Here is a 112587-nt window from a genome sequence, read left to right on the forward strand (position 1 = left end):
TCGTCGCGGCGACGGAAGTCGTACTGGCCGAAGGCGAAGATCTGTGGTTTCAGCTTGGCCTGCTGCACGCGCACGCCCTGTTCGGCCTGCGCCACCATCGCCCGCAGGCGCGCGATCTGCGGCTGCCGCGCCTGCGCGGTGCGTTCGAAGCTGGCCACCGGTTCCAGTGGCACGCGCTGCACGAACAGCGGCGACACCGGCTGCACCTCGCCGCCACTGCGCAGCAGCGTGGCCAGTGCGGCCTTCAGCGTGGCCAGGTCGTTCACCGTCTTCTGGTATTCGCGCTCGGCCTTGTCGCGGGCCACGGTGGCCTGCAGGCGCTGCGCGCGGGTGGCGAAGCCCTCGCGTTCCAGCTTCTCTGCGTCGGACAGGTGGCGGTTGAGGCCATCGCGCACATCGCGGCGCACGTCCACCGCCTGCTCGGCCAGGCGCTGGCCGAAATAGGCCTGGGCCAGCTGCACGGTCAGCGATTGGCGTTGTGCTTCGCGCTCGGCGCTGGCCTGTTCGTGGGCGGCACTGGCCGCACGTTGCGCGGCCGGAATCACGCCGCCGGTGTACAGCGGCAGTACTGCAGTCACCACCGGGCGGGTACGCCAGTCGCGTTCGGTGAACGACAGCGGCGAGTCGATGCCAAAGGCCTCGGCCACCGGAGCCAGCGAACCCAGGGGCAGGGTGAGCGTCTTCTGGAACTGCAGCCGGCGCACTTCGCCGGTGATCTCCGGCAGGCGCAGCAGGCGGGTCGCGTCCTGCAGGTCCTGCTTGTTGCGCACGGCGGCGTCGGCAGCGGCCAACGCATCGGAGACCTGCTCCAGGCGTTGCCGTGCCTGTTCCCAGTCCAATGCCGGTGCGTTGCTGGTGGGCTGCGCGGCGGCAGCGAATGGCAGGCAGGCTGCCAGCGCCAGCGCGGCCTTCGCGCGGTGCATCCTTGTACGTCGGCCGATCACGCCCATGCCGTCCCAGTAGTGAAGAAGTGCGCAAACGGTAGTGCGTGCAGCGTGAAGCCCGGGTCTGCGATCATCGGTTTGTCCTCAACGAAGGGTGCCTCTGGCCGCAGTGCGCAGCGCCTGGGTGATGTGCTGCAGCGTGCTTGAGCGCACGGCGGCATGCTGCCAGTACAGCGGCACATCGAGCCAGCGGCGGGGTTCCAGTACCACCACGCGGCCGGCGCGCACGGCGGGCGCGACCAGGGTTTCCGGAGCCATGCCCCAGCCGAGTCCGCACGCGGCGGCTTCGACGAAACCGGTGGAGGAGGGCAGGTAGTGTAGCGGCGGCTGCAGCCGCGCGCGGGTCAGGCGCCGCACGAAGCGCCACTGCAGTTCATCTTTGCGGTTGAACACCAGCATCGGTGCGTGCGCCAGGGTTGCGGCCTGCATGCCATCGCGGAAGTACTGGCGGGCGAAGCCGGGCGAGGCGATGGCGTGGTAGCGCATCGCGCCGAGCGGGTGCACGTTGCATCCCTTCACCGGTTGGCTTTCGGCGGTGACCGCGCCGAGCACGCTGCCATCGCGCAGCAGCTGCAGGGTGTGGTCCTGGTCGTCCATGCGCAGGTCGAACAGATAGCCGTGGCGCTGGTGCAGGTCGGCGATGGCCGGTACGAACCAGGTATCAAGCGAGTCATCGTTGACCGCCAGGGGGATCGGCGTGCGCGCAGCGTCGCTGCCACGCTCGGGTAGCAGCTCGGCCAATGCCTCGGCCTCCAGCGCCTGCATCGGTCGCACCCGGCGCAGCAGCGCTTCACCCGCGGCGGTCGGCCGGCAGGGTGCCTGGCGCACCACCAGTACCTGCCCGAGCCTGTCCTCCAGGGCCTTGATCCGCTGCGACAGTGCTGACGGGCTGATCGACAGGCGGCGTGCCGCAGCCTCGAAGCTGCCTTCCTCCAGCACCGCGGCAAACGCGGCCAGTTGCGGGTGTACCAGGTCCATGCCGGTGCCTCTTCAGTTTTCCTGCACAGGATAAAGAAAAATCAGTTTGTCTAATCAAGGCTGTTGGCCGCACCCTGCGCGTCCCCTCGCTGCCTGGCCTGTCCCGATGTGGATTGCCGCTACCGCCGCCGGCCTGTTCGCAGGTGCCGGCCTGATCATCGCCATCGGCGCGCAGAATGCCTTCGTGCTGCGCCAGGGCCTGCAGCAGCGCAATGTGGGGACGGTAGTGCTGGCCTGCGCCGGCGCGGATATCGCGCTGATCCTTGCTGGCGTTGGCGGCATGGGCGCGCTGGTGCTGCAGTGGCCGCTGCTGCTGCAGGTGCTGCGCTTCGGTGGTGCGGCCTTCCTGTTCTGGTATGGCCTGCGGGCGGGGCTACGCGCGTGGCGCGGTGGCAGTGCCCTGGCCGCCGCCGAGGCGCAGGGCGGCAGCGGACGGCAGGTACTGCTGACCTGCCTGGCGTTCACGCTGCTCAACCCGCACGTCTATCTGGATACGGTGGTGCTGCTGGGCAGTCTGTCCACGCGCTACCCCGGTGACCTGCGCTGGGCGTTCGCCGCCGGTGCCTGCGCCGCCAGCGTGGCCTGGTTCTGCACGCTGGGCTATGGCGCGCGCCTGTTGCAGCCGGTGTTCCGCAGGCCGGGCGCCTGGCGGGTGCTGGATGCCGCCGTGGCGGTCTTCATGTCCTGCCTCGCCACGCTGCTGCTGTTGCGCCCGCTCTAGGCCGCGTCCACCGCGCACTGCGGGGTTTCGCCGGGGCGCAGGGTCAGCACGCGCACGCCGCTGCGGGTGACCGCCACGGTGTGCTCGAACTGCGCCGACAGCTTGCCGTCGCGGGTGTAGACCGGCCATTGGTCCGGCTGCTGACGGATGGCCGGCTTGCCCTGGTTGAGCATCGGCTCGATGGTGAACACCATGCCTTCTTCCAGCACCATGCCGGTGTTGGGATGGTCGTAATGCAGGATCTGCGGTTCCTCGTGCATCTGCTGGCCGATGCCATGGCCGCAGTATTCCTTCACCACGCTGTAGCCGTGGCTGCGCGCGTGGCGGGCGATGGCGTGGCCGATATCGCCCAGGCGCGCTCCCGGGCGCACCGCAGCGATGCCTTTCCACATCGCCTGGTAGGTGGCCTGCACCAGCCTGCGCGCGGCGTAGTCGACCTCACCGACCAGGTAGGTGGTGCTGGAGTCGGCGATGTAGCCGTTCTTCTCCAGGGTGATGTCGAGGTTGACGATCTGGCCGTTGCGCAGCACGTCGGTGGTGCTGGGAACGCCGTGGCAGACCACGTTGTCGATCGAGGTGTTGAGCACATACGGGAAGCCGTACTGGCCCTTGCTGGCCGGCCGCGCCTGCAGCTCATCGACGATCATGCGCTCGACGAAGTCGTTGATCTCCATCGTGCTGCGTCCCTGCAGCGGCAGCTGGTCGAGCGCGGCGAATACCTGCGCCAGCAGGCGCCCGGATTCGGCCAGCAACGCGATTTCGTGCGGCTGCTTGATCATCGTCATGTCAGGCCCGCCCGGGCGCCAGCGCCTGCGGCTGCACCCCGGCTGCCCGCAGTTCGCTGGCGACGATGTCCTGGAAGCTCAGCGTGGGGTTCATCTCGCACAGCATGCCGACCCGGATCCAGAAGGTGGCCTGGGCGTTGATCGAACGGCTGGAGACGGTGCAGGCACGGCGCAGCTGGTCGTGCAGGGTGTCATCGATGTTGACGATGCCCATGGGCGGTCCTGGCGGAATGGATATATGAAGCATATATGTTCCGTATATCCGCCTCAAGCCCGCATCGTTCAGTCCACGTGGGTGGCAAAGCGCAGTCGGTTGCCGTCCGGGTCACGCAGGAGCATCTCGCGGCTGCCCCATCCGGTGTCGTGCGGTGGCTGCTCGATCGGTACGTTGGCGGCACTGAAGGCGCGGTGCAGGGCGTCGACGTCTTCAACGATGAAGTACACCGCGCCGCCGACCTCGCAGTCGCCGCTGTGTTCGGTGAGGAAGATCGTCTGGCCGTCGCGGGTGAGCTGGGCGAACAGCGGGAAGCCGGGTTCGAAGCGGTGTTCCCAGTCGACCACGAAACCCAGCCCCTGCACGTAGAACGGCAGGGTGGTGTCGGCATGGCGCATGCGCAGTTGCGGGATGACGGTCTGGGGCATCGCGAGGCTCCGGGGCGGGAGTCCAGTGTAGTGCCGGCCGCTGGCCGGCATCCCGGCGAGCCTGGGAACGATGAGGTTGCCGGCCAGCGGCCGGCACGACCGAAGCCACGCCGGCCAGCGGCCGGCACGACCGAAGCCACGCCGGCCAGCGGCCGGCACGACCGAAGCCACGCCGGCCAGCGGCCGGCACGACCGGCGCGGTCAGCAGGCGGTCGGCACGGCGGCCATCGCCGCCAGCAGTTCGCGATTCACCTGCTGGTGCCGTGCCTGCCACACCGGCAGATCCTCGGCGCTGACGTCAGGTTGGCCATCCAGCGACGACAGCCAGCGCTTGAAGCGGCTCTGGTAGTTGGCCAGCGACACTTCGCCGGTGATGTCGCTGCCGACCAGGCCGCCGGCGCGCAGCGCTTCGATCACCACCAGTGCGTGTTCCAGCTGGAAGCGGCCCTGGTCCCAGTTGCTGCGGGCGACGTCCTCGGCGAACACATCCTTGTCGATCGACAGGTAGGTCGGTTGCGGCGACTTGGCCTGCTCGGCGGCGAACGCGGCAACCAGTGCCTCCGGGTGCTCGAACCGTCGGAATGCACGGCCGCTGCCGAGGCGGTGGCCCCAGCCCACGTCCACATCCATGCACCAGTAAGTCAGGCGCCCGCCCATCAGGGGGCGCCAATGGTTCTCCCAGGCGTGGCCCAGGCCGATGTCACTGGAGGTGATGCCGAGCACATGGATGTGCGAGATCTGCGGCAGCTTGCTGGCCGCGTTCACCCACGACCCGCAGTGCATGCCGAACGGGAAACGCATGTTGTCCGGATGGTTGTCCAGCACCACCAGCTGGAACGGCTGGTGCGCACGCATGCGACGCAGCAGCGGCAGGCTGAGGTGGTGGAAGTCGCCACTGCCGAGCATCACCGTGCCGAGCTGGGCCGGCAGCGGTGCCAGCACTTCAGCGGCGAAACGGTCCAGGGTTGAAGTGCTGCAGGCGAAGCGCAGCGGATCGTGCCACTGCGGCAGCGCCAGGGTCTGCGCCTGTGGCAGCGGCAGTACGCCACCGTCCAGGTCCAGGATCAGCGGAAAACGCGACGACATCGTTCAACCGCCTCCATCAGGTTCGCCCTGCAGGTACGGGGCCAGCTTGCGCAGGGCAGCGCGCAGCAGCGGGGAGCGGGCGTGGATCGCGTGCCGGGTGGAGGTGAAGCGGGCGCCCAGCTCGGCCTTGATCCGCGAGTCGGTCCAGCCGGCCACGTAGTGGCTCAGGCCGTGCTGCAGCGCGTACTCGAGGTTGTGCATCCAGCTGACCGCGTACAGGTTGTGCTCGCGTGATTGCGGGTAGGCCAGGCCGATGTACTTGTCCACCAGCTTTCCGGCGTGGATGTAGCACAGGTTCCAGCCGATCAGCAGACCCTGGTGGCGGTACAGGAACATCCGTCCCTGGCCCTGGCTGTCGGCCAGCAGGTGTTGGAAGTAGGGCAGGTCGAGCTGGTCGAAATGCACCGCGCTCTGCGCGAACACGCCCAGGTACAGCGCGTACAGTTCGGCCTGCAGTCGCGGGTCTGCGAGGGCCGGATCGCCGGTGGCGATGCAGTCGATCTGCAGGCCATCGCGCGAGCGCAGCTTGCGCCGGATGTTCTTGCGGCGCGAGGACGACAGGCGTCCGAGATAGCCATCGATCGAATCGAAATCGATCGCCACCCAGGCCAGCGGCATGCCTTCCAGTTCGACGAAGCCGCGTGCCAGCAGCGCCTGCAGGAAGGCGCTGCTGTGTGCATTGGCCGCGTCGTCCAGCAGCGGCGAATCGATTGCCAGGTCCTTGACCACCAGCAGCCGGGAATCGCCGATCGCGTGACGCGTCACGTCCTCGGCCAATGCCTCTGGTGCGACGTGCGCGGGCAACGGGGTGTACTCGGTGCTGGTGGCACCGACGAAGCGGGTCTTCCAGGTGATCCAGGGCCGCCACAGGCGCGACAGCGGCAAGCCAAGCAGCTTGCCGCGCAGGTCGTCGTCCATCGTGGTGGTCAGGTCGAGCGGCGCACGGAAGGTCGGCAGGCCGCTGGGAAGCAGGCCTGCCTCGAATCCAAGCGGCGGGTGGGCCAGGAAGCCCTCCAGCAGCGCGGCCGGTTCCAGCGCGGTGCTGGATGCGCGTGACGTCATCTCCATCGGCACGGGAACCGGCAGCGCATCGACCTCAGCCCTTGGCCTTGGTCAGCGCCTGGTCGAGCAGGGTGATCGCCAGGTCGATCTCTTCGTAGCTGATGTCCAGCGACGGCGCGAAGGTGATCACGTTCTTGTACCAGCCACCCACGTCGAGCACGAGGCCCATGCGCTTGCCGTCGTGCAGGAGGTCACCGGCCAGGCCGATGTCGACCATGCGGTCCAGCAGTTCCTTGTTGGGGGTGTAGCCGTCGGTCTGGCAGATCTCGGCGCGCAGGGCCAGGCCCAGGCCGTCGACGTCGCCGATCTCCGGGTGACGCTTCTGTAGGCCACGCAGGCCGTCCAGGAAGTACGCGCCCTTCTCCGGCACGGTGCGCTCGTAATCCATTTCCTTGCCCAGCTTCAGCACTTCCAGGCCGAGGCGGGTGCCCAGCGGATTGGAGTTGAAGGTGGAGTGGGTGGAGCCCGGCGGGAACACGGTCGGGTTGATCAGTTCTTCGCGCGCCCACAGGCCCGACAGCGGGTTCAGGCCGTTGGTCAGCGCCTTGCCGAACACCAGCACGTCCGGGGTAACGCCGAAGTGCTCGATCGACCACAGCTTGCCGGTGCGCCAGAAACCCATCTGGATTTCATCGACGACCATCAGGATGCCGTACTTGTCCAGCACGCGCTTGAGGCCAGTGAAGAAGTTGCGCGGCGGGATGACGTAGCCGCCGGTGCCCTGGATCGGCTCGACGTAGAACGCGGCGTACTCGGCCTGGCCGACCTTGGGATCCCACACGCCGTTGTACTCGCTTTCGAACAGGCGCTCGAACTGCCACACGCAGTGGTCGGAATACTCGTCCGGGGTCATGCCCTTCGGGCGACGGAACGGGTACGGGAACGGGATGAACATCGCGCGCTCGCCGAAGTGGCCGTAGCGGCGGCGGTAGCGGTAGCTGGAGGTGATCGACGAGGCACCCAGGGTGCGGCCGTGGTAGCCGCCCTCGAAGGCGAACATCAGACTCTTGCCGCCGCGCGCGTTGCGCACGATCTTCAGCGAATCTTCAATGGCCTGCGCGCCGCCGACGTTGAAGTGCACGCGGCCGTCGAGGCCGAACTTCTGGTGCATGTCCACGGCAATGGTCTTGGCCAGCTGCACGCGGGTCGGGTGCAGGTACTGGCTGGCGACCTGCGGCAGGGTGTCGATCTGGTCCTTCAGCGCGTCGTTCAGGCGCTTGTTGCTGTAGCCGAAGTTGCAGGCCGAGTACCACATCTGCAGGTCGAGGTAGGGCACGCCCGCACCGTCGAACATGTAGCTTCCTTCGCCGCGCTGGAAGATCTTCGGCGGGTCGACGTAGTGGACGGTGTCGCCGAAGGAGCTGTAGCGGGCTTCGTCGGCCAGCAGCTGCGCGTCGGAGGCAGCCGCGTCGGCGTTCTTGTCAAAAATGTTCATGCAGTTCGGTTCCGTGAAGGACGTTCGAAAGGGGTGACGGGGGAGCGCGCCTGGAAGGGAGTGCTCAGGCGGTGGCCAGCAGCAGGGGCAGTGCGGCGGGCTGCGGGCTGGCGTCGAGGCGACGTGGCTGCAGCAGGCTGCCATCGAGCAAGCGCGGCAACAGTGCGATTGCATCGTGGAAGGTATCGATGGCGGCATGCTCGATGCCGGCCTTCGTGCAATGGGTGATCAGGCGGCGCTTGGCGAACACGAAGTCGGCATCTTCGGAGACGCAGAAATCCGAGCTGCCATCGCCGATCATCAGCACGCGTGGTGCTTCGTCGACACGCGCCTGCGCGGCGCAGGTGCACTTGCAGGTACCACCGCGGCATCCTTCGGCCTGGTAGGGCGACTCCAGTTCCCAATGGTCTTCGCACCAGCGCAGGTGGTTGGCCACCACCGGCAGTCGCGACAGGCCGTGGTTGGCGAGGATGCGGTGGATCGCATAGTCCAGCCCGTCGCTGACGATGCGCAGCGGCACGCCCAGCTGTTCGGCGCGGCTGACAAAGGCGGCGAAGCCCGGATCGATCTGCACCTGGTCCAGGTGCGCGTCGAGCGTGGCCGGGTCCAGCTTCAGCAGCCGCACCTGGCCCTGCATGCATTCACGCGAGCCGATCTTTCCCGCCTTCCACTGGTCTTCCAGTTGCTGCCAGCCCGGCTGGCCGTACTTCTCCAGCAGCGAGTCGATGACATCTTCGAGGCTGATGGTGCCATCGAAGTCACACAGGATGCTCCAGTGCATGGGCAGGTCCGTCGATGAAAGAAACGTCCGGCACGATGCCGGGGCAGGCTCAATGTAGGCAGGCAGCCTTTCTCGTTCCTTTCCTGTTGAAAGCCTGCACCGCCGGGTGGGGAAAGTGTTCAGGAATCGAGCGTGCTGAATGGGCGTGATGCCGTGAAAACCGCGCTTTCAGGGCTGCGCAGCGGCCAGCGCCCGCAGGATCTGCGCGGTCTCTTCCCGGGTCTGCCAGGCGCTGTTGCCGAGGGTCAGCATGCGTGCGGCGAAGTCGCGCGCGTTCGGCATGTCGTCCTGCGGCACGATGCCACGCAGGTAGGCGTAGTCGGGCAGGGCATGGATGAACATGCGGCTGGCACCGAGGCCGCGCGGCCACAGTTCGTCCAGTGCGGCATCGCGCGCGCGCTGGCTGGGCAGCAGCAGCATCAGCATCGGCCAGGTGCCGCCGGTGACGGCCAGGCCATCGACCACCTCCACCGCCGGCAGCTGTGCCAGCTGCACACGCAGCTGCAGTGCGCGCAGGCGCCCGGCCTGCAGGAACGCAGGCAGCCGCCGTGCAGCGTGGGCGCCCACGTTCTGCCGCCACTGGCTGACCCGGTGCTGGGGGATGTCCAGCGGGAAAATGTCTCCGACCGCGTCTTCCAGATCGCCGCGTTGCAGGGCGCTGCGCAGCGGATTGCCGTACACCAGCGACAGCAGCGAGGGGCGGTAACAGGCGGCAAGACCCAGCAGCTGCACGCTGCGAAGCAGCTCCCAGCGCAGGCTGAAACGTACCTGTTCGGCGGCATGTTCGGCCAGCGCGGCGCGCAGCTCGTCATCGCGGCTGACCAGCAGGCCGCCTTCATGCAGGCTCAGCCCCTTGCCGGCGGCCAGGCTGAAGAATCCGATGTCGCCACGCAGGCCCACGCTGCTGTTGCCGACCCGTGCACCCAGCGCCTGTGCGGCATCTTCGATCACCCAGGCGCCGGCGCCGCGTGCGACCTCGCAGGCCCGTTCGACATCGGCGATGCGCCCGCCGAGGTGGGTGGGCAGGATCGCCAGCGTCCGCGCGTCGGCCAGGCGCGAGAGCTGTGCCGGATCAAAGTCGAAATGGCCACGCCGGGTATCGCACAGCTGCACGCGCAGGCCGAGGCTGTGTACCGCGATCGGCACCAGCGGACAGGTATAGGCCGGCAGGATCACGGTATCGCGCTTGGGCGCGCGCTTGCGCAGGGTGCGCAGCGCGATCAGCAGCGCGTGGGTGCCGGAACAGGTCAGCTGCAGCGGCGGTGTGCCGAGCTGGGTGGCCAGGATGTCGCGCAGGTCGCCGCCGCCGGGAAGGAAGTCGCTGGCCTGCATCGGCAGGCCAGCGGTCGGCGGCAGTTCGCGCGCGAACAGGCTCATCGCACCCCGCTCACGAAGTGCTGTCGGCGGGGCTGTGCGGATCATCCGCTTCGGCGCGGCCGAGGCAGACGATGCCAGCCACGATCAGTACCGCACCGACAAGGTGGTGCAGGGTGAGCGGCTCTTTCAGCAGCCAGGCCGACAGCAGCAGCACACTGATCACCTCCAGGTGCGAGGCCGCGAACGCCGGGCCGATCGGCGCATGGCGCAGCAGGCTCATCCAGGTGAAGAACGCGCCGATGTAGCCGAGGACCGCGCCGTACACCCACGGCTGCGACAGCACGCGCAACAGCCACGCGGTGTTGGCCTCGACCGGCAGCGCGGCGTCACCGGCGTACTTGAAGCACAGCTGGGCCAGCGTGTCGAAGGCCATCAGCAGGGGAAAGCCGATCACATACAGGCGCCTCATGAGCCGGCCCCCACCACCGCCACGCCCGCCGTGACCAGCAGCATGCCGGTCACCCGCAATGGCGTGAGCTTTTCGCGGAACAGGATGCGGCCGGCGATCATCAGCGCAACGATGTTGATCGAGCCCAGCAGCACGCCCTTGGACAACGGCACCAGCGACAGGAACGCGATCCAGGCAACGAACTCAAGCACGTAGCAGGCGATGCCGATCCACAGCCAGGGGCGGCTGAGCATGTGTTTCCAGCGTTGCAGTCCTTCGCCATCCTGCGGGTCGCTGGCGGCGGCCTTGAAGGCGAGCTGGCCACCGGTATCGAGCACCACATTGGCCAGCCACAGCAGCGTGGCGAGTGCCCCCATCTCAGGCCACCGCCTTGAGCACGCCGCTGCGTTCACCGATTTCGGTGAAGAAACGCGCGCTGCGGCGGATCACCTCGCGGCGTTCGCGGTCGATCGTGATCATGTGGTAGCTGTCTTCCAGCACCACCAGTTCCTTCGGGCCGCTGACCCTCGACATCACCAGTTCGGCGTTGCCCATGCTGGCCACGTCGTCTTCGCGGGCGTGCATCACCAGGCACGGTGCGGTGACCTGGTGCAGGTGGCGGCGGGTCCAGTTGCTCAGGGCGCGCATCTCGGCCAGCGCGTGCCAGGGGTTGCCCGGCAGGCCGGCCGCGGCGCTGTCGCCGGACAGCATGGCGGCACTGACCTGCGCACGCAGGCGCTCGTCACGCAGGCCATAGGGCGGTTCTTCCATGAACATGCGGTCGCGGCCGATGTTGAAGCGCTTGAACCACGGCAGCAGGAACGACAGGCGGGCCACGGCGGGAATGTTCCAGCCGTCGTAGCGGAAGGTGGCGCCATACACGCCGACGCCGGACACCCATTCGGGGCGGCGTGCAGCCAGCGCCAGCGCCAGTACCGCGCCCATCGACAGGCCGCCGACGAACAACTGGTCGACCTTGCCACGCAGGCTCGCCGCTGCATCTTCCACGCCCTGGTACCACTGTTCCCAGGTGGTCGCCAGCAGGTCATCCACGGTGCCGCAATGGCCGGGCAACTGCACGCCGTGTACGGTGAAGCCGGCGTTGTTCAGGCCCTTGCCCAGCATGCGCATTTCCGCCGGGGTGCCGGTCAGGCCGTGGACCAGCAGCACGCCCTGCGGGCCACCGGGGAGGAAGAAGTCGTGCGATTCGGTCACCTGGCGGCTCCGGGACGGCAGTGGGGATGGTCAGGATCGCAAGCGCGATTTTCGCCAGCCTTTCAGCGCCCCGGTACGGGTCAGGGGGCCTTCAGCAGCGGCAGTGTGATGGCGACCTTCAGGCCCCCACCGGCGCGGTTGAGGAAGGTCAGGCGGCCGCCGGAATGCTCCACCGCTTCGTGCGCGATGGCCAGGCCCAGGCCGGTGCCGCTGGCTGCGGTGCCAGGCGCTCGGAAGAAGCGCTCGCCCAGCCGTGGCATCACGTCCTCGGGCACGCCGGGGCCGTTGTCCTCCACGTACAGTTCGACGTCATTGTCATCCAGCGCATGCACGCCGACCGTGACGGTCGCATCGCGGCCGGCATAGCGCAGCGCGTTGTCGATCAGGTTGTCCAGTGCTTCCTGCAGCTGGGCACCGTTGCCGAGCACGCGCAGCGGGTGGGGGCTGCCGCGGTAGCCCAGATCGATGCCATCGCGGATCGCTTCGGGCACGCGCATGCCGACCCACTGCGGCACCAGCTCGCACAGGTCCAGTGCCTCCACGGTATCGGGCACGGTCTGCGCCCGGCTCAGTGCGAGCAGCTGGGTGCTGACCCGGGCGGTGCGCTGGTTGAGCCGGCGGATGTGCTGCAATGCCTCGCGCACCGTGTCCGGGTCGCCATGTGCCAGTGCCTGGTCCACATGCAGGGCCATGCCGGCCAGCGGCGAACGCAGCTGGTGCGCGGCATCGGCGATGAAGCGGTTCTGCAGCGTGATCATTTCCGCCTGGCGCGCGAACAGATCGTCGATGGTGCTGATCAGCGGCTGGATCTCTTCGGGCACGTCGGCATCGGAGATCGGTGCCAGTTCGCCGCGGCGCTGCGCCAGGCGGGTCCTCAGCGGGGTCAGGATGCGCAGGCCATGGGTCACCCCGAACCAGACCAGCGCGGCGGTGCCCAGCGCCAGCATGGTCATCAGCGGGATGATGATCATCAGAATCTCTCGCGCGCGCTGGCGTCGTTCGGCCATGCTTTCGGCCACCGTCACCGCCAGCTGGTCCTGCGGATCGTTCATCGCACGCGTGCAGACGGTGGCCATGCGCACCGGCTGGCCGTTGAGAATGCCATCGTACAGGGTGGGGTCCACGCCGGTGCATTCCTGCGAAGGCGCGTAGGCACTGAAATCCGCATTGCCGCTGAGTGTCCCCTGGCGGCTGCTGTCCACGTTGAAATAGCGATGGCCGTCGGGCTCGTATTCGATCAGGAAGCGCGCCTGCGGAGACAGGTCGCTGGTCACCGGCATGGTGCTCAGCATCTGCGCGAACGAGTGCGTGTCGTCGATCAGGTTACGGTCGTGGATGCGGTTGGAATAATCCAACGCAACGTAATAGGCCAGGATCGTATTGAAGGTAAGCAGGCCCAGCATCGGCAACGCCAGGAAGGCGAGCAGGCGCCGGCGCAGGCTGGGGGGGCCACTGATCACGGGGCGCTGTCGTCCTGCGCGTCTTCCAGCATGTAGCCCAGTCCGCGCACGGTGCGGATGCCCATGCCGCCGGGCTGCAGCTTGCGGCGCAGGCGGTGCAGGGCGATGTCCAGGCCGTTGTCGGTCAGGTCCTGGCCCCAGTCGCACAGCGCCTCCACCAGCTGTGCGCGCGAGACGATGCGCTCGGCGCGTACCGCCAGTGCCGACAGCAGGCCGAACTCGCGTGCGGTCAGTTCCAGCGACTGGTCGTCGATCCACACCCGATGCCCGGCCAGATCGATGCGCAGGCGGCCGATGCGCAGGTCCGGGTTGCCATTGCTGGTCACGCGGCGCAGCTGTGCGCGCACGCGGGCTTCGAATTCGTCCAGTGCGAATGGCTTGACCAGGTAGTCGTCGGCACCGAGGTCGAGCACGCGCACGCGTTCGGCCAGGCCGTCGCGGGCGGTCACCACCAGTACCGCCAGGCCATCGCCGCGCTGGCGCAGGCGCTGCAGCACGTCGCGGCCATCCAGCTGCGGCAGGCCCAGGTCCAGCACCAGCAGCGCGTATTGGGTCGAACCCAGCGCGGCGTCGGCGTGCGCGCCGTTGTCGACGTGGTCGACCACATGCCCCTGCCGGCGCAGCGAGGCGCACAGGCCGGAGGCGATGTCCGGGTCGTCTTCAGCAATCAGAACGCGCATGCGCGGGGAGCTCCTGTAACGGTCGGGCCCAGCGGGTGGACGGGGCGGGCCTCTCGGCTGCCGAGGGTAGCCGCAAACCGGGTGAAGGTGGAGCGCGCCGGCACCTCCCGGCACCGTCGCGCTGTCCCGCCATTCAGTCCTGCAGGCCCGGCTCACCCAGTGCCAGCGGCACCCGTGAGCCGTCCAGCAGGCCGCGGCTGAGCCTGCCATCCTCGATGAACAGCAGTTCGCCGTTCTCGCCGTTCTTGATGCTGCTGTCGATGGCGATCACGCGGTCGCCATGGAAGCTGCTGACGTGCGGCATCGAGGTGTGGCCGACCACGATGCGCGTGAGCTGCAGGCGGTCGAGCACGGCCTGTACCGCCGCGGTGTCGAGGCGGCCATCGAAATAGCCGCGGTACCAGATCGGGCTGGTCTTGCCGTCATACAGCGGTGCGGTGGCCGGGTCGGCCTTCACTTCGGCCTTGGGCAGGCCCAGAGAGGCCTGGTAGGCCGCATTGGTGCGTACCGGGTCCAGCGCCAGCTGCAACGCCTCGGGCGAGATGCCGCCATGCAGGAACAGGGTATCGCCGATCTTCAGCAGCACCGGGCGGGTGCGCAGCCACTGCCCGATCACCGAGTCGGCGCCATACAGTTGCGGGTAGCTGCGGCCCAGCAGCTGGGCGCTGCGCAGGTACTTCGGGTTGACGTAGCGCAGGTCGTCGTACAGCACCATGGTTTCGTGGTTGCCTAGCACGAAGTGCACTGCGCCACCGGCGGCGGCGGCCTGCTGCTGCAGGCCGTACAGCAGCCAGAACGCCTCGGTCACCTGCGGGCCGCGGTCGAATACATCGCCAGCGATGACCAGCGTGTCCTTGCCCAGGGCCCAGCGATCCTGGGCGTCGATGACCTGGTGGGCGCGCAGCAGGCGCACCAGCAGCCCGTACTGGCCATGGATGTCCGACAGCGCGACGATGCGCGGCGCGGCCGGCAGCACGGAGACCGAGGCCGCATTCGGCGCGGCCACGTGCACGGTGTGTTCGTAGCCACAGCGCGGCGCGATATCGGTGCCCGTCGTGTTGATGGCCAGCGAGCGCGACTCGACCTTGTCGTCGCAGATCCACTTGGCCTGCAGCTGGTCGCCCTGGCGGAATACATAGGGGCCATCGGCCTGCACGTGGTCGGCGGGCGCGGCAACCTCGCGGGCCTGCGTGGTTGCTGTGGCGCAGGCCAGCAGCGGCAACAGCAGGGCGGTCAGCAGGAAAGGGCGATAGCGCGGCATCGGCGGCGTCCGGCGGCGGAAACCTCCGATGCTAACCGGCGCGGCCCGATCGTGGTGTGCGCGAATGGGCGGATCAGGCGCCGCGCCGGTCGTCCTTGAGCTTGCGCACGCGGGTGGCGGCGGCCTGCAGCGGCTGACCGTCGCGCCCGTGTGGCTGCATGTAGGGCAGTGGTCGCCGCGTGCTGGATTCGATCAACTGCGAATGGGCTTCACCGGCGCTGAAGCGATGGCGTTCTCCCCACTGGCGCAGCGCGACCAGCAGCGGGAACAGTTCCTGGCCGGCGCGGGTGAGCACGTATTCCTGGTAGGCCGAGCCATCGGAGGCCGGTTGCAGTTGCAGGATGCCGGCCTCGACCAGCCTGCGCAGGCGATCGCTGAGGATGTTGCGCGCCGCGCCGAGGCTGCGCTGGAAGTCGCCAAAGCGCGTGACGCCGTCGAAGGCATCGCGGATCACCAGCAGTGCCCAGCGATCACCGAGCAGGTCGGCGCTGCGGGCAACGGGGCAGGGACTGTTGGCGTGCATGCTGTGGCCTCCGAATGTGGTTGCAGTTTAAAACCAATGACGATAGCCTGCATCAAGTTTCAAATTGCAACTACATCATGAGCGCATCGATGTCCCGCCCATTGCTGACCCTGCTCGCGGTCGCGGCCGGCGCCAGCGTTGCCAACGTCTATTACGCGCAACCGCTGCTGGATCGGCTGGCACAGGCCTTCGCATTGGACCGTGCCGTGGCGGGCGCAGTGTTGGCGGCAACCCAGGCCGGCAGTGTGCTGGCATTGCTGGGCCTGCTGCCGCTCGCCGATCGCGGTGACCGGCGACGCCTGCTGCGGATGCGGTTGATGGCGCTGGTGCTGGCCCTGCTGTGGCTGGCAGCGGCACGCACGGCCGGTTGGCTGTTGTCGGGCATGCTGCTGGCCGGGCTGTTGGGCACCGCGCTGACCCAGGGCTTGATCGCCTATACCGCCACGCTTGCGCCGCCCGAGCAGCGCGGGCGCCTGGTGGGCGTGGTGCAGGGCGGCGTGTTCATCGGCCTGTTGCTGGCGCGCGTTGTATCGGGCGCGGTCGCGGCCACCGTCGGCTGGCGGGCGGTCTATCTGCTGTCGGCAGCGCTGATGGCGGCCCTGGCCGGGCTGCTGTGGCGGCGCCTGCCGGCGGTGCCGGTGCCGGCGGTACCACCGCGCTGGCGCGAACTGCTGGGTTCGATGCTGGGCATGCTGCGCCGGGACCGCGCGCTGCGCGAGCGTGGGCCGCTGGCATTGCTGCTGTTTGCTGGCCTCAACGTGTTCTGGGCGGCGGTGCCGCTGCCGCTGTCGGCGCCGCCGTTGCAGTGGTCCACCGCGGCCATCGGCGCACTGGGCCTGGCCGGCGTAGTGGGCGCCTTGATGGCGGCGCGGGTCGGGCACTGGATGGACCGTGGTTTCGCCGGTCGGGTCAGTCTCGGCGGGCTGCTGCTGATGCTGGCCGCGTGGTGGCCGCTGCTGGGCCTGCCGCAGTCGCTGTCGTTGCTGCTGCTGGGCGTGATCGTGCTCGACCTCGGTGGGCAGGCACTGCACGTATCGAACCAGGCGCTGCTGCTGCGTGCACCGGCAGAACAGCATGGACGCCTGGTGGCGTTGTACATGCTGTTCTATGCAGTGGGCAGTGGTGCCGGTGCGGCTGCCGGGCCCTGGATGCAGGCCCGGCATAGGTGTGCCTGCTGGGTGCAGGCATCGCGGCACTGGCGCTGCTGTGGTGGGCAGCATGGCGGGTGGTGGCGTCCAATGCATCGGCTGGCGGGCGAACCGGTAGAGTCGACTGTCGGTAGAGTCGACTGTCAGTCGACTGCTCTTCGCCCCGCGTGCGAAAAATCCCGCGCTGCGTGCGATAGTCGACCAGCGGTCGACTCTACCTGTCCTGTCGTCATCGCTGCAGTGCACGCCGTCCCGGTGCTTCCTCAAGGTCCGCGCTGGCCACTACCACGCGGTTGCGGCCGCTGCGCTTGGCCTCGTACATCGCCGCATCGGCCCGTGCCATCAGCCGCTCGTAGTCCGGGTGGCCGTCATGGCCGGCTACGCCGATGCTGGCGGTCAGTGCCAGTACCTGGCCGTTGGCCAATGCCACCGGTGACTGCGCGATCTGCCGCCGCAGGCTTTCGGCGATCACCGCGGCCTGTGATTCACTGGCCGCGACCAGCACCACCACGAACTCCTCGCCGCCATAGCGGAACAGGTAGTCACTGCCGCGGGTCAGCTGGCCGAGCAGGCCGGCGACGTGCTGCAGCGCGCGGTCCCCGGCGTCGTGGCCGTGGCCGTCGTTGATCGCCTTGAAGTGATCCAGGTCGAGCAGCAGCAGCGAGAACGGCGTGCGGTTGCGCGTGGCCAGCTCGATCTCCCGGCGCAGCACGGTAGGCAGGAAGCGGCGGTTGAGCAGGTTGGTCAGCGCATCGCTGCCGGCATCCAGCTCGCCGATGCGCTCGAACAGCAGCGTCATCAGGGTGCGGATGGCGGCCAGGTCCTCGCGGATGGCCGGCAGCACCGCCAGTCGTTGTGCCGGGGCATCGTTGCTCGCCCGCTGCAGGTTGCTGTCGATGCGGGCCATCAGCTGGCCGACCTGCCGGGTCTCGCTGCTCTCGCCGAAGCTGGGGATGCCCTTGTGGGTGAACCACAGGCCGAACTCGGAAGTGGCCAGGCTGGCGCTGTCGCTGGCCTGTACGTGGCCAGCGAGCGCGTAGAGCAGGGCGTTCTCCCAGTCCAGCAGCAGTGCGCGCTGGCGTTCGCGTTCGGTGCCGACGTTCTGCACCAGCGAGAACAGCCGGTACGCAGCATCGGCGCGGGTCGAGCGCTCGCGTGCATGGGTATAGGCCAGGGTCATGCCTTCCATGGCGATGTCCATGATCGCGCTGAGGCAGTCGATGGCGGCGAACGCAGTGGCACTGTCGGGCGCGTCGTCGTGCAGGCGCACGAACAGTTCGTGCTTGAGCACGCGCGCGCCGCGGGTGACCAGGTCGACCGGAATACCGACCCGGGCATGCACATCGCCGATCACCCGCTGCGAGGCAACGGCGCCGGCAATACCGTCGGCATTGGTGGTCAGCAACTGCACCAGCCAGCGCTGCATGGCCGGCTGCAGGCGCTGCTTGACCTGATCGTGGGACAGGAAGCGGCGTGCACGCCCGTCCTGCAGCAGTACCTCGTAGAAGCGTTGGGCCAGCGCCGGCGGGGCATCGGCGGCGGCGGCGTGCAGCAGCGCGGTGGCGGCAGGGCCGGCCTGTTGCAGGCAGTGCTGCCAGGCCTCGGCCAGCGGTTGGCTGGCATCGTCCAGTTGGGGTGGTTCCACGTCGATCTCTGACTGCGTACGGCAAACCACGGGTATCGGCCGCGGTGGCGCACGGTTGATGGCGGGTTGGCCGGTCAGTTTATGCGCGATGCAGGGTTGCACGGCGCGCAAAGCACGTCGGCGCCGCGGCGGCAATGAGTGAACGCATTTGAGAATCACTCGCATTGATGGGAGAATGCGCGCACGGATCGGCCCGCAGGCGACTGCAGCGACGCTCCGCCTCCCCCTCGTCGTTGCCTCAAGCCCTTTGCCAGAGGCCCCGTTGCCCTGCCAGAAGGTCCAGATCATGTCTCCTGCCGTTGTCCTTTCGCCGCGCCCGCTGGCGCTCGCCGTTGCCGCCCTGCTGGCGGGAAGCGCCCTGACCGCCCGGGCTGAAACCGACGCCACCGATATCGACACGGTGCATGTCACCGCCTCGCAGATTGCCCGCCAGGCACTGGGTACCTCGACCATCACCGCCGAGGACATCGCCAAGCGCCCGCCGGCCAACGACATCGCCGAGCTGCTGCGCACCATGCCAGGCGTCAACCTCACCGGCAACAGCGCCTCGGGCCAGTACGGCAACAACCGCCAGATCGACCTGCGTGGCATGGGCCCGGAAAACACCCTGATCCTGGTCGACGGCAAGCGCATCGGTGCGCGTGATGCCGTGCGCATGGGCCGTAGCGGTGAGCGCAATACCCGCGGTGATACCAACTGGGTGCCGGCGGAAATGATCGAGCGCATCGAAGTGCTGCGCGGCCCTGCGGCGGCACGCTATGGCTCCGGTGCGTCCGGTGGCGTGGTCAACATCATCACCAAGCGCCCGACCGGCGACCTGACCGGAGCGGTCGACCTGTATGGCCTGGTGCCCGAGCACAGCGCCGAAGGCGGCAGCGAGCGCGTCGGCCTGCAGCTGAGCGGGCCGATGACCGACACCCTGTCGTTCCGCCTGTACGGCAACCTCAACAAGACCGACGCCGACTCACTGGACCTCAACCGCCAGTACGCCACCAACCCGAACGCGGTGCCGCCGGCTGGCCGCGAGGGTGTCAAGAACCGCGACGTCAACGCGTTGCTGCGCTGGGACATCACCGCCGACCAGGTGGTGGAGTTCGAAGCCGGCACCAGCCGCCAGGGCAACATCTACGCCGGTGACCGCGCGGTCAGCACTACCGGTACCTCGACCGGCGTTGACCTGGCAGCGCTGGCCGACGGCGAAGCGGAAACCAACCGCATGTACCGCAACACCGGCGCGATCACCCATCGCGGCCGCTGGGGCGACGTGACCTCGCGGGTGACCGCCGCGGTGGAAGCGGTCAACAACTCGCGCATCAATGAAGGCCTGGCCGGTGGCCCGGAAGGCAGCTTCAACGGCACCGACTGGTCGACCTCGCGCCTGCGCAACTACCAGCTGGATGGCGAAGTGAGCTTCCCGACCTCGCTGGGCAGCGTCGAGAACATCTGGACGCTGGGCTTTGAATACCTGGACAGCCGCCTGACCGACCCGTACTCGATGAGCCAGTCCAGCAGCAGCGGCGGCGGCATCCCGGGGCTGTCGGCCGATCGCGCGCGGGGCAAGGCCGACGCGCAGACCACCGCAGTGTTCGTCGAAGACAACATCTACCTGGGTGAGCGCTGGATCGTCACCCCGGGCCTGCGCTTCGACCACCACAGCCAGTTCGGCAACAACACCAGCCCCAGCCTCAATGCGCAGTTCCGCATCAACAGCGACTGGGTGGTGAAGGGCGGCATCGCCCGCGCGTTCAAGGCGCCGAACCTGTACCAGTCCAATCCGGACTATCTGTACTACACCCGTGGCAACGGCTGCCCGAATGCACTGCCGAGCCTGGGTGCCGGTTGCTACATGCGCGGCAACGCGGACCTGAAGGCGGAAACCAGCCTGAACAAGGAACTGGGCATCGAGTGGGCACCGCAGAGCGGCTGGCAGGCCTCGTTGACCTACTTCCACAACGACTACAAGGACAAGATCCAGGCCGGCTACACCCAGATTGGCCTGACCGCCGACACCAAGGGCCGCATCTTCCGCTGGGAGAACGCGCCCAAGGCGATCGTGCAGGGGCTTGAAGGCAACCTGGTGATCCCGCTGCTGGGCGAGCAGGGCAACCGCCTGAAGTGGAGCAACAACTTCACCTACATGGTGGAAAACGAGAACAAGAGCACCGGCCAGCCGCTGTCGGTGATCCCGAAGTACACCGTCAACACGATGCTGGACTGGCAGGCCACCGACAAGCTGTCGGTGCTGCTGACCGGCACGTTCTACGGCAAGCAGGAACCGGCCACCGCCAACATCAACAATGATCCGCGCTGCACCGGCAGCTGCGATCCCTCGATCGCGCTGCAGGACCGCGGTGCCTACAACATCTGGGGCGTGAGCGCGCGCTACAAGGTGACCGAGACGGTCAGCTTCGGCTTCGGCGTGAACAACCTGGCCGACAAGCGCCTGTTCCGCGAGGCCAACAGCAGCGATGCCGGTGCGGCGACCTACAACGAACCGGGCCGCGCATACTGGGCCAGCCTGCGCTTCGGGTTCTGACCGCACGCGGACGCCGGTCCGCTGCGGTCGCCAGGCCAGGCCTGGCGCTGCCGGCCACGCTCCGGTAGCGCCGGGCCTTGCCCGGCGACACCGGCGCCGCGCGCCTGCAATGTTATAAACACCGTAATAGTCTCCCCCGCCAGCACGGCGTAGCCTGCACCGCATCGCAAAGGAGCTGTTGCCATGGGCCACGACCACGATCACCTGCCATCCCAGATCCGCCACGAGAAACCCTTGTGGTGGGCGCTCGGCCTGACCTCCACCTTCCTCGTCATCGAGGTGGTGGGCGCGTTCTGGACCAACAGCCTGGCGCTGCTGTCCGACGCGGCACACATGGCCACCGATGCACTGGCACTAATGATTGCGCTGGTCGCGGTGCGGTTGAGCCGACGCCCGCCGGACGCGCGCCGCACCTACGGCTATGCACGCCTGGAAGCGCTGGGCGCGATGATCAACGGCGCCATGCTGTTCGTGGTCGCCGCCTACATCCTGTGGGAGGCGATCGGTCGTTTCCGCGAACCGCAGGAGATCGCATCTTCGGGCATGCTGGTGATCGCCGCCGCAGGCCTGGTCATCAACCTGATCTCGATGCGCCTGCTGCAGGCCGGCAGCGGCGAGAGCCTGAACGTGAAGGGCGCCTACCTGGAAGTGTGGGCGGACATGCTTGGCTCGGTGGCGGTGATCGCCGGTGCGTTGTTGATCAAGTGGACCGGCTGGAAGCCGATCGACCCGATCCTGGCGGTGCTGATCGGCCTGTGGGTACTGCCGCGCACCTACGTGCTGATGCGCGAGGCGATCAACGTGCTGCTGGAAGGCGTGCCCAAGGGCATGGACGTGGCCAAGGTGCGCGACAGCCTGTCCGGTCATGCTGCGGTGCTGGACGTGCATGACCTGCATGTGTGGGCGCTGGCCTCCAGCACGCCGGCGCTGACCGCGCACATCGTGATGCGCGACGGCACCGACGCCGATGCGCTGCGCCGTGAGCTGGGCGGGCGCCTGCACGATGACTTCGGCATCGAGCACGTGACGCTGCAGATTGAAGCGGACCACTGTGGTGAAGCCTGCGCTGGACCGGCGTCGGCCAAGGGCGGCGCGCAGCAGGGCCATGAAGGCCACGACCACGGTGAGGACGCGCAGGGCCATCGCGGCCACGTGCATCATTGAATGAAAATGAAAGCCGCACCGGGGAATGCCCGGTGCGGTCATTCGTCGCGTCGCGAGGCCAGCCGATCCGCCAGCCGGGTCGGTTCCGGCAGCCGGTAACCGCGCAGCGTGCGCTGCACCCAGTCCAGCGCGGTATCGGCACTGACCCGATGGCCGCCGGCCACGAACAGCGGCTTGCAGCGCACCTTGCTGCGCAGCACCCAGCCCAGTTGTTCGTCGCCATCCTGCAGCGGCGCATGTGCACCGGCCTCGGCGCCCGGTTCGACGAACCGGCCCACCAGCTTCGACTTGGCCACGCCGATGCTGGGCAGGTCGGTGACCACGCCCAGATGCGCGGCCACGCCCAGCCGGCGCGGATGGCTGATGCCATGGCCATCGACGAACACCAGGTCCGGCGTGCGCGGCAGCAGCGCCAGCGCGGCCAGCAGTGCCGGCAGCTCGCGGAAGCTGAGCAGGCCGGGGATGTAGGGCATCACCGTGGGGATGCGCGCGATCTCCTGCGCCACGGGCTTCAGCGTCTCCACGTCCAGCAGTACCGCCGCGGCGCGGGTGATGGCGCCGTCGTCTTCAAAGCCAACATCCAGCCCGGCCAGCCAACGGACGTCGCGTGGCAGGCGGTCCTGGCGCTCCACGCGGCCGGCCAGCTGGAGCTGCTGCGCGCGTGCCGCAGAGACGCTGCCTTCCCAACATCCGGGATCGATCACCGTATTCATCGGTCACAGCATCGCACGGGCGGCGCCACGGCCCGGTGAGCGGCGGCCGGGCTACAATGGCGGCCTGCCTTTCCTCGCGTTGGAGACCCTGCAGTGACCCGTAAACTCGTACTGTTGCGCCATGGCCAGAGCCAGTGGAACCTGGACAACCGCTTCACCGGCTGGGTCGATGTCGACCTGACCGAGCAGGGGCGCCGGGAAGCGGCCGCCGCCGGTCGCCTGATGCGCGAGGAAGGCCTGCAGTTCGACGTCGCCCACACCTCCGTGCTCAAGCGTGCCATCCACACCCTGCAGGGTGCGCTGGCCGAGCTGGAGCAGGACTGGCTGCCGGTGAACAAGTCCTGGCGCCTCAACGAGCGGCACTACGGCGGCCTGCAGGGGCTGGACAAGGCCGAGACCGCGGCCAAGCACGGCGAAGAGCAGGTCAAGGTCTGGCGCCGTTCGTACGACATCCCGCCGCCGCCGATGGACCTGGAAGATCCGGGCCACCCGATCCATGACCGCCGCTACGCCGGTCTGGACCGCAACGCGCTGCCGGGCACCGAGTCGCTGGCCACCACCCTGGACCGCGTTCTGCCGTACTGGCACGACGCCATCGCGCCGCAGCTGAAGGACGGCAAGACCGTGCTGGTCACCGCCCACGGCAACTCGCTGCGCGCGCTGTACAAGTACCTCAACAATGTCTCGCGCGAGGAGATCCTCGAGCTGAACATCCCGACCGGCATCCCGCTGCTGTTCGAACTGAACGACGACCTGACCGTGCAGTCGTTCCGCTACCTGGGCGACCCGGAAGCAGCGCGCAAGGCCGCCGAAGCCGTGGCCAACCAGGGCAAGGCGAAGTAAGAAGCACAAGGCCGGCGCAAGCCGGCCTTCGCTTTTGTAGAGCCGAGCCCACGCTCGGCCGGCGCTGTCGCAACCCGGTAGAGCCAAAACCCATGGGGGCTGCATCAGCCAGCTACGAGGGATCCATGCGGCGCACCTTCGGCGGCTGCAACGCGGCAATGTCGATGACGTGTTCCTGGCATATCACCTGATAGTGCGTGAATGGGCCCGGGTAACTGACATCGGCAAAGGTGGCATGGTCCAGATAATCGAGGAACTTCGAACGGCTGTAGCGGCGGAACAGGTTGCCGCTCCAGGTTTCGGCGTCGTCCCAGCTCTGGTAGGACTCGTTGTGCACGGCGTAGCTGATGTAGTGGTCCCAGATCAGCTCAAAACGCTGCGAGTGGGGCATCACCTCTATCGCACGCGCATCATCGATTGAACGTCCATGAGCGAGCTCCACACGGGAGGGCTTTCCGACCACCAGGCCTTCCTCGACGACCAGGCGCAGACGATTCGCTTCCGGCTCGCCGATGCCCGCCAGGAACAGACACTCACAAGCGTCGATGGCCTGCAGCAGCGCAGCTTCGTCCATGGTCATGAAGTCCAGTGATCGCGGAAGCCAGAGCATAGCGGCATGCAGACGGAGCCGCGCCATGCGCTCGTGACCTTTGGCCGGTCCCCAGCGTCGCTCCCGCGGCTACCCTGTGAAATTACCCGCAGGAGAGCCTCATGAACGTCCGCAACCTGGTCCCGCTGGGCCTGACCATCGCCATCGCTGCCTCACTGGCGGCCTGTGGCAAGAACGAAACCGCCCCGGCGGCCAGTGCCGACGCCAAGCCGGCCTTCGACCTGTCGCAGATCAAGACGCCGCTGATCTCGCTCAACAGCGCCGACCTCGATCCGGCCATTCCGGCCTGTACCGACCTCAATGGCTTCGTCAACAGCAAGTGGTTGAAGGCCAACCCGGTGCCGGGCGACCAGACCACCTGGGGCAGCTTCGAGATCCTGCGCGAGCGTTCGCTGGAAGTGCAGCACACGCTGGTGCAGCAGGCCGCCGCCAGCCAGGCCAAGGCCGGCTCGGTGGAAGCCAAGATCGGTGACATCTGGAAGACCGGCAACGACGAGGCCAAGATTGAAGCCGCCGGCCTGGCGCCGCTGCAGCCGCAGCTGGACAAGATCACCGCGCTGAACGACACCGCTGCCATCACCCAGTACCTGCGCGACAGCCAGGCCGAGGGCAAGGGCGTGCTGTTCTCGCTGTTCGCCAATGCCGACTACAAGGATTCGGCCAACGTCATCGCCTACGTCGGCCAGGGCGGCCTGGGCCTGCCGGAGAAGGGCTACTACTTCGACGATGCGCAGGCCAAGATCCGCGACGCCTACGTGGCCTACATCGCACAGGTGCTGACCCTGTCCGGCGTGGACGCGGCACAGGCCGCCGAGCAGGCCAAGGCCGTGATGGCCTTCGAAACCCGCCTGGCCAAGGCCTCGATGTCGCGCATCGAAATGCGTGACCCGGCCAAGCGCTACAACCCGCTCAGCGCGGCTGAGGCCGACAAGCTGACCCCGAACTTCAGCTGGACCGCGCTGTTCGACACCCTGAAGGTGCCGGCCGCGCAGAAGTTCTCGCTGGCCCAGCCGGGCTTCTTCGGTGAAATGGACAAGATGCTCGCCGATGTGCCGGCCAGCACCTGGCAGGCCTACCTGCGCTTCCACACCATCGACGACGCCTCGCCGTACCTGAGCAGCCAGTTCGAGAAGGCCAATTTCGATTTCTACGGCACCACCCTGCGTGGCCAGAAGGAAATGCAGCCGCGCTGGAAGCGCGTGCTGGAGTCGGTCAACGGTGGCATGGGCGAAGCCCTGGGCCAGCTGTACGTCGACGCCGTGTTCCCGGCTGAGTCGAAGGTTGCCATGCAGCACCTGGTGGAAAACCTGTCGCAGGCCCTGAAGGCGCGCCTGGAGCAGCTGCCGTGGATGGGCGAAGAAACCAAGAAGAAGGCACTGGAAAAGTGGGCCAGCTTCACCCCGAAGATCGGTTACCCGGACAAGTGGCGTGACTGGGCGGGCCTGCAGACCAACGGCGACAGCTACCTGGGCAACATGCAGGCGGCGCGTGCATTCAACTACCGCTACATGCTGGACAAGATCGGCAAGCCGGTGGACAAGACCGAGTGGGGCATGACCCCGCAGACCGTCAACGCGTACTACAACGCCACCAAGAACGAGATCGTGTTCCCGGCGGCGATCCTGCAGGCGCCGTTCTTCGACGCCAAGGCCGATCCGGCGCTGAACTACGGCGGCATCGGTGCGGTCATCGGCCACGAGATGATGCACGGCTACGACGACTCGGGCAGCCAGTTCGCCGCCAACGGCAACTTCGACAACTGGTGGACCGACGCCGACCGCAAGGCCTTCACCCAGCGTACCGACCAGCTGGTCGCGCAGTTCGACGGCTATGAATCGGTGCCGGGCGTGTTCGTGAAGGGCAAGCTGACCCTGGGCGAGAACATCGGCGACCTGGGCGGCCTGACCGTGGCCTACGACGCGCTGCAGATGGCGCTGAAGGAAGACCCGAAGGCCAATGTCGAGGTTGATGGCCACAGCCAGGACCAGCGCTTCTTCATGAACTGGGCCACCGTGTGGCGCCGCAACTTCACCGATGGTGAGCTGCGCGTCCGCCTGAACACCGATCCGCACGCCCCGGCCAACTTCCGTGCCAACGGCGCACCGTCGAACATGCCGTCCTATGCCGCTGCATTCCAGTGCAAGGCCGGCGACGCGATGGTGCGTGCCGACGACAAGCGCGTGGTGATCTGGTAATCGATCACCCGTGACTGCGTGATGCGAAAGGCCCGGCGAATGCCGGGCCTTTTGTCTTCCAGGCCGGTAGCGCAGCGCCGACTGGTAGAGTCGACTGTCAGTCGACTATCGCGCGCAGCGCGGGATTTTCGCGATCTGGACGAAGAGCAGTCGACTGACAGTCGACTCTACCGACGGGTCGTTTCACCTTCCGGAAGATCTCAGGCCAGCTCCGGCTCCCGCGCCAGCATGCGATGGAAGCGCTGCAGCACGTAGGGATCCACCAGCCCTCCAGACTGCGAATCGATGATCCGCAACGCGGTTTCGTGCTCCATCGCGTCGCGGTACGGGCGCACGCTGGTCATCGCATCGTAGGCATCGGCGATGGTGACGATGCGCGCGCCCAGCGGGATGGATTCGCCGCGCAGCCCATCGGGATAGCCGCTGCCATCGAAGGCTTCGTGATGGGCGCGGATCAGCCGCGCCACGGGCGCGGCGTCGCTGCGGCCGGTGGCCAGGAAGATGTGCTCGCCGCGCACCGGATGCTCGCGCATGATCGCGCGCTCCTCATCGGTATGCCGGCGCGGCGCCAGCAGTACGTCGTCGGGAATGCCGATCTTGCCGATGTCGTGGAAGCGCGCGGCCAGGCCGACCTGCGCACAGGCCTCGTCGTCGAGATCGCAGTGCGCGGCCAGCCGCTGCGCGAACAGGCCGACGCGGTCGCAGTGATGGCGGGTGTAGGCGTCGCGCATCTGCAGCGACATCGAGAGGGCATCGATCAGGCAGGCCTGCGCGTGCAGCAGGTCGGGGGCGGGTACGGCGTCAGGAAACATGGTCATCCGCCCGCACCGGGTGGGGGCCGGTGCGGGGTGTTCGGGGGGCGATCAACCCGGGGCGAGGGTGGTCAGAAGGGCGCGGGCCGCGTTGAAGCGGTCTTCCGGCAACGGCAGCGGGTGCTTGATGCGCAGCTTGTCGGGCCCTTCCATGGCGTACAGGTTCGGTTGCTTCTGGATCAGCTGGATCACCGCCATCGGGTCGATGTTCGGCTTGGATTCGAACACGATGCGGCCACCATTTTCGCCCAGGTCCAGCTTGCGGATGCCCAGCGTGTTGGCCTTCAGCTTCAGCTCGGCGATGGCGAACAGGTGCTTGGCCGCATCAGGCAGCAGGCCGAAGCGATCGATCATCTCCACCTGCAGTTCGCGCAGCGCATCGCTGTCGCGCGCGCTGGAAATACGCTTGTACAGGGTCAGGCGGGTATGCACGTCCGGCAGGTAGTCTTCCGGGATCAGTGCCGGCACATGCAGTTCGACCTCGGCACCACGCACTTCCTCGCCGGCATCAAGGTCGGGCAGCTTGCCCTGCTTGATGCTGCGCACCGCGCGCTCCAGCAGCTCGGTGTACAGGCTGAAGCCGACCTCGGCCATCTGCCCGCTCTGGTCCTCGCCGAGCAGTTCGCCGGCACCGCGGATTTCCAGATCGTGCGTGGCCAGGGTGAAGCCGGCGCCCAGCTCGTCCATCGAGGCGATCGCTTCCAGGCGCTTCTCAGCGTCGGGGGTGATCGCGCGGCGGTCGGGCGTGATCAGGTACGCGTAGGCGCGGTGGTGCGAACGTCCGACGCGGCCACGCAGCTGGTGCAGCTGGGCCAGGCCGAAACGGTCCGCACGGTTGATGATGATGGTATTGGCGTTGGGGATGTCGATGCCCGACTCGATGATCGTGGTCGACAGCAGCACGTTGAAGCGCTGCTTCTGGAAATCCAGCATCACCTTTTCCAGCTCGCGCTCGGGCATCTGCCCATGGGCGATGCCGATGCGCGCCTCCGGCACCAGCTCGGACAGCTCGCGCTGCATGCGGCCGATGCTCTCCACGTCGTTGTGCAGGAAATACAGCTGGCCACCACGCGCCAGCTCGCGCTGGAAGGCTTCGCGCAGCAGCGCGTTGTCCCACTGGGTGATGAAGGTCTGCACCGCCAGCCGGTTCGGCGGCGGCGTGGCGATGATCGACAGGTCGCGCAGGCCGGCCATGGCCATGTTGAGCGTGCGCGGAATCGGTGTGGCGGTCAGGGTCAGCAGGTGCACGTTGGCGCGCAGCGCCTTCAGCGCTTCCTTCTGGCGTACGCCGAAACGCTGCTCCTCGTCGACGATGACCATGCCCAGGTCCTTGAACTTCACGTCCGGCTGCAGCAGGCGATGGGTACCGACGATCACGTCGATGGTGCCGGCGGCGACCTTTTCCAGCTCGGCCTTGATTTCCTTGGTGGTCTTGAAGCGCGACAGCACCTCGACCTTCAGCGGGTAATCGGCGAAGCGGTCGCGGAAGTTGCGGTAATGCTGTTCGGCCAGCAGCGTGGTCGGCACCAGCACAGCCACCTGCTTGCCGGCACTGGCGGCCGCAAAGGCCGCACGCACCGCCACCTCGGTCTTGCCGAAGCCGACGTCGCCGCAGACCACGCGGTCCATCGGCTGGCTGCTGGCCAGGTCGCGCAGGGTGGCGTCGATCGCGGCCAGCTGGTCCGGGGTCTCCTCGAACGGGAAACCGGCCGCGAACGGCTCGTACATCGCGCGGTCGATCTGCAGTGCCAGGCCGGCACGCGCCTGGCGGCGGGCCTGGATCTCCAGCAGTTCGGCGGCGACGTCGCGTACTTTCTCGGCGGCCTTGCGCTTGGCCTTGCTCCACTGCTCGCCACCGAGCGAATGCAGCGGCGCGGTTTCCGCCGACGCACCGGAATAGCGGCTGATCAGGTGCAGCTGGGCGACCGGCACATACAGGCGGTCGCCCTTGGCATATTCGATTTCGAGGAACTCGCCGGGCATGCCGCCGACGTCCATCGCGATCAGGCCACGATAGCGGCCGACGCCATGATCCTCGTGCACGATCGGCGCGCCCTCGGTCAGTTCACCGAGGTCGCGGATGATCGCTTCCGGCTCGCGGCCGGCACGGCGCGTGCGCCGGGTGCTGCCGGCGCGCTCGGGGAACAGCTGGCGCTCGGTCAGCACCGCGATGCGCGGATCGTCCAGCGCGAAGCCATCCTCCAGCGGTGCCACCGCGATCGCGAAGCGCGCGTCGTCGGCGAGGAAGCTGGGCAGGTCGGCCACCACCGGCGGCTTCAGCTCGGCGGCCTGCAGCACTTCCAGCAGCGCCTCGCGGCGGCCGGGTGAATCGGCGGCGATCAGTACCCGGCCCGGATAATGGCCGAGGAAGGATTTCAGCGCCTCGCCAGCGGGGGCTTCGCGCGCGGCCACCGGCAGCGGTGGCAGCGGCTGGTCGCCCAGCGCGTGCGCGTCGGCGATGCGCGCATGGTCAGCCGACCACACCTCGATGCGCGGGGCATCGTTCAGGCGCTCGCGCAGCAGCTCCGGCGACAGGTACAACGCCGACGGCGGCAGCAGCGGGCGCTCCACATCATGGCGGCGCTGCTCATAGCGGTCCGCAGTCTGCGCCCAGAACGCGACGGACGCTTCATACGCACCGGCACAGACCACCGGCAGGCTGCCGCTGGGCAGGTAGTCGAACAGGGTTGCGGTGCGTTCGAAGAACAGCGGCAGGTAGTACTCGACGCCGGCCGGCGCCAGTCCGGACTTCAGGTCTTGGTACAGCGAACTGCGCCGGGTATCGACATCGAACCGCTCGCGCAGCGTGGCCAGCACGCGGGCGATGCTGGCTTCATCCATCGGCACTTCGCGGCCGGGCAGCATGTGCACCGCCTCGACCTTGTCCAGCGAACGCTGGCTTTCCGGGTCAAAGGCACGGATCGAGTCGATGTCCTCGTCCAGCAGTTCCACCCGCAGCGGCTCGTCGGCACCCATCGGGTACACGTCGAGCAGGCCGCCGCGCACAGCGAAGTCGCCCGGGTCCATCACCTGCGGCACGTTGCGGTAGCCGGCGCTTTCCAGGCGGCGCTTCTCGGCTTCCAGGTCCAGGCGCTGGCCGACCTTCAGGTCGAAGCTGCCACCGATCACGTAGCTGCGCGGGGCCAGGTGCTGCAGCAGGGTCTGCACCGGCACGATCACCAGGCCACGCTTCAGCGCGGGCAGGCGGTGCAGGGCGGCCAGGCGCTGCGAAATGATGTCCGGATGCGGACTGAAGCGGTCGTAGGGCAGGGTTTCCCAGTCCGGGAAGGCGACCACCGGCAGGGCCGGATCGCCGCCGAGCAGGGTGTGCAGGTCGGCTTCGAGCTGGTTGGCACCGTGGTTGTCACGGGCGATCACCAGCAGCGGGGCGTCGTGCGCACGCGCGGCCTGGGCAAGGTACCAGGCCAGGGCGGTCGGCGAGGCGGGGGCGCGCCACCAGGCGCGGAGCTGGCCGGCGCGCGGCAGCGGCGGGGCGGGGTATGAGGTACGCGACATGGACCCCGGATTTTAGCAGAAGCCCGATCGAAGCCCGGTGGGTCGTGCCGGCCGATTGCCGGCAGCCTCATGTACCGTTGGGGTAACGCAGTTCAGGCCAGCGGCCGGCACTACCGGCAGGCGTCGCCGGGCGGGGCCCGGCGCATCTGTCAGTTGTCCAGCTCCAGCACCATCCGCACCAGGCCTTCGGCACCGGCCGGGTGCGGGACCGGCTTGAAGCCCAGCGAGGCGGCCAGCTGTTTCATCGGCTCGTTCTCGGCGGCGACGTCGCCGTACAGGCGGTCCAGGTACTTGCCGCGGCCCCACTTCACCAGCTTGCGCATCAGCTGCCGGCCCAGGCCCTGGCCAATGAGGAAGCGGCTGATCAGGATCGCGTACTCGGCTTCACGGGTGCCGGGGATGATCGAGGCCCGGGCGACCGCGCCGACCACCGCTTCGCCAGCGGGCAGGGATTCGGCTGCGACCAGGGTGATCTCGGTCTTGGGATTCGGGTGGGTCAGGCGCTGGGTGGTTTCCGGCGAAAGCTCGGTCACCGCCTGCAGGAAACGATCACGGATTTCTTCCGGCCCGAACAGGCTGAACGCCGCTTGCAGCGGTGCGCCATCTTCCGGGCGGATGGGGCGGATCAGCAGCTCGTGGCCGCTGGGAGCCTTGAAGATCTCATGCCAGGGCGGCATGCGGTTGCGAGTGGCCATACCGGGTGATTCCTTGGTGGTCCATCGATTGTGGCATCACCGGGGCTGCATTCCGTGAACGAAAGGCTCACGGCGGTACAGCCTCGTGAAGGCCGTCATTCGGGGGCTTTGAGCCAATCCAGGCGGGTGCTGGCCCCCGGTTCGCCCAAGTGCTGGCGCAGCGCCGGCAGGGCCGGGCCGACCACCCGGTCGAACTGCCACGGCGGGTTGAGCAGCAGCATGCCGCTGCCGTTGAGGCGCAGCGGCGAGTCGTCCGGGCGCACCAGGAACTCGATCGTCATCGCCGATTTCACCGGCAGGGCGGTGGCCTTGCGCAGGAAGTGCAGGATGGTGCGGCGCTGCTTGATCGGGAACCACACCGCGCAGGTCGCCTGTGGCCAGCGCGCCAGGGTCTCGGCCAGGGCGGCCAGAACGGCCTGGTACTCGGCGTCCTGGGCCTCGTACGGCGGGTCGATCAGCACCAGGCCACGGCCGATCTTGCTGCCGTTGAACTTCGGCGGCAGCAGCGAGCGCAGCAGGGCATAGCCATCGCCAGCGCGCACATCGACGCGGCTGTCATGGGCGAACAGGGCCTTCAGCGTGGCCGTTTCGGCTTCCTGCAGCTCGCAGACCGCCATGCGGTCCTGCGCGCGCATCGCCTGTGCGCTCAGCAGCGGCGAGCCCGGGTAGTTGGTCAGCGCGCCCACCGGGTTGTCGGCCTGCACCGCCTTCAGGTAGCGCTCGACCACCTCCGGCAGCCTGGGCTGGGCCATCAGCCGCATGATCCCGGATTCGGCCTCCAGGGTCTTGCGGCTCTCTTCGCTGGCCAGCAGGTAGCGGCCGGCACCGCCGTGGGTGTCGAGCACGAAGAACGGGCTGTCCTTGCGCTTGAAGCTGTCGATCAGGGCCAGCTGCACGATGTGCTTGAGCACATCGGCGTGGTTGCCGGCGTGGAAGGCGTGGCGATAGTTCATGGGCGGCAGTGTACGGGGCGGCGGCCGCAGCGGCTATGCTGCGCGCCATGACAGCTCCCGTTGCCCATGTCCTGGTGGTCGAGGACGAAGCCGCCATCGCCGAAACCGTGCTCTATGCGCTGCGCAGCGAAGGCTATGCCGCCAGCCACTGCCTGCTGGGCGGCGAGGCCCTGCAACGGCTGCAGGCCGGCGATATCGACGTGGTGGTGCTGGACGTGGGCCTGCCGGACCTGGGCGGTTTCGAGGTCTGCCGGCGGCTGCGTGCGCAGCCCGGGCCGGCGGCGCAGCTGCCGGTGATCTTCCTGACCGCCCGCAACGATGAAGTGGACCGCGTGCTCGGCCTGGAACTGGGCGCCGACGATTACATGACCAAGCCGTTCTCGCCGCGTGAGCTGGTGGCGCGGGTGCGTGCGCGCCTGCGTCGCGTGGCACCGGTCGTGGCAGCCCCCGGCGCAGATGCGGGCTGGCAGGAACATGGCGCCTTCGCCATCGACCGCGAAGGCCGGCGTATCCGCTTCCGCGGCCATGCGCTGGACCTGACCCGATACGAGTACGCGTTGCTGGAAGCGCTGCTGCAGCGCCCCGGTGCCATCCTCAGCCGCGCGCAGCTGATGGACCGGGGCTGGGACAGCAGCGCCGACAGTGCCGACCGCACCGTCGACACCCATGTAAAGACGTTGCGCGCCAAGCTGCGTGCGGCTGGTGCCAGCGACGACCCGATCCGCACCCACCGTGGCCTTGGCTACGCGCTGGAGGTCTAGCCGATGCGCCTGGTACTGAAGCTGTTCCTCGGCTTCTTCCTGATCACCGGCATCGCCGCGTTCTTCGTGATGCGCGTATTCGTCAACGAGGTGAAGCCCGGTGTGCGCCAGGCGATGGAATCGACCCTGGTCGATGCGGCCAACGTGCTGGCCGAGATGGCCGCCGCCGACGTCAAGGAAGGCACCATCCGCAGCGGCAGCTTCACCCGCAACCTGGCCAAGGCGCGGCAGCGCGACCTGAAGGCGATGGTCTGGCGTTTTCCCAAGCGATCGCTGGATTACCGGGTGACCATCACCGATGCCAGGGGCATCGTCATCTACGACTCGCTGGGCCGCGACCTCGGGCGTGACAATTCGCGCTGGAACGATGTCTACCGCACCCTGCGTGGCGAGTACGGCGCCCGCTCCAGCCCGGAAATACCAGGCGAAGAAGGCGATACGGTGATGCACGTGGCGGCGCCGGTATACGACCCGGCCGATGGGCGCACCCTGATCGGCGTGCTCAGCCTGGCCCAGCCCAACCGCAGCATCGATCCGTTCATCGCCGCCAGCCAGCGCGCCATCATCGAGCGCGGCGCCTGGTTGATCGGGCTGTCGGCGCTGGTCGGCGTGCTGGTGACGATGTGGCTCACCACCGGCCTCGGCCAGCTCAGCCGCTATGCACGCGCGGTCAGCGCCGGCGAACCGGTGCCACCGCCACGGCGCCGCCGCGACGAGATCGGCGACCTGGGCCAGGCGCTGGAAACCATGCGCCGCAAGCTGGAGGGCAAGGCCTATGTCGAACAGTACGTGCAGTCACTGACGCATGAAATGAAGAGCCCGCTGGCGGCGATCCGCGGTGCCGCCGAGCTGCTGCAGGAGCCGCTGCCCGAGGCCGACCGCGTGCATTTCGCGCGCAGCATCGTCGACCAGCAGGAGCGGCTGACCGAGACCATCGACAAGCTGCTGGCGCTGGCCGAAGTGGAACAGCACGGCTGGCTGCAGACCCGCGATCCGATCGCGCTGCCAACGTTGCTGGCCGATGCGGCAGCGGCGGCGCAGGTGCGTGCGCAGGCGGCCGGCGTGCAGGTCAGCATCGGCAGCGCGCCCGACCTGCGCGTGCAGGGCGATGGCTATCTGCTGCGGCAGGCGTTGCACAACCTGATCGACAACGCCATTGCCTTCTCACCGCCCGGCGCGGACATCGCACTGCAGGCCGAGGTGGACGGGCAGGGCGTGCGCCTGCAGGTAGCGGATCGCGGTACCGGCATTCCCGACTACGCGCGCGAACGGGTGTTCGAACGCTTCTATTCGCTTGCCCGCCCGGGCAGCGGCCGGCGCAGTTCCGGCCTGGGCCTGCCGTTCGTGCAGGAGGTCGCGCGCCTGCACGATGGTCGCGCCAGCCTCGACGCGCGCGACGGCGGTGGCACCGTGGCCAGCCTGTGGCTGCCGTTGTCAGTGCCGGGCCAGCGTCCGCGCCGCTGACTTCACACTCGCTTCAACTTCGCCACAAACCCTGCTCACCGCAGCGGTCCATCCTGCAGCCCTCTCCAACGAGGATGGACCATGAAATCCCTGAAGATGCTGCTGAGGTTCGCCATTGTCGGCGGGCTGATCCTGTTGCTGCTGGTGCCGCTCATGATGATCCGCGGGGTCATCACCGAGCGCAGCCAGTACCGCGACGAGGCCTTTGCCCGGGTGGCCGACAGCCGTGCCGGCACGCAGCAGCTGGTGGGCCCGGTACGGGTGGTGCCGTGGGTGGAACGCAAGCAGGTTGAACTGGTTGACCCGCTGGGCGTCAAGAAGACCGAGATCCAGGTGACCGAGGGCCACTGGCTGCAGATGCCGGCGTCGCTGGAGGTGGGCGGCGAGATGCTGCCGAGCCAGCGCGAGGTCGGCCTGTTCAAGGTGCCGGTGTACAGCTGGAATGGCCAGTTGAAGGCGACTTTCGCCGAAGACGACTATCCGATGAAGAACGGCCGCACCTATGGCCAGCCCTATGTGGCGCTGGGGGTCTCCGATGTGCGCGGCCTGGTGGGCACGCCGAACCTGCGGGTGGACGGCAAGCAGCTGCGGTTGCTGCCCGGCGTAGGCGTGGCCAGCGAAATCGGACGTGGCCTGCATGCGCCGGTGAGCGGTTTCGCCGCGGATCAGGGCGGCGCGCTGGCCGCCAGCACCGTTGAACTGGAGCTGCGCCTGGATGGCAGCCGCATGCTGTCCGTGGTGCCGGTGGGCGATGACACCCGGATCGCGCTGCGTTCGAGCTGGCCGCATCCGTCGTTCAGCGGCGCCTTCCTGCCGAACGAACGCCGTGTCGATGCACAGGGCTTCGAAGCACGCTGGGCGGTGTCCTCGCTGGCCTCCGATGCACAGCGCCAGCTGCGCAGCGAGGGCTCGATCGATTCGCAGGCCGTGACGGTGTCGCTGGTCGATCCGGTCGATACCTACACCCAGGCCGACCGTGCCTCGAAGTACGGCGTGCTGTTCGTGGTGCTGACCTTCGTCGGCTTCATCCTGTTCGAACTGATCAAGTCGCTGCGCATCCATCCGCTGCAGTACCTGATGGTCGGCCTGGCGCTGGCGATCTTCTTCCTGCTGCTGATCAGCCTGTCCGAGCACATCGCGTTCTGGAAGGCCTACCTGGTCTCGGCCGTGGCCTGCATCGGCCTGCAGGCGGTGTACCTGGCCAACGTGCTGGGCCACTGGAAGCGCGGCCTTGGCTTCGCTGCGCTGCTGACCGTGCTGTACGGCGCGCTGTATGGCCTGCTGGTGTCGGAGAACAACGCACTGCTGATGGGATCGCTGCTGCTGTTCGTGATCCTGGCGCTGGCGATGTGGGTGACCCGCCGGGTCGACTGGTACGCGCTTGGCGCGGACCTGAAGTAAGGAGCACGCCATGAGCTGGCGCCAGGGATTGCGGCAACGGGCGCGGCAGGGCATTCCGGCCCTGCTGGAAGTGGATGCACTGCTGCAGGCACATGGCGTGCTGGCGGCCCTGCCGGGGGCACGGATCGCCCCCGGCGTGGTCCGCTTCCAGCTGGCCGCGGTGACCTGCGAGGGATTGCAGGGCAAGGGCCTGGCCTGGTTGCAGGGCGCGCGGCAGGGACGCGGTGCGCTGGCGGGGAAGGTGCCGCGCTACCGGCCATGGAAGGCCGGGGCGGAAGCACTTGCGGAAATCGGCATCGGTGGCCTGCCCGATGACTGGCCCGCGCATGCGGCGGTGTATGGCTGCAGCAGCATCGACCGGCGGCACTGGTTGCTGCTGCTGCCGGAGCGGGCGCAGCTGTGGCTGGGGTGGAGTGGGTGAGGTGGTTTGGCAGATGCGACCCAACCACTCTTCTGTGGGGGCGAACCCTGGCTCGCACGCTTCCGCGCCGCCCATGACCGATGGGACGGTATCGCGGCGCCGCTGCTGGCTAGACTCGATGGGTTGATGAGCAGGCCGGAAGGCAGGGGTGCGATGTGTTGAAGTGGGGCGTGCTGGCCGTAGCGCTGGCAATGGGTGGCAATGCAGCGGCGCAGCAGCGCGAATCAGTGGACCTGGACATGGTCAGCCGCATCCGCCAGGAGGCCTTCCACCGTTCGCAGGTGATGGACACCTTCAGCTATCTCACCGAACGCATCGGCCCGCGGCTGACCAACTCCCCGGCGATGGGCCGCGCCAACGCGTGGACCCGCGGCAAGTTCAACGAATGGAAGCTGGACAACGTCCACGACGAAGCGTTCGATGACTTTGGCCGTGGCTGGGAGTTCACCTCGGCCAGCGTGGAAATGCTGGGTGACCGTGTGCAGCCGCTGCATGCACTGCCCAAGGCCTGGACGCCGGGCACCAAGGGGCCGGTTGAAGGCGAGCTGGTGCAGGTCGAGATCAAGAAGCCCGAAGACATCGAGAAGTACCGCGGCAAGCTGCGCGGCAAGATCCTGCTGCTGGGCGAGGCGCGCGAGTACAAGCGCGGCACCGAGCCGGATTCCCATCGGCATGACGCGACCTCGCTGGAAGGCCTGCAGGCGTTCACCCTGCCGAAGGACCAGGACGCCACCGCCGAACGTGCCAAGCGGGTCAAGGAGTACCAGGAACGCCAGCAGCTGGCGACCAGGGTCAATGCGTTCTTCGTCGAAGAAGGGGCGCTGGCCTCGATCAGCATCAGCAGCTGGGACAACGGCATCATCCGCGTTGCCGGTGGTGGTTCGCGCAAGGCCGGCGAGCCGGTCGGCATCCCCGAGCTGGCGATGATCAGCGAGCACTTCAACCCGCTGGTGCGCGCGCTGAAGGCCGGGCAGACCGTGCGCCTGCGCGTGGATGTGGCCGCGCGCTTCACCGATGACGCCGACCAGCCCGGCTACAACACGCTGGCCGAGATCCGCGGCAGCAGCAGGCCTGATGAAGTGGTGATGATCGGCGCGCACCTGGATTCCTGGCACAGCGGCACCGGCGCGGCCGACAACGCCGCAGGCGTGGCGGTGATGATGGAGGCCATGCGCATCCTCAAGGCCACCGGCGCCAGGCCCAAGCGCACCATCCGCGTGGCGCTGTGGAGCGGCGAGGAGCAGGGCCTGATCGGCTCGCAGGCCTATGTGGCCAAGCATTTCGGCCGGTTCCCGGAGCCCACCGACCCGGCGCAGAAGGCGCTGCCGGCGTCGCTGCGCGAGCCGACCGGTGCACTGCAGAAGACCCGCGATTACAGCAAGTTCCAGGTCTACTTCAACATGGACAACGGCTCCGGCCGCTTCCGGGGCATCTACGCCCAGGAAAACCTGGCGGCGATGCCGATCTTCGAAGCCTGGCTGGCGCCGTTCCATGACGTCGGCGCCACCACCGTGGCGACCCGCAACACCGGCAGCACCGACCACATCAGCTTCGACCGCATCGGCCTGCCGGGCTTCCAGTTCATCCAGGACCGGCTGGACTACTTCACCAATGTCCACCACAGCCACCTGGACACCTGGGACCACGCCGAACCGGAAGACCTGAAGCAGGCCGCAGCCATCGTCGCCTCGTTCGCCTACAACGCCGCGATGCGCGAGCAGCCGTTCCCGCGCAAGGTGGAACCGTAAAAGGGGACGGAGGGGATTAAGTCGTTTCTCCCCTCCGTTTCCCGGTTGCAGTGCCCACGGGCTGGGCAATCGCGACTTAATCCCCTCCGTCCCCTTTTTCCGTCGGGGGCGGCGGGCTGGTAAAATCGGGGGATTCCCGTTCCTCGAGCCGTCCATGACCTGCCGCACCCGCTTCGCCCCCAGTCCCACCGGCTACCTGCACATCGGTGGTGCCCGCACCGCGCTGTACTGCTGGCTGGAGGCCCGCCACCGTGGCGGCGAGTTCGTGCTGCGCATCGAGGACACCGACCGTGAACGCAGCACCCAGGGCGCGATCGACGCCATCCTGGAGGCGATGGAGTGGCTGGGCCTGGACTACGACGAAGGCCCGATCTATCAGACCGACCGCGTCGCCCGCTACCGGGAAGTGGCAGAGCAGCTGATCGCCGACGGCAAGGCCTACTACGCCTACGAAACCCGCGAAGAGCTGGACGCGATGCGCGAGGCCGCCATGGCCAGGCAGGAAAAGCCGCGTTACAACGGCGCTGCACGCGAACTGGGCCTGCCGTACAAGGACGACCCAAACCGCGTCATCCGCTTCAAGAACCCGCTGGAAGGTACGGTGGTGTTCGACGACCTGATCAAGGGCCGCATCGAGATCGCCAACAGCGAGCTGGATGACATGGTCATCTTCCGCCCGGACGGCTACCCCACCTACAACTTCGCGGTGGTGGTGGACGACTGGGACATGGGCATCACCGAGGTCATCCGCGGCGACGACCACATCAACAACACCCCGCGCCAGATCAACCTGTACGAGGGCATTGGTGCGCCGGTGCCGAAGTTCGGCCACATGCCGATGATCCTGGACGAGCAGGGCGCCAAGCTGTCCAAGCGCACCGGCGCGGCCGACGTGATGCAGTACAAGGACGCCGGCTACCTGCCCGACGCGCTGCTGAGCTACCTGGCCCGCCTGGGCTGGTCGCACGGTGACCAGGAGCTGTTCAGCCGCCAGGAACTGATCGACCTGTTCGACGTGAAGGACTGCAATTCCAAGGCCTCGCGCCTGGACATGGCCAAGCTGGGTTGGGTCAACCAGCACTTCCTGAAGACCGAGGACGTGGCCGCCATCGTGCCGCACCTGGTCTACCAGCTGCAGAAGCTGGGCCTGGACGTGGCCGCCGGCCCGGCCCCGGAGGATGTGGTGATCGCCCTGCGTGAACGCGTGCAGACCCTGAAGGAAATGGCCGAGAAGGCCGTGGTCTGGTACCAGCCGCTGACCGCGTACGACGAAGCGGCGGTGGCCAAGCACCTCAAGGCCGGTGCCGAGGTAGCGCTGGGCAAGGCCCGCGAGCTGCTGGCAGCGTTGCCGGAGTGGACCGCCGAGTCGGTGGGCGTCGCCCTGCACGACGCGGCCGCAGCGCTGGAGATCGGCATGGGCAAGGTCGCCCAGCCGCTGCGCGTGGCCATCACCGGCACCCAGGTCAGTCCTGACATTTCCCATACCGTTTACCTGGCCGGCCGCGAGCAGGCCTTGAAACGCATTGATGCGGCCATCACCAAGGTAGCAACGGCCTGAGGCATCCTTGCCAGGCCCGAACCGGAGAACACGCATGCCCGCCAAGACCGCCACTGCCTGTACCGCCCCGCACCACCACGTCCACGACGCATCGGATTTCGTGGCGGTGGTCGAGCGTGTCTCGCGCGAACGCGGGCTGCGCCTGACCCCGATCCGCGCCAACGTGCTGAAGCTGATCGCCGAGGCCGGCAAGCCGGTCAAGGCCTACGAGCTGCTGGAATGGGTGCGCAACGGCAAGGGCGTGGGCGCCGATGCCCCGCCCACCGTGTACCGCGCGCTGGACTTCCTGATGGCCAACGGGTTCGTGCACAAGCTGGAATCGGTGAATGCCTTCGTGGCCTGCCACCATCCCAGCAGTGCCGCGCATTCGGTGCCGTTCCTGATCTGCAACAGCTGCCACAGCGCAGTGGAGCTGGAGGACCGCGAGATCGTCACCCAGCTGGAGAAGCGCGCCAAGGAACTGGGCTTCCAGCCACAGGCGCAGACGCTGGAAGTGCACGGCCTCTGCGCGCGCTGCGCCGGCTAACGCAACGGTAGTGCCGGCCGCTGGCCGGCATTTTGGAAACGGGGTCAGATCCCTTTGCCACTGGCAAAGGGATCTGACCCCGTTTCATACCGGTGCGGCAGGGCCTGCGTCCTAGTCCATCGGCTTGGACCGGGTATCCACCCGCACGATCACCGACATGCCGGGCCGCAGCTGCTTTGCCAGCTTCTGATCCCTGTTGATCGATATCCGCACCGGTAGCCGCTGCACCACCTTGGTGAAGTTGCCGCTGGCATTGTCCGGGCGCAGCACGCTGAATTCCGACCCGGTGGCTGGGGCGATCTCCTGCACGCGGCCCCGCAGCACCTGGCCCTGGAACGCGTCCACCGAGAACGTCGCCGGTTGGCCGACCGCCATGCCCCAGGTCTGGCCTTCCTTGTAGTTGGCCACCACCCACAGCGTGTCAGGTACCAGGAACAGCAGCTGCGAACCGGCAGCGACGTACTGGCCCACGCGTACGCTGGCTTCGCTGATCTGGCCGTCGCGTGGTGCGTGGATCACCGTGTTGGCCAGGTCGATGCGGGCCAGTTCCAGCTGCGCCTGCGCGCTTTCCACCTGCGCTTCCAGGCTCTTGCGCGCGACCTGGGTCGACACCAGCGTTTCCTCGGCGATGCGGATCTGCGCCTGCGACTGCTGCACGCTGGCCTGTGCCGACGCCTGGGTGGTGCGGAACTTGTCGCGGTCGTTGATGGACACCAGCTGCTGCGCCGCCAGTTCCTCGTAGCGTTTCAATTCATTGCGCGAACGCTGCAGTTCGGCCTGGCCAGCCGACAGCGTGGCGCGGGCGGAGGCAATCTGTGCGCGGTTCTGCGCCTGTGACTGGTCCGAGTTGGCCAGCGCCGCGCGCGCGCTGTCCAGCGTCGCCTGCGCCTGGGCCACGCGCTGCGCATAGATGCGGTCATCGATGCGCAGCAGCGGCTCGCCCTGCTTCACATGCTGGAAATCCTTCACCAGCACTTCGGTCACATAGCCGTTGACCTGCGGCGCCATCACCGTGATCTGGCCGCGTACATAGGCGTTGTCGGTCACCATCACGCTGCTGGTGAACGGCCACAGGTGCCAGGCGCGCAGGATCAGCGCAATGCCCAGCAAGGCCACTACCACCATCACCACCACGCTGCGGGCGCTGGGCTTGAGGTACTTCGGCGCGACCGCAGGTTCTACCGGCGTGGCCGCGGGCGCCGCGTCGGTCGGCGGCGGTGGGGTGACGTTGTCGGTGTCGTCGGGGCGGGGCGGGACGGGAGGCATGGGAGGACTCAACGGGACGCGGTCGGCGTGGACGCGGTGGAAAGGGCGGGGTGGCGCTTGCGCCATTGCTTGAGCACGGCGGTGCGCAGCGACAGCAGCAGCAACCAGCACAGGAAGCCGATCGCCAGCCAGCCGCTCAGCGTGAACACGTCATTGAAGCCACGCACGTTGGCTTCGCGGCGCGTGGTCTGCGCCAGCTGCGCGCTGCCCTGCGCACTGCGCAGCACCGGGTCGGTGATCTGCGCAGCGTACAGCTGCTGCTGGATGCGCAGCCGTTGCGCGACCACCGGATCGGCCGGATCGAGCTGGCTGGTCAGCGCGCTGGAATACAGCTGCTCGCGATGCAGCTGGAAGGTCCCCAGCACCGCCGAACCTGCCAGGCCACCCAGGGTCTGCGTGATCGACAGCGTCACCAGGAAGGTGATCATGTGGTCGACGCCCTGTTTCAACGCGGCGGAGATGCCGAGCATGATCAGCGGGCCCATGAACATGCCGGCACCGACCGAGGCCAGGAACTGGCTGGCGTAGAAGTCGTGCGGCCGGTCCAGGCTGGTGCGGTGCTGGTCGAAGAACGCGGCGGCGCCCAGCAGCAGGATCGCCATCAGCAGCTGCGCGATCAGCCGCTTCGGTCCGAAGGTGAGCGAGGCGCCGGCGATGCCGACGATCACCCCGGCCAGGATCACTACGAACAACGGCCGCATCTGGTCAGGCCCCATGCCCAGCGTGCGCATCAGGTTGACCACGCCGTAGGACTGCTCGGTGGTCAGGAAGCGGATCAGGAACGCGCCGACGATGAAGTGCAGCACCGGCAGCTTCGACAGCCAGCGGATCTGCAGCAGCGGATTGCGCCGGTAGTGTTCGATGATGAAGGCGGTGGTGGACAGCACGATCGAGGCGACCAGCGCCCAGCCCAGCCATGGGGTGTTGAGCCACCAGCGCGTGTAGCCCTGCGCCAGTACGATCACCAGCAGCGCGACCGCCGGCGCGAGCAGGGCGAAAGTGAGGAAGTCCAATGGCTCGAACGCCTTTACCTGGATGCCCGGCGGCAGCTTCAGCACCACCACTGCCGCGAACGCGCACAGGGCCAGGCCGGCTTCGAAGGAGTACAGCTGGTGCCATTGGCCGGTATCGACCAGGCCTGGTGAAACGATCCAGGCGATCGGCACCGCCAGCTGCGACAGGCCGACACCGACCACCAGGAGATTGCCGGTGAATCGGCGCGGCAGCGCCTGCAGCATGTACAGCGTGCCCAGTGTGGAACAGGCCGCACCCGCGAAGCCGCTGGCGGCTCGGGTCAGCATCGTGGTCTCGAAGCTGCCGACGAACAGGTGCAGCACCGCCAGCGCCGCATACAGGCCCAGGCCGATCTCGGCGAACAGGCGGATGCCGTACTGCTGGCGGAACTTGAAGGCCAGCAGGTTGGCGGTGACATTCACCATCGCATACGCGGCCACCAGCCAGCTGCCCTGGGTCGGAGTGAGCGCCAGCTGGCCCTGCAGGAACGGCAGGTTGGCGGTGACCAGCGCATTGCCGAGGCCGCCGGTGATCGCCACCAGCAACGATACCAGCGCATAGGCCGCGCGCCGGTACGGCGGGTGCCAGGGCATCGACGCCGAGCCGGGCATGGTCGGCTTCTCATGCTCCTCCCAATCCGGAACCGGCTTCAGATACGGCTGGACCATCAACGGGCCTCGCTGGCAGCTCCCTGGAGACCCCCACGCAGCAGCTGCAGGGCACGCCCGGCCAACTGGGCGCGCTCGTCGCGGGTCTTGCCGCGCAGGGCCGCACCCAGCATGCCCGAGATCAGTGAAATATCCGTCTTTTCCAGGTCGTCACGGCACAGCCCGGCGGCCTTGGCGCGCGCGATCGGTTCCTCCAGCAGGTCGCGCACGGTCTCGCGCGCGGCGCGCATGGACGGCACGTCCGAATCAACCGCACGCCAGTAATCGGCCAGTGCCGGCGAATCGATGATGCGCTGGGCCATGCCCTCGAACACCTCGAACAGGGCGTCATCGCGGTCACCGAGCTGTTCGACCTGGCGCCGGATGCGGTCGACCGTGCGCTGCAGCAGCGCCTGGATCAGCGCGGTGCGGTCGGGGAAGTTGCGGTACAGGGTGGCGCGGCCCACCTGGGCGCGTTCGACCACCAGATCCAGCGGGGCGGTGACGCCATGTTGGCCGAAGACATGATCGGCGGCGTCGAGGATGAGGGCACGGCGGGCAGCAGCATCGGCACGTTGAGCGGTCATGGAATTATTTTCGGACAAAAGTGTCCGATTGGCGAGACTTTGAGTGACGGGATTGTCCGGTTGTTGTCGTACGCACACCTTTGTGACGGATGCGTGATGGCGTGGGACGAAATGAAAACGGGGGCCCGAAGGCCCCCGTGGAATGGGGTGGGGCCAGAGCCCTTTCCTTCGGAAAGGGATCCGACCCCGCCGTGCGCGATCAGAAGAACGCGCGGATCCCGAATGCGACACCACGGCCTGGCAGCGGCGAGTAGTCGCGCAGCAGCGAGGTATGCGGGCGCACTTCGCGGTTGGTCAGGTTGCTGCCATCCAGGAACACCTCGTAGCTGTTGCCCGCGTTGCGATCCCAACGGTAGGCCAGGTGCGCGTCGACCAGCGTGTAGCCGTCGCTCGGGGCTTCGTTCTGGGCAACGTCCTTCTGGCGGCTGTAACGCACCGCACCGACCGAGGCGCGCCAGCCGTCCTTCGACCAGCGCAGGTCGGCACCCACGCGGGCCGGGGCGATACGCGGCAGGTAGCCGGTGTTGGCCAGCTCCACGTTGTAATTGTGGTTGTGGTCGCCGTGCGGCACGGCGATGTCGAGGTTGCGGCTGCCGCTGCCATCCAGCTTGGCCTTCACATAGTCACCGAACAGGCGCAGATCCCAGTCACCGGCGCCACCCTCGAACAGGTGCACCAGCGCTTCGGCCTCGGCGCCGCGGAACACCGCGTCCTGCTGGGTCCAGGCGCGGACCGGCAGGCCTTCGGTAACACCGGTGTCGGCGAGGTAGATGAAGTCCTTGAACTTCGTCTGGTAGACCGACGCGGAGAAGTCCAGGCGATCGCTGTGGGTATGGATGCCCAGTTCGACGCGCTGGCCGCGCTCGGTTTTCAGGTTGGCGTCGCCGATCTCCAGCGAGCGGGTGGCGATGTGCGCGCCGGCGGCGTACAGCTCTTCGTTGGTGGGTGCACGCTCTGAGCTGTCCACGCCGATGCGCAGGTCAACGGCATCGTTGAGCTTCCAGATACCGGCGGCAGACAGGTTGGTGGCACCGAACGTGCGGCGACGGTAGTCACCGGTCGGGTCCAGCTTGACCTGGTCGTGGCGGCCACCCAGTTCCAGCTTGAACGGGCCGAACTGCTTTTCCTGCAGCACGAACAGGCCGATGTTCCTGGTGCCGGTATCCGGTACGAACGCCTCTTCGCCCTTGGCGCCGAAATCGCTGTTGCCGAACTGCAGGCCGAACGCGCCGTCCCAGCCGCCGATCTGCTGCTGCACGGCTTCCAGGCGCGCTTCGATACCACGGTTGGTGAAGCGCGTCGACGGCGTGCCGGCCTCCAGCTCCACGTGCTCGTAGTCGGTGTAAGCCACGCGTGCGTTGATGTTCTTCAGGAACGAGACCGGGTTGTAGATGCCGGCCTTGGTCTCGAAGCGGTTCTGCACCATGTCGATGCGCACGTCATGCTCGTCGCCGCCTTCCTCTTCATCGCCGTGGTCGTGACCGTGGTCATGGCCGTGGTCATCACCATCGGCATGCACGTGCGCGCCATTGGGAATGCCGTAGTTGGTGCGATAGGTGCTGGCCGACACACCGAAGTAACCACCGTCGCCCAGCCACGTTGCGCCGACGCCGCCGGCGCGGGTGCGGATCGAACTGTTGTCCAGGCGGCCGCGGCGCGGTTCTTCGCCCTCGGCTGCATCGTGATCATGGTCGTGATCGTGATCGTGGTCATGGTGGTCTTCAAGGCTGTCGATCACCGCGTAGCCGGGAATGCGGTAGTCGTCGCCATTGCGCACCAGGCCATCCACGTGCAGCACGACGTTGCCGCTGACACCATCGAGGCGGAACATGCCGCTGCGCTCATTGTTCACCGAGTTGCCGCGCAGCTCGGCGCGGCCGCTGAGCGGGCGCTCCGGCAGTTCGCGCGCGATGCGGCCATCCACCACATTGACCGCACCACCGATGGCGCCGCTGCCGAACAGCAGCGTGGCCGGACCCTTCAGCACTTCGATCTGGTCGGCCAGGAACGGCTCGATGCTGGTGGCATGGTCGGCGCTGACCGTGGAGGCGTCCATGTTGCCCATGCCGTTGGACAGCACGGCAACGCGCGGGCCTTCCTGGCCGCGGATGATCGGGCGGCCGACGCCGGGGCCGAAGAAGGTGCTCTGTACGCCCGGCAGCTTGGCCACGGTATCGCCCAGGGTGCCGGCCTTCTGCTCGTCCAGGCGCTCACCGGCCAGCACGTCCACCGGGCGCGCCAGGGATTCGGCATCGCCCTGCAGCGGCGACGCGGTGACCTGTACCGAGGAGAGTTCGGTCAGGTGGCGGTCACGGTGGGAGGTGTCCTGGCCGGCTGCAAAGGCGACGGACGGCAACAGGGCGGCGAGGGCCAGGGCCAGGGAATGCGGCTTGAGCCGAGGGGTGTGGGCGGGCATGGGCAGGTCCTTTGTTACAATGTATCAATCGCAGGGCGCACGAATCCCGTCGAGGGGACAGGGGAGGGAAAACCGTGCGGTTCGGAGAGGGATGTTATATTATTCCATAACGATTCGCCGACCCTGCTGGAAGTCATGTCCCTGTCCTCACGCCTGCGCCACCTGCTCGACCGTTTCGGTGCCACTGGTTCGATGCTGTGCGCAGTGCATTGCGCGGTGATCCCCGTGCTGCTGGCGGCGGCGCCGTCGCTGGGCCTGTCGTTCTGGCTGAGCGATGGCGTGGAACAGGCGCTGGTGGTGTTCGTGACCCTGCTCGGGCTGTTCAGCCTGGTCTGGGGCTATCGCCGCCACGGTGCGCTGCGTGCGCTCGGCTTCCTGATCCCCGGCCTGGTCGCGCTGTGGGCCGGCGTGCTGTACGACCCGCTGCACCACAATGCGGTGCCGCATGCGGTGGTGATGACCATCGGCGGCCTGCTGGTGGGCGTTGCCCACCTGGTCAACCTGCGCCTCAACCACGGCCACGTGCACGACGCAAGCTGCGCGCACTAGGCACGCCGTGATAGGATTTCCGATCGTGCGCGGGGGCGCCCAGCAAGGCGGCCCCGCCGAACCCGTGTCAGTACGGGGTAACCAGATTTCACACTTGAGGAGTTGAAGACATGGGTAAGGGTGACCGCAAGACCGCCAAGGGCAAGCGCTACAACGCCAGCTACGGCAACGCCCGTTCGCACACCGCGAGCAAGGTCGCCGTAGGCGCCGCCGCCCCGGTTGCCAAGAAGACCGTGGCCAAGGCTCCGGCGAAGAAGGCCGTGGCGAAGAAGGCCGTCGCCAAGGCCTGATCAGGCCGACCGACCGGTCCAAGGAAAACGCGGCGCCTGGCGCCGCGTTTTTTTATGCACGTTCCTGCAGGGCCGAGCCCATGTTCGGCTGGCGTAATGCAGCCGAGCATGGGCTCGCTCTACAGGGAATTCAGCGCAGGGTCTGCTTCAGCGTTTCCGGATTGCCATCGTTCGGCGCGGCCGGCACCTGCAGCAGGTGGGCCAGCAGCGGGTAGACGTCGACATTGTCGAAGCCGTCGATCACCAGGCCCTGGCGGAACGAGGGGCCGCTGGCCACGAACACTGCGCGCATGGAGGGCAGGGCGTTGTCGTAGCCGTGCGAGCCACGGTCCTGCTTCGCGCGCTTGGCGATCTTCTCGCGGTGCAGCGCATCCCAGCCTTCATCCATCGCACAGACGATGGCCGGAACCCGCGGATGCGTGCCGTAGTGCCAGCGCGCCGGCAGGTTCTCCTTCTTCCAGCACTCGTAGTGCGCATGGCGGCCGAGCAGGGCGCGTTCGGCCTCAGCCTCACGACCGGCCACTGGCGCGAAGCCCACCGACTGGCCCTGGCTGACGTTGCGCGCGATGGACGGGTCGGCCATCGATTCGGTGGCGATCACGTGGCCGTCGGCGACGCTGGCCATGCCGTGGTCGGACACCACGATCACATTGGTGGTGGCGGCCAGGCCGCGCTGCTGCAGGCCGTCGAGCACCTGGCCGACGATCAGGTCGGCGCGTGCGATGGCGTCGGCGTACTGCTTCGACCCGGGGCCGTAGTTGTGCCCGGCCTTGTCCACGTGCTCCATGTACAGCGTGGTCAGTCGCGGGGCATCGGCGTCGGTCTGTGCCAGCCAGTCGAGCACGATACCGGCACGCTGCTCCAGCGGTTCCTTGCCGTCGTAGATGCGCCACTGGCTGGGGCGCACACCACGGATTTCCGATTCACTGCCCGGCCACGACGTCGTGGCGGTGCGCACGCCGGCGTTCTCGGCGCCGACCCAGATCGGTTCACCGCCCCACCAGGCACTGGTGGTGACGGCCTCGCGGTTGCTCAGCTCGAAACGGCCCAGCGCTTCATCGTCCATGCTGTTGTTGACGATGCCATGGTGGTCCGGGCGCAGGCCGGTGACGATGGTGTAGTGGTTGGGAAACGTCAGGGAAGGATAGGACGGTGTCATCCAGCGGGCGCGCACGCCGCCGTCGATCATCCGCTGCAGGTTCGGGGTCAGCCCGCGGTCCAGCGCATCGGCGCGCAGGCCGTCGATGGAGATCAGCAGCAGCTTCGGCGGTGCGGCCGATGCGACGGACGTGGGAACGGAGGCGGTAGGGGCAGGCGCAGTGGTGCAGGCAGCCAATGGCAGCAGCAGCGCCAGCGAACAGGTCAGGCGTACGGAAGTCATCCGTGCATGATAAGCCGGTGCAATTACCGGCCCAAGACACGGCGCGCCAGGATCGCCCGGGGTCAGATCCCTTTTCCACGGGAAAAGGGATCTGACCCCGATGTTCAGGCGAACAGCGGGGCCTGGCGTTGTTCCAGCCGCAGCAGCGCGGCCTTGGTTTCCAGGCCACCGCCGAAACCGGTCAGTGCACCGTTGCTGCCGATCACGCGGTGGCAGGGCAGGATGATCGGCAACGGGTTGCGCCCGTTGGCCGCGCCCACCGCGCGGGTCGCGCTGGGCTGTCCCAGGTGTTGCGCCAGTTGCAGGTAGCTCCAGGTCTGGCCGAACGGAATCAGCGCCAGCGCCTGCCACACGCGCAGCTGGAACGGCGTACCACGCGGCGCCAGCACAAGGTCGAAGCTGTTGCGCTCGCCGTGCAGGAACTGCAGCAGCTGCTCGCGTGCTTCCGGCAAGGCATCCGGTGCGTAATGCCAGTCATCACGCCCGCGCGCGGGGTGGCGGTTCTCCGGGAACAGCACGTGTGACAGGCCACGCTCGTCGCCGGCGATGGTCAACACGCCGATCGGGCTGTCGAAACGATCGAACAACAGTGTCATGTCGGTTCTCCAACGAATGTGCCGGACAGGTGCCACAGGTGCAGCACGGCGTAGGCGCGCCAGGGACGCCACGGTTGCGAGCGCGCTTCGGTTGCGCGTTCGCTCAGGCGCTGGCCCTGCGCGTGGCCGAGGACCTGCTGCAGTACAAGATCGCCGGCCGGGAAGGCATCGGGCTGGCCGAGGCCACGCAAAGCGATGTACTGCGCGGTCCATGGGCCGATGCCGGGCAGTGCCACGCAGCGGGCAACAAACTCTTCCAGCGCCTGGCCGGGCCCGAAGTCGAGCTGGCCGCTGGCGCAGGCGGTGGCCAGTGCACGCACGGTCGCGGCGCGGCTGCGCGGCAGGCCGATTGATTCCAGAGGCGCCTCGGCCAATACCTCGGGTGCCGGGAACTGGCGATCAAAGTCGGACGACATGCCCGGCAGGTGCGCGCCATAGGCATCGACCAGCCGCCGCGCGAAGGTGGTGGCGGCGGCAACAGTAACCTGCTGGCCGAGCACGGCGCGCACGCCCACTTCGAAGCCATCCCAGCCGCCGGGCACGCGCAGCCCCGGGCGCTCGGCGATGCCGCGCGCCAGCAAGGGTTCCTCGCCCAATGCGGCGTGCACCTGCTGCAGGTCGGCATCCAGATCAAACACGCGACGCACGCGGCGCACGATGTCCGGGATCAGGCGCGGATCCACCGCACCCAGCTGCAGGCGCAGCTCCGGGCGCTTCGGGTCGGCAGTGACGCGCAGCAGGGTGGGGCGCTCCGGCGTGCCCAGCACGCGCTGGTAGCTGTCCTCGCCAATCAGTTCGATGCCGGGCAGGCTGCGCTTGCGCAGGAACGCCAGCATGCGCGGGAAGTCCAGCGGTGGACGGTAGCCCAGGCGCAGCACCAAGCCGCCATCGTCGGCGGCCAGCGGTTGATGCTGGCGGCGCAGTGCGGTGGGGGCCATGCCGCAGCCCTGCAGGAATGCGGTATTGAAGCGGCGCAGGCTGTTGTATCCGGCGGCCAGTGCGACGTCGGTCACCGCCAGCGTGGTCTCGGTCAGCAGTTGCTTGGCCAGCAGCAGGCGATGGGTGGCGTGGATCTGCCCGGGCGTCGCGCCCAGGCGTTCGACGAACAGGCGCTGCAGCTGGCGCGCGCTGAGGCCGAGCTTCGTAGCAAGATCGGCCACCGGCTGCTCCTGCAGGAAGCCGCCGTGGATCAGGGCCAGGGCGCGCTGTACGGTCTGCCCGGCCAGTGCCTGCTGGGCCTGTGGTGCCAGCTCCGGGCGGCAGCGCAGGCACGGGCGATAGCCGGCGGCGGCGGCAGCAGCGGCGGTCGGGTAGTAGGTGATGTTGCGCGGCTTCGGGGGCGGTGCGGGGCAGACCGGGCGGCAATAGATGCCGGTGCTGCGCACGGCGGTGAAGAACACGCCGTCGAAACGTGCGTCGCGGGCCAGGCGGGCGCGATCGCAGGCGGCGGTGTCGAGGGCGAGGGCGGTGTCCATGGCGGCAGTCTAGGCGGGTGCGGGCGGGGATACTCGCCACATTCGGACATGGATGCTGAAGGGGGTCACGCCGGGCTGCGCCCGGACCCGCGGTAGTGCCGGCCGCTGGCCAGCAACAGCAACAGCAGAAGCGGGATTCCTGTGGGATGGCGTGGTGGGTCCGGTGGCAGGGGACGCCGTGAACCCCCAGACCGGCCCAGCCGCTGGCGGCTGTGCGTTCGGGCGCTTGCGAAGCAGTGCTTCGCAAGCAAAGCGCCCTCACCCCTGGGGACTTGGTCGCGGCATCCATGCCGCTCGCACCCCTGCCACCGGACCCGCCACGCCTTCGACAGGTTCCTGAGGCGTTGGTAGGTGTCTACCTTGGTCGACACGCTTTCCCAAGGGTCAGAAGGGGTTCAGTGCCACGCGCTGAATGCGCGGCCTGGACGGGTAGACTGTGGCTCTTGGTCCCATGAATCCCGGTTGCCCGATGTCCGCCAAATTCCGCTGGTTGCCCCTGTTGTGCCTGGCCCTGGCGGGCTGCAGTCAGCTGGAGAATCCGGGCAACGTGACCGCTGCCGACAAGGCAGCGCGGGCGCCGGCCAGTGATGGCGAGAACATGGTTTCGATCAATGCCGCCGACGCGCCACCGGCACCGGCACCACCGCGCAGCCAGGCGGGTCGGCCGTGGCCGCAGGCGCAGCTGGAAAATGGGCGTGCGTGGGTCAGTTGCAGCACGGAATATGCGGGCGATGCCGGCGACGGTGCCGAACTGGAAGGGCTGCAGCGCGAGCAGATCACCCAGGCCCTGGCGCCGTGTGCCGAGCGTGGGCTGATGCGCGTGCGTTACGCCGGCAAGATCAATCCGGGCTTCGCCGAAATGATGTGGCGGTTGGCGGTCGTCGCTGACGAACTGAAGATCCACAAGCGCATCCTCGACCTGGACTCCAGTGGTGGCCAGGTGGAGTCGGCGATCGTGGCCGGTGACAGCATCGGTGAATCGGGCTGGACCATCTGGGTGCGCGAAGGCTCCATCTGCCACAGCGCCTGCGTGTTCGTGCTGGCTGCCGGTGACAACCGCCTGCTGTCGGGCAAGGTCGGCATCCACCGCATGATGCGGATCAGCTCCAAGGCCACCTCGCGCGCGGAACTCAACCGCGAGCTGCACGAGGTCTACGACAACGTGAAGGATTACCTGCAGCGCAATGGCGTGGCGGTGGGCGTGGCCGATCTGATGATGACCGTGCCCAACCGCAGCCTTCGCCTGCTGACGCCGGATGAGCTGCGCCAGTACGGCCTGGATGGCACCAACGCGGTGCAGGACGATCTGGAACGGATCAAGCAGATGCGCGCCTGCGGCGATGACTTCGTGCAGCGCAAGGACGCGTTCCTGATCGCCTTCGACCAGCAGTGCAAGCGCGACGGCGCCGACATGGAATCGATCAACAGCTGCGGCCAGGCCCTGAAGCAGCGCTTCGGTTTCCCGGATGCGGTATGCCCGGACGAAAGCCCGCTGTCGGAGATCGATGTGGCGACGCTGCCACCGGCACCGTCGGAGCCGCCGCCGGTGGCCGAGCAGCCGCCAGCGAACACCGCCGCGCCCGCCGCGCAAGCTGATGCGGCAGCGGTGGAGGGCAACGCTCCGGCACGCTGACGGCGTAGTCACCGCGCTGGCGTAGACTGCGGTTCTCTCCAGAAAACCGGCGGTGTCCATGAAGCGCGTGCTCCTGCTGCTGTCCCTGCTGCCCCTGACCGTGTTGGCGCAGGCCCCTGCGCCGGCCACGCCCGCACCGGCCCCGGCACGCCCGGCACCAGCCTCGCCGGCAGCTGCGAAGCCCGCTACCGCCGGTTCCCCTGCGTTGACCGCTGCTCAACAGGCGCAGGTGCAGAAACAGGACGCGGAAATGGGCGCCGCCGCAGTGAAGGCAGCGCAGCTGGTCGACGCCAACCGCGCCGGCGAATTGTGGGATGGCGCTTCGGCCGTCGCGCGTCGTGCGGTGCCGAAGGCCGCCTTCGTCAGCCAGTTGGCCGCCGAGCGCACGCGCCTGGGTGCGCTGGCCGGGCGTGGCCAGCCGACCATCACCCGGGTCAAGTACAGCGCCGGTGCAGCAGTGCCGGAAGGGCTGTACATCAACGTCAGCTTCCCGACCCGTTTCGCCAACAGCGCACAGCCGGTGCGCGAGCTGGTCTCGTTCCGTTTCGACGAGGACCAGGTGTGGCGCCTGGCCGGTTACAGCCTGCGCGCGTCGGCACCCTGAGGAGGTGAATGATGGCAACTGAACTGACGATGCTGGCCTGGTCGGTACTGCTGGGCTTCGTGTACATCTTCGCCACCTCCACGGTGGTCACCCGCGAGCGCGGGATTAAGTGGAATGCTTCGGCACGCGATGGCGATGCAAAGCCGCTCAGCCCGCTGGCCGGTCGCCTGCAGCGTGCGCAGGCCAACTTCCTGGAGACCTTCCCGTTCTTCGCCGCCGCCGCCATCGCAGTGGTCGTGGCCGGGCGCGGCAACGACACCACGGCGCTGGCCGCGCAGGCCTACTTCTGGGCGCGCGTGGTCTATCTGCCGCTGTATGCCGCGGGCGTGCCCTACGTGCGCAGCCTGGTGTGGCTGGTGTCGCTGTTGTCGATCCTGGCGCTGGTGTTCGCACTTCTGTAAGTCGGCCTGATCCAGATCAAGGCCGCTCAGGCGCGCGGCGCTATGCTGGCGCGGACTGGATCAACGGCAGGAGGCGCGCATGCGCAGGATGGACGTGGTGGTGGTCGGCGCCGGACCGGCAGGTCTGTGCTTCGCGCGCGCGCTGGCCGGCAGCGGGCTACAGGTCGGGCTGGTCGAAGTGCAGCCGCGCCAGGCGCTGGCCGAGGCCGCCTTTGATGGCCGTGAGATCGCGTTGACCCATGCCTCGCGGCAGAGCATGGAGCAGCTGGGGCTGTGGCAGCGCCTGCCGCACGCTGAAATTGCTGATCTGCGCGATGCCAGGGTGATGAACGGCGGCTCGCCGTTCGCGCTGACCTTCGCCAGCAGCCAGGTCGACGGCCAGCCGCTGGGCTGGCTGGTACCCAACCATCTGATCCGTCGCGCCGCGTGGGATGCCGTGCAGGGCCAGGACGGCCTGGAGCTGTTCGACGGGCGCAAGGTGCTGGGCGTGCAGGCCGATGCGCAAGGCCACGTGGTCAAACTCGATGACGGCAGCCAACTGCATGCGCGGCTGCTGGTGGCCGCTGACAGCCGCTTCTCCGCCACCCGCCGCATGCTCGGCATCGGTGCGCAGATGCGCGACTTCGGCAAGTCGATGCTGGTGTGCCGCATGCAGGTCGAGCGCGACCATCACCACACCGCCTGGGAGTGGTTCGGCTACGGCCGCACGATGGCGCTGCTGCCGCTCAACGAGGGCCAGGCATCGGCGGTGATCACGCTGCCGCCGCGGCAGATCGAGGCGCTGCTGGCGATGGACGAGGTAGCCTTCGGTGAGGCCATCAGTGCCTGCTTCGAACACCGCCTGGGCCGGATGCAGCCGGTGGCCACGCCGCAGGCGTATCCGCTGGTGGGTGTGTACGCGGATCGCTTCGTCGGCGAGCGTTCTGCGCTGATCGGTGATGCCGCGGTGGGCATGCATCCGGTCACCGCGCATGGCTTCAACCTGGGCCTGGCCAGCGCACAGCGGTTGGCGCAGGGCATCGTCGCGCAGCAGCGCCGTGGTGCCGACATTGCCGCCGCCGGCATGCTGGCCAGTTACCAGCGTGGTCATCGGCTGGCGTCGCGGCCGCTGTACGAGGCCACCAATGCGATCGCCAGCCTGTACACCGACGACCGTCGCCCGGCGCGCCTGCTGCGTGCGGCCGGCCTGCGCCTGGCGCAGGGCGTGGCACCGTTCAGGCAGCTGATTGCCTCGCACCTGACCCAGCGCGTGGCCTGAACAGCTTCAGATCAGCCTGCAGCCAGCACCCGGATCTGGCTGTCGGCGAATTCGACCACCTGGCCTGCGCGGATCTTGCAGGCCTTGCGCAGTTCCACTTCGCCGTCGACCCGTACCTGGCCCTCGCTGATGACCATCTTGGCCTCGCCGCCACTGGTGACCAGATCGGCCAGCTTGAGCAGCTGCTTGAGTTCGACGTAGTCACCGTCGAGGTCGAATTCTAGAATCTGCATGGAGCGGGGTTCCTGGGAAGAGGGCGCAGGCCAGCGGCCGGGCCGGGAAGAGGGCGCGTATTGTGCGCCAGCACGGGCCCGACGGCATCTGTGAGGAAAGCTGTATGCCTCGTTCAGCATCAATGCGGTATCATTCCGCTCTGAGCGAGTGAAATCTCCTCCGACCGAGCAGCGCCAGGGCACGCGATAAGAAGGGCGCCCAAAGCGCGGACCATCACCTTTTTTATCGCACTGCCAGGAAGACGGCAGTGCCTTCGGAGTTCCCCATGTCCCAAGATTCCCAAGCGCCGCTGCAGTTTGCGCAGCTCGGCCTGTCCGAGCCCGTGATGCAGGCCGTCACCGCCATCGGCTACGAAACCCCGTCGCCGATCCAGGCCGCCACCATCCCGGCGATGCTGGAAGGCCGCGACGTGCTGGGCCAGGCCCAGACCGGTACCGGCAAGACCGCTGCCTTTGCACTGCCAGTACTGTCCAACATCGACCTGCAGCAGATCAAGCCCCAGGCCCTGATCCTGGCGCCGACCCGCGAACTGGCCATCCAGGTTGCCGAGGCGTTCCAGTCCTATTCGTCGAAGATCCCCGGCTTCCGCGTGCTGCCGGTGTACGGCGGCCAGCCCTACGGCCAGCAGCTGTCGGCCCTGCGCCGCGGCGTGCATATCGTGGTCGGTACCCCCGGCCGCGTGATCGATCACCTGGACCGCAGCACCCTGGACCTGTCCGAGCTGAAGACGCTGGTGCTGGACGAAGCCGATGAAATGCTGCGCATGGGCTTCATCGACGACGTCGAAGCGGTGCTGAAGAAGCTGCCGGAGCAGCGCCAGGTGGCCCTGTTCTCGGCCACCATGCCGCCGCAGATCCGCCGCATCGCGCAGACCTACCTGCAGGACCCGGTGGAAGTGACCATCGCGGCCAAGACCACTACTTCGGCCAACATCCGCCAGCGTTACTGGTGGGTGAGCGGCATGCACAAGCTGGACGCGCTGACCCGCATCCTGGAAGTCGAGCCGTTCGACGCGATGATCATCTTCGCGCGGACCAAGGCCGGCACCGAAGAACTGGCCAGCAAGCTGCAGGCGCGTGGCCTGGCCGCTGCCGCCATCAACGGTGACATGCAGCAGGCCCAGCGTGAGCGGACCATCGCCATGCTGAAGGAAGGCAAGCTGGACATCCTGGTCGCCACCGACGTGGCCGCGCGCGGCCTGGACGTGGAGCGGATCAGCCACGTGCTGAACTACGACATCCCGTACGACACCGAAAGCTACGTGCACCGCATCGGCCGTACCGGTCGTGCCGGCCGCAGCGGCGAGGCGATCCTGTTCGCCACCCCGCGCGAGAAGGGCATGCTGCGCCAGATCGAGCGCGCCACCCGCCAGCCGATCGAAGAGATGCAGCTGCCGAGCGTGGAAGCGGTCAACGACACCCGCATCAACAAGTTCACCTCGCGCATCAGCGAAACCCTCGGCGCCGGTGGCCTGGACTTCTACCGCCAGCTGCTGGAGCGCTTCGAGAACGAGCAGAACGTGCCGGCCATCGAGATCGCTGCCGCGCTGGCCAAGCTGCTGCAGGGCGATACCCCGTTCCTGCTGCAGCCGCCGGTGCGTGCCCCGCGCGAAGAGCGCGCACCGCGCGAGCGCTTCGACCGTGGTGACCGCCCGGAACGTGGTGATCGCTTCGACCGCAACGAACGGGGTCCGCGCTTCGAGCGTGGCCCGCGCCGTGACGACGCCGAAGGTGGTTTTGAACAGCGTCCGCGCCGTGAGGTTCCGCCGCGTGGTGCACCGGAGCAGGGCATGGAGACCTACCGTATTTCGGTCGGTCACCAGCATGGCGTGAAGCCGGCCAACATCGTCGGCGCCATTGCCAACGAAGCCGGCCTGGAAAGCCGCTTCATCGGCCGCATCGACATCCACGACGACTTCTCGCTGCTGGACCTGCCGGCACAGATGCCGCCGGACGTGCTGTCGCACCTGCAGAAGGTCTGGGTGTCCGGCCAGCAGCTGCAGATGCGTGCGCTGGCTCCGGGTGAAGACACCAACCCGGCCCCGCGCCCGTTCAAGCCGCGCTTCGACAAGCGTGGCCCGGGCGGTCCGGGTGGCCCGCGTCGTGGCGGCCCGGGCGGCCATGGTGGCGACCGCGGCGGTGACCGCGACAGTCGCCCGCCGCGTCGTGACGGCTTCAAGCCGCGCGGCCCGCGCAGCTTCTAAGCCGCACCCGCAGCCGTCCACACCACCGCCAGCCCCCGGGCTGGCGGACAGAAAAAGGGGACGGAGGGGATTAAGTCGTATCTGGCTGGTCATGCGCCTGTGCCAAGAACGACTTAATCCCCTCCGTCCCCTTTTTCGCATGGCCCACACATTGCCGGTCCTAGGCTGGGCCGGTTCCTAAGGAGGTTGTCACCGCAGCACATTCAGGGGGATCCGGGATGGGTAGGAGTGGCACGGACCAACACAGCCGGCGGGTGCCGATGACCCGGGGGCTGGGACTGCGATTTGCGCTGTTGACCGGCATGGCGATCGGACTGGTCGCACTGTCCGCCCTGATCCAGGAACTGCAGGCGGCCTCTACTGCCTGGATCGCCGGCCAGGGCTACTGGTCGCGTGGCCAGCAGGATGCCACCGCCGCACTCAGTCGCTACCTGGCGCGTGGCGATGCCGAGGACCTGGACGACGCACGCCAGGCCCTGCAGGTGCCGTTGGGCGATCTGCAGGCGCGACTGGCGCTGGAACAGGCCGAACCGGACGAGGAGAAGGCCAGGCAGGGCTTCCTGCAGGGCGGCAATGCGCGTGCCGACATCCCACGCCTGGTGTTCTCGTTCCGCTACGCGCGCGACATCGGTGCATTCCGCGAAGCGAGCGCGTTGTGGCGGCAGACCGATGGCGACCTGATGGCGCTGCAGCAACTGATCGATGAACTGCAGCTGCGGCACGACGGCAACCTGGTGCCCGTTGCCGCACGCGACCGCTACCTGCAGCAGCTGCGTGACCTGGACCAGCGGATGAAGGTGCAGAGCCAGGCGTTCTCGCAGGCGCTGCTGCGGATGGCGACGCTGGTGAGGCTGGCCACGTTGATGGTGGCGGGCCTCTCGGTGCTGGCGATCAGCCTGATGGCGGTCGCCCTGGCGCGCCGCGTCGGCAAGGACCTGACCGAACACGAGAGCCGTTTCCGCGCGGCGTTCTACCAGGCCAACGTCGGCATGCTCAAGCTCGATGCCGAAGGCAAGGTGATCGAGGCCAACCAGGCGATGGCCGATATCCTCGACCATCGTCGTGACATGCTGCTGCAGCTGTCGCTGGGCGACCTGCTGATGGACGGCGAGCTGGTCATCGATGGGGTGGGCCGCATCGATTGGGACCGCCAGCTGCGCCCGAGCGAACTGCGCTTCCGCCGTCGCGATGGCAGCCTTGTCTGGGGCCGCTGGAGCGGCACCGGCGTGCGCAGCACCGGCGGTGGCCTGTCGGTGTTCGCCATCATCGAAGACGTCAGCCAGAACCATGCACTGGCGCGCGAGATCGAGCACCACGCCAGCCACGACCCGCTGACCGGCCTGATCAATCGCCGCGAGATCGAACGGCTGCTGGAACGCGCGCTGCTGCAGGTGCGCAGCGAAGGTGGCACGCACGCGCTGTGCTACATCAACCTGGACCATTTCAAGCTGGTCAACGACAGCTTCGGTCACGCCGCTGGCGACCAGATGCTGCGCAGCTTCGCCGACTACCTGGTGGCGGCGGTGCGCGATGGTGACTGGGTGGGCCGGCTGGGCGCGGACGAGTTCGCCGTGTTCCTGGCCCATGCCGGGCAGGACGAGGCCAAGCGCGTGCTGCAGCGGGTAATCCGCAACCTGGGGCAGGCGACGTTCCCGGTCAGCGAAGGCAGCCCGCAGCTGAGCTGCAGCATCGGCGTGGTCGAGGTCAGCGCCGATGCGCCGGATGTGAACTGGCTGATGAGCGCCGCCGACAGCGCGTGCTATGCGGCCAAGCAGGCCGGCCGCAACCGCGTGCACTGCTTCAACGAGAACCGCATGGCGCTGGAGGAACGGCGTCAGGAAGCCGAGCGGCTGCAGGGCGTCAGCCTGGCCATGGCCGAAAACCGCATGGTGTTGTATGCGCAGCGCATCGCCCGCGTCGGCGATCCCTCCTACCTGCACTACGAGGTACTGGTGCGCATGCGTGGCAGCGATGGCAGCCTGCACCTGCCGGGCCAGTTCATGCCGGCGGTGGAGCGCTATGGCATGGCCGTGGCGCTGGACCGGCACGTGCTTGGCCTGCTGTTCAGGCACCTGCAGGTGTGCCCGGCACACGTGCGGCAGCTGGGCCTGTGCAATGTCAACGTCTCGGCGCAGTCGATCGCCGAGCCCGGCTTCCTCGCCTTCGTCTGCGACCTGCTGGAGCGCAACCGCGCGCTGGCCTCCAAGCTGTGCTTCGAGATCACCGAGACCGCTGCGATCAGCAACCTCAGCCAGGCGCGTGCCTTCATCGATGCAGTGAAGGCGCGTGGCTGCCGGATGGCGCTGGACGATTTCGGTTCCGGGCTGTCCTCGTTCGGCTACCTGCGCCAGCTGCCGGCCGACATCCTGAAAATCGACGGGGCCTTCGTGCGCGACATGGATACCGATCCGGTCAGTCATGCCACCGTGCGCGCGATCAGTGAACTGGGGCGCGAGCTGCAGATGGAGGTGGTGGCCGAATGGGTGGAGACTGCCGACGTCGCCGCCGCGCTGACCCGGCTTGGGGTGCAGGGCCTGCAGGGTTATGCGGTCGAGCGGCCGCAACCGCTGGAGCGGATGACCCTGGCCGACCTGCGGCCGGTGCGCCTGGTGGCGGTGAAAAGTCCGCCCGCCGCTGGCTGAACGCCCGTCGGCGACTTTGGTCTACACGTGGGCTGCAGCCGCGGCTGCGATAATGCCCGGCAGGGGCGACGCGCAGTGGGCGCGGGCGTAAGCAGGAACAGGACGTGGCGTGGGCGGCAGGCAGGGGCAGTACGGAACGGGAGCGGTGCTGGTCGTGCTGCTGGTGTGGTTGGCAATGCCGTGGCCGCTGTCGGCGGCCGTAGCCGAAGCCGGGCGTGACTACCTGCTGGTCGGTGCGGCGACCGATGAACCCACCCCGCATCGCGCATGCACGCCGGAGATGCTGGCGGGGCCACGGCAACAGGTGCAGGTGTCCGCGCCAGCGGGCGGCTGGTCGGGCCAGCCGCAGGCACTGGACGTGTTCAATGTGTTCGCGGGCGAAGTCCGCGTGCAGCATGGGGATCGCGAAATCTGCGGCAACATGCACGATGCCCGTACCCGTGATTCCCGGTTCCGCGCAGGCATCGGCCTGGTCGCGGTGCCGCCGGCGGGCAGCCATGAACCGTTCCTGGTGTCATGGCAGACGCCGCTGAAGGCGCGCTGGGTACCGACCCTGCGGCTGGGCGCGCCCAGTCCCGTGCAGCAGAACGATACCGCCCGCCTGCTGGTGCGCGCGGCCTGCATTGCCGTGGCAATCGCACTGGCGTTGTCGGCCCTGATGGCCTTCCTTACCACCCGCGACCGCAGTTTCCTGGTCTACATCGCCGGTACCACCGTGCTGGTGCTGTGGCAGGCCATTCTCGGAGGGCTGAGCGGCTACCCCGAGCCATGGCTGCCGGTGGGTGAGCGCAGCGCGTGGTGGCTGCTGTCGTTGACCGCTGCATCCCAGGCGCTGGTGCTGCCCGCGTTGTGGCGACTGAACGGCGGCGACCGCCTGCTGCCGCGATCGCGCCCGATGCAGCTGCTGGCGCTGTGGGGATTGCTGGCGCTGGCCGCGTGGGTGCCCTGGCTGCAGCGGGACAGCCTGGCCTGGGTGGCGCAGGGCCTGCAGGTGTCCTACCTGCTGGGCTGCGGCCTGGCATTGATGGCCGGGGTGTGGGCATGGCTGCGCGGCGACCGCTGGGCGCAGGCGGGGTTGGCGGCGCTGGCACCGATGCTGGTGTTGATCCTGGCCGACGCCTGCCGCGCTGCGTGGTTGCTGGAGTACCGCGTGGAGGCACTGCAACTGTCGGTGACCTGGCTGCTGATGATGGCTGCCTATGCGCTGAACCAGCGGCTGGGCAGCCTGCGCCAGCAGCGCGATGAACTTCGCCAGCTGGCCGAGACCGATGGCCTGACCGGGCTGCCCAACCGCCGTGCCGGGCTGCAGCAGCTGGCACGGCACCTGGAACGGGTCGATCGCGAGCGCGGCCCGCTGGTGATCGGTTTCCTCGATATCGACCTGTTCAAGGACATCAATGACCGCCATGGCCACGCCGTGGGTGACCAGGTACTGGTGGCGGTGGCACGTGCATTGCGTGCCGCGGTCCGCAGCCAGGACCAGGTGGTGCGGATGGGTGGCGAAGAGTTCCTGCTGCTGATGCCGGGCATGCCGCGCGAGGCGGCATCGGCGCGCCTGGATCGCCTGCGCCAGCACCTCACCGAGGCGGCCCGGGCGCTGCAGGTGCCCGGTCTGGAGGTCACCGCCAGCATCGGCCTGGCGCAGTGGCGGCCGGGCGAGGACGATCTCGCCGCGCTGCTGCGCCGGGCCGACCACGCCATGTACGTGGCCAAGCGTGCCGGCCGCAACCGGGTATTCGACGGCGAAGAACTCGATCCGCCGCCCCCGGCATGAAGCGCAGCGGGCGGGGATGCCGGATAATAGGGCGATGACCACCCGACTCAACAAACATATCGCCGACACCGGCTTCTGCTCCCGCCGCGAGGCCGATCGCCTGATCGCCGCCCGCCGGGTCACCGTCAACGGCCATCCGGCCGGCACCGGCGCGGTGGTGGGCGAGGAAGACCAGGTGCTGGTCGACGGCCAGCCGCTGCGCGCGCGCGTGGCCCGCAAGCCCGGTGCCCGCCGCCATGTCTACATCGCGCTGAACAAGCCGGTCGGCGTCACCTGCACGACCGAGACCTCGGTCAAGGGCAACATCGTCGACTTCGTCGGCCATGAACAGCGCATCTTCCCGATCGGCCGCCTGGACAAGGAGTCCGAAGGCCTGATCCTGATGACCAGCAACGGCGACATCGTCAATCAGATCCTGCGCGCCGAGAATGGCCACCAGAAGGAGTACCTGGTGGCGGTGAACAAGCCGGTCACCGACGAGTTCCTGCGTGGCATGGCCCGTGGCGTTCGCATCCACGACCAGATGACGCTGCCGTGCAAGACCTCGCGCATCGCCAAGTTCGGTTTCCGCATCACCCTGCAGCAGGGCCTGAACCGACAGATCCGCCTGATGGCGGCCGAGTTCGGCTATCGGGTGACCCAGTTGCGTCGCGTGCGCATCGACAACATCAAGATCGGTGCGCTGAAGCCGGGCCAGTGGCGCAACCTGACCGAGCAGGAGCTGCAGGGCCTGCTGCCGAGGCAGCTGGACTGGTAAACGGCTTCTGTAGAGCCGAGCCCATGCTCGGCTGCTCTTTTGTCCGGGTGCAGCCGAGCATGGGCTCGGCTCTACATCAGCTAGACTTCGCGGTGACCTGCCGGAACGTGACGCTGCATGATCAAGCCCGACAAGCCTGCCAATGAAGCCCTTCGGCTTGAGGCGCTGTACCGCTACCGTATCCTCGATTCGGAGCGTGAAAAATCCTTCGACGACCTGGTGGTGATCGCCAAGGCGGTCTGCGGCACCTCGATGGCGGCGGTGACCCTGATCGACGTCGAGCGGCAATGGTTCAAGTCGATCCAGGGCATCGATGCGGCAGAAAACCTGCGCAGCGAATCGATGTGCGGCCACGCGATCCTGCAACCGCAGCAGATCATGGTGGTCGAGGACGCGCTGCAGGACATCCGCTTCCACGACAATCCGGTGGTGGTGGGCGATCCGCACATCCGCTTCTATGCGGGCGCGCCGCTGATCAGCTCCGATGGCCTGCCGCTGGGCACGCTGTGCGTATTCGATGCGCAGCCACAGCACCTGGCCAGCGACAAGGCTGAAGCGCTGGCGGCGCTGTCGCGGCAGGTGATGCTGGTGATGGAACTGCGCCGCTTCGCGCTCGACATCCAGAAACACATGCTGGAGCGCGATGACTACGAGCGACTGCTGTCTGAGTACCAGGACGTACTGCTCGCGCAGAATGCCGACCTGGCCGAACAGAGCCGCACCGACGCGTTGACCGGCCTGCCGAACCGCCGTGCGATGGCGGCAGCGCTGGAAGAGGCGGTGGCGGTGAACGGAGACCAGCCCGGGGGGGCCTGCGTCGCGCTGCTGGACATCGACCATTTCAAGCACATCAATGATTTCCAGGGCCACGCCACCGGTGACCGCGTGCTGGCCGAACTGGGCGTGCTGCTGCGTTCGCATTTCGCCGGTCGCGGCATGGCCGCGCGCTATGGCGGCGAGGAATTCGTGGCGGTGATGCCGGCTACCGACCTGCGCACCGCCGAACTGCAGTGCGAGTTCCTGCGCCTGGCCGTGGCTGAACTGCCGCTGGGATTCCCGGTCACGATCAGTATTGGAGTGGCCCAGCACCAGCCCGGTGAAAGCGTGGATGACACGCTGGCACGTGCCGACAAGGCGCTGTACCGGGCCAAGGGCAATGGCCGCAACCGGGTGGAAGTGGCCGGCTGAAGCATCTGCCGCCCGCGCGGTAAACGGATGCCGCTCCAGTAGATCAACGCGACGCGTGGATGCTGTCACCGATTCACATCGCGTCGCAGCTCCTGCGATCAGAACCGGGCAGCATGACCCCCTGGTTCCCCGGACGCCGACCATGCTGCAGACCCTGGCCATCGCCCACTATCGTTCGCTGCACGGGCTCGTACTGCCGTTGCAGCAGTTGAATGTGGTGACCGGTGACAACGGCAGTGGCAAGTCCAGCCTGTACCGTGCCCTGCGCCTGCTGGCCGAGACCGCGCAGGGCGGCGTCGCGGCGGTGCTGGCCCGCGAAGGCGGGCTGGGCTCGGCGCTGTGGGCGGGTCCGGAAAAGATGGACCGTCGGGTTGCTGCCGGCGAAATCCCCCTGCAGGGCGGCCCACGCCAGGAATCGGTGGGATTGAAGCTGGGCTTCGCCACTGACGAATTCGGCTACGCCATCGATCTGGGCTACCCGCCGCCCAGTCGATCGGCCTTCGCACTGGACCCGCAGATCAAGGCCGAGGCGATCTGGGCCGGCCCGTTCCTGCGCAGCGCCAACCTGCTGGTCGATCGTCGCGGGGCGATGGTGCGGCAGCGCCATGCGCGCGGCTGGGATCTCGTGGATGACCGGTTGTCGCTGTTCGACAGCCTGTTCACCCAGGTCGGCGATCCGCAGCGCCTGCCGGAAACCATCGCCCTGCGCGAGTACATCCGGCGTTGGCGCTTCTACGATCATTTCCGCAGTGATGCCGATGCCCCGGCGCGGCAACCGGCGATGGCCACGCGCACGCCGGTGCTGCATCACGACGGCCGGGATCTGGCGGCGGCCTGGGTCACCATCCTCGAGATCGGTGACCCGGTGGCGTTGGCACGCAGCGTCGACGATGCGTTCCCGGGCGCCACGGTCGGCTTCGAGGAGCTGGATGGACGCTTGGCGCTGCGTTTCCACCAGCCTGGGCTGCTGCGGCCCTTGTCGATGGCCGAACTGTCCGACGGCACGCTGCGCTTCCTGCTGCTGGCCGCTGCGCTGCACACGCCGCGTCCACCGCCGCTGCTGGTGCTCAACGAGCCGGAGACCAGCCTGCATCCGGACCTGCTGCCGGCGCTGGCGCGGCTGATCATCGCAGCCAGTGCGCGCAGCCAGGTATGGGTGGTGTCACATGCCAGCCGGCTGATCGCGGCGCTGGAACAGGCGCCGGGGTGCCATTCGCTGCATCTGTACAAGGAACAGGGCCGCACGCTGTTGAGCGGGCAGGGCCTGCTGGATGCACCTGCATGGCACTGGCCGCAGCGTTGATGCGGCCATCCACGCCATGCGTGGATGCACTCAATCGGCGATGTTGCGCGCCTCGGCCGTGCCAAGAATCTCCGGATGCTGCACCGGCTTGCGGCGGTTCAGCAGCGGATGCAGGAACACGGCGCCTACGATGATCGCCACGCCGAGGTAGAACCACGGGGTGACTTCGTGCTGCTCGCGCAGCAGCACCACCGCCAGCACCACCGCATAGACCGGCTCCAGGTTGGTCACCAGCTGCACCGTGTAGGCGCTCAGGTGGCGCAGTGCGACCAGGGCCAGGGCAAACGGCAGCAGCGTGCAGAACCCGGCCAGCACCAGCAGCAGGATGCCGTCGTGCAGGTCCGGGACCACCCACAACGGGCTGGCCAGCGCAGGCAGCAGGTAGGGCATCAGCGGCGCCAGCAGGGTCAGGGTGAGGGTGCCCGCACCCAGCTCCAGCGCGGTGACCGTGAGCGGATCGGCGTGGCTGACCATGCGCTTGTTGAGCGAGCCGAACACTGCCACCAGCAGCGCCGAGATCGCGCCGATCAGCACACCCAGGCGCATGCCGTCGGGCACGCCACCGACCACCAGCGCGACACCCGGCAGCACCGCCAGGCCGAACGCCAGTTCACGCAGCTGGAATGGCCGCTTGGCCACCCACGGTTCGATGATCGAGGTGAACACCGGCGCCAGCGCGATGCAGGTGGCGGCCACCGACGCATTGGCCAGCTTTATCGCGCCGTAGAACGTCAGCCAGTGCAGGGCGACCAGGGCGCCGATGCCGGCATAACCGGCCACCAGCCGCACTGGCAGCGTACGCAGTCCACGCCAGACCCGCGGCAGCAGCGCCAGCATCGCCGTCACCAGCAGCATGCGCCACCACACCAGCGGCAGTGCGGGCAGGGTGATCAGCTTGCCGAGGATGGCGGTGACGCCCCACAGCAGGACACAGAAGTGAATCTGCCACAACGCTTTGCGGGTGTCGGGTGTGCTCATCCGCCTATTGTGCGGCAATCGCACGGCCGCCGGCGATGCCTGTGGCATGCTCGCGGAAACTCCCCAGGGGAACCCCGCAATGGCTGCCAACCGTTCCGCCCAGCGTGCATGGGCAGCGCTGACTGCACTGATGGCGGCCACCTCGTTGCTGCTGCAATACCTGTTGCTGCTGCATGGCCCCGGGGCGGCTGCCGGGGTCGGCATGGCGACGCTGCGCTTCGTTGGTTACTTCACGATTCTCAGCAACCTGGCGGTGTGCCTGGGATGCGTCCGGCTGATCCGTGCGGGTGTGCTGAACGCGACTGTCGCCGCGGCGATCGCGTTGTGCATCGGGGTGACCGCGTGCATCTACGTGCTGGCGTTGCAGGGGCTGTGGCAACCCACCGGGCTGCAATGGTGGGTCGATGCCGGCCTGCACTACGCTGTGCCGGCGCTGTACCTGCTGGGGTGGTGGTGGCTGCTGCCGCATGGCGCGCTGCGCTGGCGCGCACTGGGCGGGGTGCTGCTGGTACCGCTGGTGTACCTGGGCTGGGCGATGCTGGTGGCCGAAGTGACAGGACAGGCGCCGTATCCGTTCCTCGAACTGCAACGCCTGGGGCTGGCGGCGTTCCTGCTCAACGTGCTGCGCGTTGCGAGCGTGTTCGTGGTGGGGTGGACCCTGCTGTGGGGGCTGGACCGCTGGCGCTGTCGATGAGGCGCTGCAGGGCCATCGCTGCCGCCGGGTTGCGCGCTTTGCCTGCGCCGATGCACAGCAGGTAGACCTCGCGCGGGGCCTCCGCAGCGGGCCCGGCCAGGCAGGGCAGGTCATCCACGGGTTCACCGCGTGACCAGCGGCGCGCGCGTTCGGCCCAGCGTTGCTGCACGGGCGCCGGCAGGCCCTCGTTCAAGCGGGCCTGGCTGCGCTTGATCCGCGCATAGACGAAGCCGGCACTGACATCACCGTGCAATGGCGCCTCGTCGCTGTCCTCGATCACCAGCGCCACGCCATGGCGGCGGGCGGCGTCGACCAGTGCCGGGCCATGTGCCTCGGCGTTGCGGACCTCCAGCGCATGCTGCAGCGGCACCCCGTCCAGCTGCTTAGGCAGCTGTGCCATCAGCGCCTCCAGTGCATCGGCGTCGGCCGGGTGGCGCGGATCGAACTGCCACAGCAATGGGCCGAGCCGGTCACCGAGCGCCAGTGCCGCCTGCAGGAACGGTGTGGCCGCTTCCACGGTGCTGGACAGGTCGCGTCGCTGCACCAGGTAGCGCGGCGCCTTCATCGAGAAGCGGAAACCGTCGGGTGTCTGCGCAGCCCATTGCGCGCACTGGGCCGCAGTTGGCGTGCGGTAGAACGTGCCGTTGATCTCGATGCAGCGCAGGGTGCGGCTGGCGTGGGCCAGTTCCTCCCGCTGCGGCAGGCCTGCTGGATAGAACACACCGCCGCGCCATTCGGGAAACACCCAGCCGCCGATGCCGCAGCGGATCTCTGCCTGCCGGCCGGCCGTGGTCACTGGCCGTGGTCCGTGCGCCACGGGTCGTAGCTGCCGAACCACCACAGGTAGCCTTCCGGGTCGGCGCAGGCGTAGCCGCGTCCGCCATAGTCCTGGTCGGCGATGTCGATGACGATGCGGGCACCGGCGGCCTTGGCCCGCGCGTAGTGCGCATCGGCATCGGTGACGATCACGCAGGCGCTCTGGGTCTGGCGTCCGCCGACCTCGTCAGGCAGGGCAGCGTGTTTGCTCCACGCACTCTGGTTGCTGGCCGAGCCCAGCATGATCATGCCGCTGCCGAAGGTGAGCTGCGCATGGAAGACCGTATCGCCATCGGCGTAGACGGCCTGGGCATGGAAGCCGAAGGCGCGCTGCAGCCAGTCGATGGCGGCCTGCGCGTCGCGATAGCGCAGGCACGGAATGATCGTGGAGCCGCTGCTGGGTTGGCCGTTCTCGCCCATGACACCCCTCCTATGGCACAGGGCAGGATGCGCCGCCGGACGTTACCATCCCGCGAAACCCCGGTGACGGCCTGCACATGGCCGCCACCCCTGTTCGGAGATCGTGCTGGATGAAACCCTGGATCGGAGGAGCCGTGCTGCTGGCGTGCACGACCATGGCGAGCGCGGCGACCCCGCCGCCGCTGCAGGACCTGGATGCGACCGTCGAGCGCGTGCGCGCGCAGTTCGACGTGCCCGGCATTGCCGTAGCGGTGGTCAAGGATGGCGAGGTGGTGCTGGAGCGCGGCTGGGGCGTGCGCGAGCAGGGCAAGCCGGAACCGGTGCAGGCCGATACGCTGTTTGCCATTGCGTCCAACACCAAGGCGTTCACGGCCACCTCGCTGAACCTGCTGGCGGAAGAGGGCAAGTTGAAGATGGACGACAAGGTGATCGACCACCTGCCGTCGTTCCGCATGTCCGACCCGTTCGTGACCGGGCAGATGACGATCCGCGACCTGCTGTCGCATCGCAGCGGCCTGAGCCTGGGCGCCGGTGACCTGCTGTTCTGGCCAACCACGTCCTACAGCAACGCCGAAGTAGTGCAGCGGCTGGGCAAGGTGCCGCTGAAGGGCGGCTTCCGCGAAAGCTATGCCTACGACAACATCCTGTACGCGGTCGCCCAGCAGGTGATCGAGCACGTCTCGGGCGTGAGCTACCAGCAGTTCCTGCAGACCCGCATCTTCGACAAGGTGGGCATGGCCGGCACGCGCTACAACGCCGACCACCTGAAGCCGGGTGACACGGCGGCGGTCGGCCACGCCAAGTACGATTTCAAGGACCTGCGCACCGTCGCACCGCTGACCTGGTCGAACAATGCCGGCGCCGGTGGCATTTATTCCAGTGCGCACGACATGGCGCGCTGGATGCAGGTGCAGCTGGCCGAAGGCAAGCTGGCCGACGGCACTGCGCTGTTCAGCGAAAAGAGCCAGCAGCAGATGTGGCGGATGATCACCCCGCAGTCGATCCCGGCGCCGAGCGTGCCGGAGCTGGCACCGGCACGGGCCAACTTTGCCGGCTATGGCGAAGGCTGGAGCCTGAGTGACTATCGCGGCCGGAAACTGGTCTGGCACACCGGTGGCTGGCCGGGCATGGTCTCGCGCTTGACCCTGGTGCCGGGCGAGAAGCTGGGCGTGGTGGTGCTGACCAACCAGGAAGTGGGCGCGGCGTTCAACGCGATCACCCTGAGCGTGCTTGATGCCTATCTGGGCGGCGACAAGCACGACTGGGTGGACGCCTATGCCAAGGCCGTGGCCAAGGGCCAGGACAAGGCCGACGAGGCCTGGGCCAAGCATCAGAGCGCGCGCGACAAGGGCAGCAGGCCGTCGCTGCCGCTGGCCGGCTACACCGGCACGTTCCGCGACCGCTGGTATGGCGACATGCAGGTCAGTGCCGCAGGCAAGGGCCTGCGCCTGCGCTTCATGAAGACCGCGCAGCTGAGCGGCCGCCTGGAGCACTGGCAGCACGACACCTTCATCGTGCGCTGGGATGACCGCTCGCTCAACGCCGATGCGTTCGTGAACTTCAGCCTGGACCCGGACGGCAAGGTGCGCGAGGTGCGCATGCAGTCGATCTCCGACCTGACCGATTTCAGCTTCGATTTCCAGGACCTGCTGTTCACCCCGGTCAACGAATGAAGGTAGTGCCGGCCGCTGGCCGGCAACCTCATGATCTTCCGAAATGCCGCAAGGGTGCCGGCCAGCGGCCGGCACTACCGGAGCGGCGGCGATCATCGGCTGGCGTACACATCCGGCGTGGGATACTTCGCCGCTTGCAAGAGGCGAGGGAGTGCGATGTTCCGTTGGTTTGAATCCCTGATCCCGGTGTTCCCGCCCGTGGATGGGCGCATGCCACCGCGCAAGGTGCTGCCGTTCTACCTGCACTACCTGCGCCCGGTGTGGCCGGTGCTGCTGGCGACCCTGATCGCCGGCCTGCTGCTGGCGCTGGTGGAAGTGGCGATGTTCGATTACCTGGGCCGCATCGTCGACATGGTCGCCGAGCAACCGGGGGCCGATTTCTTCAAGCACCATGCCAATGAACTGGGCTGGATGCTGTTCATCACGGTCATCGCGCGGCCGATCCTGGTCGGCCTGCACAACCTGCTGGTCAACCAGGCGATCGTGCCCGGCCTGAGCAACCGCTCGCGCTGGCTGATGCACAACTACGTGGTGCGGCAGAGCCTGAGCTTCTTCCAGAATGACTTCGCCGGCAGCGTCGCCAACCGGGTGATGCAGACCGGTACCTCGCTGCGCGAGTCGGCGGTGCAGATGGTCGACTCGCTCTGGTACATCGTGGTCTACACCGGCACCGCGCTGTACCTGTTCGCGCAGGCGGACTGGCGGCTGATGGTGCCGCTGGTCCTGTGGCTGCTGGCCTATGCGGTGATCATGGTCTACTTCGTGCCGCGCGCGAAGGAACGGGCCTGGATCGCGTCCGAAGCGCGTTCCAAGGCGATGGGCCGCATCGTCGATGGCTACACCAACATTCCCACGTTGAAGCTGTTCGCCCATGGCGGGCGCGAGCAGGCCTATGTGGCCGAATCGATCCAGGAACTGGCGGTCAAGCACCGCGCGCAGACCCGGGTGACCACCGGCATGGACCTGACCATCGCCATCGTCAACGGTTTCCTGATTGCCGGTACCTGCGGGCTCGCGCTGTGGTTGTGGAATGGCGGCCACATCACCGTCGGTGCGATCACGCTGGCGACCGGCCTGGTGATCCGCATCCACAACATGTCCGGCTGGATCATGTGGACCATCAATGGCATCTTCGAGGACATCGGTACGGTGCAGGACGGCATCACCACCATCGCCCAGCCGCTGACCGTGCAGGACCGCGAGGACGCGGTGCCGTTGCAGGTGACCCGCGGTGGCGTGCACTTCCAGGACATCCACTTCCACTACGGCAAGAAGGGCGGCGTGATCGCAGGCCTGGACCTGGTGGTGAAGCCGGGCGAGAAGATCGGCCTGGTGGGTCCTTCCGGTGCCGGCAAGTCGACCCTGGTCAACGTGCTGCTGCGCCTGTACGACCTGGAAAGCGGCCGCATCCTGATCGACGACCAGGACATTGCCTACGTCACTCAGGAAAGCCTGCGCCAGCAGATCGGCGTGGTCACCCAGGACACCTCGCTGCTGCATCGCTCGATCCGCGACAACCTGCTGTACGGCCGTCCGGACGCGACCGATGAGCAGTTGCGCGCTGCGGTGGCCAAGGCGCGTGCCGAAGCCTTCATCGACACGCTGGTGGATGGGCAGGGGCGTCGTGGTTACGACGCACATGTCGGCGAGCGTGGCGTGAAGCTGTCAGGTGGCCAGCGCCAGCGCATCGCCATTGCCCGCGTGCTGCTGAAGGACGCACCGATCCTGGTGCTGGACGAAGCGACCTCGGCGCTGGACTCGGAAGTGGAAGCGGCGATCCAGGACAGCCTGGATGAGCTGATGGGCGGCAAGACGGTGATCGCGATCGCGCACCGGCTGTCGACCATCGCACGCATGGACCGGCTGGTGGTGATGGACCAGGGCCGCATCGTCGAGACCGGCAGCCACGCCGAACTGATCGCCGCCGGTGGTCTGTACGCGCGCTTGTGGGCGCGACAGACCGGTGGTTTTGTGGCCGCCGATCAATGATTGCTTTCGGGGTCGGAGCCTTCTCTGCGAGCAGGATCCGACCCTGGCCACGTATGCCTTGGGGTCGGATCCCTTTCCGCAGGAAAGGGCTCTGACCCCAACGTGTTTCCGGAGACCTGCATGATCCGATGCCTGCGCCCGCTGCTGCTGGCACTTGGCTTGGCCACAACGGCCGCAGCCGCGGCACCGACACCGGTGCAAGGCGACCAGCTCGAGCAGGTCGTCCTGCTCAGCCGCCACAACCTGCGCGCGCCGGTGGTGGCGTCGGGCGCCCTGGCCCATGCCACGCCGGAGCGCTGGCCACGCTGGGACGTAGGCCCCGGCGAGCTGACCACCAAGGGCGGCGTGCTGGAAGTCTACATGGGGCGCTACATCGGCCAGTGGCTGCGCCAGGCGCAATTGTTGCCGGCGTCGGGTTGCCCGCAGCCGGCTGACTTCCACGCCCATGCCAACAGCCTGCAGCGTACCCAGGCCACCGCGCAGTTCTTCATTGCCGGTGCGTTTCCGGGCTGCCATGTTGCGGTCGAACAGCGCATGGCGCTGGGGACGATGGATCCGCTGTTCGACCCGGTGATCCACAACGATGACGCGGCATTCCGCAAGCGCGCGCTGGCGGCAATGCAGCAGGCGCTGACAGCATCGGATCTGGCACCCGCACTGTCCGTGGTGGAGGAAATCACCCGTTACCCGCAGTCGGCGGCCTGTACGGGGCGCAGCGACTGTCATCTGGTGCTGGGCGACACGACCTTCAATGCGGAGCCGGGCAAGGAGCCACGCGCTTCGGGTTCACTGGCACTGGCCAGCGGTCTGGTCGATGCCCTGCTGATGGAGCATTACCAGGGAAGTGGCGTTCCGCGCGAAGGTTGGGGCCGCTTGAACACGGAAGGCCAATGGATGGCGTTGGCGCAGATCCGCAACCGCTACCAGGACATCCCGTTCGGAACACCCGCGGTGGCGCGTGACGTGGCCGCTCCGCTGTTGGCGCGCGTGGATGCGTCGTTCGGTGATCCGGCGTCGCCGAAGGTGATCCTGCTGGTCGGCCATGATTCCAATATCGGTTCGGTGCTGGCGGCGATAGGAATCGGTGACTACAGCCTGCCAGGCCAGTTCGAGAAGACGCCGATCGGTGGCCTGCTGCAGTTCGAGCGTTGGCGTGACCGCCAAGGCGGTGGCGAGCGTTTCCGCCTGGCCTACGTCTATCCGACCACCGCGCAGCTGCGCGATGCCGTGCCGCTGACCGAGGCGCAGCCGCCGGGACGCGTCGCACTGCCCTTGCCGGGCTGTGACCGGCAGGGCTGCAGCCGTGCGCAGTTCCAGCAGCTGCTACAGCGGGCCCGTCGCTGAAACAAGGGGCTATCGCAGCGGCGTGCGCACGATGCCCTGCGCAGCCATCAACGTAAGGTCGCCGCCCAGCCGTGGGGAACGGAACGGTCCGCGTGCATGCGCGGCATCGAACAGGCCGCCATCGGGTGAGCGCAAGCGGTAGAACTCGACCCAGCCGCTGGCCTGCAGGGGCAGCTGTGCAACGCCGGTGTGTTCGTTGAACCATGCAGGGTCCTTGCTGCCTTCGATGACGCGGCGGGCAAGACGGTCAATGGCGTGATCCCTGCTGGCGTACCAGTCCTGGCCGCGCAGCCGTGCCAGCTCGGCCATCATCACCAGCGGCGCCAATGCGTAGTCGTGGTAGTGCAGGGCGCGTTGCCCGCGCGCCATCTCCAGCGGCAGGCTGCCATCGTCCTGGATGTCATCGACGCCCTTCTGGAAGGCGGCGTGGCCGGCTTGCCACAGGGCATCGTCGTCGGTGGCCAGTCCGGTGGCCAGCACGCCCAGGCCGCCCCAGTAGTAGTGGTTGTTGCGGCGCCGTTTCGGATTGTTCCAGTACGCCAGGTTGGCCCGGGCCAGCCTCTGCAACCACGGATCGATGCGCGCGCGCTGCCGGGCATCTGCCTGGTCGTGCACCTTCAGGTAGGCCATCGCTACCGCATCGAGCATCCACTGCCGCATGTAGAACGACTGGTTGTTGTTGACCCGGATCATCTGCCCGAGCATGGCGCCGTCGTCGGCCCACGCACCCAGCCAGTTCAGCGTGCACTGTGCGGCTGCCGGGTCACCGTCGCGCAGGTAGTCGTCGCTCATGCGCGCCACGTCGGCGGCATAGCGGTCCAGCGGCGCAGTGGCGTCCTTGTTCTGCTGGCGAAGTGCCGGGTCGATCACCGAACCAGCCTTGTCGGTGTAGTAGCCCAGGGCACGGATGTCGGGCTGTCCCGCCGGTGGCGGCGGGCAGGCAGCGTAGGCAGGAGTGCTGGCCAACAGCGCGGGCAGCAGCGCAAGACGCAAGAGGGGGAGAGACATGGACGCCGGCGGAAGGGGGAACCTGGCGAAAGATGCGCCCGGAGTTGTTCGCCAGGTGTGAGGTCACGCACGCCCGATGTGCAACGGTTCAGGACCGGAGCGGCTCCAACGTGGCGGGAAGGATGCGTTGCCCTGTAGGCGACGCGTGCCCTTCTGGGCTGCGGGGTTGCGATGTAGTCTGCGGGTGATTCACCTACTCTGGAGATCGACCATGAAAATCACGGACTTTCTGGTAATGGATCACTATGGCGACCAGATCGACGCCGATCCCCATGGCAACAACATTGCATTCTGCTGTTTCGACTGCGGGCATCCCATACTGGCCGTCGCGCTGGAGAACCAACGTGGGTTTGATGAAGTGCATCCGGCGGCATGCCGGGGCTGCAAGGTGAAGTACTTTCTTGATATCCGCAGCAATGCCGGGAAGCTGTACATACACCGGATGTGAGGCCGTCGGGCGCTTCAAACGAGAACGGCCCGGGAAGCCCGGGCCGTGAGGTGCTGCCAGAGCCGCGGGGCATTCAGCCCCGCAGCCGATCACTCGATCGGCTGGTCCAGCATCAGCTGGCGTGCGAAACGCACCGGCGGTGCGCCGTAGGACAGTACCTGGTCGTGGTACGCCTTCAGGTTGAACTTGTCGCCCAGCTTTTCCTGCACCGCCTTGCGGGTGTCGAAGTGTTCCTGCGCACCCACGAAGTAGGTCGGCAGCTGCGCCGAGGTCAGCTGCGCGCGCACCCACTTGCCGGCCGCTTCGCTTTCCTGCTGGAACGCGTCGTGGGTCATCAGGTGCATCGCCTTCTCGCGATCCCAGTTGTCCACGTGCACGCCCTGGTCGAGGATCGCGTTGGAGATCGTGCGCAGGTAGAACTTCAGCTGCACCAGGTGGAACAGCGGGTCGTTGTCGAGGTAGCCCTGCTCCTGCATCATGCGCTCGGTGTAGACCGCCCAGCCTTCGGCGAACAGGCCCGAACGCAGCACCGCACGCAGGGTGGAGGGGAACTTGGCCGAATGCCAGCCCTCCAGGTAATGGCCCGGGGTGCCTTCGTGGATGCTCAGCAGGTGGATCATGCGCGAGTTGTATTCACGCAGGAACGAGTCGACCTGCTTCTCGTTCCAGTCGTCCGGAATCGGCGACACGGCGTAGAAGGTCTTCAGGTTCTTGTCCAGCGGGCCCGGAGAATCGCAGTAGGCCACGGCCACGCCACGCTGGAATTCCGGCATCAGGATGATGTCCACCGGCGCATCGGGCAGGGTCACCAGGTCGTGCTCGCGCACGAACGCGGTGGACTGCTCCAGCGCGGCCTTGGCATCATCGACCACCTTGTCGCGCGCCGGCTTGTCGGCGTAGGCCAGTTCCAGTGCGGCCTCGATCGCCTTCTGCTGCTGCTCGTCGGTCGGCTGGGCCGGCATCTCCGGCGCACCCGGCTTGTCCTTCAGTACGGTCTGCGCGATGCCGTACATGTCCTCGCGCACGCGCTTGAGTTCGGCGCGTGCACGCTCACCGATCTCCTGGCGCGACAGCGAGGAGCTCAGCGCGAACTTCAGCTTCTGGTCGTACTTTTCCGCACCAATGCGGAAGTCGCCCTTGGCGTTCGGCACCAGGGTCTTGTCCAGCCAGGTCTGCTGCTCGTCCACGGCCTTCTTCAGGCCGTCGATGGCGGCCTGCAGGCGCTGCTGGTCGGCCTGCGGCAGTTCGCCGATGTGCGGGGTGATGAAGGTATCGACGATGCTGAGGATGCCCTTGTTCTGCTTGGCCACCGTCTCGGCATGGATCTTCGGAACGCGGGCCGGATCCAGGTTCTCGCGTGCCTGGGCGAAGATCGCCGGCAGCTTTTCCATGCGCGCGGTCGCCGACTTCAGGCGTTCCGGCAGCGGTGCGAACTCCCGGGCCATCAGGCCATAGATCGCGCTGCCGGCGATGCCGTTGTACAGCTGCGGGTCCCACTTGCCGGACTGGAGCACTTCGGCGTTCCAGATTTCCGACTGCAGCTGGTTGCGCAGGATCGCCGCGTCCACCTGGTTCTCGCGGCCCAGCTTGGCCACCTCGATCTTGTCCAGCTCGCCCAGCAGCGCCTTGTAGGCGGCCACGGTCTTCTGCTGGCCGGCGGCGCTCAGGTCGTCCAGTTCGCCGTCGTAGCGGTGGTCACCGATCTGGGTGGCGCTGACCGGCGACAGCTGCATCCAGGTGTCCAGGGCGCGCTTGGACAGATCGGCGAAGGCGGCATCGACCGCCGCGTCACCGGCCTGCTGGCTGGTGGCCGGGGTGGAAGCGTTGGTCGGGGCGTCGGCAGGCTGGCAACCGGCCAGCGCAGCGACCAGGGCGAGGGCAAGAAGATGCGGGCGCATCGGCATTCCTGTACGGGGTCAAACCCTGAGCATAGGGCCCCGTCGCTGCTTTGTCCCCGTGCCATAGGATTACCATGGGCGGTTTCAAGGACCCTCCAAAGGAGCGCAGGACATGGAATACCAGGGAAGCTGCCATTGCGGCAGGATCGCATTCACCGTACAGGCCGAGGCGCCGATCAGCGACGTCATCGACTGCAACTGCTCGATGTGCCGCCGTCGCGGCAGCCTGCTGTGGTTCGCCCCGCGCGAGGCGTTCCAGCTGGCCACCGATCCGGCTGACGTGGCCACCTACCACTTCAACAAGGCGCATATCGACCACCACCACTGCCGCCAATGCGGTATCGCCCCCTACAGCGAAGCGATCGATCCGCGTACCGGCACACCGATGGTGGCGGTGAACGTTCGCTGCGTGCCGCAGGTCGATCTGGCCGGTCTTTCGGTGACCTCCTACAACGGAGCCGCGCTGTGAGGCCGCTGTGCGCGTGGACGCGCACGCTGGCAGTGCCGGTGCTGCTGTTGGCACTGGCAGCCTGCGCCAAGAACGGTGAGCGCGCTGCAGAGGCGGGCGCGACCGCGGCCGATGCCGCTGTTGCTTCGCCGGAAGGCGCATTCCTGGCCTACGAACATGACGTGCAGGTGCAGCTGGAGGCGGCGCAGATCGCACCGCGCATCCAGCAGATCGCCCAGGCCTGCCAGAGCGCGAAGTTCGGCGACTGTGCAGTGTTGCAGGTCGACCAGCGCGGCGGCGAGCAGCCCAGCGGTGAAGTGAAGGTGCGCATCGCGCCGAAGGGCACCGAGCCGCTGATCGCGATGGCCGGTGAGGGCGGCACGCTGCAGTCGCGCAACACGCGCGCGGAGGACCTCGCGCAGGAAGTAGCGGACACCGCGCTGACCAAGTCCCGGCTGGAGAAGGAACACGCGCGGCTGTTGTCCTACCAGGACCGCAAGGACCTGAAGATCGAGGACCTGATGGCGATCACCACGCGGCTGTCGGAGATCGAAGCAGGCGTCGAGCAGGCCAACAAGGATGCCGCACAGCAGCGTCGGCGCATCGATACCCAGCTGGTGACGATCCACTTCGACACCACCTCGGGCCAGCGCAGCCGCAGCGAGATCGGCGAGGCGCTGAGCGAGTCGGGCAGCATCCTCAGCGGCAGCATTGCGTTCCTGATCCGCGCCGTCGCCGCGTTGCTGCCGGTGGGTGTGCTGGCCCTGGTCGTGGCCTGGGGTGTGCGGGCGTGGTGGCGTCGCCGCCGTCGCACGCTGCCGCCCACCCGCTGAGGTGACGGCTGATGCCGGCAGGGAGCCGGCGTCAGCCCTCGTCGGTCTCGTACTCGACGAACACATCCAGCTCCAGCGCCAGTTCCTGCACCGCGTCGCGCACCTTCTGCGCGGTGCTTTCATTGCCGACTTCCACTTCCAGCTCGTGGATGCCCGGGCCGATGTCATCGGACAGCCCCGCCGAACTGGAATCGTCGTCGTCCATGTGCGGCATCAGGTCGTCGGTTTCCTCGACATGTTCGATGCCCTCCAGGCCGAGCAGCAGGTCGCTGATGGCGCGGGCGTCGTCTTCGGTTCCGGTGATGCGCAGTCGCAGCATGGCCATGGCGTAGGTACGTTGTGGAGTTGCCTGCAGCCTAGCCAGCGCCGGGCAAAGAACGGGTGAGGGCGCAGTCAGGCGCGTGTGGCCGGGCGTCCGAGCAGGCTGTCCGGCAATGCGGGAATCGGCGTGCGTTCGTCCTGCGCCTGCTCCAGCAACCAGTCGATGAACAGGCGTGCGGCCGGGCTCGGCGGTTGTCCTTCGGCATGCACCACGTGATACGCATAGCGCGCCTTCAGCGCCGGGCCGGGCAGGCGTACCACCTCGTAGCGCTGCAGGTAGGGCTGCGCGATGTGGGTACGTGCCAGCACCGCGCCCATGCCGTACACCGCTGCACGCATCGCATCGGTGCTGTCGGCGAAGGTGTGCATCGGCGGCAGCGGCGAGGGCGGGCGCACGCCGGCATGACGGAACCAGTCGCGCCAGCCCTGCGGCGACAGGTCGGTCAGCAGCGGCAGGTCGGCGATGCGCGCCGGATCGACCAGTGCTTCGACCCCGGCCAGCGCCGGCGAGGCCACCGGGAACAGGTAGTCGTCCATCAGGTGCTGCGCACGCAGGCCCGGCCACTGGCCCAGACCGTAGCGGATGCCGACTTCCGGCCCATTGTCGTCGTAGCGATCCAGGCCGCTGCCGGTGTGCAGCTCGATGCGGATGTGCGGATGGGCCTGGGTGAAGCGCGGCAGCCGTGGCAGCAGCCAGCAGTAGGAGAGCGAGCGCAGCGTGGTGATCCGCAACGGCACGCTGTCGGCATCCGGCTGCAGGTGATGGGCGACGGCCGCGACATCGGTGAAGGCGGCGCTGGCGGCGTCGGCCAGTTGCCGGCCCTCGGCGGTCAGGCGCACGCCGCGGGCGTGGCGCAGGAACAGGCGTACTTCCAGCACTTCTTCCAGCCGGCGCACATGGTGGCTGACCGCGCTGGCGGTCAGGTGCAGCTCCTGCGCGGCCTGGGCGAAGTTCTGGTGGCGCGCGGCGACCGCGAACACGGCCAGTGCGGGGAGCAGGGAAGGGCGTAGCTGCATGTCGAGCCTCAAACCATATTTGTGGCTGGCAGCGATACTACGCGCTTGTGCGGCTGGCGTCTGCGCCCGATCCTGTCTGCCTTGACGAGGAATTGACGATGGACGGAGGCGAGGCATGAATGCGGTCCCACAGGCAGCCGAGCGCGACTGGCGCACACCGCTGGAGTTGACCCTGCTGGGCGCCATCTGGGGCTGCTCGTTCCTGTTCATGCGGGTGGCGGTGCCGTCGTTCGGCCCGTTCGCGCTGGTCGAGGTGCGGCTGGTGCTGGGCGCGCTGGTGCTGCTGCCGTTCCTGTGGCGTGCCCGCGCGCAGTTCCCACCGCGGCGCTGGCTGTGGCTGGCACCGATCGGGCTGATCAACTCGGCGCTGCCGTTCGTGCTGTTCGCCTACGCGGCCGAGCGAGCCCCTGCGGCGATCGGCGCCATCTGCAATGCGATGACCGTGCTGTTTGCCGCGCTGATCGCCTTCCTGTTCTTCGGCGAGAAGATCGGCATGCGCCGCGCGGGCGCGTTGTTGGTCGGCTTCGCCGGCGTGGTGGTACTGGCCACGGCCAAAGTCTCGGGCCTGAGCATCGGCACTGCAGTGCTGGCTGGTGCGGCGGCCTCGCTGCTGTACGGCCTGGGCGTGAACCTGGTGAAGCGGCACATGACCGGCCTGCCCTCGGCGGCGGCCGCTGCTGCAACGCTGTCGTGTGCCTCGCTGTGGATGCTGCCGATGGCGGTGACCCACTGGCCGCAGGCGGCGATTCCACTGAAGGCGTGGGGCGCGGCGATTGCCTTGGGCGTGGCCTGCACCGGGCTGGCGTTCCTGATGTTCTATCGCCTGATCGGTCGTATCGGCCCGTCGCGGGCGTCGACGGTGACCTACCTGATTCCGCTGTTCGGCGCGGCGTTTGCGTGGTTGTTCCTGGGGGAGGCGGTGACGGTGCAGATGTTGATTGCGGGTGTGTTGATTCTGGGCAGCGTGGCGGTGAGTCAGAAGGGCTGAGCGCGCCGACGCACTGGTAGTGCCGGGCGCTGCCCGGCAGCTCTTTTCCGCGCCTGCGGAGAGGTGTCACTTTCTTTGCTCGTGCAAAGAAAGTAACCAAAGAAACACGCCGCCAGGCCGCGAGCCGGTGCTGCGCACCGGTGCCCTGCGCTCCTCGGCCCGTCGAGGGACGGCGCGGGAACTCGCTGCGCTCAGACACCCGCGCCTCTTCGCCCTCGCCAGACCTGCGGTGCTCGGCTCGCTCAAGGCGGACTGGAAGGTCAAGATCAACAGCAAAAGCATCCACGCATTGCGTGGATCTTCTGGGTGCAGCTGTGGCCTTTGAACTGGGTCCGCCTTGAGCGACCCGAGCATCGCAGGGGAATCAGGGGCGAAGAGGTGCCGATGTCCTGTAGAGCCGACTGCTAGTCGGCAGCCTTGTGCACACCGTCCCCTGATTCACCGAGAAGCGCAGGGGACCGACGTGCGAAACACGGCGGCTCGCGACCTGGCGGCGCGTTTCTTTTGGTTACTTTTCTTTGCGTACAAAGAAAAGTAACGCCCATGAACAGTGAAGCACCTTCAGCACGCGTCACGCGCAGGAAACCATCAGCGCACCGGCACCGGAATATTGCACAGATCGATATGCCCGGCCGGGCGCTTGTAGAAATCATCCACGCGGTTGCGCCGCGCCTCCACCGTATCGGCGAAGGTCTTCGAGTCGGTACGCAGTACCTGGATCGGCGTGCGCTCGGCTGCCGGCACGTCGCTGGCGCGGCGGATCGACACGATCGGCGTGCGCAGTGTCGGGTCGGTGTAGAAGCCCATCGGCGCCGGCCCGCGCGGCGTCGCGCTGAGCAGCTCCATGCCCTTCAGCACGCGACCGACCAGGGTGATGTTGCGGTCCAGTTGGCGCGGCGACTGTCCGGTCACCACGTACAGTTCGGCACCGATGCTGCTGTCTTCCTCGTTGCTGCGGCCCGCGCCCAGCATGCCGTAGCAATGTGCCAGCCAGGCCTTGCCGGCCTGCGGGTCCTGCCCGACCGGGAAGCCGTCGACAAAACCGGTCTGCGCGGCCCAGCCATCGCGGTCCGGCAGCACGGTGACCTTCAGGCCGGCGCTGGCGCGCTCGAACTCGGCCGGCAACTTGCGCGCGGCGCTGCCGAACGGCTTGGCCTTGGCTGCGTCATCGGCGTCGGCATCGCCGAACTGCACCACGAAGTTGTCCTGCGAGCGGTAGATGCTGGTGCCGTCCCAGAAATGCTCGTGGGCGAAGGTCTGGATGTTGGCGACATGGCGCGGGGCGAACTGCGGTGCCAGCTCGATGATGACCCGACCGGCCGGCAGGTCCATGTACAGCAGGTTGGCCGGGTCCGGGGTGCGCCAGTCGCTGGCCGCCGAGGCGTCGAGGATCTGCTGAGGGCTGCGGTAGGGCGTGGCCGCGCTGGCCAGGGCGGGCAGCAGGCAGGCCAGGGCGAGGGCGGTCAGGGCAAGGCAACGGCGGTGCGGCATGGGAACCCCGGAACATGAACGAGGCTTCGATTCTGCGCGAGCCGCGCAGCGGCGCCAACCGGGAGAGTGACTAACGACACATTCGCTATACCGAACTTCGCACTACTGTGGACTTCAACGTAGTGGAGGGCCGGTCATGTCCGAGGACGATGTCCACCTGAAGAAGTTCCAGAAGGAGCTCAGCGCCGGAACGGTGTCGCTGGCCCTGCTGGCGGTGCTGGCCCGGGCCGGGGCGCCGCTGTACGGCTACCTCATTGCCAAGGAGCTGGAGCGGGTGGGCGAGGGCGTGCTGAGCGGCAAGCAGAGCGCGCTGTACCCGGTACTGCGCAACCTGGAGGGCGCCGGCCTGCTGGAAAGCCATGTGGAACCTTCCAGCAGCGGGCCGCCGCGGCGCTACTACCGCATCAACGAACGTGGCCGCGAGGTGCTGGCGCAGTGGCGCCAGGCCTGGCAGGCCACCCGCGATTCCGTCGATTCCGTGTTGGAGGGGGTACCGCAATGAACGACCCGAGCCTGGCAGGCCGCGCCCTGCCTACGACCATCCCGCAGTACCTGGCGCAGCTGCGCGCGGCGCTGGAAGGTGCCGATCCGGCGATGGTGCAGGACGCGCTGTACGACGCCGAGGAATACCTGCGCTCGGAGCTGGCGGCGCAGCCCGGCCGCAGCGAGGCCGAGGTGATCGCCGATGTTGCCGGCAGCTATGGCGCGCCGGACGAAGTGGCCGAGATCTACCGCGAGACCGAAGTGACGGTGAACCGCGCGCTGCGTACGCCGCGTGCGGATACCGCGCCGATGCTGCGTGCAGCGGCGGAAGCCAGTGGCGTCGAGCCGGCCGCACCGCCGCAGGCGCCGGTGCAGCGTTCGCTGCTGGCGCGCTTCTTCGGCGTGGTGACCGATCCGCACACCTACGGTGCGCTGTTCTACATGCTGCTGTCGCTGGCCACCGGCATCTTCTTCTTCACCTGGGGGGTGACCGGCCTGTCATTGTCGCTGGGCCTGCTGATCCTGATCATCGGCATTCCGCTGACCGTGCTGTTCTTCGGCTCGGTGCGCGGGCTGGCGCTGCTGGAAGGACGGCTGGTGGAAGCGCTGCTGGGCGAGCGCATGCCGCGCCGCCCGCGTTACACCGACCGCAGCCGCACCTGGCTGCAGCGCATCGGCGACATGTTCACCGATGGCCGTACCTGGCTGACGCTGTTGTACTTCGTGCTGATGCTGCCGCTGGGCGTGATCTACTTCACCATCGCGGTGACGCTGCTGTCGCTGTCGCTGAGCCTGATCTGGGCGCCGGTCGCGGCGATCTTCAGTGGTGACATCCCCGGCGTGTACATCAACGACGTGAATGTGCTGCCGATGGCGGCCTCGCCGCTGGTGGCGATCGCGGTTGCTGCGGCGGGCGCACTGCTGCTGGTGCTGACGATGCACCTGGCACGCGGCATCGGCAAGCTGCATGGGCTGATTGCCAAGAACCTGCTGGTGCGGTTGTAACAGGCCAGGGGTCGGATCCCTGTTCGCAGAACAGGGCTCTGACCCCGGATCCCATCATGCTGGGGTCAGAGCCCTTTCCGTTGGAAAGGGATCCGACCCCGGGCGGGGCATTACCCCGCCTTGCGCCGCAACGGGGTGACGTTGCTCTTCTTCTTCGCGGCCTTCGCCGCCGGGGCTTCGGCATGCGCGGCGAAGAAGTCGCGCACCTTCGGGTACACCACCTCGCGCCAGCGACGGCCGCTGAAGATGCCGTAGTGGCCGGCACCTTCGACGATGAAATGCTCACGGCGGTCCGCAGTGATGCCGGTGCACAGCGCCTGCGCGGCTTCGGTCTGACCAAGGCCGGCGATGTCGTCCAGCTCGCCTTCGATGCTCAGCAGCGCGGTATCGCGGATCGCCGACGGATCGACCTTCTCGCCGTTGACCACCCACTCGCCACGCGGCAGCAGGAAGTCCTGGAACACCACGCGGATGGTATCGAGGTAGTACCTGGCCGGCATGTCCAGCACCGCGTTGTACTCGTCGTAGAAACGACGGTGCGCGTCGGCGTCTTCCAGGTCGCCCTTGACCAGGTCGGTGTAGAAATCCCAGTGCGAGCTGAAGTGGCGGCTCGGGTTCATCGACAGGAAGCCGGCGTGCTGCAGGAAGCCCGGGTACACGCGGCGGCCGGCACCCGGATAGCTGGCCGGCACGGTGTGGATGACGTTGTTCTCGAACCACGACAGCGGGTTCTGCGTGGCCAGGTTGTTCACTGCGGTCGGGCTGCAGCGCGCATCGATCGGGCCACCCATCATCACCAGCGTGCGCGGCGTCGGTTCACCACGGCTGGCCATCAGTGAAACCGCGGCCAGCACCGGTACGGTCGGCTGGCACACGCTCACCACGTGCAGGCGTTCGACGCCGAGGTGGCGGATGAACTCCTGGATGTAGGCGATGTAGTCATCCAGCCCGAACTCGCCTTCGCTGGCCGGCACCATGCGCGCGTCGACCCAGTCGGTGACGTACACGCGGTGGTCGCGCAGCAGCGTGCGCACGGTGTCGCGCAGCAGCGTGGCGTGGTGGCCGGACAGCGGCGCCACCACCAGCACGAACGGCTGGTTGAGCATGGTGTGCAGCTGGTCGGCTTCATTGCTGTGGCGCTTGAAGCGCAGCAGCTTGCAGAACGGCTTGCTCACTTCCTCGTGCACGACGATCGGCACGCGCTCGCCATCGACGTCGATTTCGTTGATGCCCCACTCGGGCTTCTCGTAATCCTTGCCGATGCGGTGGAAGAGTTCATTGACCGCCGCCAGGCGATCAGCGCCGGGCATCTGCGACCACCAGTGGCCCTGGTTGGCGAAGAACCTGGCGTTGGCCTGGGCCTGGTGCACCCAGGGGGCGAGCAGGTTGCGGGTCAGTTCGTGCAGTTGATAGAGCATGACGACCGAATATGTATGGTCATATGTTGCCGCGCAGCATATCCCATCCGGGTGTCCCGCAGGTTAAGTCGGCTGAAAATAATGAATCCGGATTCACATCCGTTCCAGCGCGGCCGCATCGCCCGCCAGGGCGGGACCGAGCCAGCAGTGCGACCCTACCGGCTGCAGGCCCTGGCGGGCCAGCGTGCGGCGGTACCAGCGCGCCGGTCGGGCCTGGAAGCCGTCGTGGTCGCCTTCGAACGCGTCCTCGGCGGCGAAGGTCTCCAGGAAGGCCACGCCGCCGGTCAGCTCGGCCACGCCGGCCAGTCCTGCACGCAGCTCGCGGTCGTGCACGTAGTGCATCACGTCCGAACACACCAGCAGGTCAACCGGGGCGCAGGGCCGCAGCCAGGCGAAGTCGCCGAAGCGGGCCAGGTGCAGGTTGCGGGTCCTGCCGTAGCGGCGCACAGCGTACTCGCTGCTGTCGAAGCCGAGATATTCGACCTTCGGACGCAGCTTCAGCAGCGGCGCGCGCCAGGCGCCTTCACCGCAGCCGATATCCAGCACGCTGCGGATCGGCCGCTCCAGGTAGTACTCGGCGCTGGCCACGGCCAACGCCACCTTGCGCGCCAGGCGGGCGCTGCCGCCGATGTCGGCACGGCGGTACCAGCGTTGGAAGTAGGCGGCGTCGTAGGTCTTGTCCATGGGGCGGTGCGCGATCGGGGAAAACGGCGCCTATCGTACGGTGTTGCGGCGCGCCATGCGTCGATGTGTCGCGGCGGGCGTGCCTGCGGCGGCTTCGCCACGGCATGCGAGAATGGCCGCCAACCTACGCCAGCCGCCGGAGCGAGCGCATGCAGAGCTACTACTGGGTCAAGACCTTCCACATCGTGTTCGTGGTGGCGTGGATGGCCACGGTGTTCTACCTGCCGCGCATCCTGGTGAACCTGGCCGAGACCGCGGGCCAGCCGGCGGTGACCGAGCGCCTGCAGCTGATGGGCCTGCGCCTGTACCGCTTCGGCCACTCGATGTTCGGCCTGGCGTTCCTGCTCGGCCTGGTGCTGTGGCTGGGCTACAAGGTCATCCCCGATTTCCCGACCATGGTGGCGCCGGGAGCTGCCGGCTGGCTGCACGCCAAGCTGGGGCTGGTGGTGGTGCTGCTGGTGTACTTCGGCTGGACCGGCCGCCTGCTCAAGGGCGTGGCCAAGGGCCGGGCGCTGCCGTCGTCGCGCGCGCTGCGCTGGATCAACGAGATCCCGCTGCTGGCGTTCATTCCGATCGTGTGGCTGGTGCTGGCCAAGCCGTTCTGAGGCGGGGTCACCTGCGTCCGGTAGATCCACGCCATGCGTGGATGCTGTCAGGGCGCAAACGAAGGAGCCGGGCAAATGCCCGGCTCTTTCATTTCTGCAATCACCTCGTGTTGCCGGCCAGCGGCCGGCACTACCGGGCTTAGGCTGCTTCGTACGTGCCGTAACTGCGCAGGCGCGTGTAGCGCTGTTCCAGCAGCTGTTCGGTGGACAGCTTGTCCAGCGCGTCCAGTTCGTTCAGCAGCACGGCCTTCAGGCGCTTGGCCATCTGCGTCGGGTTGCGGTGGGCGCCACCGGTCGGCTCGCGCACGACCTTGTCGACCAGGCCCAGGCTCTTCAGGCGCGGCGCGGTCAGGCCCAGCTGTTCGGCCGCTTCCTTGGCCTTGCCCGCGTCCTTCCACAGGATCGAGGCGCAGCCTTCCGGGGTGATGGTCGAGTACACCGCGTATTCCAGCATCACGGTGCGGTCGCCCACACCCAGTGCCAACGCACCGCCGGAGCCGCCTTCACCGATCACGGTGCAGATGATCGGCACCTTCAGCTCGGCCATCTCGATCAGGTTGCGCGCGATCGCTTCGGACTGGCCGCGCGACTCGGCGTCGATGCCCGGCCAGGCGCCGGCGGTGTCGATCAGGGTCAGCACCGGCAGGCCGAAGCGCTCGGCCATCTTCATCAGGCGCAGTGCCTTGCGGTAACCCTCCGGCTTGGGCATGCCGAAGTTGCGCTTGATCTTTTCCTTGGTGTCGCGGCCCTTCTGGTGGCCGATCACCATTACCGCGCGGCCATTGATGCGGGCCAGGCCGCCCATGATCGCCTTGTCGTCGGCGAAGGCGCGGTCACCGGCCAGCTCCTGGAACTCATCGAACATGACGCGGAGGTAGTCGGCGGTGTACGGGCGCGACGGGTGGCGGGCCAGCTGCAGCACCTGCCACGAGGTCAGGTTGCGGAAGATCTGCGCGGTGCGCATGCGCAGCTTGTCCTGCAGCGCGTGCACTTCCGCCTCGACATTGACCGCCGGCCCGGCACTGGCGTTGCGCAGCTCCTGGATCTTGGCTTCCAGGTCGGCGATGGGTTGCTCGAAGTCGAGGTAGTTCGGATTCATCGGAAGCCGTCGTGTAAAGAAGGGGGGAATTCTAGCCGAATGCGTGCAAACCACCCGTACGCCTTCGTCTGGAAGGCGACGGTAGCGCAGCCGGGCAGGGGGCGCCAGTCAGCTCAGGGCACCACCAGGGCGCTGCGGCCCATCAACTGGCTGCGCTGGGAGACGAAGTCGTTGTAGGCCTCGTTGGCTTCCCGGCCAAGGCCGCTGCCCAGGGTGGCAGTGGCCGAGGTGAAGGCCATCTGCGCGGCGAAATCCTGCTTGCGCAGGGCCTTCTGTTCATCGGCGGTGGTGGCCTTCAGCCAGCGCGCGTAGACCTCGCGCAGGGGCGCGGCGTGGGCCTCGAAGGCCGGCACCAGCGCCGGCAGGCTGGCCGGGGCCGGTTCCAGGCTGTAGGCCGGGGCCACGTAGCCACCTGGTTGTTCGCGCTTGAACGCGCCGGGCTCGCCCATGCCTTCTTCCACGTAAGCGATGAAGTCGGGAGCGGTGAACACCTTGGCCACGATCTGGCCGCCGCTGGAATCAACGTGGGCCACCACCTTTTCCTTGGGGAAGGGTTCGCGCACGCCGTAGGTCCAGGTCTTGTCGATGAACAGGTCGTGGCGCTTCTCGAACGGGCCTTCGAAGTCGACGCCGCCGAGCTGGATACCGCTGTTGCCGACGCCGAAGTTCTTCACCTTGCTCTCGTCGGTGACGTAGATCTCGCGGGCGATCACGTACTCGCTGAGGGTCGGATTGATCAGCCCGCCACGACCGTCGACGTAGACGATGAAGCGCACATCACCGAGCTTGTCGGTATGCAGGCGATGCTCGCCGACAGCGAGCGAGACCGGGCGCGAGCCCTGTGCGGCCACCGGCAGGTCCTGGCCGTCGATGCTCAACGCAAGCGGCGTGTCGGTCGGGTTGTCGATCTGGAACTCGATCTTCGACGGGGAGCAGGCGGCCAGGGCCAGTGCGGCAGCGAACGGGAACAGCAGGGCCTTCATCGGCAATCGTCCTTGATACTTGGAACGGGGAAACAGGGGAGACAGGACAGCGAGGGAGCCAGCCTCAGCTGGCCCATGGCGGGCTGTAGCGCACCTTCAGCGTGCGCACGGCCGGGTCGGCGCGCAGCGCCTCCATCAGCTTGGAATCGATGCGTACCGCGCTCTGCCCGGACACATCGAGCATGCCGGCGACGCCGCCGTGCGGCCCCTTCAGCAGCAGGTCCAGGCGCAGTGGCGTCCGTCCCGGGCGATGGCGGTCGAGCAGCGCATCGATGCGCTCCCAGACCGGGCGCTGCTGGCGCAGGTCCAGGCGCAGCGACAGCCGCGTGGCGTAGTTGGCGCAGACCTCATCGAAGTCCCAGCACTGGCGGATGCGCAGCGCGAAGCCGCCGTTGAACTCGTCCTCGCGCAGGCCGCCCTTGACCACCAGGATGCGGTCCTTGGTCATCAGGTGGCCGAACTCGGCCATCGCGTCGGAGAACGCGCTGCACTCGACGCGGCCACGTCCGTCCTCAAGCTGGATGAAGATCTGGCTCTCGCCCTTGCGGCGCACGCCGACCACCTGGCCGGCCAGCACCGTCTGCACTTCCGGGCGCCAGCGCTTTTCGCCGCCGCCGCCACCACCGCTGTTGGCGCTCCAGATCTTCTCCACCGAACCCAGGTCGTTGCCGACCAGGTCGCGCACATCGTCGCGCCAGGGATCGAACGGGTGGCCACTGAGATAGAAGCCCAGCGTGTCGCGCTCGCCGTTCAGGCGCTGCAGCAGCGGCCACTCCTCGGCTTCGGGCAGGTCCAGCTGGATCGTGGTCGCGCTCGGGTCCGGGCCACCGAACAGCGAGTTCTGTCCCGAAGCCCGCTCGCGGGCCATCTGGTCGGTAGCCTTGATCACCTCCGGCAGCTGCAGCATCAGCGAGGCACGGTTGCGGCCGAGCTCGTCCAACGCACCACAGTTGATCATCGCTTCCAGCGTGCGCCTGTTGAGCTTGGCCGAACCAACGCGCGTGCAGAAGTCGAGCAGGTCCTTGAACGGGCCGCCCTTCAGCCGCTCCTCGACCACCGCCTCGCAGGCACCCTGGCCGACGCCCTTGATCGCCCCGAGGCCGTACTGGATGGTGTCCGGCGTCACCGCTTCGAACATGAAGGCCGACTGGTTCACCTTGGGCGGCAGCACGGTCAGGCCGAGGTTGCGCACCTCGTCGAGGAAGCCGACCACTTTGTCGGTGTTGTCCAGATCGGACGACAGCGTGGCCGCCATGAACTCAGCCGGGTAATGGCGTTTCAGCCAGGCGGTCTGGTAACTGACCAGCGCGTAGGCAGCGGCGTGCGACTTGTTGAAGCCGTAGCCGGCGAACTTCTCCATCAGGTCGAAGATTTCGTCGGCCTTGGGGCCATCGACGCCGCCCTTGGCTGCACCTTCGCGGAAGATCTCGCGGTGCTTGGCCATTTCGGCCGGCACCTTCTTGCCCATCGCGCGGCGCAGCAGGTCGGCGCCGCCCAGCGAGTAGCCGCCGACGATCTGCGCCATCTGCATGACCTGCTCCTGGTACACCATGATGCCGTAGGTGTCCTTCAGGATGGCTTCGGTGCGCGGATCGGGATAGATGATCTCTTCCTGGCCGTGCTTGCGCGCATTGAAGGAGGGAATCAGGTCCATCGGGCCGGGGCGGTACAGCGACACCAGCGCGATCAGGTCTTCGAAACGGTCGGGGCGCGCGTCCTTCAGCAGGCGGCGCATGCCGGAGGATTCGAACTGGAACACCGCGCCGGTATTGCCGTTGGCGAAGATGTCCCTGTAGGTGGGCGTGTCGTCCAGCGGGATCGCGGCGATGTCCACCGGCGGGATGCCGGCGCGCTCATGGCGCTTGTTGATCGCCTTCACCGCCCAGTCGATGATGGTCAGCGTGCGCAGGCCCAGGAAGTCGAACTTCACCAGGCCCACTTCTTCCACGTCGTTCTTGTCGAACTGGGTGACCGGGTTCTTGCCGAGGCCGTTCTCGTCGTGTTCGGCGTACAGCGGGCAGAACTCGCTCAGCGGCTCGGGCCCGATCACCACGCCACCGGCGTGCTTGCCGGCGTTGCGGGTCAGGTCTTCCAGCTGCAGCGCCAGGTCGATCAGGTCGCGGACATCGTCCTCGGTCTCGTAGCGCTGGATCAGTTCGGCCGACGCCATCTCAGAGCTCGGGCCTTCCTTGCCCTTGCCCAGCGCATCTTTCAGGTGGATGCCCAGAATGTTCGGGATCAGCTTGGAGACGCCGTCGACCAGGCCGTACGGGAAGCCGAGCACGCGGCCGGAGTCGCGCACCACCGCCTTGGCGGCCATGGTGCCGTAGGTGATGATCTGGCTGACGCGCTCGCGCCCGTACTTGCGGGCGACGTAGTCGATCACCTCGTCGCGGCGGTCCATGCAGAAGTCGATGTCGAAGTCGGGCATCGACACGCGTTCCGGGTTCAGGAAGCGCTCGAACAGCAGGTTGTACGGCAGCGGGTCCAGATCGGTGATCTTCAGCGCCCACGCCACCAGTGAACCGGCACCCGAACCACGGCCGGGGCCGATCGGAATACCCTGGTTCTTGCCCCACTGGATGAAGTCGGCCACGATCAGGAAGTAGCCCGGGAAGCCCATCTTGATGATGGTGTTGAGCTCGAATTCCAGGCGCTCGAAATACTCTTCGCGGGTCTTGCCCGGCGCCAGCGGATTCTTCTCCAGGCGCTCTTCCAGGCCATCGCGCGACATCTTCTGGATCCAGGTGTCCAGCGTCTCGTCGTCCGGCACCGGATAGTTGGGCAGGAAGTAGGTGCCCAGCCGCATCTCGATGTTGCAGCGCTCGGCCAGCGCCAGCGTGTTGTCGATCGCATCGGGGATGTCGGCGAACAGCGCGCACATCTCCTCGGCCGACTTCAGGTACTGCTGGTCGCTGTATTCGCGCGGGCGCTTGGGGTCGTCCAGCACGCGGCCGGTGGAAATGCACACGCGCGCTTCGTGCGCGCTGAAGTCCGACGGCGACAGGAAGCGCACGTCGTTGCTGGCCACCACCGGCAGGCCACGCTGGCCGGCGGCCATCAGCGCGAACTGGTTGAAGGTTTCCTCGCCCTCGCGGCCGGTGCGGGTCAGCTCCAGGTGCAGGCCATCGCCGAACACGCGCTGCCAGTCGGCCAGCTGCTGCTCGGCCAGTTCATGCTTGCCGTCCAGCGCCAGGCGCCCGGCCAGGCTCTGCCGCCCGGCCAATGCGAACAGGTTGGCGTTGCCGGCCTTCAGCCAGTCCGGGTGCACGGCCACGCCGCCCTCGGGGCGATGGCCTTCCATCCAGGCGCGGGTCAGCAGCCGCGACAGGCTCAGGTAACCCTCGCGGTCGCGGCACAGCAGGGTCATCCGCCACGGGTCCTGGCCTTCCTCGGCGATCAGCACGTCGGCACCGGCGATCGGCTTGATGCCCACGCCTTCGGCGGCCTTGTAGAACTTGACCAGGGCGAACAGGTTGTTGAGGTCGGTCACCGCCAGCGCGGGCAGGCCGAGTTCGACCGAGCGCGACAGCAGGTTGGCCTGCTTGGCCTTCTTCGGGTCCGCCTGGTCCGGTTTGGCCGGCACACGGATGGTGGAGTCCGCCAGCGAGAACTCGGTGTGGACGTGGAGATGTACGAAGCGGGAGTTGGACATGCCGGACCAGGTTGGAGCGCGCGGGCCCCGGGTGCTGACGGACGATCGTCGCCGGGGTCGGGAAGCGCTGGAATGCCCGGTCAGGGTAGCGAGGGCAGGGGGTTGCCACAAGGCTTGACAGGGGCACGGCGTGGCGCCGGATTCAGGCGTGCGGGAGGCCGCCTTCTGTAGAGCCGAGCCCATGCTCGGCTGTCCACAGCAGCCGAGCATGGGCTCGGCTCTACAACTCCAGCAGGCTCAGGCGATGGCCGCCGCCTGCGTCAGGCCCAGGCACTCACGCACCGGGGCGAAGCTGCGCCGGTGTTCCATGCAGGGGCCGTGCTCGCGCAGGGCGGCCAGGTGGGCCGGGGTGCCATAGCCCTTGTGCTGTTCGAAGCCGTACTGCGGGTGGCGGGTATGCACGTCCTGCATGTAACGGTCGCGCGAAACCTTGGCCAGGATCGAGGCGGCCATGATCGCGCGGTCGATGCCATCGCCGCCGACCAGCGCCTGCGCCGGCAGCACCAGGCCCTTGGGCACCACGTTGCCATCGATGCGGGCGAAGCCGGCCACATGGGCAACCGCTGCAACGACGTCACGCATGCCCTGCAGGGTGGCCTGGTAGATGTTCAGGCGGTCGATGGTGTCCACGTCCACCAGCACCACGTGCCAGGCCAGGGCACGCTCGATGATGCGGTCATGCAGCTGTTCGCGGCGGGCCGCCGTCAACTGCTTGGAATCGTCCAGGCCGTTGATGCGTGGCCGTGACGGATCGAATACCACCGCCGCCACCGCCACCGGCCCGGCCAGCGGGCCACGTCCGGCCTCGTCGACGCCAGCGACCAGGCGTTCCGGCTCGACCACCGTCGCGCCGTCGAACAGGGCCAGGCTGGCCGCTGCGGCGTGACGGCGGCTCATGCCTGCGCCCGGTCGCGCATCAGCAGTTCGCCGACGGCATCGGCGGCACGCGCCGAAGCATTGCGGCGCAGGCGCTCGTGCAGTCGCACGTACGTGTCCTGCAGGTCGATCACCCGCTGCGGGTGGTCGAACCATTGCTGGATGGCCGCGGCCAGCCTGTCCGGCGTGCAGTCGTGCTGCATCAGCTCCGGCGCCAGGTCCTGGCCGGCCAGGATGTTGGGCAGGGCGAAGCGGTCGACCTTGATCAGGCCCAGCGCCTTGACCAGGCGATAGGTCAGTTCGTTGACGCGGTAACCGACGACCATCGGCCGCTTCACCAGCATGGCTTCCAGGGTCGCGGTGCCGGAGGCCAGCACCACCACGTCGGCGGCGATCATCGCGTTGCGCGCCTGGCCATCCAGCACGTGCGAGTAGGCCACCGGCAATGCCGAGCGCGACAGCTGTTCTTCGATCAGCTGCCGGCAGGCCGGGTTGGCGGCAGGCACCACCACATGCAGGCCCGGAATGCGTTCAGAGACCTGCCAGGCGGCTTCGAAGAAGGGTTCGCCCAGGCGCGAGATCTCGCCCAGGCGGCTGCCCGGCAACACCGCCAGCACCTTGGCCGAGGTCGGCAGCCCGAGCGCGGCACGGGCTTCCTCGCGGTTGCCCTGCAGCGGAATGTCATCGGCCATCGGGTGGCCGACGAAGCGTGCGTCGATGCCGTGCCTGGCATAGATCGGCGGTTCCATCGGGAACAGGCACAGCACCAGGTCCGCGCTGCTGCCGATCTTCTCGGCGCGATTCTCGCGCCAGGCCCAGACCGAGGGACTGACGTAATGCACGGTGCGCACGCCGCGTTGCTTCAGCCAGCGCTCGATGCCCAGGTTGAAGTCAGGTGCGTCGATGCCGATGAACACGTCCGGCTGCCATTCCAGGGCGCGCTGGCGGAACGCCGAGCGCAGCTTGAGCAGCCGCGGCAGGTGGCGCAGCACTTCGGTCAGGCCCATCACCGCCAGCTCGCTGGCATCGTGCCAGGTCTGGCAGCCGGCGCTGCGCATGGCATCGCCGCCAATGCCGGCGAACTCGGCATTCGGGAAGCGCGCCTTCAGTTCACGCACCAGGCCCGCACCGAGCAGGTCGCCGGACGCTTCGCCGGCAACCAGCGCGATCCGCAACGGGCGCTCGCTGAGCACCCGCTGTGCGGGAACGCTGCCGGCCATCGAGGCCAACGGAATCACCGCGGCGCCGGCCGCCGCCTGGCCGGTCGTGCTGCTCATCGCAGCAAGGGCCTCTCGGCGTGCTCGATGAAGTCCAGCATGGCCTTCACGTCATTGCTGTCACGCGCCTGTTCGGTCAGCTGCTGCTTGGCTTCGGCCAACGGCAGGCCGGCCACGTACAGCGTGCGGTAGGCACGCTTGATGGCCGAGATGCGGTCGGCGTCGAAGCCGCGGCGCTTCAGGCCTTCGCTGTTGATGCCGCGCGGGCGGCCCAGCGAATCGGTACCGACCATGGTGAACGGCGGTACATCGCCATTGGTCAGCGCGCCCATGCCGAGGAAGGCATGCGCACCGATGCGGCAGAACTGGTGGGCACCGGCGAAGCCGCTGATGATCACGTAGTCGCCCACGGTCACGTGGCCGGCCAGGGTGGTGTTGTTGGAGAACACGCAGAAATTGCCGACATGGCAGTCGTGCGCCACGTGCGTGTAGGCCAGCATCCAGTTGTCGTTGCCGATGGTGGTGATGCCGCCGCCGCCGCCGGTGCCACGGTTGAGCGTGACGAACTCGCGGAACACGTTGCGGTCGCCGATCACCAGTTCGGTGCGCTCACCGGCGAACTTCTTGTCCTGCGGCTCGCCACCGATCGCGGCATGACCGACGAAGCGGTTGTCGCGGCCGATCCAGGTCGGGCCGTGGATGCTGCAATGGGGGCCCACCACCGTGCCGGCGCCGATTTCAACATCGGGGCCGATCAGGGTGAAGGCGCCCACCTGCACATCGTCGGCCAGGCGCGCGGCCGGATCGATGACGGCGGTGGGGTGGATCCGCGGTGCGTTGTCAGTCATTGCTGCCTCCAGTGGATCAGCCCTTGGCGCCGGCGCACATGACCTCGGCCGACGCGACGACTTCGCCGTTGACCTTGGCTTCGCCGTAGTACCAGCCCATGTTGCGGATCAGGCGCTTCATCTGCACGTCCAGCATCAGCACGTCGCCGGGCACGACCTGCTTGTTGAAGCGGGCGTTTTCCACCTTGACCATGTAGAACAGCTTGGACTGCGCATCGCGGCCGAGCGTGAGCTGGGTCATGACGCCGCCGGCCTGCGCCAGCGCTTCGATGATCAGCACGCCGGGCATGATCGGGCGGCCCGGGAAGTGGCCCTGGAAGAACGGCTCGTTGATGCTGACGTTCTTCTGCGCCAGGATGCGCTTGGCCTCGACGTCGAGTTCAAGCACCCGGTCCACCAGCAGGAACGGGTAGCGGTGCGGAAGCAGTTCCTGGATCTGGCAGACATCGATCGGAAGCTGCAGCGAATCGTTCATTCTTTCTCCTTGCCAGCAGCCAGGACGCGGCGAGCCAATGCGTCCAGCTGCTTGAAGCGCGCGGCGTTCTTGCGCCACGTGCGGTTGTCGGTCAACGGGGTGCCGGACGAGTACTCGCCTGGCTCATGGATGGAGTTGCGGACCACCGACTTGCCGGTGATCACGACCTTGTCACAGATTTCGAGGTGGCCGACCACGCCAACGTGGCCGCCAAGCAGGCAGTAGCGGCCGATCTTGGCGCTGCCGGCGATGCCGGTGCAGCCGGCGATGGCCGAATGCGCGCCGATCTGCACGTTGTGGGCGATCTGCACCAGGTTGTCCAGGCGCACATCCTCGTCCAGCACGGTGTCTTCCAGCGCGCCGCGGTCGACGCAGGTATTGGCGCCGATCTCGCAATCGTCGCCGATGCGGACGCCGCCGAGCTGCGGCACCTTGATCCACTTGCCAGCGTCCATCGCCAGGCCGAAACCGTCGGCGCCGAGCACGGCACCGGGATGCACGCGCACGCGCTTGCCCAGCGTGACCCGGGTGACCAGGGTCACGCGGGCGATCAGTTCACAGCCGGCATCCAGGCTGCAGTCCTCGCCGATCACGCTGCCGGTGCCGATGATGCAGTTCTCGCCGACCACGCTGCGCGCACCGACCGAAACGAACGGGCCGATATGGGCGCTGGCGGCCACCTGGGCGCTGGGGTCGATGACGGCGCTGGGGTGGATGCCCGGCGGGCGGGTCGGCGCGATGTCGAACAGCGCGGCGATCTTGGCGAACGCGGTGTACGGGTCCTTGGCGACGAGCGCAGTGCCCGGGGCGGCCTCGGCGTCGTCGGCACGCAGGACCACCAGCGAGGCCTGGCTGTCGGCCAGCTGGGCGCGGTAGCGCGGGTTGGCAAGGAAGGTCAGCTGGCCAGGGCCGGCATGGGCGAGGGTGGCCACGCCATGGATGGCGGTGGCGGGGTCGCCATGGACCTGCAGGCCGAACTGCTCGGCGAGTTGCTGGGCGGTGTAGGTGGGAGTATTCACGGCGGGAGTTTAACGTGTGACGCCATTTCGGTCATGCGGGGGCAAGGCTTGGCGCCTGCCTGGTACGGGCGGGAGGCGGCGGGTGGCCCTGGCCAGGACACGCAAAACCCCCTCCATGGTGCTCGATGGCGCCATCCATGGCGCCAACGGTCCTGTCCAGGGCCACCCGCCGCCTCTGGACAATTTCCCGCGAGCGCGGCCAAAAGCCCGTGCCGTGCAGTGTCATCTGCAAAACGAAAACGCCGGGCAGAGCCCGGCGCTTCGCACCCCGTCTGGTGGAGAGCCCCCCTTTGTTAAGGGGGGCGCGCCAGCGGCGCGGGGGATAGGTGAAATGCGCGGGCAATTCACCGGAGGTGGACCAGTTCTGGGGAACAACGTTCCTCAGAACTGGCCACCGAACGTGAATTGCAGACGCTCGATCTTGTCATCGTCTTCCTTCTTCAGCGGGAAGGCGTAGCTGATCGAGATCGGGCCGACCGGGGCGCGCCACAGCAGGGCCACGCCGGTGGACACGCGCAGCTCGTTGGCCTTGAAGTTCTGGGTGCCGTTGTAGACGTTGCCGAAGTCGACGAAGGCCGACACGCGTGCCGACGGGCTGTCGAACAGGCGCGGGAAGTAGGCTTCGACCGAACCGACGGTCTTCAGCGAACCACCCAGCGGCTGGCCTTCCGGATAACCGGTGGTGACTTCGCGCGGGCCGAGGGTGTTGTCCTCGAAGCCGCGCACCGAGTTGGTGCCACCGGCGTAGAAGTTCTCGAAGAACGGCAGGCCGCTGGCGGTGACGGTGCGGGTGGTGCCATCCGGATTGGTCAGCGTACGGGTGTAGTCGTTGCCGTAGGCATCGCCGTAGCCGATTTCCGCGCGGGTGTTGATCACCAGCGACGGCATGATCGGCCAGTACTTGCTGATCTGGTAGTTCAGCTTGTAGTACTCGATGGTCGAACCCGGCAGCGTGGTTTCCAGGCCGATGCGCTGGTAGGTGCCGCGCGTCGGCATGAAGTAGTCGTTGCGCGAGTCGCGCGCCCAGCCCAGCTCGGTGCGCCAGGCGTGGAAGGTGCGCTTACCGACCGCGTTGATGTAGTCGATGATCGACTGCGGGGTCGAGCCCTGGTAGGTGGTGATCTGGTTGCTGTCGATGCCGAACATCAGCGAGACGGTATCGGTCTCGGTCAGCGGCACGCCGAACACCACCTGCGCCGAACCATTGGTGCTGTTGTACTGCGCGGTATTGAAGTCGGAGTAGTCCAGTTCGCGCCAGGACAGGTTATAGCCCAGCGACACGCCGTCATCGGTGAAGTACGGGTTGGTGTAGCTGAAGCCGTAGCGCTGCAGGTAGCTGCTGCGCGAGGCTTCGACCGACACGCGGTTGCCGCCGCCAAGGAAGTTGTTCTGCGACAGCTGCACCGAGGTGGTCATGCCGTAGGACTGCGAGTAGCCCAGGCCGAACACGAAGCTGCCCGAGGTGGTTTCCTTGACGTTGTAGACGACGTCGACCTGGTCGTTGCTGCCGCTGACGGCCGGGGTCTCCACTTCCACCGATTCGAAGTAGCCCAGGCGCTGCAGGCGGATCTTGGAGCGGTCGATCGCGGCCTGCGAGTACCAGCTGTTCTCGAACTGGCGCATTTCGCGGCGCATCACCTCATCGGAGGTGCGGGTATTGCCACGGAACAGGATGCGGCGCACCGACACGCGCGGGCCGGGCACGACCTGCATGTTGATGGCGACGGTCTGCTCGGCGCGGTTGGTGGTCGGGATCGGGTTCACCTTGGCGAACGCGTAGCCGATGTTGGACAGCGAATTGGTGATGGTGTCCGAGCTGAATTCCAGCAGGGCACGCGAGAACGTGTCGCCGGACTTCTGGATCACCATGCGCTCGACGTCCTCCTGCGGGAGGATGGTGTCGCCGCTGACCTTGATCTCGGAGATCTTGTACTGCGCACCCTCGGTCACGCCCGCGGTCAGGAACATGTCGCGCTTGTCGGGGCTGATCGAGACCTGGGTGGAATCGATGCTGAAATCGACGTAGCCGCGGTCCAGGTACCAGGAGTTGAGCTTTTCCAGGTCACCGGACAGCTTTTCCTTGGAGTACTGGTCGTCACGGCGGTACCACGACGCCCAGTTGTGCTCCTTGGACTCCCAGGTCTCCAGGATGTCCTTGCTCTCGAACTTTTCGGTGCCGACCAGGTTGACGTGGCGGATCTTGGCCGCCTTGCCTTCCTTGATGGCGATGGCGATGTCCACGCGGTTGCGGTCCAGCGGGCTCACCGTCGGGGTGATGTCGACGTTGTATTTGCCACGGTCGTTGTACTGGCGGCGCAGTTCCTGGGTCACGCGGTCCAGGCTCAGGCGATCGAAGGTGCCGCCCTCGGTCAGGCCGATGTCGGACAGGCCCTTGAGCAGCTGGTCGGACTTGATGTCCTTGTTGCCGGTCACGGTCAGCTTGTTGATCGCCGGACGTTCCTTGACGGTCACCACCAGGATCGTGCCCTGGCGGTCCAGCTGCACGTCTTCGAAGAAGCCGGTCTTGTACAGGGCGCGGATCGTCTCGCCGACCTTGTTGTCGGTGACCGTCTCGCCACGTTCCACCGGCAGGTAGGTGAATACCGTGCCCGAGCTGATGCGCTGCAGGCCATCGACGCGGATGTCGCTGACAGTGAAGGGCTCGGCTGCCTGGGCCAGGGCGGGAGCGCCGGTGACGGCGGCGAGGGCGAGGGCCAGCAGGCGGCGATTGGGGAGTCGCGTCATGTCACGTCCGGTAGGAAGGTCGATTTCATTGGTGCGGGATGCCGACGCTGTAGACGGCAACAACATGGAAAAGTTCATCGCGGGACCAGGCCGAGGATGTCGTTGTAGAACGCCAACCCCATCAGCCCGGCCAGCAACGCCAGGCCGATGTATTGGCCGGCGGCGATGGCACGCTCGCTCAGCGGGCTGCCCTTGACCAACTCGATAAGGTAATACAGCAGGTGGCCGCCGTCCAAGATCGGGATCGGCAGCAGGTTGATGATGCACAGGCTGAGGGACAGCAGGGCAAGGAACTGCAGGAACCAGTCGAGGCCGCGCTTGGCCGAGACATTGGCCACGCGGGCGATGGTGACCGGCCCGGAAACGTTCTGCAGCGAGGCCTTGCCGGTGACGATGCGGCCCATCATGCCCAGCGAGTCGGCCGCCAGGCGGCCGGTTTCGCGTACCGCGACGGTGACCGAGTCCAGGGGGCCGTAGCGCAGGAGGGTGTCGTAGGGGGGGCTGAACTTGGTCGGGAACTGAACGCCGATCTGCCACGTGGGGCCACCCTTGGCGTCCTGGCCCTTGCGTGGCGTCACTTCCAGCGCCAGGCGCTCGCCGCCACGCAGGACCTCGATCATGCCCGGGCCACCGGCACGGCCCAGCGCCTGGATCTCGCCGATCACCTGGTCGGCGCCGTCGATGCGCTGGCCGTCAATGGCCACGATCAGGTCGCCCGGCTGCAGTTGCCCGGCCACCACGGAGTCCGCGGTGAGCGACTCGACCAGCGCGGGCTGCAGCCACGACTGCCAGTACATGCCAGCCAGGATCGGCACCCGCCGCTCATCGAAACCCGCCGGCAGCTGCGACAGCGGCAGGGTGCGCGTGCGCACCTGGTCGGCCGTATCCAGCACTTCCAGCTTCACGTCGCGGCGGTCCATCGCGGCCGCGGTCAGTGCCATGCTGGCCTCGCCGAGGGTGACCACCTGGCGGTCGTCCACGCGCAGCACGCGGTCGCCGCTGGCCAGGCCGGCACTGGCGGCGATGCCGCTGACGCGGCCGACGGTGGGCGAGTAATCCTGCTTGCCGATCACGAACATCGCCCACAGCAGGAGGATGCACAGCAGCAGGTTGGCGATCGGGCCGGCGGCAACGATCGCGATGCGCTGCCAGACGGTCTTGTGGTTGAAGGCCTGGCCGCGCTCGTGCGGGTGGACTTCGACCTCGCGTTCGTCGAGGAACTTCACGTAGCCACCCAGCGGAATGGCGGCGATGGCGAACTCGGTACCATGCCGGTCGCGGCGCGACCACAGCGGCCGGCCGAAGCCGACCGAGAAACGCAGGATCTTGACCCCGCACAGGCGCCCGACCCAGTAATGCCCGAACTCGTGGAACGTGACCAGCAGCCCGAGGCTGACAATCATCCACCAGACCGATCCGATGAAGTCAGTCATGCAGGCTCACAGTGGCGGGCAGGGGCGGCGGCGTCATGCTGGGCGAGGCGGTCGTTCAGGCGGCGTCGATGGCGTTCAGGGTGAGCTGGCGTGCCCGCTGGTCGGCGGACAACAGGACCTCCAGTGTATCGGCTGCTTGCGTCGGCAGTGTTGAAAGAGCGTTAGCAACCAGCGCCGGGATCGTCAGGAAACCGATCCGGCCCTGAAGAAACGCTGAAACCGCCTCCTCGTTGGCAGCATTCAGCACCGCCGGTGCGGTGCCGCCGGCCTGCATCGCCTGCCAGGCCAGGGCCAGGCAGGGGAAGGCGTCGGTGTCCGGGGCCTCGAAATCCAGCCGGCCCTGGGCCAGCAGGTCCAGCCCGGCCACGCCCGATTCGATGCGCTGTGGCCAGCCCAGGCCAACGGCGAGGGTGGTGCGCATGTCCGGCAGGCCCATCTGCGCCAGGGTCGAGCCGTCGACGAACTCGACCAGCGAATGGACCAGGCTCTGCGGGTGCACCAGCACTTCGATGCGTTCACCGGGCACGCCGAACAGGTGGTGGGCCTCAATGACTTCCAGGCCCTTGTTCATCAACGTCGCCGAATCGACCGAGATCTTCGGTCCCATCGACCACTTCGGGTGGGCAACGGCCTGGGCCGGGGTGACCTGGGCCAGTTCGGCGCGGCTGCGGCCACGGAACGGGCCGCCGGAGGCGGTCAGCAGGATCCGGCGCACGCCGGCGCCGTCGACGCTGGCGTCGCGCGAGCGCAGGCACTGGAAGATCGCGCTGTGTTCGCTGTCGATCGGGATGATTTCGGCGCCGGCACGTTCGGCGGTACGGGTCAGCAGTTCGCCGGCCAGCACCAGCGATTCCTTGTTGGCCAGCAGGATGCGCTTGCCGGCGGCGGCCGCGGCCAGGGTCGAGGACAGGCCGGCAGCGCCGACGATGGCCGCGACCACGGTATCGCAGGCGTCGCTGGCGGCCAGCTGGTCCAGCGCGGCATGGCCGGCATGGGCTTCGGTGGCCAGTCCGGCGTCGCGCAGGCCGTCACGCAGTTCGGCAAACAGCGATTCGTCGGCGATCACCGCGTGCGCGGGTTTGTGCTGGCGGCACAACGCCAGCAGCCCCTGCACCTGGCGTCCGGCGGCGAGCACGGTCGCCTGGTAGCGCTGCGGGTGGCGGGCGATCACGTCCAGCGTGGAGGCACCGATCGAGCCGGTGGCGCCGAATACGGCGACCCGACGCAGGTCTGCAGCAGCATTCATGGTCAGAACCCGAAGATTTCCTTGCCCAGCGCGAACACCGGGACGGCGGCGAGGACGCCGTCGACCCGGTCGAGCACGCCGCCATGGCCCGGGATCAGGTGGCCCGAATCCTTGGCGCCCGCGTGGCGCTTGATGAGGCTCTCGAACAGGTCACCCAGCACCGAGGCGAACACGGCCACGACCGCGGTGATCAGCAGGCCCGGCAGGTGTGCGGTATCGATCCCGGCCAGCCAGCCCAGGCCGACGGCCACGGCGACACCGGCCAACAGGCCGCCGAACAGGCCTTCCCAGGTCTTGTTGGGGCTGATCCGCGGGGCCAGCTTGTGCTTGCCGAAATGGCGGCCGGCGAAGTAGGCCCCCGAGTCGGCCGCCCACACCAGTGCCAGTGCAGCCAGCAGCCACAGGTGGCCCTGCTTGCCCGGCGGATCGCCACCGGCATGGATCAGCACCAGCGCGGCCCAGGCGGGCACGATGGCAAGCGTGCCGGCCAGCATCTTCAGGATGCGCGAGGGCGCCGACGGCTGTGCACCGAAATTGAAGAAGCGCAGCCAGACCAGCGCGGCCAGCCACCAGGCAACGCCGGCCAGCGTGGTTATCTGGAACAGCACCAGCGTACTGCCATCGGCCCAGACCAGCAGCACCATCAGCAGCAGGTTCAGCACCAGAAGTACGGTGCGTGCCAGGGTGTCTTCGATACCGGCCAGCTTCAGCCATTCCCACAGGCCGATCAGCAGCACCGCAGCGGCGGCGGCGGCCAGCCATTGCGTGGGCAGCAGCAGGATCGCCGCAATGGCAACCGGCGCCATGATCAGCGCGGCGAGGACTCGGGTCTTGGTCATGGGCTGGAAGTCTCGGTGGCCAGTGCGGCAATCTGGGCGCTGGTCAGGCCGAAACGACGCTCGCGGCCGGCATAGGCGTCCAGCGCCTGCTGCAGCTGCCCGGCATCGAAGTCCGGCCACAGGGCCTCGGTGAACCACAGCTCGGTGTAGGCCAGCTGCCACAGCAGGAAGTTGCTGATGCGGGTGTCGCCGCCGGTGCGGATGAACAGGTCCGGCGGCGGCAGGTCGGCAAGGGCGACCTGGCTGCCCAGCAGCGATTCGTCGATCTGCTCGGGCAACAGGCGACCGGCCGCCACTTCGACGGCCAGGGCGCGCGCGGCGCGGGCGATGTCCTGGCGGCCGCCATAGCTGGCCGCGATCGACAGGGTCAGGGTGGTGTTGTCGGCGGTGCGCTGTTCGGCCAGCTGCATGCGGCTGACCAGCCCGGCACCGAAGCGCTCGCGTTCGCCGATGAAGCGTACGCGCACGCCGCGCCGGTGCAGCTCGTCCACCTCGCGGTCGAGCGCGCCGAGGAACAGCTTCATCAATGCATCCACTTCCTCCTGCGGCCGGCCCCAGTTCTCGCTGGAGAAGGCGAACAGGGTCAGCGCCGGAATGCCCAGTTCAAGGCAGCGCTCGATGGTGCGGTTGACCGCGCGCGCGCCGGCACGGTGGCCGATCACGCGGGGGCGACGGCGCTGCTGAGCCCAGCGCCCATTGCCATCCATGATGATGGCAATGTGGCGGGGCAGGGCGGCCGGTAACGGAGGCGGGGCTGAAGGCATCGACTTCAGACCGACAGCAGTTCTTTTTCCTTGTCGGCGACGACCTTGTCGACGTCCTTGATGTTGGCGTCGGTCAGCTTCTGGATGTCGTCTTCGCCGCGCTTCTTCTCGTCTTCGCTGATCGCCTTGTCCTTGACCAGCTTGGCGATTTCCTTGTTCGCGTCCTGACGGATGTTGCGGATCGCGATCTTGGCGCCTTCACCTTCCTTCTGCACCTGCTTGGCCAGCTCCTTGCGGCGCTCTTCGGTCGGCGGCGGCATGTTGATGCGGATCGCGGTGCCGAGGGTGTTCGGGGTGAACTCGGCGTTGTAGAGACCCTTTTCGATCTCCTTGATCATGCCCTTGTCGAACGGCGTGACCAGCAGCGAGTGCGCGTCGGCGTTGGAGATCGAGGCAACCTGGTTCAGCGGGGTGCTGGCGTTGCCATAGGCACTGACCGTCACGCGGTCCAGCAGGGCAGGCGTGGCACGCCCGGTCCGGATGGAGGTGAGGGTGTGCTTCAGAGCGTCGATGCTCTTGGCCATGCGCGTCTGCGCGTTGTTCTTGATGTCGTTGAGCATCGCCCGGTCCTGGATGTATCTGGAATCGGGCGATTATAGGCGAATACGGGACGCTGCCGGGCCTGAATCGGCCCGATCGCCGCTTTGCGCTCAGGCTCAGGCCGGGTCGCGGCCCTGGACCAGGGTGCCGATGTTCGCGCCGTTGAGGATCTTCAGCAGCTCGCCCGGCTGGCCCATGTCGAACACGCGCATCGGCAGGTCGCTGTCGCGGGCCAATGCGAAGGCCGCCGTGTCCATCACTTCCAGACCGCGGCGGATCACTTCGTCGTAGCTCAGGCTGTCGAAGCGGACCGCATCGTTGTGCTTGTTCGGGTCCTTGTCGTACACGCCATCGACCTTGGTGGCCTTCAGCAGCAGATCGGCGCCGATCTCGATCGCGCGCAGGGCGGCGCCGGAATCGGTGGTGAAGAACGGGCTGCCGACGCCGGCGGCGAAGATCACCAGGCGGCCCTTTTCCAGGTGGCGGATGGCGCGGCGGCGGATGTAGTCCTCGCACACGTCGTTGATCTTGATCGCGCTCATCACGCGGGCCTTGGCGCCCAGCTTCTCGAGGGCATCCTGCATGGCCAGGGCGTTGATGACCGTGGCCAGCATGCCCATCTGGTCGCCGGTGACCCGGTCCATGCCGCCGGCGGCCAGGCCGGCGCCGCGGAAGATGTTGCCGCCGCCGATCACCAGCGCCACTTCGGCACCGGCCTGCTGGGCTTCGATGACCTCGCGCGCCAGGCGATTGATGACCTTCGGGTCGATGCCGTAGTCCTCGTCTCCCATCAGCGCCTCCCCGGACAGTTTCAGAAGGATGCGGCGATAGGCGAGCTTGGACATGAGGACCTCGGGTGCGTGGAAATCGCGGGCGATTCTACGCGCATGCGGCGTCGTGCCAAAGTGTTTTGTGCACTGCGGCGCAGAATCCGGTCGTTCGCCGCGGTCAAACGGGGCTTCCCGTTCAGCCCAGCTCGGCGCCAGCGGTGGCCGACAGCTCGTCGTGGCCGAGGGCACCTGGCGAGCGGGCGATCACCCGGTTGCGGCCCAGGTTCTTGGAGCGGTACAGCACGTCGTCGGCTGCGCGCAGCAGGTCCTGCACGTCGGCGAAGCGCTCGTAGCCACCCTGGGTGGCCACGCCGGCGGAGAAGGTGACGAACAGCGGCCCGCCCTCCAGCTCGGCCATCGGCGTGGCGACGATATTGGCCAGCACCCGGCGGATCACGTCCAGGGCCACGCTTTCGCTGGTGTTTGGCAGCAGCGCGACGAATTCCTCGCCGCCGAAGCGGGCGACGGTGTCACTGTTGCGCAGCTGGCCCTGCAGCTTGCCGGCGAAGGCGCGCAGTACCTCGTCGCCGGTCAGGTGGCCGTGGGCGTCGTTGATCTTCTTGAAGTCGTCCAGGTCGATGAAGGCCACCGACAATGGCCAGCCCTGGCGGCCGGCGCGCAGGAATTCCTGCTCCAGCACCGCTTCCAGCTGGCGGCGGTTGAGCACGCCGGTCAACGCGTCACGATGGGCCTGGTCGGCGAGGCGCTTGGCGCGCGCCTCGAACTCGTCGGCGCGGCGTCGTGCCTGGTCGGCGTCCTGCAGTTCGCGCAGGTTGCGCAGCGTGGCCAGCTCCTGCGCGTGATCGATCAGCTCGCGCACCCGCGCCGGTGAATTGAGGCCGGCATCAAACAGGCTGGCGATGTCGGGCAGGGCTTCACTGATGCGGGCGAGGACCTGGTCGAAGCGCGCGCTGTCCAGCTCCAGGCGGTCGTGCACCTGCTGCAGGGCGCGCTCACGCGCGGCGTCGGCGTCGCTGTCCAGCCAGATGTCGGCCACCGCGCCGGACAGCTGCACGCAGGCCTGGAACGGCGATTCGGCGGCGTCCTCGTCCTCGCTGTGGCTGATGCTCTCCACCAGGTAGCGGGGCAGGCCCCATTGCTCGGCCACCCACGCGCCGACCTCGGCATGGCTGCAGCCCAGTTCCTCGCGTTCGCGGGCGACCAGGTCGATGTTGTCGCGTGCCTCGCGCAGCAGCGGCAGGTAGCGCTCCGACTCGGCCTGGGCCAGGCACAGTACGCCCAGGTCCTGCAGCAGGCCGGCCAGCATCAGTTCTTCCAGCCGGCGCAGGCCGCGCGCCTGGCCCAGCTGGCTGGCAGCCAGGGCGCTGAGGATGCTGCGCTTCCACGCGCGCTGGCGCAGGTCGTGGTCGGCGCCGGTGCCGCCGGTCAGGCCCTGGGTGACGGTGAAGCCGAGGGCGAGGCTGATCGTGGCGTTCAGGCCCAGCATGGTCAGCGCCTGGCCGAGGTTCTCGATCCGGCGGCGGCTGGCGTAAAGCGGCGAATTGGCGATGCGCAGCATGCGAGCGCTCAGCGCCATGTCGATGGCGATGATGTCGGCAGCGGTGGCGATGTCCGCTTCCGGGTCCTGGGCCAGTTCGATGATGCGCAGGGCAATACCGGGTGGCGAAGGCAGGTTGCGGCAGAGCGCCAGGGCAGCTGTCAGCTCGGGAGGCATGTCGGGTCGTTCAATTCCATTAGGACAAGAATACCTAGGAATGCATCACAGTCCGCGATTTTCGTTCCTGCTAAATGACTGTGGATTCCCTGCGCCGAGTATCGGCTTGATTCGCGCGCAACGCAAAGGTGCCGGTTGTGCGCACCAACGGTGCGCATCCACCGCTGGGCCATGGGTTGATCCCTGGGTCCATGCATAAAAAAAGAGCCGCGGTTTCCCGCGGCTCCTTCTGGTCGCTTCACAGCCGGAAGGCTGGAATCAGACCTGCATCGCCTTGGCAACTTCGGCGGCGTAGTCTTCCACCACCTTCTCGATGCCTTCGCCGACGATCAGCAGCTTGAAGCCTGCCACGTCGGCGCCGGCGGCCTTGACCACCTGCTCGACGGTGGTGTCGCCCAGCACGTAGGTCTGGCCGTACAGGGTCACGTCGCTGACGATCTTGTTGATCTTGCCGCTGATGATCTTTTCCAGGATGTCGGCCGGCTTGGCCTTGTCCTTATCGGTCATCTTGGCCAGCTCGATTTCCTTTTCCTTCTCGACGAACTCGGCCGGGACGTCCGCAGCCTTGTTGTGCGGCGGCTTCAGCGCGGCCACGTGCATGGCCAGGCCACGGGCCAGCTCGACGTCGCCGCCGATCAGGTCGACCAGCACGCCGACCTTGCCGTTGGTGTGGACGTAGGCGCCGATGTTGCCGGTGGTGTCGACCTTGACCATGCGGCGGATCTGGATGTTCTCACCCAGGGTCTGCACGGCGGTGGCGCGGGCTTCCTCGACGGTACGGCCGTCGGCCAGCGTGGCGGCCTTCACGGCTTCGACGTCGTTGGCGCCCGATGCCAGGGCAGCAGCGGCGACGGCGTTGACGAAGGACTTGAAGTTGTCATCGTTGGCGACGAAGTCGGTTTCCGAGTTGACTTCGACCAGCACGGCCTTGCCGCCGTCCTGGGCCAGGCCCAGGCGGCCTTCGGCGGCCACGCGGTCAGCCTTCTTGTCGGCCTTGGCGGCGCCGGACTTGCGCATGGCTTCAGCAGCGGCGTTGATGTCGCCGTTGGCTTCGGTAAGCGCCTTCTTGCATTCCATCATGCCGGCGCCGGTGCGCTCGCGCAGTTCCTTGACCAGGGAAGCAGTGATTTCCACGGGATTACCTCACGAAAGAAAGGGGTTGGGCCGGCATGGTGGCCGGCCCGTGTGACACGGTCCTGTCACGCGCCGATGGCTGCGTGCAGGGAGGGTGGACGCCGGGCGTCCACCCGGGGCCTGGATCAGGCCTGGGCGTCGTCGCCCTTCTTGGCAGCCTTCTTGGCCGGAGCGCGGCGGGCCGGCTTCTCTTCGCCTTCAGCAGCGGCTTCAGCGAATTCTTCCTCGCGCACCGAAGCGGCGTGCGGGGCAGCTGCCTTGCCTTCCAGCACGGCGTCGGCAGCGGCGCGGGCGTACAGCTGCACAGCGCGGATGGCGTCGTCGTTGCCCGGGATGGCGTAATCAACCAGTTCCGGGTTGTAGTTGGTGTCGACCACGGCGATGACCGGGATGCCCAGCTTCTTGGCTTCCTTGATCGCGATGTCTTCGTGGCCGATGTCGATCACGAAGATGGCGTCCGGCAGGCGGTTCATGTCCTTGATGCCGCCCAGCGAGGCTTCCAGCTTGTCGCGCTCGCGACGCAGGCCCAGCACTTCGTGCTTGACCAGCTTCTCGAAGGTGCCGTCGGTTTCACCGGCTTCCAGTTCCTTCAGGCGGGCAACCGACTGCTTGACGGTACGGAAGTTGGTCAGGGTGCCACCCAGCCAACGCTGGTTCATGAACGGCATGCCGCAACGCTCGGCTTCTTCCTTGATGGTTTCGCGGGCGCTGCGCTTGGTGCCCAGGAACAGGACGGTGCCGCGCTTCTGGGCAACCGACGAGATGAAGTTCATCGCGTCATTGAACAGCGGGACGGTCTTTTCCAGGTTGATGATGTGGATCTTGCCGCGGGCGCCGAAGATGTACGGAGCCATCTTCGGGTTCCAGTAGCGGGTCTGGTGGCCGAAGTGGACGCCGGCTTCCAGCATCTGACGCATGGTGACCTGGGGCATTGCAATACTCCTGATATGGAACCAGCGATTCCGCCCGCGGGGATAGGTATGCGGGACGCGTGGAAGCGCGATCGGTTCCGGGGTTGGGCTTCCCTGTTGCCTCCGTGGCCGAACTCCTTGCGGAGCACCCCGGCACGGATGGGGGCAGCAGGTGTGGATTCACCGGTGACGTCCGGTGTGGACGGGTTCGTGCGCACGCTGGCGGCAGGAATCCGGTCGATTATAGCCCGCTGGGGGTGCTTGCTGCAATTGCAGGGTCAGTTGCGGCCAGATCGACCTCGCGGCCGTCCTGCAGGCGTGCCTGGAAGCGGCCGCCTGCATAGCCATCGGCGCGGGCAGGCAGGGGCCAGCGGCGTTCATGGCCCGCAAGAATGTAGCCGGCCAGGCCAGCCGTCAGCAGCGTTGCCTGGCCGTCCGCCGTGATGAAGCGCAGATCGTGCAGGCGGCCGTGCAGGGTACCGGCATTGCTGAGTCGCAGTACCGCCAGAGACCCGTGGGCCTCGACGCGGCCCAGCAGCCGGGCCTGCAGTGCTGGCCCCGCTGGGCCGCGGAACAGCGGCAGCGAATAGCGCGGCAACCCCGGCAACGTCGGTGCCAGTACGACCCGATAGGCCTGTTCAGCGGCCGCCGCTGGCGGATCGCCTAGCAACAGCCAGACGCGCTGGGTGCTGCCGGGGGCCAGGTCCAGCCGCGCCGGGCTGACCCGGATCTGGTCGCTGGGGTGCAGTCGTTCGGCGTCCAGCTGCTGATCCCACGCCAGCACCTGCACCTGGCCCTGCCAGCGGCCGGGCCCGGGGTTGTGCAACCACAGTTCGGCGCTGCCGCCCTGGGCCGGCAGCTGCAGGGTGGTCGGCAACAGCTCCAGCGCTGCGGCAGGCAGTGCCAGCAGCAGTGCCAGCAGGATCAGCAACGCGCGCATCAGTAGATGAGGGTCACGGAGGGTGTTGCGTTCCCGTCCGTCGCCGGTGGTGCGAGCTCGCGGACCTGGCGCGGCGCCTGGGGTGCGTCACTGCGCTGGTGCGGTGCCGGGCAGCGGATGCCGCCGCCATCGTCGCTGCAGGATTCAACCACGGTCAGCCGGATCTGCAGGGGGCTGCTGGGTTCGGCCCATGCCGGCAGGCTGGCGACCAGCATCGCCCCGATCAGGAATGTGCGAACCACCTGCCATCCACCATGCTGAAAGACTTGCTGCGCGGTATCGGCGGGATGTGCCGGAACTGTAGCGCCGAGCCGGCGCTCGGCACGGCCTTCGTCCGGTGGGTGCCGACCGTTGGTCGGCACGCCGGTCAGTAGGTGATCGTCACCGTCACCAGGTCGTTGTAGGTGCCGGCCGGCGGCTGGCCGCTGACCGGTGGCACCCGGCCATGGATGGTCAATTGCTGCGCGCTGCCGGTACCGGTGCCGCTGGCCGTGTCGACGGTCAGGGTATTGCCCCAGCGCAGGCTCCGCGCCGAGTCCCGGTAGAGCTCGTAGGCGAGGTAATAGGTGCTTCCGCCGAGGGTGGTGGCCATGCGCCGGGTGGTGGTGGCGGTGGGATTGTTCTGGCCGTTGTCGAGGCCGACCTGGAAGGCAGTGTTCTTCAGGCAGGTCAGGGTGAGGGTGGCGGTCCGGTCGATGTTGGCCGGAATGCCGCCGGTGACGTTGCCGAAGTCCATGGTGGTGGTGACGTAGCTGCCACATTGCGGCAGCACGTTGGCGGTGGCGGTGAAGCTGAAGGCTGCACTGGCGCTGTTGGTGCCGGTGGCGCCGCCATTGCAGGTGGCGGGCACGGTGGCGGTACCGAGCAGGACTTCGTTCCAGGCCCAGGTCAGGACCACGTTGGCCCCGCTGAAGGTGCTGCTGTACGCGCCGGAGGCCAGGATCTGGTTGGCCGGGATCTGCCCGAACAGCTGTATGGACTGCGCACCGCTGCCGCCCGTCACCAGCGGCACGTTGTAGGTCATGGTCAGTTCCTGCGCAGGTGGCGTGCCGCGCGGCACCAGTCCGGTGACCTGGCCGAAGCTGGCGTTGTTGTACAGCTGGAAATTCAGGGTGTCACTGCTGGAGGTGGCCATCGTGCGGAAGGTGGAACTGCTGCCGCCGCCACTGCCTGCGCCGATGCCCACGCAGACGCGCACGCCGGTGGTGGCCAGCAGGCTCAGCGCGGCGGTGGTGCAGGTCACCGTGATGTTGAGGTTGGCCGTACTCGGGCCGGGTGCATTGCTGTTGATGTTGCCGAACGGCAGGGTCGGATTGGCGACCGCCGTGCAGACCGCGGTGGCACCGGCGGGCGCCGCTGCCAGCAGGCCGGCCCAGAGCAGCAGGACGAGCAGCAGCACCCTCATGGCGCCACCTCCGGGATGCACTGCTGCGGCGCCGGCTTCGGCCGTGCGCCGGACGCCACCACCTTGGGCAGGTCCGGCACTTTCACGCGGCAGGGGCCGCGGCTGGTGGTGACGTACAGCACGCTGCCGGCGGCAACGTCTTCCAGATAGAGCAGGCCGTCGTAGCCGACCGTGGCCTGGCGGCCATCGGGCAACCGCACCTCGCTGCCGACCTCCAGAGGCTGGCCGTCCATTGCCAGCAGGGTCAGGCTCAGTGACGGCCGCGAGCGCAGCTGGAAGGTCACGCGGGTGCCGGCGCGCTGGCGCGGGGTCACCCAGTCCTCGATGCGGTCGGCGCGCATGTCTTCGGGCAGGTCCAGGGTGTCGATCGAGACCCGGTTGCGCTGCCAGGACAGCAACGGACTGACCAGCAGCAGGCCGCGATCATCGGTGACGCCGATCAGGCGGTTCTCCAGCCGCACCGGGACGCCGCCCACCCCATTGGTGCTGATCACCGCGAACGCATCGGACACCTCGCGCGTGGCGAAGGTGTGCCCGCCCATCCACACCAGGCTGCCGCTGGCGCTGGCGTAGGCATAGTTGAGTCCATCCTGGCGCGAGGCGCCGAACGAGTAGCGACCGACATCGTTGAGGATGCCGACCTCGGCCAGGCCGCCGTTGCCGTCCTCGCCGTGGCGCAGCTGCGCGCGCCAGCCGACGCCGCCGGCGCTGCCATCGCCCGGCACTGGCTGGGTCACGTCCGCCACCCAGCTCTGGCTGTCGCCGTTGCGCTGGCTCGAAAGGCTGGCCTGGCGGTTGTTGCCCAGGCTGGCAGTCACCGACAGGTAGATGCTGCGGTCGTCGCTGCGGTCCAGGTTCTGGTTTACCGAAAGATAGGCCGACCAGCGCTGGCTCCAGGTACGTGACCAGAACAGGCTGGCATAGCGGTTGTCGTCTCCATCCGGGTAGCGCAGGCGCAGATAGCTGGCGCTGAGCGTGCCCAGCCGCAGCAGGTCCAGGCCGAGCGTGGCCTGCTCGCTGATGCTCGGCGGCAGGTTGCCCTGCAGTGCGCCGAGGTCGCGGTAATCGCCATGGCTGCGTACGCTGCGCAGATTGACGTTGAAGCGACGGTTGTTCCAGCTGTAGCCCAGTGCCCATTGCCCACCCTGCAGGCCGTGGTAGCCGCTGTGCGCATAGGCGGCATTGAACACGCCAGCGGCGCCGAGCAGCCACCAGCCACCGACACCGGCCTGGGCCAGGCCGCCGCCGCCTTCGGCATGCGCCTCGCCAGTGAAGGTATCGCTGATGCCTCCGCGCCAGCTGGCACTGGCCACGGTGCGATCGTCGTAGGCGAAGGAGCGCTGGCCGAAGTCCTCGCGCAGGTGGCCGACGCCGGCCGACCAGTCCGAAAGGCCCTTGGCCAGCAGCTGCTGGGTGCCATAGAAACTGAAATCCAGCGTCTGCATGCGGCCGAAGGCATCGGTCACCACCACCTGCGCATTGCCGGTGCCGCTGATCCCGGGCTGTGCCGCCAGCTGGAACGGGCCGACCGGTACCTGCCCGCTGTACTGGCGCAGGCCGTCCACGTAGAGCTCGACCGTGGAGGGCACCACGGCCTGGCCGAGGAAGCTCGGCGTGGGCGTCAGTACGCGGTAGGGCTGCAGCCCGTAGTTGCGGCCGATCTGCAGCCCGCCCAGGCGCACCGGGCGGGTCCAGTCGACGAAGCCGCTGTAGAAGTCACCGACCTCCAGCGTCGTTGCGCTGTCGGGGAAGTCAAGGCTCCAGCGGGTGTCCAGCCGCACGCTTTCGCCGCGCCAACGGCGATCGCCGGGTTGCTGGTAGCGACGGCTGATGGCGGTGTTCTCAAAAGTCCCGTTGCCGATACCGAACACGCGCAGCTCCGCGCTCAGGCTGAGGTTGCTGAGCGTGTCCACCCGGCTGCCGTAGACGTCGTAGTTGAGCAGCGCGCCGGGCGAGGCGTTGCCGGTGGGCGCGCGCGTCTGCGGGCGGCTGAGCACGGTGGTGGGCAGGATGAGCTGGTCCAGCGGCACGTCCAGTGCCAGGGTCTGCATGTGCGCGTCATAGCGCACCACCGCACCGCTGATCTGGTCCAGGTAGACCGGCGCATCGCCGCTGGCGTTGAAGCCAAGCTGGCGCAGCACTTCGGGGCTGGCCTGCAGCCGGCCGCGGTTCTCGTTGAATGGCAGCAGGCCGCGCGGGGTGCTGTTGAGCGATACATCCAGGTACAGCGCCTGGCTGGCGGTCAGCGGGGTCGGGGGAGGCAGGATTGCATCGGCCGACACGCCGGATACATCAACGGCCGCCACGCCGGACACATCGGCGGCCTCGGTCGCCGCGGGAGCCAGGGCCGCCAACAGCGCGCCCATCAACGCCTCAGCGAGCCGGTGGGGGCGACAGTGGCGTCTGTTCCGACTCGCCATTGAGCTTGGCCGTGATCTGGTCGTTGTCGCGGTCGATCGCCGTGCGTTCGATCGGCCAGCGCATCACCTGGCCCGGCAGCACGTAGCCCAGCAGCCCGGGATGGACAATGCGCGGGCGCGCGGCGCTGCCCAGCGCAAGATCGGCGATCTGTGCGTAGCTGTCGCCCGTATTGGCGACTTCCACGCCATTGCGGCCGTCCGCCAGTTTCACCAGGCGCGCCTGCAGCCGTGGGGCCAGGCGGCCGGCCGAAGGCTGCACGAACACCGGGATCGAATAGCGCAGCACGAACTGCATGCCCTCGGCACGGGTGGCCAGGTCGGGTACCTCGTCCACGATCAGCCGGTAGTGCCGCTGTGCAGGCGGTGGCTCGCTGTCCGGACGCATCACCCGCACCAGCTGCTGCTGGCCGGCGGCCAGTTCCTGCATCGGCGGCGTGGCCATCACTTCATCGGTGGGCAGCAGCTGTTCCTGGCCGTCCTGCTGCACCCAGCGGAACACGCGCACCTGCAGCGTCACCGGTGAGGTGCCGCTGTTGGTCAGCCACAGCTCGCCGGCACGCTGGCGGGCTTCCAGCTGCAGGCTGGTCGGGGCGACCTGCAGGCTGGTGGCGCCGGCACCGGCGGGGGCCAGCAGGTACAGGGCGAGCAGCGCCACGCCGGTGGCGCGCCACGGGCGGGGTCCGGCCATGCGGGCGTGCTCCATCAAT

101 protein-coding genes and 1 pseudogene (2 of these 102 running past the window's edge) are annotated in these 112587 nt (G+C 67.7%); 36 read left to right on the forward strand and 66 right to left on the reverse strand.

Annotated features, from left to right (window positions below):
* Together AC5P5W_RS01550 and AC5P5W_RS01555 are read right to left on the reverse strand one after the other, a co-directional pair.
* Positions 1 to 950, reverse strand: the 5' portion of a protein-coding gene (locus AC5P5W_RS01550; protein ID WP_014646418.1) for a TolC family protein. 451 nt of this gene lie to the left of the window's left edge; the window shows 950 of its 1401 coding nt (coding positions 1–950); it begins with the start codon at positions 948 to 950; its stop codon lies off the left edge, out of view.
* Positions 951 to 1028: 78 nt separating this feature from the next.
* Positions 1029 to 1922, reverse strand: a complete 894-nt coding sequence (locus AC5P5W_RS01555; RefSeq protein ID WP_046429615.1) for a LysR family transcriptional regulator ArgP — start codon at positions 1920 to 1922, stop codon at positions 1029 to 1031.
* 106 nt (positions 1923 to 2028) lie between these two features.
* On the opposite strand from AC5P5W_RS01555, the gene AC5P5W_RS01560 reads away from it, so the two are divergent.
* Positions 2029 to 2643, forward strand: a complete 615-nt coding sequence (locus AC5P5W_RS01560; RefSeq protein ID WP_014646420.1) for a LysE/ArgO family amino acid transporter — start codon at positions 2029 to 2031, stop codon at positions 2641 to 2643.
* Here AC5P5W_RS01560 and map read toward each other — a convergent pair.
* The 15 genes from map to AC5P5W_RS01635 all read right to left on the reverse strand — a co-directional run bounded on the left by map (position 2640) and on the right by AC5P5W_RS01635 (position 15338).
* On the reverse strand, positions 2640 to 3422 hold the full coding sequence (map, locus tag AC5P5W_RS01565) for a type I methionyl aminopeptidase (protein ID WP_197574696.1): 783 nt from the start codon (positions 3420 to 3422) through the stop codon (positions 2640 to 2642). The two genes, AC5P5W_RS01560 and map, sit on opposite strands and share 4 nt — an antisense overlap.
* Positions 3423 to 3429: 7 nt before the next feature.
* A complete protein-coding gene (locus tag AC5P5W_RS01570; RefSeq protein ID WP_014646422.1) occupies positions 3430 to 3642 on the reverse strand; it encodes a ParD-like family protein in 213 nt (70 codons plus the stop codon).
* Between the two features lie 68 nt (positions 3643 to 3710).
* Positions 3711 to 4070 (reverse strand): bleomycin resistance protein, encoded by a 360-nt coding sequence (locus AC5P5W_RS01575; RefSeq protein ID WP_014646423.1) that lies wholly within the window; start codon positions 4068 to 4070, stop codon positions 3711 to 3713.
* 201 nt (positions 4071 to 4271) lie between these two features.
* Positions 4272 to 5156, reverse strand: a complete 885-nt coding sequence (locus AC5P5W_RS01580; RefSeq protein ID WP_032958040.1) for an arginase family protein — start codon at positions 5154 to 5156, stop codon at positions 4272 to 4274.
* Positions 5157 to 5159: 3 nt separating this feature from the next.
* A complete protein-coding gene (locus AC5P5W_RS01585; protein ID WP_053494653.1) occupies positions 5160 to 6224 on the reverse strand; it encodes a GNAT family N-acetyltransferase in 1065 nt (354 codons plus the stop codon).
* Positions 6225 to 6252: 28 nt separating this feature from the next.
* Entirely contained in the window at positions 6253 to 7653 is a 1401-nt protein-coding gene (locus tag AC5P5W_RS01590) for an aspartate aminotransferase family protein (RefSeq protein WP_014646426.1), read from the reverse strand.
* A 64-nt stretch (positions 7654 to 7717) separates the two neighbouring features.
* A complete protein-coding gene (locus AC5P5W_RS01595) occupies positions 7718 to 8434 on the reverse strand; it encodes an MtnX-like HAD-IB family phosphatase (RefSeq protein WP_197575561.1) in 717 nt (238 codons plus the stop codon).
* A 168-nt stretch (positions 8435 to 8602) separates the two neighbouring features.
* Positions 8603 to 9811 carry a DegT/DnrJ/EryC1/StrS family aminotransferase gene (locus AC5P5W_RS01600; RefSeq protein ID WP_495220789.1) on the reverse strand — a complete coding sequence of 403 codons (1209 nt, stop codon included), beginning with the start codon at positions 9809 to 9811 and terminating at the stop codon, positions 8603 to 8605.
* A gap of 10 nt (positions 9812 to 9821) precedes the next feature.
* Positions 9822 to 10220: a DMT family transporter gene (locus tag AC5P5W_RS01605; protein ID WP_032958031.1), complete on the reverse strand. Its 399-nt coding sequence runs from the start codon at positions 10218 to 10220 to the stop codon at positions 9822 to 9824.
* Positions 10217 to 10576 carry an EamA family transporter gene (locus tag AC5P5W_RS01610; protein ID WP_014646430.1) on the reverse strand — a complete coding sequence of 120 codons (360 nt, stop codon included), beginning with the start codon at positions 10574 to 10576 and terminating at the stop codon, positions 10217 to 10219. Before AC5P5W_RS01610 ends, AC5P5W_RS01605 begins: the two co-directional genes overlap by 4 nt.
* Position 10577: 1 nt before the next feature.
* On the reverse strand, positions 10578 to 11414 hold the full coding sequence (locus tag AC5P5W_RS01615) for an alpha/beta hydrolase (RefSeq protein WP_014646431.1): 837 nt from the start codon (positions 11412 to 11414) through the stop codon (positions 10578 to 10580).
* An 80-nt stretch (positions 11415 to 11494) separates the two neighbouring features.
* Positions 11495 to 12874 carry a sensor histidine kinase gene (locus AC5P5W_RS01620; protein WP_049441505.1) on the reverse strand — a complete coding sequence of 460 codons (1380 nt, stop codon included), beginning with the start codon at positions 12872 to 12874 and terminating at the stop codon, positions 11495 to 11497.
* Positions 12871 to 13554, reverse strand: a complete 684-nt coding sequence (locus AC5P5W_RS01625; protein WP_014646433.1) for a response regulator — start codon at positions 13552 to 13554, stop codon at positions 12871 to 12873. Before AC5P5W_RS01625 ends, AC5P5W_RS01620 begins: the two co-directional genes overlap by 4 nt.
* Positions 13555 to 13687: 133 nt before the next feature.
* Positions 13688 to 14815: a metallophosphoesterase gene (locus AC5P5W_RS01630; protein WP_197574156.1), complete on the reverse strand. Its 1128-nt coding sequence runs from the start codon at positions 14813 to 14815 to the stop codon at positions 13688 to 13690.
* A gap of 73 nt (positions 14816 to 14888) precedes the next feature.
* Complete coding sequence (locus tag AC5P5W_RS01635) at positions 14889 to 15338, reverse strand: winged helix-turn-helix transcriptional regulator (RefSeq protein ID WP_126411857.1); 450 nt, start codon at positions 15336 to 15338, stop codon at positions 14889 to 14891.
* Between the two features lie 77 nt (positions 15339 to 15415).
* On the opposite strand from AC5P5W_RS01635, the pseudogene AC5P5W_RS01640 reads away from it, so the two are divergent.
* Positions 15416 to 16620, forward strand: a pseudogene (locus tag AC5P5W_RS01640) (MFS transporter).
* Between the two features lie 95 nt (positions 16621 to 16715).
* On the opposite strand, the gene AC5P5W_RS01645 reads toward AC5P5W_RS01640, so the two are convergent.
* Positions 16716 to 18131, reverse strand: coding sequence for a GGDEF domain-containing protein (locus AC5P5W_RS01645; RefSeq protein ID WP_032958025.1), 1416 nt, complete (start codon positions 18129 to 18131; stop codon positions 16716 to 16718).
* A 286-nt stretch (positions 18132 to 18417) separates the two neighbouring features.
* Between AC5P5W_RS01645 and AC5P5W_RS01650 the strand changes: the two genes are divergently transcribed.
* Entirely contained in the window at positions 18418 to 20667 is a 2250-nt protein-coding gene (locus AC5P5W_RS01650; RefSeq protein ID WP_495220790.1) for a TonB-dependent siderophore receptor, read from the forward strand.
* 183 nt (positions 20668 to 20850) lie between these two features.
* Positions 20851 to 21831, forward strand: a complete 981-nt coding sequence (locus AC5P5W_RS01655) for a cation diffusion facilitator family transporter (protein ID WP_032958024.1) — start codon at positions 20851 to 20853, stop codon at positions 21829 to 21831.
* Between the two features lie 38 nt (positions 21832 to 21869).
* Here AC5P5W_RS01655 and nfi read toward each other — a convergent pair whose 3' ends face one another.
* Positions 21870 to 22544, reverse strand: a complete 675-nt coding sequence (gene nfi, locus AC5P5W_RS01660) for a deoxyribonuclease V (protein WP_014646440.1) — start codon at positions 22542 to 22544, stop codon at positions 21870 to 21872.
* Between the two features lie 93 nt (positions 22545 to 22637).
* On the opposite strand from nfi, the gene gpmA reads away from it, so the two are divergent.
* The gene (gpmA, locus tag AC5P5W_RS01665) at positions 22638 to 23387 is read left to right on the forward strand and encodes a 2,3-diphosphoglycerate-dependent phosphoglycerate mutase (RefSeq protein WP_014036448.1); all 750 of its coding nucleotides are present in this window, start codon (positions 22638 to 22640) and stop codon (positions 23385 to 23387) included.
* A 112-nt stretch (positions 23388 to 23499) separates the two neighbouring features.
* On the opposite strand, the gene AC5P5W_RS01670 is transcribed toward gpmA, so the two are convergent.
* Positions 23500 to 23961, reverse strand: coding sequence for a hypothetical protein (locus AC5P5W_RS01670; protein ID WP_227863652.1), 462 nt, complete (start codon positions 23959 to 23961; stop codon positions 23500 to 23502).
* 137 nt (positions 23962 to 24098) lie between these two features.
* Between AC5P5W_RS01670 and AC5P5W_RS01675 the strand changes: the two genes are divergently transcribed.
* Positions 24099 to 26192, forward strand: coding sequence for a M13 family metallopeptidase (locus AC5P5W_RS01675; RefSeq protein ID WP_197574154.1), 2094 nt, complete (start codon positions 24099 to 24101; stop codon positions 26190 to 26192).
* A gap of 200 nt (positions 26193 to 26392) precedes the next feature.
* On the opposite strand, the gene AC5P5W_RS01680 is transcribed toward AC5P5W_RS01675, so the two are convergent.
* The 4 genes from AC5P5W_RS01680 to AC5P5W_RS01695 all read right to left on the reverse strand — a co-directional run bounded on the left by AC5P5W_RS01680 (position 26393) and on the right by AC5P5W_RS01695 (position 32168).
* On the reverse strand, positions 26393 to 27010 hold the full coding sequence (locus AC5P5W_RS01680) for an HD-GYP domain-containing protein (RefSeq protein ID WP_014646442.1): 618 nt from the start codon (positions 27008 to 27010) through the stop codon (positions 26393 to 26395).
* A gap of 45 nt (positions 27011 to 27055) precedes the next feature.
* A complete protein-coding gene (gene mfd / locus AC5P5W_RS01685) occupies positions 27056 to 30520 on the reverse strand; it encodes a transcription-repair coupling factor (RefSeq protein ID WP_197574153.1) in 3465 nt (1154 codons plus the stop codon).
* Between the two features lie 149 nt (positions 30521 to 30669).
* Positions 30670 to 31215 (reverse strand): GNAT family N-acetyltransferase, encoded by a 546-nt coding sequence (locus tag AC5P5W_RS01690; RefSeq protein WP_014646444.1) that lies wholly within the window; start codon positions 31213 to 31215, stop codon positions 30670 to 30672.
* 95 nt (positions 31216 to 31310) lie between these two features.
* The gene (locus AC5P5W_RS01695) at positions 31311 to 32168 is read right to left on the reverse strand and encodes a 23S rRNA (adenine(2030)-N(6))-methyltransferase RlmJ (RefSeq protein ID WP_014646445.1); all 858 of its coding nucleotides are present in this window, start codon (positions 32166 to 32168) and stop codon (positions 31311 to 31313) included.
* Between the two features lie 35 nt (positions 32169 to 32203).
* Here AC5P5W_RS01695 and creB point away from each other — a divergent pair, with 35 nt between their 5' ends.
* From creB to AC5P5W_RS01730, 7 genes are all read left to right on the forward strand, one after another.
* Entirely contained in the window at positions 32204 to 32929 is a 726-nt protein-coding gene (gene creB / locus AC5P5W_RS01700; protein ID WP_080376403.1) for a two-component system response regulator CreB, read from the forward strand.
* 3 nt (positions 32930 to 32932) lie between these two features.
* A complete protein-coding gene (creC, locus tag AC5P5W_RS01705) occupies positions 32933 to 34393 on the forward strand; it encodes a two-component system sensor histidine kinase CreC (protein ID WP_142234439.1) in 1461 nt (486 codons plus the stop codon).
* Between the two features lie 81 nt (positions 34394 to 34474).
* Positions 34475 to 35794 carry a cell envelope integrity protein CreD gene (gene creD, locus AC5P5W_RS01710; protein ID WP_142234440.1) on the forward strand — a complete coding sequence of 440 codons (1320 nt, stop codon included), beginning with the start codon at positions 34475 to 34477 and terminating at the stop codon, positions 35792 to 35794.
* A gap of 10 nt (positions 35795 to 35804) precedes the next feature.
* On the forward strand, positions 35805 to 36215 hold the full coding sequence (locus AC5P5W_RS01715; protein WP_100449661.1) for a hypothetical protein: 411 nt from the start codon (positions 35805 to 35807) through the stop codon (positions 36213 to 36215).
* A gap of 155 nt (positions 36216 to 36370) precedes the next feature.
* Complete coding sequence (locus tag AC5P5W_RS01720; RefSeq protein WP_014646450.1) at positions 36371 to 37963, forward strand: M20/M25/M40 family metallo-hydrolase; 1593 nt, start codon at positions 36371 to 36373, stop codon at positions 37961 to 37963.
* Positions 37964 to 38117: 154 nt separating this feature from the next.
* Positions 38118 to 39521 carry a glutamate--tRNA ligase gene (gltX, locus tag AC5P5W_RS01725; protein WP_197557007.1) on the forward strand — a complete coding sequence of 468 codons (1404 nt, stop codon included), beginning with the start codon at positions 38118 to 38120 and terminating at the stop codon, positions 39519 to 39521.
* A 34-nt stretch (positions 39522 to 39555) separates the two neighbouring features.
* Entirely contained in the window at positions 39556 to 40047 is a 492-nt protein-coding gene (locus AC5P5W_RS01730) for a Fur family transcriptional regulator (protein ID WP_004150412.1), read from the forward strand.
* 111 nt (positions 40048 to 40158) lie between these two features.
* Here the strand turns inward: AC5P5W_RS01730 and AC5P5W_RS01735 are convergent, their stop codons facing one another.
* The 4 genes from AC5P5W_RS01735 to AC5P5W_RS01750 form a co-directional block, all read right to left on the reverse strand.
* Complete coding sequence (locus tag AC5P5W_RS01735; RefSeq protein ID WP_014646452.1) at positions 40159 to 41313, reverse strand: HlyD family secretion protein; 1155 nt, start codon at positions 41311 to 41313, stop codon at positions 40159 to 40161.
* Positions 41314 to 41321: 8 nt separating this feature from the next.
* Entirely contained in the window at positions 41322 to 42995 is a 1674-nt protein-coding gene (locus AC5P5W_RS01740) for an MFS transporter (RefSeq protein WP_197574152.1), read from the reverse strand.
* Positions 42995 to 43561: a TetR/AcrR family transcriptional regulator gene (locus AC5P5W_RS01745; RefSeq protein WP_014646454.1), complete on the reverse strand. Its 567-nt coding sequence runs from the start codon at positions 43559 to 43561 to the stop codon at positions 42995 to 42997. Before AC5P5W_RS01745 ends, AC5P5W_RS01740 begins: the two co-directional genes overlap by 1 nt.
* Positions 43562 to 43760: 199 nt before the next feature.
* The gene (locus AC5P5W_RS01750) at positions 43761 to 45977 is read right to left on the reverse strand and encodes a TonB-dependent receptor (protein ID WP_049441522.1); all 2217 of its coding nucleotides are present in this window, start codon (positions 45975 to 45977) and stop codon (positions 43761 to 43763) included.
* Between the two features lie 135 nt (positions 45978 to 46112).
* Here AC5P5W_RS01750 and AC5P5W_RS01755 point away from each other — a divergent pair, with 135 nt between their 5' ends.
* Together AC5P5W_RS01755 and AC5P5W_RS01760 are read left to right on the forward strand one after the other, a co-directional pair.
* Positions 46113 to 46526 (forward strand): MerC domain-containing protein, encoded by a 414-nt coding sequence (locus AC5P5W_RS01755; RefSeq protein WP_008264835.1) that lies wholly within the window; start codon positions 46113 to 46115, stop codon positions 46524 to 46526.
* A 110-nt stretch (positions 46527 to 46636) separates the two neighbouring features.
* Positions 46637 to 46816 carry a 30S ribosomal protein THX gene (locus AC5P5W_RS01760; protein ID WP_004150462.1) on the forward strand — a complete coding sequence of 60 codons (180 nt, stop codon included), beginning with the start codon at positions 46637 to 46639 and terminating at the stop codon, positions 46814 to 46816.
* A 130-nt stretch (positions 46817 to 46946) separates the two neighbouring features.
* Here the strand turns inward: AC5P5W_RS01760 and AC5P5W_RS01765 are convergent, their stop codons facing one another.
* The 3 genes from AC5P5W_RS01765 to AC5P5W_RS01775 all read right to left on the reverse strand — a co-directional run bounded on the left by AC5P5W_RS01765 (position 46947) and on the right by AC5P5W_RS01775 (position 50268).
* Positions 46947 to 48197, reverse strand: a complete 1251-nt coding sequence (locus AC5P5W_RS01765) for an alkaline phosphatase family protein (RefSeq protein ID WP_046429675.1) — start codon at positions 48195 to 48197, stop codon at positions 46947 to 46949.
* Positions 48198 to 48301: 104 nt separating this feature from the next.
* Positions 48302 to 48793: a methylated-DNA--[protein]-cysteine S-methyltransferase gene (locus AC5P5W_RS01770; RefSeq protein ID WP_005408696.1), complete on the reverse strand. Its 492-nt coding sequence runs from the start codon at positions 48791 to 48793 to the stop codon at positions 48302 to 48304.
* Positions 48790 to 50268, reverse strand: coding sequence for a DNA-3-methyladenine glycosylase 2 family protein (locus AC5P5W_RS01775; protein WP_014646458.1), 1479 nt, complete (start codon positions 50266 to 50268; stop codon positions 48790 to 48792). Before AC5P5W_RS01775 ends, AC5P5W_RS01770 begins: the two co-directional genes overlap by 4 nt.
* 469 nt (positions 50269 to 50737) lie before the next feature.
* Here AC5P5W_RS01775 and AC5P5W_RS01780 point away from each other — a divergent pair, with 469 nt between their 5' ends.
* From AC5P5W_RS01780 to ubiM, 4 genes are all read left to right on the forward strand, one after another.
* Positions 50738 to 51901 carry a COG3904 family protein gene (locus AC5P5W_RS01780; protein ID WP_041863185.1) on the forward strand — a complete coding sequence of 388 codons (1164 nt, stop codon included), beginning with the start codon at positions 50738 to 50740 and terminating at the stop codon, positions 51899 to 51901.
* Between the two features lie 58 nt (positions 51902 to 51959).
* Entirely contained in the window at positions 51960 to 52505 is a 546-nt protein-coding gene (locus AC5P5W_RS01785) for a DUF4019 domain-containing protein (protein WP_046429681.1), read from the forward strand.
* Between the two features lie 11 nt (positions 52506 to 52516).
* Positions 52517 to 52906, forward strand: a complete 390-nt coding sequence (locus AC5P5W_RS01790) for an MAPEG family protein (protein ID WP_197574151.1) — start codon at positions 52517 to 52519, stop codon at positions 52904 to 52906.
* A gap of 79 nt (positions 52907 to 52985) precedes the next feature.
* Positions 52986 to 54164 (forward strand): 5-demethoxyubiquinol-8 5-hydroxylase UbiM, encoded by a 1179-nt coding sequence (gene ubiM / locus AC5P5W_RS01795; protein WP_049407006.1) that lies wholly within the window; start codon positions 52986 to 52988, stop codon positions 54162 to 54164.
* An 11-nt stretch (positions 54165 to 54175) separates the two neighbouring features.
* Here ubiM and AC5P5W_RS01800 read toward each other — a convergent pair whose 3' ends face one another.
* Complete coding sequence (locus tag AC5P5W_RS01800) at positions 54176 to 54397, reverse strand: RNA-binding S4 domain-containing protein (RefSeq protein ID WP_014036469.1); 222 nt, start codon at positions 54395 to 54397, stop codon at positions 54176 to 54178.
* A gap of 266 nt (positions 54398 to 54663) precedes the next feature.
* Between AC5P5W_RS01800 and AC5P5W_RS01805 the strand changes: the two genes are divergently transcribed.
* From AC5P5W_RS01805 to AC5P5W_RS01830, 6 genes are all read left to right on the forward strand, one after another.
* Positions 54664 to 56601 (forward strand): DEAD/DEAH box helicase, encoded by a 1938-nt coding sequence (locus AC5P5W_RS01805; RefSeq protein ID WP_046429684.1) that lies wholly within the window; start codon positions 54664 to 54666, stop codon positions 56599 to 56601.
* Positions 56602 to 56819: 218 nt separating this feature from the next.
* Positions 56820 to 59243, forward strand: coding sequence for an EAL domain-containing protein (locus tag AC5P5W_RS01810; protein WP_164076970.1), 2424 nt, complete (start codon positions 56820 to 56822; stop codon positions 59241 to 59243).
* A 109-nt stretch (positions 59244 to 59352) separates the two neighbouring features.
* Positions 59353 to 61017 (forward strand): sensor domain-containing diguanylate cyclase, encoded by a 1665-nt coding sequence (locus AC5P5W_RS01815; protein ID WP_495220793.1) that lies wholly within the window; start codon positions 59353 to 59355, stop codon positions 61015 to 61017.
* A 34-nt stretch (positions 61018 to 61051) separates the two neighbouring features.
* Positions 61052 to 61774: a pseudouridine synthase gene (locus AC5P5W_RS01820; RefSeq protein ID WP_014646467.1), complete on the forward strand. Its 723-nt coding sequence runs from the start codon at positions 61052 to 61054 to the stop codon at positions 61772 to 61774.
* 117 nt (positions 61775 to 61891) lie between these two features.
* The gene (locus AC5P5W_RS01825) at positions 61892 to 62962 is read left to right on the forward strand and encodes a diguanylate cyclase (protein ID WP_197574148.1); all 1071 of its coding nucleotides are present in this window, start codon (positions 61892 to 61894) and stop codon (positions 62960 to 62962) included.
* 142 nt (positions 62963 to 63104) lie between these two features.
* Positions 63105 to 64265 carry an AAA family ATPase gene (locus AC5P5W_RS01830; RefSeq protein WP_014646469.1) on the forward strand — a complete coding sequence of 387 codons (1161 nt, stop codon included), beginning with the start codon at positions 63105 to 63107 and terminating at the stop codon, positions 64263 to 64265.
* A 30-nt stretch (positions 64266 to 64295) separates the two neighbouring features.
* Here AC5P5W_RS01830 and AC5P5W_RS01835 read toward each other — a convergent pair whose 3' ends face one another.
* Positions 64296 to 65243, reverse strand: coding sequence for an EamA family transporter (locus tag AC5P5W_RS01835; protein WP_197574147.1), 948 nt, complete (start codon positions 65241 to 65243; stop codon positions 64296 to 64298).
* A 79-nt stretch (positions 65244 to 65322) separates the two neighbouring features.
* On the opposite strand from AC5P5W_RS01835, the gene AC5P5W_RS01840 reads away from it, so the two are divergent.
* Positions 65323 to 65937, forward strand: coding sequence for a Pr6Pr family membrane protein (locus AC5P5W_RS01840; protein ID WP_032956806.1), 615 nt, complete (start codon positions 65323 to 65325; stop codon positions 65935 to 65937).
* Here the strand turns inward: AC5P5W_RS01840 and AC5P5W_RS01845 are convergent.
* The gene (locus AC5P5W_RS01845; protein WP_075075653.1) at positions 65858 to 66733 is read right to left on the reverse strand and encodes a DUF72 domain-containing protein; all 876 of its coding nucleotides are present in this window, start codon (positions 66731 to 66733) and stop codon (positions 65858 to 65860) included. The two genes, AC5P5W_RS01840 and AC5P5W_RS01845, sit on opposite strands and share 80 nt — an antisense overlap.
* Entirely contained in the window at positions 66730 to 67173 is a 444-nt protein-coding gene (locus AC5P5W_RS01850; protein ID WP_014646472.1) for a VOC family protein, read from the reverse strand. Before AC5P5W_RS01850 ends, AC5P5W_RS01845 begins: the two co-directional genes overlap by 4 nt.
* Positions 67174 to 67283: 110 nt before the next feature.
* Between AC5P5W_RS01850 and AC5P5W_RS01855 the strand changes: the two genes are divergently transcribed.
* From AC5P5W_RS01855 to agp, 3 genes are all read left to right on the forward strand, one after another.
* Positions 67284 to 68846, forward strand: coding sequence for a serine hydrolase (locus AC5P5W_RS01855; protein WP_041863194.1), 1563 nt, complete (start codon positions 67284 to 67286; stop codon positions 68844 to 68846).
* Between the two features lie 156 nt (positions 68847 to 69002).
* Positions 69003 to 70835, forward strand: coding sequence for a multidrug efflux ABC transporter SmrA (gene smrA / locus AC5P5W_RS01860; RefSeq protein WP_164076965.1), 1833 nt, complete (start codon positions 69003 to 69005; stop codon positions 70833 to 70835).
* 120 nt (positions 70836 to 70955) lie between these two features.
* Positions 70956 to 72179 carry a bifunctional glucose-1-phosphatase/inositol phosphatase gene (gene agp / locus AC5P5W_RS01865; RefSeq protein WP_197574146.1) on the forward strand — a complete coding sequence of 408 codons (1224 nt, stop codon included), beginning with the start codon at positions 70956 to 70958 and terminating at the stop codon, positions 72177 to 72179.
* A 9-nt stretch (positions 72180 to 72188) separates the two neighbouring features.
* Here agp and AC5P5W_RS01870 read toward each other — a convergent pair whose 3' ends face one another.
* A complete protein-coding gene (locus tag AC5P5W_RS01870) occupies positions 72189 to 73187 on the reverse strand; it encodes a polysaccharide lyase (protein ID WP_046429697.1) in 999 nt (332 codons plus the stop codon).
* 211 nt (positions 73188 to 73398) lie between these two features.
* On the opposite strand from AC5P5W_RS01870, the gene AC5P5W_RS01875 reads away from it, so the two are divergent.
* Entirely contained in the window at positions 73399 to 73635 is a 237-nt protein-coding gene (locus tag AC5P5W_RS01875; RefSeq protein WP_046429698.1) for a hypothetical protein, read from the forward strand.
* Positions 73636 to 73724: 89 nt separating this feature from the next.
* On the opposite strand, the gene AC5P5W_RS01880 is transcribed toward AC5P5W_RS01875, so the two are convergent.
* Positions 73725 to 75533 carry a DUF885 family protein gene (locus tag AC5P5W_RS01880; protein ID WP_197574145.1) on the reverse strand — a complete coding sequence of 603 codons (1809 nt, stop codon included), beginning with the start codon at positions 75531 to 75533 and terminating at the stop codon, positions 73725 to 73727.
* Between the two features lie 112 nt (positions 75534 to 75645).
* On the opposite strand from AC5P5W_RS01880, the gene AC5P5W_RS01885 reads away from it, so the two are divergent.
* Positions 75646 to 76002: a GFA family protein gene (locus AC5P5W_RS01885; RefSeq protein ID WP_014646478.1), complete on the forward strand. Its 357-nt coding sequence runs from the start codon at positions 75646 to 75648 to the stop codon at positions 76000 to 76002.
* Positions 75999 to 76814 (forward strand): DUF4349 domain-containing protein, encoded by an 816-nt coding sequence (locus AC5P5W_RS01890; protein WP_032956827.1) that lies wholly within the window; start codon positions 75999 to 76001, stop codon positions 76812 to 76814. Before AC5P5W_RS01885 ends, AC5P5W_RS01890 begins: the two co-directional genes overlap by 4 nt.
* A 31-nt stretch (positions 76815 to 76845) precedes the next feature.
* Here AC5P5W_RS01890 and AC5P5W_RS01895 read toward each other — a convergent pair whose 3' ends face one another.
* Together AC5P5W_RS01895 and AC5P5W_RS01900 are read right to left on the reverse strand one after the other, a co-directional pair.
* Complete coding sequence (locus tag AC5P5W_RS01895; RefSeq protein WP_005408721.1) at positions 76846 to 77139, reverse strand: hypothetical protein; 294 nt, start codon at positions 77137 to 77139, stop codon at positions 76846 to 76848.
* A 68-nt stretch (positions 77140 to 77207) separates the two neighbouring features.
* Positions 77208 to 78152 carry a LysR substrate-binding domain-containing protein gene (locus AC5P5W_RS01900; protein WP_014646480.1) on the reverse strand — a complete coding sequence of 315 codons (945 nt, stop codon included), beginning with the start codon at positions 78150 to 78152 and terminating at the stop codon, positions 77208 to 77210.
* Positions 78153 to 78267: 115 nt separating this feature from the next.
* On the opposite strand from AC5P5W_RS01900, the gene AC5P5W_RS01905 reads away from it, so the two are divergent.
* A complete protein-coding gene (locus tag AC5P5W_RS01905) occupies positions 78268 to 79140 on the forward strand; it encodes a DMT family transporter (protein ID WP_049406973.1) in 873 nt (290 codons plus the stop codon).
* Positions 79141 to 79728: 588 nt separating this feature from the next.
* Here the strand turns inward: AC5P5W_RS01905 and AC5P5W_RS01910 are convergent.
* Positions 79729 to 80631: a peptidylprolyl isomerase gene (locus tag AC5P5W_RS01910; protein WP_075075656.1), complete on the reverse strand. Its 903-nt coding sequence runs from the start codon at positions 80629 to 80631 to the stop codon at positions 79729 to 79731.
* 136 nt (positions 80632 to 80767) lie between these two features.
* On the opposite strand from AC5P5W_RS01910, the gene AC5P5W_RS01915 reads away from it, so the two are divergent.
* Positions 80768 to 81133 carry a PadR family transcriptional regulator gene (locus AC5P5W_RS01915; RefSeq protein ID WP_046429709.1) on the forward strand — a complete coding sequence of 122 codons (366 nt, stop codon included), beginning with the start codon at positions 80768 to 80770 and terminating at the stop codon, positions 81131 to 81133.
* The gene (locus tag AC5P5W_RS01920; protein WP_495220795.1) at positions 81130 to 82119 is read left to right on the forward strand and encodes a sensor domain-containing protein; all 990 of its coding nucleotides are present in this window, start codon (positions 81130 to 81132) and stop codon (positions 82117 to 82119) included. The genes AC5P5W_RS01915 and AC5P5W_RS01920 overlap by 4 nt, the downstream gene beginning before the upstream one ends.
* A 110-nt stretch (positions 82120 to 82229) precedes the next feature.
* Here the strand turns inward: AC5P5W_RS01920 and AC5P5W_RS01925 are convergent, their stop codons facing one another.
* Both AC5P5W_RS01925 and AC5P5W_RS01930 read right to left on the reverse strand, forming a co-directional pair.
* On the reverse strand, positions 82230 to 83537 hold the full coding sequence (locus tag AC5P5W_RS01925) for a polyhydroxyalkanoate depolymerase (RefSeq protein WP_014646484.1): 1308 nt from the start codon (positions 83535 to 83537) through the stop codon (positions 82230 to 82232).
* 93 nt (positions 83538 to 83630) lie between these two features.
* Positions 83631 to 84221 (reverse strand): methyltransferase domain-containing protein, encoded by a 591-nt coding sequence (locus AC5P5W_RS01930; protein WP_197574144.1) that lies wholly within the window; start codon positions 84219 to 84221, stop codon positions 83631 to 83633.
* Positions 84222 to 84370: 149 nt separating this feature from the next.
* On the opposite strand from AC5P5W_RS01930, the gene AC5P5W_RS01935 reads away from it, so the two are divergent.
* Positions 84371 to 84826: a CopD family protein gene (locus tag AC5P5W_RS01935; RefSeq protein WP_014646486.1), complete on the forward strand. Its 456-nt coding sequence runs from the start codon at positions 84371 to 84373 to the stop codon at positions 84824 to 84826.
* A 139-nt stretch (positions 84827 to 84965) separates the two neighbouring features.
* On the opposite strand, the gene AC5P5W_RS01940 is transcribed toward AC5P5W_RS01935, so the two are convergent.
* From AC5P5W_RS01940 to AC5P5W_RS02055, 24 genes are all read right to left on the reverse strand, one after another.
* A complete protein-coding gene (locus AC5P5W_RS01940; protein ID WP_014646487.1) occupies positions 84966 to 85925 on the reverse strand; it encodes an acetyl-CoA carboxylase carboxyltransferase subunit alpha in 960 nt (319 codons plus the stop codon).
* A gap of 113 nt (positions 85926 to 86038) precedes the next feature.
* Complete coding sequence (locus AC5P5W_RS01945) at positions 86039 to 86908, reverse strand: hypothetical protein (protein ID WP_142234458.1); 870 nt, start codon at positions 86906 to 86908, stop codon at positions 86039 to 86041.
* A gap of 64 nt (positions 86909 to 86972) precedes the next feature.
* Entirely contained in the window at positions 86973 to 90563 is a 3591-nt protein-coding gene (gene dnaE, locus AC5P5W_RS01950) for a DNA polymerase III subunit alpha (RefSeq protein WP_014646489.1), read from the reverse strand.
* A gap of 237 nt (positions 90564 to 90800) precedes the next feature.
* Positions 90801 to 91460: a ribonuclease HII gene (gene rnhB, locus AC5P5W_RS01955; RefSeq protein ID WP_014646490.1), complete on the reverse strand. Its 660-nt coding sequence runs from the start codon at positions 91458 to 91460 to the stop codon at positions 90801 to 90803.
* Complete coding sequence (gene lpxB / locus AC5P5W_RS01960) at positions 91457 to 92659, reverse strand: lipid-A-disaccharide synthase (RefSeq protein ID WP_495220873.1); 1203 nt, start codon at positions 92657 to 92659, stop codon at positions 91457 to 91459. Before lpxB ends, rnhB begins: the two co-directional genes overlap by 4 nt.
* Positions 92660 to 92712: 53 nt before the next feature.
* Positions 92713 to 93504, reverse strand: a complete 792-nt coding sequence (gene lpxA, locus AC5P5W_RS01965) for an acyl-ACP--UDP-N-acetylglucosamine O-acyltransferase (RefSeq protein WP_197574142.1) — start codon at positions 93502 to 93504, stop codon at positions 92713 to 92715.
* Positions 93505 to 93520: 16 nt separating this feature from the next.
* The gene (gene fabZ / locus AC5P5W_RS01970; protein ID WP_005415845.1) at positions 93521 to 93979 is read right to left on the reverse strand and encodes a 3-hydroxyacyl-ACP dehydratase FabZ; all 459 of its coding nucleotides are present in this window, start codon (positions 93977 to 93979) and stop codon (positions 93521 to 93523) included.
* On the reverse strand, positions 93976 to 94998 hold the full coding sequence (gene lpxD, locus AC5P5W_RS01975) for a UDP-3-O-(3-hydroxymyristoyl)glucosamine N-acyltransferase (RefSeq protein ID WP_014646493.1): 1023 nt from the start codon (positions 94996 to 94998) through the stop codon (positions 93976 to 93978). Before lpxD ends, fabZ begins: the two co-directional genes overlap by 4 nt.
* A 381-nt stretch (positions 94999 to 95379) precedes the next feature.
* Positions 95380 to 97743 carry an outer membrane protein assembly factor BamA gene (bamA, locus tag AC5P5W_RS01980; protein ID WP_032956838.1) on the reverse strand — a complete coding sequence of 788 codons (2364 nt, stop codon included), beginning with the start codon at positions 97741 to 97743 and terminating at the stop codon, positions 95380 to 95382.
* 74 nt (positions 97744 to 97817) lie between these two features.
* The gene (gene rseP, locus AC5P5W_RS01985; RefSeq protein ID WP_014646495.1) at positions 97818 to 99176 is read right to left on the reverse strand and encodes an RIP metalloprotease RseP; all 1359 of its coding nucleotides are present in this window, start codon (positions 99174 to 99176) and stop codon (positions 97818 to 97820) included.
* Between the two features lie 55 nt (positions 99177 to 99231).
* Entirely contained in the window at positions 99232 to 100422 is a 1191-nt protein-coding gene (locus tag AC5P5W_RS01990; RefSeq protein WP_049403801.1) for a 1-deoxy-D-xylulose-5-phosphate reductoisomerase, read from the reverse strand.
* 2 nt (positions 100423 to 100424) lie between these two features.
* The gene (locus AC5P5W_RS01995) at positions 100425 to 101261 is read right to left on the reverse strand and encodes a phosphatidate cytidylyltransferase (protein WP_014646497.1); all 837 of its coding nucleotides are present in this window, start codon (positions 101259 to 101261) and stop codon (positions 100425 to 100427) included.
* Positions 101258 to 102025, reverse strand: a complete 768-nt coding sequence (gene uppS, locus AC5P5W_RS02000) for a polyprenyl diphosphate synthase (protein WP_032956844.1) — start codon at positions 102023 to 102025, stop codon at positions 101258 to 101260. Before uppS ends, AC5P5W_RS01995 begins: the two co-directional genes overlap by 4 nt.
* A gap of 5 nt (positions 102026 to 102030) precedes the next feature.
* Positions 102031 to 102585: a ribosome recycling factor gene (gene frr, locus AC5P5W_RS02005; RefSeq protein WP_014646499.1), complete on the reverse strand. Its 555-nt coding sequence runs from the start codon at positions 102583 to 102585 to the stop codon at positions 102031 to 102033.
* 96 nt (positions 102586 to 102681) lie between these two features.
* Positions 102682 to 103410: a UMP kinase gene (pyrH, locus tag AC5P5W_RS02010; RefSeq protein WP_075075661.1), complete on the reverse strand. Its 729-nt coding sequence runs from the start codon at positions 103408 to 103410 to the stop codon at positions 102682 to 102684.
* A 121-nt stretch (positions 103411 to 103531) separates the two neighbouring features.
* Positions 103532 to 105070 carry a GGDEF domain-containing protein gene (locus tag AC5P5W_RS02015; RefSeq protein WP_046429719.1) on the reverse strand — a complete coding sequence of 513 codons (1539 nt, stop codon included), beginning with the start codon at positions 105068 to 105070 and terminating at the stop codon, positions 103532 to 103534.
* A gap of 258 nt (positions 105071 to 105328) precedes the next feature.
* Complete coding sequence (gene tsf, locus AC5P5W_RS02020) at positions 105329 to 106204, reverse strand: translation elongation factor Ts (RefSeq protein WP_032956847.1); 876 nt, start codon at positions 106202 to 106204, stop codon at positions 105329 to 105331.
* Between the two features lie 125 nt (positions 106205 to 106329).
* A complete protein-coding gene (gene rpsB, locus AC5P5W_RS02025) occupies positions 106330 to 107136 on the reverse strand; it encodes a 30S ribosomal protein S2 (RefSeq protein WP_005408748.1) in 807 nt (268 codons plus the stop codon).
* 220 nt (positions 107137 to 107356) lie between these two features.
* Positions 107357 to 108055 (reverse strand): molecular chaperone, encoded by a 699-nt coding sequence (locus AC5P5W_RS02030; protein WP_197574140.1) that lies wholly within the window; start codon positions 108053 to 108055, stop codon positions 107357 to 107359.
* Positions 108055 to 108270 (reverse strand): hypothetical protein, encoded by a 216-nt coding sequence (locus tag AC5P5W_RS02035; RefSeq protein ID WP_032956850.1) that lies wholly within the window; start codon positions 108268 to 108270, stop codon positions 108055 to 108057. Before AC5P5W_RS02035 ends, AC5P5W_RS02030 begins: the two co-directional genes overlap by 1 nt.
* A 152-nt stretch (positions 108271 to 108422) precedes the next feature.
* Entirely contained in the window at positions 108423 to 109460 is a 1038-nt protein-coding gene (locus tag AC5P5W_RS02040) for a Csu type fimbrial protein (RefSeq protein WP_164076959.1), read from the reverse strand.
* The gene (locus AC5P5W_RS02045; RefSeq protein ID WP_495220796.1) at positions 109457 to 111826 is read right to left on the reverse strand and encodes a fimbria/pilus outer membrane usher protein; all 2370 of its coding nucleotides are present in this window, start codon (positions 111824 to 111826) and stop codon (positions 109457 to 109459) included. The genes AC5P5W_RS02040 and AC5P5W_RS02045 overlap by 4 nt, the downstream gene beginning before the upstream one ends.
* Positions 111827 to 111833: 7 nt before the next feature.
* Positions 111834 to 112583, reverse strand: a complete 750-nt coding sequence (locus AC5P5W_RS02050) for a fimbrial biogenesis chaperone (protein WP_049441557.1) — start codon at positions 112581 to 112583, stop codon at positions 111834 to 111836.
* A protein-coding gene (locus tag AC5P5W_RS02055; RefSeq protein ID WP_032956855.1) for a Csu type fimbrial protein crosses the window boundary here: on the reverse strand, positions 112583 to 112587 show its 3' portion. Its footprint extends 526 nt past the window's final position; only the last 5 of its 531 coding nucleotides appear in the window; its start codon lies off the right edge, out of view; its stop codon occupies positions 112583 to 112585. Before AC5P5W_RS02055 ends, AC5P5W_RS02050 begins: the two co-directional genes overlap by 1 nt.

It is taken from the genome of Stenotrophomonas sp. YJH_SMC_123, assembly GCF_059368215.1.

Coding starts and splice junctions, on each gene's coding strand:
- AC5P5W_RS01905 (WP_049406973.1), top strand. CDS start 78,268: ATGAATGCGGTCCCACAGGCAGCCGAGCGCGACTGGCGCACACCGCTG.
- mfd (WP_197574153.1), bottom strand. CDS start 30,520: ATGTCGCGTACCTCATACCCCGCCCCGCCGCTGCCGCGCGCCGGCCAG.
- AC5P5W_RS01830 (WP_014646469.1), top strand. CDS start 63,105: ATGCTGCAGACCCTGGCCATCGCCCACTATCGTTCGCTGCACGGGCTC.
- AC5P5W_RS01750 (WP_049441522.1), bottom strand. CDS start 45,977: ATGCCCGCCCACACCCCTCGGCTCAAGCCGCATTCCCTGGCCCTGGCC.
- AC5P5W_RS01940 (WP_014646487.1), bottom strand. CDS start 85,925: ATGAATCCGAACTACCTCGACTTCGAGCAACCCATCGCCGACCTGGAA.
- frr (WP_014646499.1), bottom strand. CDS start 102,585: ATGCTCAACGACATCAAGAACAACGCGCAGACGCGCATGGCCAAGAGC.
- rpsB (WP_005408748.1), bottom strand. CDS start 107,136: ATGCCCCAGGTCACCATGCGTCAGATGCTGGAAGCCGGCGTCCACTTC.
- AC5P5W_RS02015 (WP_046429719.1), bottom strand. CDS start 105,070: ATGCCTCCCGAGCTGACAGCTGCCCTGGCGCTCTGCCGCAACCTGCCT.
- AC5P5W_RS01990 (WP_049403801.1), bottom strand. CDS start 100,422: ATGAATGCTGCTGCAGACCTGCGTCGGGTCGCCGTATTCGGCGCCACC.
- AC5P5W_RS01915 (WP_046429709.1), top strand. CDS start 80,768: ATGTCCGAGGACGATGTCCACCTGAAGAAGTTCCAGAAGGAGCTCAGC.
- AC5P5W_RS01610 (WP_014646430.1), bottom strand. CDS start 10,576: ATGGGGGCACTCGCCACGCTGCTGTGGCTGGCCAATGTGGTGCTCGAT.
- AC5P5W_RS01775 (WP_014646458.1), bottom strand. CDS start 50,268: ATGGACACCGCCCTCGCCCTCGACACCGCCGCCTGCGATCGCGCCCGC.
- AC5P5W_RS01880 (WP_197574145.1), bottom strand. CDS start 75,533: ATGCGCCCGCATCTTCTTGCCCTCGCCCTGGTCGCTGCGCTGGCCGGT.
- fabZ (WP_005415845.1), bottom strand. CDS start 93,979: ATGAACGATTCGCTGCAGCTTCCGATCGATGTCTGCCAGATCCAGGAA.
- AC5P5W_RS01885 (WP_014646478.1), top strand. CDS start 75,646: ATGGAATACCAGGGAAGCTGCCATTGCGGCAGGATCGCATTCACCGTA.
- AC5P5W_RS01740 (WP_197574152.1), bottom strand. CDS start 42,995: ATGGTCCAGCCGTATCTGAAGCCGGTTCCGGATTGGGAGGAGCATGAG.
- AC5P5W_RS01850 (WP_014646472.1), bottom strand. CDS start 67,173: ATGGGCGAGAACGGCCAACCCAGCAGCGGCTCCACGATCATTCCGTGC.
- AC5P5W_RS01800 (WP_014036469.1), bottom strand. CDS start 54,397: ATGCAGATTCTAGAATTCGACCTCGACGGTGACTACGTCGAACTCAAG.
- AC5P5W_RS01785 (WP_046429681.1), top strand. CDS start 51,960: ATGAAGCGCGTGCTCCTGCTGCTGTCCCTGCTGCCCCTGACCGTGTTG.
- AC5P5W_RS01900 (WP_014646480.1), bottom strand. CDS start 78,152: ATGCAGCTACGCCCTTCCCTGCTCCCCGCACTGGCCGTGTTCGCGGTC.
- dnaE (WP_014646489.1), bottom strand. CDS start 90,563: ATGTCCAACTCCCGCTTCGTACATCTCCACGTCCACACCGAGTTCTCG.
- AC5P5W_RS01910 (WP_075075656.1), bottom strand. CDS start 80,631: ATGCCGCACCGCCGTTGCCTTGCCCTGACCGCCCTCGCCCTGGCCTGC.
- creB (WP_080376403.1), top strand. CDS start 32,204: ATGCTGCGCGCCATGACAGCTCCCGTTGCCCATGTCCTGGTGGTCGAG.
- AC5P5W_RS01805 (WP_046429684.1), top strand. CDS start 54,664: ATGTCCCAAGATTCCCAAGCGCCGCTGCAGTTTGCGCAGCTCGGCCTG.
- AC5P5W_RS01875 (WP_046429698.1), top strand. CDS start 73,399: ATGAAAATCACGGACTTTCTGGTAATGGATCACTATGGCGACCAGATC.
- gltX (WP_197557007.1), top strand. CDS start 38,118: ATGACCTGCCGCACCCGCTTCGCCCCCAGTCCCACCGGCTACCTGCAC.
- creC (WP_142234439.1), top strand. CDS start 32,933: ATGCGCCTGGTACTGAAGCTGTTCCTCGGCTTCTTCCTGATCACCGGC.
- AC5P5W_RS01560 (WP_014646420.1), top strand. CDS start 2,029: ATGTGGATTGCCGCTACCGCCGCCGGCCTGTTCGCAGGTGCCGGCCTG.
- AC5P5W_RS01625 (WP_014646433.1), bottom strand. CDS start 13,554: ATGCGCGTTCTGATTGCTGAAGACGACCCGGACATCGCCTCCGGCCTG.
- AC5P5W_RS01935 (WP_014646486.1), top strand. CDS start 84,371: ATGCAGAGCTACTACTGGGTCAAGACCTTCCACATCGTGTTCGTGGTG.
- lpxB (WP_495220873.1), bottom strand. CDS start 92,659: ATGGCCGGCAGCGTTCCCGCACAGCGGGTGCTCAGCGAGCGCCCGTTG.
- AC5P5W_RS02045 (WP_495220796.1), bottom strand. CDS start 111,826: ATGGGCGCGCTGTTGGCGGCCCTGGCTCCCGCGGCGACCGAGGCCGCC.
- nfi (WP_014646440.1), bottom strand. CDS start 22,544: ATGAATACGGTGATCGATCCCGGATGTTGGGAAGGCAGCGTCTCTGCG.
- AC5P5W_RS01810 (WP_164076970.1), top strand. CDS start 56,820: ATGGGTAGGAGTGGCACGGACCAACACAGCCGGCGGGTGCCGATGACC.
- AC5P5W_RS01920 (WP_495220795.1), top strand. CDS start 81,130: ATGAACGACCCGAGCCTGGCAGGCCGCGCCCTGCCTACGACCATCCCG.
- AC5P5W_RS02050 (WP_049441557.1), bottom strand. CDS start 112,583: ATGGAGCACGCCCGCATGGCCGGACCCCGCCCGTGGCGCGCCACCGGC.
- AC5P5W_RS01765 (WP_046429675.1), bottom strand. CDS start 48,197: ATGACTTCCGTACGCCTGACCTGTTCGCTGGCGCTGCTGCTGCCATTG.
- AC5P5W_RS01635 (WP_126411857.1), bottom strand. CDS start 15,338: ATGCACGCCAACAGTCCCTGCCCCGTTGCCCGCAGCGCCGACCTGCTC.
- AC5P5W_RS01780 (WP_041863185.1), top strand. CDS start 50,738: ATGTCCGCCAAATTCCGCTGGTTGCCCCTGTTGTGCCTGGCCCTGGCG.
- lpxA (WP_197574142.1), bottom strand. CDS start 93,504: ATGACTGACAACGCACCGCGGATCCACCCCACCGCCGTCATCGATCCG.
- AC5P5W_RS02035 (WP_032956850.1), bottom strand. CDS start 108,270: ATGCTGGTCGCCAGCCTGCCGGCATGGGCCGAACCCAGCAGCCCCCTG.
- creD (WP_142234440.1), top strand. CDS start 34,475: ATGAAATCCCTGAAGATGCTGCTGAGGTTCGCCATTGTCGGCGGGCTG.
- AC5P5W_RS01895 (WP_005408721.1), bottom strand. CDS start 77,139: ATGGCCATGCTGCGACTGCGCATCACCGGAACCGAAGACGACGCCCGC.
- AC5P5W_RS01575 (WP_014646423.1), bottom strand. CDS start 4,070: ATGCCCCAGACCGTCATCCCGCAACTGCGCATGCGCCATGCCGACACC.
- AC5P5W_RS01870 (WP_046429697.1), bottom strand. CDS start 73,187: ATGTCTCTCCCCCTCTTGCGTCTTGCGCTGCTGCCCGCGCTGTTGGCC.
- AC5P5W_RS01655 (WP_032958024.1), top strand. CDS start 20,851: ATGGGCCACGACCACGATCACCTGCCATCCCAGATCCGCCACGAGAAA.
- AC5P5W_RS01590 (WP_014646426.1), bottom strand. CDS start 7,653: ATGAACATTTTTGACAAGAACGCCGACGCGGCTGCCTCCGACGCGCAG.
- AC5P5W_RS01790 (WP_197574151.1), top strand. CDS start 52,517: ATGGCAACTGAACTGACGATGCTGGCCTGGTCGGTACTGCTGGGCTTC.
- AC5P5W_RS01825 (WP_197574148.1), top strand. CDS start 61,892: ATGATCAAGCCCGACAAGCCTGCCAATGAAGCCCTTCGGCTTGAGGCG.
- AC5P5W_RS01730 (WP_004150412.1), top strand. CDS start 39,556: ATGCCCGCCAAGACCGCCACTGCCTGTACCGCCCCGCACCACCACGTC.
- ubiM (WP_049407006.1), top strand. CDS start 52,986: ATGCGCAGGATGGACGTGGTGGTGGTCGGCGCCGGACCGGCAGGTCTG.
- AC5P5W_RS01695 (WP_014646445.1), bottom strand. CDS start 32,168: ATGAACTATCGCCACGCCTTCCACGCCGGCAACCACGCCGATGTGCTC.
- AC5P5W_RS01680 (WP_014646442.1), bottom strand. CDS start 27,010: ATGACCATGTTTCCTGACGCCGTACCCGCCCCCGACCTGCTGCACGCG.
- AC5P5W_RS01770 (WP_005408696.1), bottom strand. CDS start 48,793: ATGACACTGTTGTTCGATCGTTTCGACAGCCCGATCGGCGTGTTGACC.
- AC5P5W_RS01555 (WP_046429615.1), bottom strand. CDS start 1,922: ATGGACCTGGTACACCCGCAACTGGCCGCGTTTGCCGCGGTGCTGGAG.
- map (WP_197574696.1), bottom strand. CDS start 3,422: ATGATCAAGCAGCCGCACGAAATCGCGTTGCTGGCCGAATCCGGGCGC.
- rnhB (WP_014646490.1), bottom strand. CDS start 91,460: ATGAGCCGCCGTCACGCCGCAGCGGCCAGCCTGGCCCTGTTCGACGGC.
- AC5P5W_RS02030 (WP_197574140.1), bottom strand. CDS start 108,055: ATGCGCGCGTTGCTGATCCTGCTGGCACTGCTGCTGGCACTGCCTGCC.
- AC5P5W_RS01855 (WP_041863194.1), top strand. CDS start 67,284: ATGAAACCCTGGATCGGAGGAGCCGTGCTGCTGGCGTGCACGACCATG.
- AC5P5W_RS01925 (WP_014646484.1), bottom strand. CDS start 83,537: ATGCTCTATCAACTGCACGAACTGACCCGCAACCTGCTCGCCCCCTGG.
- AC5P5W_RS01580 (WP_032958040.1), bottom strand. CDS start 5,156: ATGTCGTCGCGTTTTCCGCTGATCCTGGACCTGGACGGTGGCGTACTG.
- AC5P5W_RS01945 (WP_142234458.1), bottom strand. CDS start 86,908: ATGAAGGCCCTGCTGTTCCCGTTCGCTGCCGCACTGGCCCTGGCCGCC.
- pyrH (WP_075075661.1), bottom strand. CDS start 103,410: ATGTCCAAGCTCGCCTATCGCCGCATCCTTCTGAAACTGTCCGGGGAG.
- AC5P5W_RS01745 (WP_014646454.1), bottom strand. CDS start 43,561: ATGACCGCTCAACGTGCCGATGCTGCTGCCCGCCGTGCCCTCATCCTC.
- AC5P5W_RS01570 (WP_014646422.1), bottom strand. CDS start 3,642: ATGGGCATCGTCAACATCGATGACACCCTGCACGACCAGCTGCGCCGT.
- AC5P5W_RS01605 (WP_032958031.1), bottom strand. CDS start 10,220: ATGAGGCGCCTGTATGTGATCGGCTTTCCCCTGCTGATGGCCTTCGAC.
- AC5P5W_RS01630 (WP_197574156.1), bottom strand. CDS start 14,815: ATGCCGCGCTATCGCCCTTTCCTGCTGACCGCCCTGCTGTTGCCGCTG.
- AC5P5W_RS01840 (WP_032956806.1), top strand. CDS start 65,323: ATGGCTGCCAACCGTTCCGCCCAGCGTGCATGGGCAGCGCTGACTGCA.
- AC5P5W_RS01585 (WP_053494653.1), bottom strand. CDS start 6,224: ATGGAGATGACGTCACGCGCATCCAGCACCGCGCTGGAACCGGCCGCG.
- AC5P5W_RS01650 (WP_495220790.1), top strand. CDS start 18,418: ATGTCTCCTGCCGTTGTCCTTTCGCCGCGCCCGCTGGCGCTCGCCGTT.
- uppS (WP_032956844.1), bottom strand. CDS start 102,025: ATGCCTTCAGCCCCGCCTCCGTTACCGGCCGCCCTGCCCCGCCACATT.
- rseP (WP_014646495.1), bottom strand. CDS start 99,176: ATGACTGACTTCATCGGATCGGTCTGGTGGATGATTGTCAGCCTCGGG.
- AC5P5W_RS02040 (WP_164076959.1), bottom strand. CDS start 109,460: ATGAGGGTGCTGCTGCTCGTCCTGCTGCTCTGGGCCGGCCTGCTGGCA.
- AC5P5W_RS01735 (WP_014646452.1), bottom strand. CDS start 41,313: ATGCCTCCCGTCCCGCCCCGCCCCGACGACACCGACAACGTCACCCCA.
- AC5P5W_RS01715 (WP_100449661.1), top strand. CDS start 35,805: ATGAGCTGGCGCCAGGGATTGCGGCAACGGGCGCGGCAGGGCATTCCG.
- AC5P5W_RS01690 (WP_014646444.1), bottom strand. CDS start 31,215: ATGGCCACTCGCAACCGCATGCCGCCCTGGCATGAGATCTTCAAGGCT.
- bamA (WP_032956838.1), bottom strand. CDS start 97,743: ATGACGCGACTCCCCAATCGCCGCCTGCTGGCCCTCGCCCTCGCCGCC.
- AC5P5W_RS01755 (WP_008264835.1), top strand. CDS start 46,113: ATGTCCCTGTCCTCACGCCTGCGCCACCTGCTCGACCGTTTCGGTGCC.
- AC5P5W_RS01595 (WP_197575561.1), bottom strand. CDS start 8,434: ATGCACTGGAGCATCCTGTGTGACTTCGATGGCACCATCAGCCTCGAA.
- AC5P5W_RS01600 (WP_495220789.1), bottom strand. CDS start 9,811: ATGAGCCTGTTCGCGCGCGAACTGCCGCCGACCGCTGGCCTGCCGATG.
- agp (WP_197574146.1), top strand. CDS start 70,956: ATGATCCGATGCCTGCGCCCGCTGCTGCTGGCACTTGGCTTGGCCACA.
- smrA (WP_164076965.1), top strand. CDS start 69,003: ATGTTCCGTTGGTTTGAATCCCTGATCCCGGTGTTCCCGCCCGTGGAT.
- AC5P5W_RS01835 (WP_197574147.1), bottom strand. CDS start 65,243: ATGAGCACACCCGACACCCGCAAAGCGTTGTGGCAGATTCACTTCTGT.
- AC5P5W_RS01675 (WP_197574154.1), top strand. CDS start 24,099: ATGAACGTCCGCAACCTGGTCCCGCTGGGCCTGACCATCGCCATCGCT.
- AC5P5W_RS01930 (WP_197574144.1), bottom strand. CDS start 84,221: ATGGACAAGACCTACGACGCCGCCTACTTCCAACGCTGGTACCGCCGT.
- AC5P5W_RS01670 (WP_227863652.1), bottom strand. CDS start 23,961: ATGGACGAAGCTGCGCTGCTGCAGGCCATCGACGCTTGTGAGTGTCTG.
- AC5P5W_RS01995 (WP_014646497.1), bottom strand. CDS start 101,261: ATGACCAAGACCCGAGTCCTCGCCGCGCTGATCATGGCGCCGGTTGCC.
- AC5P5W_RS01760 (WP_004150462.1), top strand. CDS start 46,637: ATGGGTAAGGGTGACCGCAAGACCGCCAAGGGCAAGCGCTACAACGCC.
- AC5P5W_RS01820 (WP_014646467.1), top strand. CDS start 61,052: ATGACCACCCGACTCAACAAACATATCGCCGACACCGGCTTCTGCTCC.